Source organism: Bradyrhizobium cosmicum (assembly GCF_032290525.1).
Lineage (GTDB): Bacteria > Pseudomonadota > Alphaproteobacteria > Rhizobiales > Xanthobacteraceae > Bradyrhizobium > Bradyrhizobium cosmicum_A.
On sequence record NZ_JASXTA010000006.1, the window covers coordinates 166,959 to 280,672 of the forward strand.

101 protein-coding genes, 2 tRNA genes and 3 pseudogenes (2 of these 106 cut by a window edge) are annotated in these 113,714 nt (G+C 65.2%); 54 read left to right on the top strand and 52 right to left on the bottom strand.

Annotated features, from left to right (window positions below; genetic code table 11):
- The 3 genes from QSV46_RS13470 to trxB all read right to left on the bottom strand — a co-directional run.
- A protein-coding gene (locus tag QSV46_RS13470; protein ID WP_314951500.1) for a 4-hydroxy-tetrahydrodipicolinate synthase crosses the window boundary here: on the bottom strand, positions 1-27 show its 5' portion. Its footprint begins 882 nt before the window's first position; 27 of the gene's 909 nt are visible here — the first part of the coding sequence; the start codon lies at positions 25-27; its stop codon lies off the left edge, out of view.
- A gap of 462 nt (positions 28-489) precedes the next feature.
- Positions 490-1,413: a LysR family transcriptional regulator gene (locus tag QSV46_RS13475; RefSeq protein ID WP_007614700.1), complete on the bottom strand. Its 924-nt coding sequence runs from the start codon at positions 1,411-1,413 to the stop codon at positions 490-492.
- Positions 1,414-1,418: 5 nt separating this feature from the next.
- Positions 1,419-2,384, bottom strand: a complete 966-nt coding sequence (trxB, locus tag QSV46_RS13480; RefSeq protein WP_314951510.1) for a thioredoxin-disulfide reductase — start codon at positions 2,382-2,384, stop codon at positions 1,419-1,421.
- 266 nt (positions 2,385-2,650) lie between these two features.
- Here trxB and QSV46_RS13485 point away from each other — a divergent pair, with 266 nt between their 5' ends.
- The gene (locus tag QSV46_RS13485; RefSeq protein ID WP_007596676.1) at positions 2,651-3,130 is read left to right on the top strand and encodes an Lrp/AsnC family transcriptional regulator; all 480 of its coding nucleotides are present in this window, start codon (positions 2,651-2,653) and stop codon (positions 3,128-3,130) included.
- 254 nt (positions 3,131-3,384) lie between these two features.
- On the opposite strand, the gene greA is transcribed toward QSV46_RS13485, so the two are convergent.
- The 3 genes from greA to QSV46_RS13500 form a co-directional block, all read right to left on the bottom strand.
- The gene (gene greA / locus QSV46_RS13490) at positions 3,385-3,858 is read right to left on the bottom strand and encodes a transcription elongation factor GreA (protein WP_018318257.1); all 474 of its coding nucleotides are present in this window, start codon (positions 3,856-3,858) and stop codon (positions 3,385-3,387) included.
- Positions 3,859-4,080: 222 nt separating this feature from the next.
- Positions 4,081-7,545, bottom strand: coding sequence for a carbamoyl-phosphate synthase large subunit (gene carB, locus QSV46_RS13495; protein WP_314951535.1), 3,465 nt, complete (start codon positions 7,543-7,545; stop codon positions 4,081-4,083).
- Between the two features lie 142 nt (positions 7,546-7,687).
- Positions 7,688-8,857 carry an MFS transporter gene (locus QSV46_RS13500; protein WP_314951538.1) on the bottom strand — a complete coding sequence of 390 codons (1,170 nt, stop codon included), beginning with the start codon at positions 8,855-8,857 and terminating at the stop codon, positions 7,688-7,690.
- A 112-nt stretch (positions 8,858-8,969) separates the two neighbouring features.
- On the opposite strand from QSV46_RS13500, the gene QSV46_RS13505 reads away from it, so the two are divergent.
- Positions 8,970-9,347, top strand: a complete 378-nt coding sequence (locus QSV46_RS13505) for an ArsR/SmtB family transcription factor (protein ID WP_314951540.1) — start codon at positions 8,970-8,972, stop codon at positions 9,345-9,347.
- A 103-nt stretch (positions 9,348-9,450) separates the two neighbouring features.
- Here QSV46_RS13505 and QSV46_RS13510 read toward each other — a convergent pair.
- Positions 9,451-9,526 (bottom strand) — tRNA-His (locus tag QSV46_RS13510).
- Positions 9,527-9,580: 54 nt separating this feature from the next.
- Positions 9,581-10,282, bottom strand: coding sequence for a class I SAM-dependent methyltransferase (locus QSV46_RS13515; protein WP_314951542.1), 702 nt, complete (start codon positions 10,280-10,282; stop codon positions 9,581-9,583).
- Positions 10,283-10,387: 105 nt separating this feature from the next.
- On the opposite strand from QSV46_RS13515, the gene QSV46_RS13520 reads away from it, so the two are divergent.
- Positions 10,388-10,912, top strand: a complete 525-nt coding sequence (locus QSV46_RS13520) for a DNA starvation/stationary phase protection protein (protein WP_314951544.1) — start codon at positions 10,388-10,390, stop codon at positions 10,910-10,912.
- A 159-nt stretch (positions 10,913-11,071) separates the two neighbouring features.
- Here the strand turns inward: QSV46_RS13520 and QSV46_RS13525 are convergent, their stop codons facing one another.
- Together QSV46_RS13525 and carA are read right to left on the bottom strand one after the other, a co-directional pair.
- Positions 11,072-11,593 carry a hypothetical protein gene (locus tag QSV46_RS13525; RefSeq protein WP_314951545.1) on the bottom strand — a complete coding sequence of 174 codons (522 nt, stop codon included), beginning with the start codon at positions 11,591-11,593 and terminating at the stop codon, positions 11,072-11,074.
- A 216-nt stretch (positions 11,594-11,809) separates the two neighbouring features.
- Positions 11,810-13,000: a glutamine-hydrolyzing carbamoyl-phosphate synthase small subunit gene (gene carA / locus QSV46_RS13530; protein ID WP_314951547.1), complete on the bottom strand. Its 1,191-nt coding sequence runs from the start codon at positions 12,998-13,000 to the stop codon at positions 11,810-11,812.
- 237 nt (positions 13,001-13,237) lie between these two features.
- Between carA and QSV46_RS13535 the strand changes: the two genes are divergently transcribed.
- The 6 genes from QSV46_RS13535 (at position 13,238) to QSV46_RS13560 (ending at position 18,077) form a co-directional block, all read left to right on the top strand.
- Positions 13,238-13,693 carry a GatB/YqeY domain-containing protein gene (locus tag QSV46_RS13535; protein ID WP_314951550.1) on the top strand — a complete coding sequence of 152 codons (456 nt, stop codon included), beginning with the start codon at positions 13,238-13,240 and terminating at the stop codon, positions 13,691-13,693.
- A gap of 149 nt (positions 13,694-13,842) precedes the next feature.
- The gene (locus QSV46_RS13540) at positions 13,843-14,979 is read left to right on the top strand and encodes an epoxide hydrolase (protein WP_314951553.1); all 1,137 of its coding nucleotides are present in this window, start codon (positions 13,843-13,845) and stop codon (positions 14,977-14,979) included.
- Positions 14,980-15,095: 116 nt separating this feature from the next.
- The gene (locus QSV46_RS13545) at positions 15,096-16,706 is read left to right on the top strand and encodes an acyl-CoA synthetase (RefSeq protein WP_314951555.1); all 1,611 of its coding nucleotides are present in this window, start codon (positions 15,096-15,098) and stop codon (positions 16,704-16,706) included.
- A gap of 9 nt (positions 16,707-16,715) precedes the next feature.
- Positions 16,716-17,183 carry a MarR family winged helix-turn-helix transcriptional regulator gene (locus QSV46_RS13550; protein WP_314951558.1) on the top strand — a complete coding sequence of 156 codons (468 nt, stop codon included), beginning with the start codon at positions 16,716-16,718 and terminating at the stop codon, positions 17,181-17,183.
- Positions 17,184-17,262: 79 nt separating this feature from the next.
- Positions 17,263-17,631, top strand: coding sequence for a nuclear transport factor 2 family protein (locus tag QSV46_RS13555; RefSeq protein WP_314951561.1), 369 nt, complete (start codon positions 17,263-17,265; stop codon positions 17,629-17,631).
- Between the two features lie 2 nt (positions 17,632-17,633).
- Complete coding sequence (locus QSV46_RS13560) at positions 17,634-18,077, top strand: hypothetical protein (RefSeq protein ID WP_314951563.1); 444 nt, start codon at positions 17,634-17,636, stop codon at positions 18,075-18,077.
- Between the two features lie 2 nt (positions 18,078-18,079).
- On the opposite strand, the pseudogene QSV46_RS13565 reads toward QSV46_RS13560, so the two are convergent.
- The 3 genes and pseudogenes from QSV46_RS13565 to QSV46_RS13575 form a co-directional block, all read right to left on the bottom strand.
- Positions 18,080-20,307 (bottom strand): annotated as a pseudogene (locus tag QSV46_RS13565) (ATP-binding protein).
- Positions 20,308-20,678: 371 nt separating this feature from the next.
- Complete coding sequence (locus tag QSV46_RS13570; RefSeq protein ID WP_314951565.1) at positions 20,679-20,870, bottom strand: hypothetical protein; 192 nt, start codon at positions 20,868-20,870, stop codon at positions 20,679-20,681.
- The gene (locus QSV46_RS13575; RefSeq protein WP_314951568.1) at positions 20,870-21,676 is read right to left on the bottom strand and encodes a transglutaminase family protein; all 807 of its coding nucleotides are present in this window, start codon (positions 21,674-21,676) and stop codon (positions 20,870-20,872) included. Before QSV46_RS13575 ends, QSV46_RS13570 begins: the two co-directional genes overlap by 1 nt.
- Positions 21,677-22,042: 366 nt before the next feature.
- Between QSV46_RS13575 and QSV46_RS13580 the strand changes: the two genes are divergently transcribed.
- Complete coding sequence (locus QSV46_RS13580; protein WP_314952001.1) at positions 22,043-22,252, top strand: hypothetical protein; 210 nt, start codon at positions 22,043-22,045, stop codon at positions 22,250-22,252.
- 18 nt (positions 22,253-22,270) lie between these two features.
- Here QSV46_RS13580 and QSV46_RS13585 read toward each other — a convergent pair whose 3' ends face one another.
- Genes QSV46_RS13585 through QSV46_RS13595 form a run of 3 tightly spaced genes read right to left on the bottom strand, consistent with a single transcriptional unit; the run spans position 22,271 to position 23,557 of the window.
- On the bottom strand, positions 22,271-22,783 hold the full coding sequence (locus tag QSV46_RS13585) for an SRPBCC family protein (RefSeq protein WP_314951571.1): 513 nt from the start codon (positions 22,781-22,783) through the stop codon (positions 22,271-22,273).
- On the bottom strand, positions 22,783-23,250 hold the full coding sequence (locus QSV46_RS13590) for an SRPBCC family protein (protein WP_314951573.1): 468 nt from the start codon (positions 23,248-23,250) through the stop codon (positions 22,783-22,785). Before QSV46_RS13590 ends, QSV46_RS13585 begins: the two co-directional genes overlap by 1 nt.
- Positions 23,243-23,557 (bottom strand): helix-turn-helix domain-containing protein, encoded by a 315-nt coding sequence (locus QSV46_RS13595; RefSeq protein WP_314952003.1) that lies wholly within the window; start codon positions 23,555-23,557, stop codon positions 23,243-23,245. Before QSV46_RS13595 ends, QSV46_RS13590 begins: the two co-directional genes overlap by 8 nt.
- A gap of 112 nt (positions 23,558-23,669) precedes the next feature.
- On the opposite strand from QSV46_RS13595, the gene QSV46_RS13600 reads away from it, so the two are divergent.
- The gene (locus tag QSV46_RS13600) at positions 23,670-24,290 is read left to right on the top strand and encodes a LysE family translocator (protein ID WP_314951577.1); all 621 of its coding nucleotides are present in this window, start codon (positions 23,670-23,672) and stop codon (positions 24,288-24,290) included.
- 82 nt (positions 24,291-24,372) lie between these two features.
- Positions 24,373-25,356 carry a DUF3592 domain-containing protein gene (locus QSV46_RS13605; protein WP_314951580.1) on the top strand — a complete coding sequence of 328 codons (984 nt, stop codon included), beginning with the start codon at positions 24,373-24,375 and terminating at the stop codon, positions 25,354-25,356.
- Here the strand turns inward: QSV46_RS13605 and QSV46_RS13610 are convergent.
- Positions 25,353-26,156 (bottom strand): N-formylglutamate amidohydrolase, encoded by an 804-nt coding sequence (locus QSV46_RS13610; protein ID WP_314951582.1) that lies wholly within the window; start codon positions 26,154-26,156, stop codon positions 25,353-25,355. The two genes, QSV46_RS13605 and QSV46_RS13610, sit on opposite strands and share 4 nt — an antisense overlap.
- A gap of 90 nt (positions 26,157-26,246) precedes the next feature.
- Here QSV46_RS13610 and QSV46_RS13615 point away from each other — a divergent pair, with 90 nt between their 5' ends.
- On the top strand, positions 26,247-27,158 hold the full coding sequence (locus QSV46_RS13615; RefSeq protein WP_314951585.1) for a transglutaminase family protein: 912 nt from the start codon (positions 26,247-26,249) through the stop codon (positions 27,156-27,158).
- Between the two features lie 47 nt (positions 27,159-27,205).
- Positions 27,206-27,604: a gamma-glutamylcyclotransferase family protein gene (locus QSV46_RS13620; RefSeq protein WP_314951588.1), complete on the top strand. Its 399-nt coding sequence runs from the start codon at positions 27,206-27,208 to the stop codon at positions 27,602-27,604.
- On the opposite strand, the gene QSV46_RS13625 is transcribed toward QSV46_RS13620, so the two are convergent.
- Positions 27,601-28,164, bottom strand: coding sequence for a chlorite dismutase family protein (locus QSV46_RS13625; RefSeq protein ID WP_314951590.1), 564 nt, complete (start codon positions 28,162-28,164; stop codon positions 27,601-27,603). The two genes, QSV46_RS13620 and QSV46_RS13625, sit on opposite strands and share 4 nt — an antisense overlap.
- A 161-nt stretch (positions 28,165-28,325) precedes the next feature.
- On the opposite strand from QSV46_RS13625, the gene dnaG reads away from it, so the two are divergent.
- The 3 genes from dnaG to QSV46_RS13640 all read left to right on the top strand — a co-directional run bounded on the left by dnaG (position 28,326) and on the right by QSV46_RS13640 (position 33,640).
- Positions 28,326-30,350: a DNA primase gene (dnaG, locus tag QSV46_RS13630; protein ID WP_314951592.1), complete on the top strand. Its 2,025-nt coding sequence runs from the start codon at positions 28,326-28,328 to the stop codon at positions 30,348-30,350.
- Between the two features lie 375 nt (positions 30,351-30,725).
- Positions 30,726-32,879, top strand: a complete 2,154-nt coding sequence (gene rpoD / locus QSV46_RS13635) for an RNA polymerase sigma factor RpoD (RefSeq protein WP_314951593.1) — start codon at positions 30,726-30,728, stop codon at positions 32,877-32,879.
- Between the two features lie 137 nt (positions 32,880-33,016).
- Positions 33,017-33,640 (top strand): DUF262 domain-containing protein, encoded by a 624-nt coding sequence (locus QSV46_RS13640; RefSeq protein ID WP_314951598.1) that lies wholly within the window; start codon positions 33,017-33,019, stop codon positions 33,638-33,640.
- 330 nt (positions 33,641-33,970) lie between these two features.
- Here the strand turns inward: QSV46_RS13640 and QSV46_RS13645 are convergent, their stop codons facing one another.
- Both QSV46_RS13645 and QSV46_RS13650 read right to left on the bottom strand, forming a co-directional pair.
- Complete coding sequence (locus QSV46_RS13645; RefSeq protein ID WP_314951601.1) at positions 33,971-34,207, bottom strand: hypothetical protein; 237 nt, start codon at positions 34,205-34,207, stop codon at positions 33,971-33,973.
- Positions 34,208-34,820: 613 nt separating this feature from the next.
- The gene (locus tag QSV46_RS13650; RefSeq protein WP_314951604.1) at positions 34,821-38,057 is read right to left on the bottom strand and encodes a P-loop NTPase fold protein; all 3,237 of its coding nucleotides are present in this window, start codon (positions 38,055-38,057) and stop codon (positions 34,821-34,823) included.
- A 236-nt stretch (positions 38,058-38,293) separates the two neighbouring features.
- Between QSV46_RS13650 and QSV46_RS13655 the strand changes: the two genes are divergently transcribed.
- A complete protein-coding gene (locus QSV46_RS13655) occupies positions 38,294-39,100 on the top strand; it encodes a lytic murein transglycosylase (RefSeq protein ID WP_314951607.1) in 807 nt (268 codons plus the stop codon).
- Positions 39,101-39,243: 143 nt separating this feature from the next.
- Here the strand turns inward: QSV46_RS13655 and QSV46_RS13660 are convergent, their stop codons facing one another.
- On the bottom strand, positions 39,244-40,086 hold the full coding sequence (locus QSV46_RS13660) for an SDR family oxidoreductase (protein WP_314951609.1): 843 nt from the start codon (positions 40,084-40,086) through the stop codon (positions 39,244-39,246).
- A gap of 127 nt (positions 40,087-40,213) precedes the next feature.
- Between QSV46_RS13660 and QSV46_RS13665 the strand changes: the two genes are divergently transcribed.
- From QSV46_RS13665 to QSV46_RS13680, 4 genes are all read left to right on the top strand, one after another.
- Positions 40,214-40,588: a response regulator gene (locus QSV46_RS13665; RefSeq protein WP_314951612.1), complete on the top strand. Its 375-nt coding sequence runs from the start codon at positions 40,214-40,216 to the stop codon at positions 40,586-40,588.
- Between the two features lie 56 nt (positions 40,589-40,644).
- Complete coding sequence (locus tag QSV46_RS13670; protein WP_314951614.1) at positions 40,645-41,256, top strand: LysE family translocator; 612 nt, start codon at positions 40,645-40,647, stop codon at positions 41,254-41,256.
- Between the two features lie 605 nt (positions 41,257-41,861).
- Positions 41,862-43,073, top strand: coding sequence for a GGDEF domain-containing protein (locus QSV46_RS13675; RefSeq protein ID WP_314951617.1), 1,212 nt, complete (start codon positions 41,862-41,864; stop codon positions 43,071-43,073).
- 34 nt (positions 43,074-43,107) lie between these two features.
- Entirely contained in the window at positions 43,108-43,734 is a 627-nt protein-coding gene (locus tag QSV46_RS13680) for a peptidoglycan recognition family protein (RefSeq protein WP_314951620.1), read from the top strand.
- A gap of 171 nt (positions 43,735-43,905) precedes the next feature.
- Here the strand turns inward: QSV46_RS13680 and rpoH are convergent, their stop codons facing one another.
- A complete protein-coding gene (rpoH, locus tag QSV46_RS13685) occupies positions 43,906-44,805 on the bottom strand; it encodes an RNA polymerase sigma factor RpoH (RefSeq protein ID WP_314951622.1) in 900 nt (299 codons plus the stop codon).
- A 218-nt stretch (positions 44,806-45,023) separates the two neighbouring features.
- Positions 45,024-46,031, bottom strand: coding sequence for an RluA family pseudouridine synthase (locus tag QSV46_RS13690; protein WP_314951625.1), 1,008 nt, complete (start codon positions 46,029-46,031; stop codon positions 45,024-45,026).
- On the opposite strand from QSV46_RS13690, the gene QSV46_RS13695 reads away from it, so the two are divergent.
- Positions 46,030-46,374, top strand: a complete 345-nt coding sequence (locus tag QSV46_RS13695) for a hypothetical protein (protein WP_314951627.1) — start codon at positions 46,030-46,032, stop codon at positions 46,372-46,374. The two genes, QSV46_RS13690 and QSV46_RS13695, sit on opposite strands and share 2 nt — an antisense overlap.
- A gap of 57 nt (positions 46,375-46,431) precedes the next feature.
- Positions 46,432-46,506 (top strand) — tRNA-Glu (locus QSV46_RS13700).
- An 82-nt stretch (positions 46,507-46,588) separates the two neighbouring features.
- Here QSV46_RS13700 and QSV46_RS13705 read toward each other — a convergent pair.
- On the bottom strand, positions 46,589-47,614 hold the full coding sequence (locus QSV46_RS13705) for an alpha/beta hydrolase (protein WP_314951629.1): 1,026 nt from the start codon (positions 47,612-47,614) through the stop codon (positions 46,589-46,591).
- Positions 47,615-48,079: 465 nt separating this feature from the next.
- On the opposite strand from QSV46_RS13705, the gene QSV46_RS13710 reads away from it, so the two are divergent.
- Both QSV46_RS13710 and QSV46_RS13715 read left to right on the top strand, forming a co-directional pair.
- Positions 48,080-49,594 (top strand): amidohydrolase family protein, encoded by a 1,515-nt coding sequence (locus QSV46_RS13710; RefSeq protein ID WP_314952005.1) that lies wholly within the window; start codon positions 48,080-48,082, stop codon positions 49,592-49,594.
- A 3-nt stretch (positions 49,595-49,597) separates the two neighbouring features.
- The gene (locus tag QSV46_RS13715; RefSeq protein WP_314951632.1) at positions 49,598-50,557 is read left to right on the top strand and encodes a GTP-binding protein; all 960 of its coding nucleotides are present in this window, start codon (positions 49,598-49,600) and stop codon (positions 50,555-50,557) included.
- Between the two features lie 22 nt (positions 50,558-50,579).
- Here QSV46_RS13715 and QSV46_RS13720 read toward each other — a convergent pair whose 3' ends face one another.
- The gene (locus tag QSV46_RS13720) at positions 50,580-50,897 is read right to left on the bottom strand and encodes a hypothetical protein (RefSeq protein ID WP_314951635.1); all 318 of its coding nucleotides are present in this window, start codon (positions 50,895-50,897) and stop codon (positions 50,580-50,582) included.
- Positions 50,898-50,999: 102 nt separating this feature from the next.
- Positions 51,000-51,377, bottom strand: coding sequence for a tautomerase family protein (locus tag QSV46_RS13725; RefSeq protein ID WP_314951637.1), 378 nt, complete (start codon positions 51,375-51,377; stop codon positions 51,000-51,002).
- Between the two features lie 168 nt (positions 51,378-51,545).
- Between QSV46_RS13725 and QSV46_RS13730 the strand changes: the two genes are divergently transcribed.
- Positions 51,546-52,145: a TetR/AcrR family transcriptional regulator gene (locus QSV46_RS13730; protein ID WP_314951640.1), complete on the top strand. Its 600-nt coding sequence runs from the start codon at positions 51,546-51,548 to the stop codon at positions 52,143-52,145.
- Between the two features lie 215 nt (positions 52,146-52,360).
- Here QSV46_RS13730 and QSV46_RS13735 read toward each other — a convergent pair whose 3' ends face one another.
- Entirely contained in the window at positions 52,361-52,861 is a 501-nt protein-coding gene (locus QSV46_RS13735; RefSeq protein ID WP_314951643.1) for a hypothetical protein, read from the bottom strand.
- 296 nt (positions 52,862-53,157) lie between these two features.
- Between QSV46_RS13735 and QSV46_RS13740 the strand changes: the two genes are divergently transcribed.
- From QSV46_RS13740 to QSV46_RS13755, 4 genes and pseudogenes are all read left to right on the top strand, one after another.
- Positions 53,158-54,840: a methyl-accepting chemotaxis protein gene (locus QSV46_RS13740; protein WP_314951645.1), complete on the top strand. Its 1,683-nt coding sequence runs from the start codon at positions 53,158-53,160 to the stop codon at positions 54,838-54,840.
- 12 nt (positions 54,841-54,852) lie between these two features.
- Positions 54,853-55,537, top strand: a pseudogene (locus QSV46_RS13745) (aspartate/glutamate racemase family protein).
- 127 nt (positions 55,538-55,664) lie between these two features.
- A pseudogene (locus QSV46_RS13750) lies at positions 55,665-58,968 on the top strand (carboxyl transferase domain-containing protein).
- Between the two features lie 228 nt (positions 58,969-59,196).
- Positions 59,197-61,050 (top strand): sigma-54-dependent Fis family transcriptional regulator, encoded by a 1,854-nt coding sequence (locus QSV46_RS13755; protein ID WP_314951647.1) that lies wholly within the window; start codon positions 59,197-59,199, stop codon positions 61,048-61,050.
- 10 nt (positions 61,051-61,060) lie between these two features.
- On the opposite strand, the gene QSV46_RS13760 is transcribed toward QSV46_RS13755, so the two are convergent.
- Together QSV46_RS13760 and QSV46_RS13765 are read right to left on the bottom strand one after the other, a co-directional pair.
- Entirely contained in the window at positions 61,061-61,615 is a 555-nt protein-coding gene (locus QSV46_RS13760; RefSeq protein ID WP_314951649.1) for a flavin reductase family protein, read from the bottom strand.
- A 57-nt stretch (positions 61,616-61,672) separates the two neighbouring features.
- Positions 61,673-62,770: an LLM class flavin-dependent oxidoreductase gene (locus QSV46_RS13765; protein ID WP_314951652.1), complete on the bottom strand. Its 1,098-nt coding sequence runs from the start codon at positions 62,768-62,770 to the stop codon at positions 61,673-61,675.
- Positions 62,771-62,988: 218 nt separating this feature from the next.
- Here QSV46_RS13765 and QSV46_RS13770 point away from each other — a divergent pair, with 218 nt between their 5' ends.
- From QSV46_RS13770 to poxB, 3 genes are all read left to right on the top strand, one after another.
- A complete protein-coding gene (locus QSV46_RS13770; RefSeq protein ID WP_314951655.1) occupies positions 62,989-63,903 on the top strand; it encodes a 2-dehydro-3-deoxygalactonokinase in 915 nt (304 codons plus the stop codon).
- Between the two features lie 13 nt (positions 63,904-63,916).
- Complete coding sequence (locus tag QSV46_RS13775) at positions 63,917-64,549, top strand: 2-dehydro-3-deoxy-6-phosphogalactonate aldolase (protein ID WP_314951658.1); 633 nt, start codon at positions 63,917-63,919, stop codon at positions 64,547-64,549.
- Between the two features lie 80 nt (positions 64,550-64,629).
- Positions 64,630-66,366, top strand: coding sequence for a ubiquinone-dependent pyruvate dehydrogenase (gene poxB, locus QSV46_RS13780; RefSeq protein WP_314951660.1), 1,737 nt, complete (start codon positions 64,630-64,632; stop codon positions 66,364-66,366).
- A gap of 51 nt (positions 66,367-66,417) precedes the next feature.
- On the opposite strand, the gene QSV46_RS13785 is transcribed toward poxB, so the two are convergent.
- Complete coding sequence (locus tag QSV46_RS13785) at positions 66,418-66,783, bottom strand: hypothetical protein (RefSeq protein WP_314951663.1); 366 nt, start codon at positions 66,781-66,783, stop codon at positions 66,418-66,420.
- 68 nt (positions 66,784-66,851) lie between these two features.
- The gene (locus QSV46_RS13790; RefSeq protein ID WP_314951666.1) at positions 66,852-67,760 is read right to left on the bottom strand and encodes a PaaI family thioesterase; all 909 of its coding nucleotides are present in this window, start codon (positions 67,758-67,760) and stop codon (positions 66,852-66,854) included.
- 148 nt (positions 67,761-67,908) lie between these two features.
- Here QSV46_RS13790 and QSV46_RS13795 point away from each other — a divergent pair, with 148 nt between their 5' ends.
- A complete protein-coding gene (locus tag QSV46_RS13795) occupies positions 67,909-68,229 on the top strand; it encodes a hypothetical protein (protein ID WP_314951669.1) in 321 nt (106 codons plus the stop codon).
- Positions 68,230-68,269: 40 nt separating this feature from the next.
- On the opposite strand, the gene QSV46_RS13800 is transcribed toward QSV46_RS13795, so the two are convergent.
- Both QSV46_RS13800 and QSV46_RS13805 read right to left on the bottom strand, forming a co-directional pair.
- Positions 68,270-69,739, bottom strand: coding sequence for an amidase (locus tag QSV46_RS13800; RefSeq protein ID WP_314951672.1), 1,470 nt, complete (start codon positions 69,737-69,739; stop codon positions 68,270-68,272).
- A 131-nt stretch (positions 69,740-69,870) separates the two neighbouring features.
- Positions 69,871-70,974: a ring-opening amidohydrolase gene (locus QSV46_RS13805; RefSeq protein WP_314951674.1), complete on the bottom strand. Its 1,104-nt coding sequence runs from the start codon at positions 70,972-70,974 to the stop codon at positions 69,871-69,873.
- Positions 70,975-71,653: 679 nt separating this feature from the next.
- Between QSV46_RS13805 and QSV46_RS13810 the strand changes: the two genes are divergently transcribed.
- From QSV46_RS13810 to QSV46_RS13825, 4 genes are all read left to right on the top strand, one after another.
- Positions 71,654-73,993, top strand: coding sequence for a Tex family protein (locus QSV46_RS13810; protein ID WP_314951677.1), 2,340 nt, complete (start codon positions 71,654-71,656; stop codon positions 73,991-73,993).
- 373 nt (positions 73,994-74,366) lie between these two features.
- Positions 74,367-74,810, top strand: coding sequence for a hypothetical protein (locus tag QSV46_RS13815; protein WP_314951679.1), 444 nt, complete (start codon positions 74,367-74,369; stop codon positions 74,808-74,810).
- A 100-nt stretch (positions 74,811-74,910) separates the two neighbouring features.
- Entirely contained in the window at positions 74,911-75,603 is a 693-nt protein-coding gene (locus QSV46_RS13820; protein ID WP_314951681.1) for a response regulator transcription factor, read from the top strand.
- A complete protein-coding gene (locus tag QSV46_RS13825; protein ID WP_314951683.1) occupies positions 75,590-76,660 on the top strand; it encodes a HAMP domain-containing sensor histidine kinase in 1,071 nt (356 codons plus the stop codon). Before QSV46_RS13820 ends, QSV46_RS13825 begins: the two co-directional genes overlap by 14 nt.
- Here the strand turns inward: QSV46_RS13825 and QSV46_RS13830 are convergent.
- On the bottom strand, positions 76,655-77,023 hold the full coding sequence (locus tag QSV46_RS13830; protein ID WP_314951684.1) for a helix-turn-helix transcriptional regulator: 369 nt from the start codon (positions 77,021-77,023) through the stop codon (positions 76,655-76,657). The genes QSV46_RS13825 and QSV46_RS13830 overlap by 6 nt on opposite strands.
- The gene (locus QSV46_RS13835; RefSeq protein WP_314951688.1) at positions 77,020-77,886 is read right to left on the bottom strand and encodes a S1C family serine protease; all 867 of its coding nucleotides are present in this window, start codon (positions 77,884-77,886) and stop codon (positions 77,020-77,022) included. Before QSV46_RS13835 ends, QSV46_RS13830 begins: the two co-directional genes overlap by 4 nt.
- Before the next feature lie 196 nt (positions 77,887-78,082).
- Here QSV46_RS13835 and QSV46_RS13840 point away from each other — a divergent pair, with 196 nt between their 5' ends.
- The 4 genes from QSV46_RS13840 (at position 78,083) to QSV46_RS13855 (ending at position 83,686) form a co-directional block, all read left to right on the top strand.
- Positions 78,083-79,048 carry a VOC family protein gene (locus QSV46_RS13840; protein ID WP_314951691.1) on the top strand — a complete coding sequence of 322 codons (966 nt, stop codon included), beginning with the start codon at positions 78,083-78,085 and terminating at the stop codon, positions 79,046-79,048.
- Positions 79,049-79,111: 63 nt separating this feature from the next.
- Positions 79,112-79,987 carry a dihydrodipicolinate synthase family protein gene (locus tag QSV46_RS13845; protein WP_314951694.1) on the top strand — a complete coding sequence of 292 codons (876 nt, stop codon included), beginning with the start codon at positions 79,112-79,114 and terminating at the stop codon, positions 79,985-79,987.
- A gap of 169 nt (positions 79,988-80,156) precedes the next feature.
- On the top strand, positions 80,157-81,242 hold the full coding sequence (locus QSV46_RS13850) for a S1C family serine protease (protein ID WP_314951696.1): 1,086 nt from the start codon (positions 80,157-80,159) through the stop codon (positions 81,240-81,242).
- 122 nt (positions 81,243-81,364) lie between these two features.
- Positions 81,365-83,686, top strand: coding sequence for a xanthine dehydrogenase family protein molybdopterin-binding subunit (locus QSV46_RS13855; protein ID WP_314951699.1), 2,322 nt, complete (start codon positions 81,365-81,367; stop codon positions 83,684-83,686).
- Positions 83,687-83,760: 74 nt separating this feature from the next.
- On the opposite strand, the gene QSV46_RS13860 is transcribed toward QSV46_RS13855, so the two are convergent.
- From QSV46_RS13860 to QSV46_RS13870, 3 genes are read right to left on the bottom strand one after another with little or no spacing between them, the layout of a single operon-like run.
- Positions 83,761-84,957 (bottom strand): acyl-CoA dehydrogenase family protein, encoded by a 1,197-nt coding sequence (locus tag QSV46_RS13860; RefSeq protein ID WP_314951701.1) that lies wholly within the window; start codon positions 84,955-84,957, stop codon positions 83,761-83,763.
- Between the two features lie 15 nt (positions 84,958-84,972).
- On the bottom strand, positions 84,973-86,121 hold the full coding sequence (locus QSV46_RS13865; protein ID WP_314951705.1) for an acyl-CoA dehydrogenase: 1,149 nt from the start codon (positions 86,119-86,121) through the stop codon (positions 84,973-84,975).
- Positions 86,122-86,125: 4 nt separating this feature from the next.
- Positions 86,126-86,980: an enoyl-CoA hydratase gene (locus QSV46_RS13870; RefSeq protein WP_314951707.1), complete on the bottom strand. Its 855-nt coding sequence runs from the start codon at positions 86,978-86,980 to the stop codon at positions 86,126-86,128.
- Positions 86,981-87,144: 164 nt separating this feature from the next.
- Between QSV46_RS13870 and QSV46_RS13875 the strand changes: the two genes are divergently transcribed.
- The 6 genes from QSV46_RS13875 (at position 87,145) to QSV46_RS13900 (ending at position 92,341) form a co-directional block, all read left to right on the top strand.
- A complete protein-coding gene (locus QSV46_RS13875; RefSeq protein ID WP_314951710.1) occupies positions 87,145-87,753 on the top strand; it encodes a LemA family protein in 609 nt (202 codons plus the stop codon).
- Positions 87,754-87,891: 138 nt separating this feature from the next.
- Positions 87,892-88,815, top strand: coding sequence for a YgcG family protein (locus QSV46_RS13880; RefSeq protein ID WP_314951711.1), 924 nt, complete (start codon positions 87,892-87,894; stop codon positions 88,813-88,815).
- 5 nt (positions 88,816-88,820) lie between these two features.
- The gene (locus QSV46_RS13885) at positions 88,821-89,318 is read left to right on the top strand and encodes a TPM domain-containing protein (RefSeq protein ID WP_314951714.1); all 498 of its coding nucleotides are present in this window, start codon (positions 88,821-88,823) and stop codon (positions 89,316-89,318) included.
- Between the two features lie 210 nt (positions 89,319-89,528).
- Positions 89,529-90,509, top strand: coding sequence for a hypothetical protein (locus QSV46_RS13890; protein WP_314951717.1), 981 nt, complete (start codon positions 89,529-89,531; stop codon positions 90,507-90,509).
- 94 nt (positions 90,510-90,603) lie between these two features.
- Positions 90,604-92,148: a hypothetical protein gene (locus QSV46_RS13895; protein WP_314951719.1), complete on the top strand. Its 1,545-nt coding sequence runs from the start codon at positions 90,604-90,606 to the stop codon at positions 92,146-92,148.
- A 28-nt stretch (positions 92,149-92,176) separates the two neighbouring features.
- Positions 92,177-92,341: a hypothetical protein gene (locus QSV46_RS13900; RefSeq protein ID WP_314951720.1), complete on the top strand. Its 165-nt coding sequence runs from the start codon at positions 92,177-92,179 to the stop codon at positions 92,339-92,341.
- Positions 92,342-92,344: 3 nt separating this feature from the next.
- Here QSV46_RS13900 and QSV46_RS13905 read toward each other — a convergent pair whose 3' ends face one another.
- From QSV46_RS13905 to putA, 3 genes are all read right to left on the bottom strand, one after another.
- Positions 92,345-92,992: a glutathione S-transferase family protein gene (locus QSV46_RS13905; protein WP_314951721.1), complete on the bottom strand. Its 648-nt coding sequence runs from the start codon at positions 92,990-92,992 to the stop codon at positions 92,345-92,347.
- Positions 92,993-93,055: 63 nt separating this feature from the next.
- On the bottom strand, positions 93,056-94,261 hold the full coding sequence (locus QSV46_RS13910; RefSeq protein WP_314951723.1) for a CoA transferase: 1,206 nt from the start codon (positions 94,259-94,261) through the stop codon (positions 93,056-93,058).
- 115 nt (positions 94,262-94,376) lie between these two features.
- Complete coding sequence (gene putA, locus QSV46_RS13915) at positions 94,377-97,376, bottom strand: bifunctional proline dehydrogenase/L-glutamate gamma-semialdehyde dehydrogenase PutA (protein ID WP_314951725.1); 3,000 nt, start codon at positions 97,374-97,376, stop codon at positions 94,377-94,379.
- Positions 97,377-97,490: 114 nt separating this feature from the next.
- Here putA and QSV46_RS13920 point away from each other — a divergent pair, with 114 nt between their 5' ends.
- A complete protein-coding gene (locus QSV46_RS13920) occupies positions 97,491-97,952 on the top strand; it encodes an Lrp/AsnC ligand binding domain-containing protein (RefSeq protein WP_314951728.1) in 462 nt (153 codons plus the stop codon).
- A gap of 172 nt (positions 97,953-98,124) precedes the next feature.
- On the opposite strand, the gene QSV46_RS13925 is transcribed toward QSV46_RS13920, so the two are convergent.
- From QSV46_RS13925 to QSV46_RS13940, 4 genes are all read right to left on the bottom strand, one after another.
- Positions 98,125-98,325, bottom strand: a complete 201-nt coding sequence (locus tag QSV46_RS13925) for a cold-shock protein (protein ID WP_008134691.1) — start codon at positions 98,323-98,325, stop codon at positions 98,125-98,127.
- A 197-nt stretch (positions 98,326-98,522) separates the two neighbouring features.
- Positions 98,523-98,831 (bottom strand): cytochrome c, encoded by a 309-nt coding sequence (locus tag QSV46_RS13930; protein WP_314951781.1) that lies wholly within the window; start codon positions 98,829-98,831, stop codon positions 98,523-98,525.
- Between the two features lie 12 nt (positions 98,832-98,843).
- Positions 98,844-100,043: a molybdopterin-dependent oxidoreductase gene (locus QSV46_RS13935; protein ID WP_314951784.1), complete on the bottom strand. Its 1,200-nt coding sequence runs from the start codon at positions 100,041-100,043 to the stop codon at positions 98,844-98,846.
- 135 nt (positions 100,044-100,178) lie between these two features.
- Positions 100,179-101,912 (bottom strand): adenylate/guanylate cyclase domain-containing protein, encoded by a 1,734-nt coding sequence (locus tag QSV46_RS13940; protein WP_314951787.1) that lies wholly within the window; start codon positions 101,910-101,912, stop codon positions 100,179-100,181.
- A gap of 342 nt (positions 101,913-102,254) precedes the next feature.
- Here QSV46_RS13940 and QSV46_RS13945 point away from each other — a divergent pair, with 342 nt between their 5' ends.
- A complete protein-coding gene (locus QSV46_RS13945) occupies positions 102,255-103,832 on the top strand; it encodes a glycosyltransferase family 39 protein (protein ID WP_314952007.1) in 1,578 nt (525 codons plus the stop codon).
- 113 nt (positions 103,833-103,945) lie between these two features.
- On the opposite strand, the gene QSV46_RS13950 is transcribed toward QSV46_RS13945, so the two are convergent.
- Both QSV46_RS13950 and QSV46_RS13955 read right to left on the bottom strand, forming a co-directional pair.
- Complete coding sequence (locus QSV46_RS13950; RefSeq protein ID WP_314951790.1) at positions 103,946-104,971, bottom strand: TIGR01620 family protein; 1,026 nt, start codon at positions 104,969-104,971, stop codon at positions 103,946-103,948.
- Positions 104,968-106,437, bottom strand: a complete 1,470-nt coding sequence (locus QSV46_RS13955) for a YcjX family protein (RefSeq protein WP_314951792.1) — start codon at positions 106,435-106,437, stop codon at positions 104,968-104,970. Before QSV46_RS13955 ends, QSV46_RS13950 begins: the two co-directional genes overlap by 4 nt.
- A gap of 182 nt (positions 106,438-106,619) precedes the next feature.
- On the opposite strand from QSV46_RS13955, the gene trhA reads away from it, so the two are divergent.
- Entirely contained in the window at positions 106,620-107,315 is a 696-nt protein-coding gene (trhA, locus tag QSV46_RS13960; protein WP_314951795.1) for a PAQR family membrane homeostasis protein TrhA, read from the top strand.
- 41 nt (positions 107,316-107,356) lie between these two features.
- On the top strand, positions 107,357-108,151 hold the full coding sequence (locus tag QSV46_RS13965) for an SDR family oxidoreductase (protein ID WP_314951799.1): 795 nt from the start codon (positions 107,357-107,359) through the stop codon (positions 108,149-108,151).
- A gap of 141 nt (positions 108,152-108,292) precedes the next feature.
- Here the strand turns inward: QSV46_RS13965 and QSV46_RS13970 are convergent, their stop codons facing one another.
- Positions 108,293-108,754 (bottom strand): MarR family winged helix-turn-helix transcriptional regulator, encoded by a 462-nt coding sequence (locus QSV46_RS13970; protein WP_314951801.1) that lies wholly within the window; start codon positions 108,752-108,754, stop codon positions 108,293-108,295.
- A gap of 77 nt (positions 108,755-108,831) precedes the next feature.
- Between QSV46_RS13970 and QSV46_RS13975 the strand changes: the two genes are divergently transcribed.
- Positions 108,832-109,608 (top strand): glucose 1-dehydrogenase, encoded by a 777-nt coding sequence (locus QSV46_RS13975; RefSeq protein ID WP_314951803.1) that lies wholly within the window; start codon positions 108,832-108,834, stop codon positions 109,606-109,608.
- A 4-nt stretch (positions 109,609-109,612) separates the two neighbouring features.
- Here QSV46_RS13975 and mdlC read toward each other — a convergent pair whose 3' ends face one another.
- From mdlC to QSV46_RS13995, 4 genes are all read right to left on the bottom strand, one after another.
- Positions 109,613-111,235 carry a benzoylformate decarboxylase gene (mdlC, locus tag QSV46_RS13980; RefSeq protein ID WP_314951806.1) on the bottom strand — a complete coding sequence of 541 codons (1,623 nt, stop codon included), beginning with the start codon at positions 111,233-111,235 and terminating at the stop codon, positions 109,613-109,615.
- Between the two features lie 117 nt (positions 111,236-111,352).
- Positions 111,353-112,204 (bottom strand): MaoC family dehydratase N-terminal domain-containing protein, encoded by an 852-nt coding sequence (locus QSV46_RS13985; protein ID WP_314951808.1) that lies wholly within the window; start codon positions 112,202-112,204, stop codon positions 111,353-111,355.
- 15 nt (positions 112,205-112,219) lie between these two features.
- On the bottom strand, positions 112,220-113,320 hold the full coding sequence (locus QSV46_RS13990) for a CaiB/BaiF CoA-transferase family protein (protein ID WP_314951810.1): 1,101 nt from the start codon (positions 113,318-113,320) through the stop codon (positions 112,220-112,222).
- A gap of 10 nt (positions 113,321-113,330) precedes the next feature.
- On the bottom strand, positions 113,331-113,714 hold the 3' portion of the coding sequence (locus tag QSV46_RS13995) for an acyl-CoA dehydrogenase family protein (protein WP_314951813.1). It continues 786 nt past the right edge of the window; 384 of the gene's 1,170 nt are visible here — the last part of the coding sequence; the start codon falls outside the window, past its right edge; it ends in the stop codon at positions 113,331-113,333.

Genomic DNA, 113,714 nt, shown 5'->3' on the forward strand with positions numbered 1-113,714 from the left:
GTGCAAATGATCCTGCAGTCCGGTCATGTTCGTGTCTCCTTCTCGGGAAAAAACCTGAGACGGAGGCACATGAAAAAACCCCGTCCAGGCGGCGGGGTTTTCGGGATTGCTGCGATGACGAAGGCTGTCCTAGCGCGCGCAAAAATCCGAGGCCCCGGGATGGGGGGCTTTTTTCGAGACGACTGCCTCGAAGGAAATTGCGCACAACTTCGTGATCATCCGCAAATGATGCGGGGTATGCGTGGAACTGTCAATACACGCGGAAGGCGAAAGCCTGATCGGACAGAAAAAAAGCCGGACCCAGAGGGTCCGGCTTGAGGCATTGGCCACGTGAGGCCGACACAATCACCTTCCAAGAGGGATTACTGAACTCCCGCGCCACTGGAGGAGGGGGACAAATGCGCAACGCGAAGGCTCAGCGTGCAAGTAGTATGAGCTTGACGAGCGCCATGCAGCAAGCGTCCAAGCCGCATGTCAGACATGCGGAAATCAGGACGGCCAGCGCTGCGCCTTGCTCACCACGAAGTCACGGAACACCTGCACGCGCGCGACCGTCTTCAGTTCTTCAGGATAGACGAAGTAGGTGTCGAGCTGGATCGAATCCGATTCGCCGAACAGCTGCACCAGGCGGCTCTGTTCCTCGATCAGGTAATCCGGCAGCGCCGCGATGCCGAGGCCTTGCTGGCAGGCGCGCACGAGGCCGAGGATGTTGTTGACCCTGAAATAGGCTTCGCGCGGACCCGAGCCGTTGCGGCCAGCTTCGACCAGCCAGTTGCGGTTCTGGAGATGCGGCGCGAAGTTGCCGTCGGAGAGCGTGATGATGCGGTGGGAGTCGAGCTCCTCCAGCGTGCGCGGCGTGCCGAAGCGCTTGATGTAATCAGGCGAGCAATAGGCGTGAAAGCCCATCGCGAACAGCTTGCGCTGGATGAGATCCGGCTGGGTCGGCTTGCGGGTGCGGATCGCGACGTCGGCCTCGCGCATCGACAGGTCGAGCTCCTCGTCGGTGACGATCAGCGAAATCCGGATCTCCGGATAGAGCGCGGTGAACTCGCCGAGGCGGGGGATCAGCCAGTTGATGCCGACGCCGGGCGTGGTGGTGATCTTGAGATCGCCGCTCGGCCGCTCGCGGCTGTCGGTCAGCTTGGCGCGCGCCGCCTGCAGCTGCATGAACACGTCATGCGCCGTGCGGAACAGGAGGTCGCCCTGCTCGGTGAGGATCAGGCCGCGGGCATGGCGGTGGAACAGTGAGACCGAGAGCTCCTGCTCCAGCGCCGAGACCTGGCGTGACACCGCCGATTGCGACAGGCCGAGCTGCTCGCCCGCATGCGTGAAGCTGCCCGCTTCCGCCGCCGCGTGAAACACCTTCAGCTTGTCCCAGTCCATATCCGTAAATCCGTCGCGTGTTCGAGCCATGATCTTTATTCCGCTGCAGCGCGCTCGCTGGCGCGCAGGGCCAGGAAACGTTCGGCTTCGAGAGCGGCCATGCAGCCGAGGCCGGCGGCCGTCACGGCCTGGCGATAGGTCTCATCGGCGACGTCGCCGGCGGCGAACAGGCCGGGCACCGAAGTGGCGGTCGAGTTCGGGGCGACCTCGACATAGCCCGACGGTTTCAGCTTGACCTGATCCTTCACGAGCTCGGTCGCCGGCGCATGGCCGATGGCGATGAAGACGCCGTCGGTCTTCACGTCCGTGAGCGCGCCCGTCCTGACGTTCTTGAGGCGAACATGGGTGACCTTGTTGGGATTCTCGGTACCGCAGATCTCGTCGACGGCGCAGTCCCAGATCACCTTGATCTTCGGATGCTTGAACAGGCGCTCCTGCAGGATGCGTTCGGCGCGGAAGTGATCGCGGCGATGCACGATGGTAACCTGCGAGACATGGTTGGTGAGGTAAAGCGCCTCCTCGACCGCGGTATTGCCGCCGCCGACCACCACGACCTCCTTGCCGCGGTAGAAGAAGCCGTCGCAGGTGGCGCAGGCTGACACGCCGCCGCCCTGGAATTTCGCTTCGGACGGCAGCCCGAGCCAGCGCGCCTGCGCGCCGGTGGCGAGGATAACGGTGTCGGCGAGATAGACATCACCGCTGTCGCAGGTGAGGCGGAACGGCCGCTGCGCGCTCTCCAGCTTGGTCACCAGGTCAGTGACGATCTTGGTGCCGACATGGACCGCCTGCTTCTCCATCTGCTCCATCAGCCAGGGGCCTTGGATCACGTCGGCGAAGCCCGGATAGTTCTCGACGTCGGTGGTGATGGTGAGCTGGCCGCCCGGCTGGATCCCCTGGATCAGAATCGGCTCGAGCATTGCGCGCGCGGCGTAGATCGCCGCGGTGTAACCGGCAGGGCCGGAGCCAATAATCACGACCTTTGCATGAACAGGAGCGGACATTTCGATGGACGCCTTTCACGGGGGATTTGCAGCGCGGGCGCAGAACGTGCCGGGAGGCCTCGCGGAGGCGCTGAAATATCAGAGCTAATCTAAGCCTTCTGGTGAGCTATGCAAGAATTGCATTCCCTGTCGGCGGATTTTTCCAACAAGGAACAAAAGTCGATTGCGCTGCACGCGCAATAAAATTGCGCTACGCCACGCGTCTGCGCTATGAGGATTGCGACAAACCCACCAATACCGCCGCAAAGGCCAGGAGTTCCAATCACGTGTCGCGGAACCTAGACGAGATCGACCTGAAAATTCTCACCGAGATCCAGGCCGACGGTCGAATCACCAATGTCGAGCTGGCCAAGCGCGTCGGCATCTCGCCGCCGCCCTGCCTGCGCCGCGTCCGGGCGCTGGAGGAGGAGGGGTATATCCACGGCTATCGCGGGCTTCTGGACGCCCGCAAGCTCGGCTTTGACGTCACCGTGTTTGCCGCCGTGCACCTGTCCAGCCAGGCCGAGGCGGATTTGCGTGCCTTCGAGGAATTCGTTCGTGCCGAGCCGCTGGTGCGGGAATGCTGGATGTTGTCGGGCGAAGTCGATTTCATCCTGAAATGCGTCGCCCCCGACATGGCGACCTTCCAGGATTTCGTCACCCACCTCACCGCCGCGCCCCATGTCCGCAACGTGCGAACGTCCTTGGTGCTGCATAATTCGAAATATGAGGCGGCCGTGCCGCTGGACGTGAGGGGAAGAAGGTAGCTGGCGCCGCTCTCGTGCCCCGGACGCAGCGCAGCGCTCCTTCAGCGGTGCGCTGCAGAGCCGGGGCCTATCTTACGCAACGTACCGAGTTGTTTTCTGGGTCCCGGCTCTGCGCAGCAGCGTAAGAACGCTGCAGCGCGTCCGGGACACGAGAGAGGCGGATGCTGTTGCGCCCACTTCGGCAACCTGCCGAAACAAAAAGGCCGCGCTCGGCGCGGCCTTTTTCAATCATCATCGCACGCAGCGGCGAATCCTTACCGCCACTCCACCTTGGTGATCTCATAGGCCTTGGCGCCGCCGGGTGCATTGACCTCGACGGTCGAGCCTTTCTTCTTGCCGATCAGCGCACGCGCGAGCGGCGAGGTGATGGAGATGCGGCCCTTCTTGGCGTCGGCCTCGACCTCGCCGACGATCTGCCACACCGTCTTCTTCTCGGTGTCCTCGTCGACCAGCGTCACGGTGGCGCCGAACTTGATGGTGTCGCCGGAGAGCTTCGAGATGTCGATGATGTCGGCGCGCGCGAGCTTGTCCTCGAGCTCGGCGATGCGGCCTTCATTGTGGGACTGCTCTTCCTTCGCGGCGTGATACTCCGCGTTCTCCGACAGGTCTCCATGCGAGCGCGCTTCCGCGATATGCTCGATGATGCGCGGACGGTCCTCCGATTGGCGCTTCTTCAATTCTTCCCCGAGCGCGGCAAAGCCGCTCGCTGTCATCGGAACCTTTTCCATCTCTTCTCTCGTCCTTCGGTCGCGCGCCCCCGGAACAGGGGGCGCGGCAACCTTGATTCGTCGGTGTTTCCGGGGGCTGAACACGCCGCCACCGGAACGTGATGTGGGTCTGGTGCCGGAACAGAACAACCACATGCCCGGACAGTTCCTCCGGCCATTGTGGCTTGATCGCCAATCACTTAGCGAAGGCTAACCCCTTCAGGCCTGGCCTTCCACCCGCGATCAGGTTTCCGAAAAGTAGCTCTGCAGGGTACGAACCTCAAGGTCCCCGCCCAGATAGGCGCGGATGCCCTGCGCGGCCGCCACGGCCCCGGAAAGAGTGGTGTAATACGGCACTTTATGCAAGAGGGCCGCGCGCCGCAGCGAACGGCTGTCGGCGAGCGCCTGCGGGCCTTCGGTGGTGTTGAAGACGAGCTGGACATCGCCATTAGTGATGGCATCGACGATGTGCGGCCGTCCCTCCAGCACCTTGTTCACCTTCTCGGTGGGGATGCCCTGGTCGGTCAGGAAGCGTGCCGTGCCCGACGTTGCCAGCACCTTGAAGCCGAGCGAATGCAATTCGCGCACGGCGTCGGCGATCCGCGTCTTGTCGCTCTCGCGGACCGAGACGAATACCGTACCCTTGCGCGGCACTCGCGTGCCGCCGCCGAGCTGGCTCTTGGCGAACGCCACCGCAAACGAGCGGTCGATGCCCATGACCTCGCCGGTCGAGCGCATCTCGGGGCCGAGCACGGTGTCGACGCCGGGGAAGCGTGCGAACGGAAACACCGATTCCTTCACGCCGACATGCTTGAAGTCCGCCTTCTTCAGCTTGAAGTCGGCGAGCTTCTCGCCGGCCATGATGCGCGCGGCAATTTTTGCGACTGGCGTGCCGACCACCTTGGCGACGAAGGGCACCGTGCGCGAGGCGCGCGGGTTGACCTCGAGCACGTAGATCTCGCCGTCCTTGATGGCGTATTGCACGTTCATCAGGCCGACGACGTCGAGGCCGAGCGCCAGCTCGCGCGTCTGCCGCTCCAGCTCGCCGACCATCTTCGCGTCGAGCGAGTGCGGCGGCAGCGAGCAGGCGCTGTCGCCGGAATGGATGCCCGCTTCCTCGATGTGCTCCATGATGCCGACGATGAAGGTGTCCTTGCCGTCGCAGAGGCAGTCGACGTCGATCTCGGTCGCATCCGACAGGTAGCGATCGAACAGCAGCGGGTTCTTGCCGAGCACGGTGTTGATCTGCCCGGTCTTGTCGTTCGGGTAGCGCGCCTTGACGTCGGCCGGCACCAGCTCGGGCAACGTGCCGAGCAGATAGTCGCTGAGCTGGTTCTCCTCGCGGATGATCTGCATCGCGCGGCCGCCGAGCACGTAGGACGGGCGCACCACCAGCGGCAGGCCGAGATCGGTCGCGACCAGGCGCGCCTGCTCGACCGAATAGGCGATGCCGTTCTTCGGCTGCTTCAGCCTGAGCTTGTCGAGCACGCGCTTGAAACGGTCGCGGTCTTCGGCGAGATCGATGGCGTCGGGCGAGGTACCGAGGATCGGCACTTCGGCAGCTTCGAGCGCGTGCGCGAGCTTGAGCGGGGTCTGGCCGCCGAACTGCACGATGACGCCGTGCAGCGTGCCGTTCGAGCGTTCCTTCGCGATGATCTCCAGCACGTCCTCAGCGGTGAGCGGCTCGAAATAGAGCCGGTCGGCGGTGTCGTAATCGGTCGACACCGTCTCCGGGTTGCAGTTGACCATGATGGATTCATAGCCGGCGTCATGCAGCGCGAAGCAGGCGTGACAGCAGCAATAGTCGAACTCGATGCCCTGGCCGATGCGGTTCGGCCCGCCGCCGAGGATGATGACCTTCTTCTTGTCCGACGGCGCGCTCTCGTCCGCCGGTGTGCCCGCGAACGGCGCCTCATAAGTCGAATACATGTAGGCGGTCGGCGAGGCGAATTCGGCCGCGCAGGTGTCGATGCGCTTGTAGACCGGGCGAACGTCGAGCGCGTGGCGCCTTGCCGTCACCTCGGCTTCCGCCGTCTCGGCGAGCACCGCGAGCCGCGCATCGGAGAAGCCCATGGCCTTGAGCGTGCGCATGCCGAAGGCGTTGCCCGGCAGGCCGTTCTTCCTGACCTTCTCCTCCATGTCGACGATGCCGCGCATCTCGCTGAGGAACCACGGATCGATCTTGCAGGAGTTGAAAATGTCCTCGTTCGACCAGCCGAGCCGCATGGCCTGTGCGACCTGCAGCAGCCGGTTCGGCGTCGGCGTGCCGAGCGCGGCGCGGACCGCGTTCTTGTCGTCGTCGCGGCCGAGACCTTCGATCTCGATCTCGTCGAGGCCGGTGAGGCCGGTCTCGAGCCCGCGCAAGGCCTTCTGAAGGCTTTCCTGGAAGGTGCGGCCGATCGCCATGACTTCGCCGACCGACTTCATCGACGTGGTCAGCGTGGTGGAGGCGCCGGGGAATTTCTCGAAAGCGAAGCGCGGCACCTTGGTCACCACGTAATCGATGGTCGGCTCGAACGAGGCCGGCGTCGCGCCGCCGGTGATGTCGTTGGCGATCTCATCGAGCGTATAGCCGACCGCGAGCTTGGCCGCGACCTTCGCGATCGGAAAGCCGGTGGCCTTCGAGGCCAGCGCGGAGGAGCGTGACACGCGCGGGTTCATCTCGATCACGACCATGCGGCCGTCGTCGGGATTGACGCCGAACTGCACGTTGGAGCCGCCGGTCTCGACCCCGATCTCGCGCAGCACCGCCAGCGAGGCGTCGCGCATGATCTGGTATTCCTTGTCGGTCAGCGTCAGCGCCGGCGCCACCGTGATGGAATCGCCGGTGTGCACGCCCATCGGATCGAGGTTCTCGATCGAGCAGACGATGATGCAATTGTCCTTCTTGTCGCGCACCACCTCCATCTCGTACTCTTTCCAGCCGAGCACGGATTCCTCGATCAGCACTTCGTTGGTGGGAGACGCGTCGAGACCCCGCTCGATGATGTCGAGGAACTCTTCCTTGTTGTAGGCGATGCCGCCGCCGGTGCCGCCCATGGTGAAGGAGGGACGGATGATTGCGGGCAGGCCGATCTCGGACAGCGCCATCAGCGCCTGTCCCAGCGCATATTCCTGGTAGCGCTTGCGGCGGTCGCTTTCGCCGAGCGTCCACTGCCGCTCCAGCTCTTCGAGCGCGGCGCCCGACGCCTTTTCGCGTTCGGCCTGGTATTTGTCGCGGAAGGACTTCTTCAGCTCGGAGGCGTTGGCGAGCCGCGACTTCGGCGTCTCGAGCCCGATCTTGGTCATGGCCTCGCGGAACAGCTGGCGGTCCTCGGCCTTGTCGATGGCGTCGGCGGTGGCGCCGATCATCTCGACGTCGAACTTTTCCAGCGTGCCCTGCCGGCGCAGCGACAGCGCGCAGTTCAGCGCGGTCTGGCCGCCCATGGTCGGCAACAGCGCGAAGCCGCCGGGAATGACGCGACGTTCCTTCTCGATGATTTTTGCGACGATCTCGGGCGTGATCGGCTCGATATAGGTTGCGTCGGCCAATTCCGGGTCGGTCATGATGGTGGCCGGATTGGAATTGACGAGGACGATGCGATAGCCCTCTTCCTTCAGCGTCTTCACCGCTTGGGTGCCCGAATAGTCGAACTCGCAGGCCTGGCCGATCACGATGGGACCGGCGCCGATGATCAGGATGGTGGTGATGTCTGTACGTTTGGGCATCAACTCTCGCCGGACTGGGATTTGGGCACAAAAAAAGGGCGCGCTACTGCGCGTCCCTTTGGCCGAGAGCGCGGTGGTCTCCCTCGCGCGCGGGTGGGTCTTAGACCAGATTTCGGGGCGGCGAAACCCCGAAAAATGCCCATCAACCGGCAATTTTGACCGGTTTCGGCCGCGCTTGCCAGCCGCGGGCGAGGTGCACCAGAAGCGAGGCCGCAACGCTCGTTCCGCCGATCCAGCCGAGGTCGTTTGGCGACATGGTGGCCAGCACCGCGCCCCCCAGGGCGCCGCCGATGGCGAAGCCGAGATACATCGCGGAGGCGTTGAGCGAGAGCGCGATCATCGCGGCCTGCGGCTCGATCCGGATGATGCTGGCGATCTGGGCCGGATAGAACGCCCAGCCCGAGATGCCCCAGAGGAAGATCGTGCCCAGCACGGCGTAATGGGCCTGCCCCGGCATCAGCTTCAGGACCAGCGAATGCAGGATCAGGGCGCTCGCCATGCCGGCGAGCCCAAGGGCTGCGGTCATGAGCGTTCCGAGCCGGTCGGCCAGAATGCCGCCGAGCATGTTCCCGATCGCCGCCGCGCCGCCGAACACCAGCAGCGCCAAGCTGATTTGCGAAGCATCGAAGCCGAGGCCACGCAGCGGGACCGCGAAATAGGTGAATACGGTGAAGCCGCCGAGCGCCCATAAGATCGTGATCAGAAGCGCGGTCAGGACGTTGCTGTGACGCGCCACCGCCAGCCGCTCGCTCAGCGAGGCGGTGTTGCGCGGCAGGCCGCGGGGCAGGCCGAGCAGAAGGCCGGCGAGCGCGACAGCGCCGATCAGGGCGACCATGGCAAAGGTCGCGCGCCAGCCGAGCAGGCTGCCGATGAGATTGCCGAGCGGGACGCCAATCACGGTCGCAACCGTCAGGCCCGAGGTGACGAGCGCCACCGCGCGGCCGCGTCGCTCAGGCGAGGCGACGGCGACTGACACGGCGAGTGCCGTCGGCATGCACAGCCCGGAGCCCAGCGCCATCAACATGCGCGAAGCCAGCAGCAGGGGGTAGCTGGTGGCCACCATCGCGGCGAGATTGCCCGCGATGAAGGTGGTCAGCGCCAGCGCCAACACGGTGCGGCGGTCGATGTTGTTGAACGTCACCGCCAGGATTGGCGAGCCCACGGCATAGGTGAGGGCATAGGCGGTGACGAGTTGGCCTGCGGCCGAGACCGAAATCGTGAGGTCAGTGGCGATCGCCGGCAAAAGCCCTGCAATCACAAAGCCTTCGGTGCCGATCACGAAGGCCGCCAAGGCCAGCCAGAACACGCTCATTGGATCACATCCCTTGTTCAACGATTATTGAACTATTGAACGCAAGGCCTTCAGAGTCAATTGGTTCAAGAACTATTGAACATTGCGGCAGCTGCGCTATGGTTCTCGGGTCATGAGCCGCACACCTCACCACCCCACCCGTGAGCAGATCGAGCTGCCGATGGTTCTGGATTGCCTCAGCGATCCGATCCGATTGGCGATCGTGTACCAGCTCGCCCAGCAGGAACGTGTCAGCAGCGAGCTCTGCTGCGGCGACTTCACCGGCCTCGCCGGCAAATCGAACCTCGCCTACCACTTCGCCAAGCTGCGCGAATGCGGCCTGATGCTGACGCGTGTCGCGGGAACCAACCGCTTCGTGCGGCTGCGCCGGGAAGATCTAGACGCGCGCTTTCCCGGTCTGCTCGATGCCGTCATCAGCTCCGCGGCGAAGGATGCCGATCGGCTTCAGCTGCTCGGAGAGTTCGAAGAGACTGCTGCGGGTGGAAGCTGAGACAATTGCGCGCCAACGCCCGACTTCGCCCTTCGGGCTTCGTCGAGGCAGCCTTCGCTACCATAGGGCTTGCCTAGCCGAAGCTGGCGAAGCCAGCGAAGGCTGGAGGCCCGGCCTGGATTTGAACCAGGATAAAGAGCGATGCACCGCCCCCGCGTAGACACTTCCGCCACCGGGCCGCGGCGATCATGGCCGATCGGATGGTGTCAGGCCACCTCTGCTAATGATTATGCTTAACGCACCAGAGGCGGCCGCGCGATGAAGGTCATGCGCCAGCGATTATGGCCGATATTGGTGTGGGCGCGCTGGACCGCGAACCCGGCTGCGGTCAGCTTGGCGGTGATCTCATCCTCGCTGTAGCGCTGGAGCCCGATGCGCGTGCGCAGATGACGGTAGTCTGACAGCGCGGTGCTGATCAGCCCGACCAGGGCGTCTTTCAGGAAGCCGTGACGCAAGCCGAAGCCGAGCAGCGCCAGGACGTCGCGCCCCATCCCGACATTGGGCTGCAAGATATCTCCGAGCACCAGCTTGCCGGACGGCGTCAACAATCGCCGGATGTTGACAAGCGCGGAATCGAGCTCGTCCGGCGTCATATATTGCGCGACCGAGTTCATCACGACGAGGTCGATGGACTGGTCCTGCATCTTGCGGACGTCGTCGAGCGAGCGGACGCGGATTTTCGTGTTTGGGGCAAAGCGGGCGATCAGCCGGCCGCGCACGCCGGGGGCGGGCTCGGCGAGGATCAGCTTGCCGCAAGCCGCTGCCACCTGGCTCGCCGACAGCGCCTCGCCGCAGGCATAGTCGAGCACCACCGCCTCGGGCGAGGAGATGTAGCCGATGATGTCCCGCGCAATGATCTGGAAGTGCAAATCGCGATGCAGCTTGCTGACATAGATCGTATGCGTGGAGTCGTAATAGTCGATCCAATCTTCCATGGTATCCCGCCCAGCGGTTCCTGCTCTGGGAACCGCGCTGCCCACCTTGCGTTAGGGGTGCGACGGCGCGCCGTCAATGTCCGCGTCCTAACAGGAAGGTTTCCAGTGAGCAAAGCCCCCACCAAGGTCTCGCCCGACCTCGATACTCCCACCGATCTGTCGCCCGACGGGGTCAAGAAAGTTTCCGAGGCGCTCAACGTGCTTCTGGCCGACGCCTTCGCGCTATACCTCAAGACCAAGAATTTCCACTGGCACATCAGCGGCCGGCACTTTCGCGATTACCATTTGCTGCTGGACGAGCAGTCCGACCAGATTTTCGCGACCACCGACCAGCTCGCCGAGCGCGTTCGCAAGATCGGCGGCGTTACGCTGAAGTCGGTCGGCCAGGTCGCAAAGCTCCAGACCATCAAGGACAACAACGACGACTACGTCCCGCCGCGCGAGATGCTGCGCGAGCTGATGCAGGACAACAAGCATGTCGCCGGCGCGATGCGCAAAGCGCACGAGGTCTGCGACGAGGCCGGCGATGTCGCCAGCGCCAGCATCCTCGAAAATTTCATCGACGAGACCGAGCGCCGCACCTGGTTCCTTTTCGAGGCCACTCGCGAGGAAGGCGGCAACGCGGCGTAGGGGCGCAACTGCCGTAGGGTGGGCAAAGGCGCGCTCTTCGCGCGCCGTGCCCACCATCTATCCTTAGGGCTCCATCAAGTGGTGGGCACGCTTCCGCCTTCGCTCTTCGAGCTACGGCGGACAAGTCGCTTTGCCCACCCTACGGCGCCGTTCTTTCGGCTATCGCCACAATCTCATCAACGCCCCGTCTTTCCCCGTCACGGGATCGGACGGCGGCAGCGGCACCTTCGGAATCGTCTTCAACGCCTTGGCGTGGTTCTCCGGCGTGGCGCGCGTGACCTCCATCTTCGCGCCCGGCGGGTAGGCGCCGATCACGCAGAAATCACCGCTTGCCTTGATGCATTGGTGCCCGGTGCCAGCGGGCAGGATCGCGACATCGCCTGCCTTGATCTCCAGCTCCTGGCCGTGGTCGCCGCCGAAGCGGACCCGCGCGCTTCCACGCGCGACGCCAAGCACCTCATGCACCGTCGCGTGATAGTGCAGATAGTCGTAGACGCCGTTGCGCCAGGTCCCGCCCCACCCGTTTGCCTCGAACAGGCTTTCGATCGTCTCTTCCGGCTGCTTCGGATCGAGCTTCACCGAACTCTGGTAGACCAGGAAAGGAAGGATGTTGTTGGGCACGAGCCCGTCGTCTTCGAATACGATGGCGAGCGGCTCGGCATTGTCACGGACGGCGGACATGGCTGGGCTCCTGCTACACGAAGGTATCGAGAGAACATTAAAGCAGGAGGAGGCGTTCCTCTGGAGGTCTCGTGTCCCGGACGCGCTGCAGCGCTCTTGCGCTGCTGCGCAGAGCCGGGACCCAGAGTGCCGCGGGCATAGGCCCCGGTTTAGCAACGCATCACGCCGCAAGGAGCGGCGCGCTGCACTGCGCCCGGGGCACGAGAGCGGTAGCGCTTATGCGCTCTTCTTCTGCCGCATCAGATCCGCAAAGCGCTGGAACAGATAGTGCGAGTCGCGCGGGCCCGGCGAGGCCTCGGGGTGGTACTGCACCGAGAACACCGGCTTGCCGTCGAGCTGGATGCCGCAATTGGAGCCGTCGAACAGCGAGATGTGGGTCTGCGTCGCGCCCTTGGGCAGCGTCGTCTCGTCCACGGCAAAGCCGTGGTTCATCGAGGTGATCTCGACCTTCCCTGTGGTCTCGTCCTTCACGGGGTGATTGGCGCCGTGATGGCCCTGATGCATTTTCCTGGTCTTGGCGCCGACGGCGAGGCCCAGCATCTGGTGACCGAGGCAAATGCCGAAGGTCGGCGTGCCCGACTTGATGACGTCCCGAATGACCGGCACGGCATATTTGCCGGTCGCGGCCGGATCGCCCGGACCGTTCGACAGGAACACGCCGTCCGGCTTCATCGCCAGAATGTCCTCGGACGAGGTCGTCGCCGGCACCACCGTCACCTTGCAGCCGACGCCGGCGAGCAGGCGCAGGATGTTGCGCTTGATGCCGTAGTCGATGGCGACGACGTTGAACTCGGGCTTGTCCTGACGGCCAAAGCCCTTGTCCCACAGCCAGGGCGTCTCGTCCCAGGTGAAGCGCTGGCCGGAGGTGACCATCGGCACGAGGTCCATGCCCTCGAGGCCCGGCCATTCGCGCGCTTCTTCCTTGAGGCCATGCAGATCGAACTCGCCGTTCCTGGCGTGTGCGATCACCGCGTTGGGCATGCCCTTGCTGCGGATCAGCGCGGTCAGCGCGCGAGTGTCGATGCCGGAGAGGCCGATGATGCCGCGCGCTTTCAGCCACTGGTCGAGATGCTTGGTGGCGCGGTAGTTCGAGGGATCGGTGATCGCGGTGCGCAGGATCACGCCGCGCGCGCCGGGTGTGGCGGCCATGTTCACCGTCTCGATGTCTTCCTCGTTGGTACCGACATTGCCGATATGCGGGAAGGTGAAGGTGATGAGCTGGCCCGCATAGGAGGGATCGGTGAGGATCTCCTCATAGCCGGTCATCGCGGTGTTGAAGCAGACTTCACCGACGGCGTGGCCTTCCGCGCCGAGACCAAAACCTTCGAGCACCGTGCCATCGGCGAGCACGAGGAGCGCGGTCGGTTTATGGTCCGGCCAAGCGGTATCGTTGTCATGTTGTGTCATGAGCGCGTTTCATAGTCCTCGCGGACGCCGGCGTCAAAGCGGGAGAGGCCCGATTCACATGCGTTTTTGCATATTTGGCTGGCTGTCTCGGCCATTGTCGGCCTCCCGGACCGGAACAGGCAATTTTTAGCCATTTTGGCCCCCGAGGGGGAAACAATGCACCGCCTGCCGGTCCGGTATGGCCTCTTGCCCGCGAACGGCTTAGATCAGGCCCGACAGATCGAGAGGATCCCGGCCATGCTGCGCGACGACATCAACAATGCGGTCAAGGAGGCCATGAAGGCCAAGGACGAGCGCAAGCTGTCCACGCTGCGCATGGTCAACTCGACCATCAAAAACGCCGACATCGAGGCGCGTGGCAACGGCAAGCCGCCGCTGTCGGATGCCGACCTGCTCGGCGTCTTTCAGAAGATGATCAAGCAGCGCCAGGAGTCGGTCGAACTCTACGACAAGGGCGGCCGTGCTGAGCTTGCCGCGCAGGAGCGCGAGGAGATCGCGGTGATCTCCGCTTACCTGCCGAAGCAGATGTCGGACGACGAGATCAAGAAGGCGATCGCGGATGCGATCGGCGAAACCGGCGCCGCCGGCATGAAGGACATGGGCAAGGTGATCGCGGTGTTGCGCGCGAAATACGCCGGCCAGATGGATTTCGGCAAGGCTTCTGGTTTTGTGAAGGCTGCTCTGACGGGCTAGGCCGTCATTCCGCGGCGACGCGTACCGTCGAGCTATGATGCGCAATTGCGCATCTGAGAATCCATCGCGCCGCCGACTCTGTTGATCAATGGATTCCGGGCTCGTGCTCCGCACGCCCCGGAATGACAACAAAAATGGGAAGGCCGCAGATGACCGCCATCAAGCCGTTTCGCATCGCCATCAGCGACGACGTCCTCTCCGACCTCAAATCACGCCTCGCCCGCACGCGCTGGCCCGAGGCGGAGCTTGTCGACGATTGGAGCCAGGGCGCGCCGCTGACATGGATCCGGGAGATCTGCGCGTACTGGGCCGATGGTTATGACTGGCGCGCCCGCGAGGCAAAGCTCAATCGCTTCGATCAGTTCACCACCGAGATCGACGGGCTCGACGTCCACTTCATCCATGTGCGGTCGAAGGAGCCGTCGGCGCTACCGCTGATCATCACCCATGGCTGGCCGGGGTCGATCGTGGAATTCCAGAAGGTGATCGCGCCGCTGGTCGATCCTGCCGCGCATGGCGGCAATCCCGCGGACGCGTTTCACGTGATCTGCCCGTCGCTGCCCGGCTTCGGCTTCTCAGGCAAGCCGACCACCACCGGCTGGGGCGTCGATCGCATCGCCGCGACCTGGGCGAAGCTGATGGACCGGCTCGGCTATGCGCGCTACGGCGCGCAAGGCGGCGACTGGGGTTCGGCGGTGACGACCTCGCTCGGCGCGCAGGACGCCGAGCATTGCGCCGGCATTCACATCACGCTCGCCTTCAACGCGGCGCCGAGGGTCGAGGGCGAGCCGACGCCGGAAGAGAAGCGCGCGCTTGCCGGCCTCAAGCATTATGTCGATCTCGACTCCGGCTATTCCAAGCAGCAATCAACCCGGCCGCAGACGCTCGGTTACGGCCTGACGGATTCGCCGAGCGGTCAGGCAGCCTGGATCCTGGAAAAGTTCTGGGCCTGGACCGATTGCGATGGCCATCCCGAGAACATTTTTAGCAAGGACGAACTGCTCGACAACGTCATGCTCTATTGGGCGACGGAGACCGCGACATCGTCCGCGCGGCTCTATTGGGAAAGCTTCGGCAAGCGCCGGACGACCCCCAAAGTCAGTGTGCCGACCGGGGTCGCCGTGTTCCCTAAGGAGATCATCACACCGGTGCGGCGCTGGATGGAGCCGAACTTTTCCAACATCACGCATTGGAGCGAGATGGAGAAGGGCGGCCATTTCGCCGCATTCGAGCAGCCGGAGCTGTATGTGGACGAGGTCAGGACGTTTTTCCGCACTGTGCGCTGAGACGTATTCTCCGTCATGCCCGGGCTTGTCCCGGGCATCCACGCCCTTAAACTCAGGCCAAACAAGAACGTGGATGGCTGGGACGATCCCGGCCATCACGATGCCGGGAAACGACCATGCTCACCGAAGCCTCAACCTACGACGAGCTCTATCGCAACTTCCGCTGGGACGTTCCGGCCCGCTTCAACATGGCGGAGGCCTGCTGCGATCGCCACGCCGACGGCACCGGCCGGCTCGCGCTGGTCTATGTCGACGAGAACGGCGCCACCACGCGCACCTCCTTCGACGAGGTCGCCGAGATGTCGCGCCGCCTCGCCAACGTGCTGAAGGCGGATGGGCTCAGCCGCGGCAACCGCGTCGCGGTGTTCCTGTCGCAGTCGCTGGAGCTGCCGATCGTGCATATGGCGGCGTTCCGCTCGGCGATGATCTCGATCCCGCTGTTCGCACTGTTCGGCGAGGACGCGCTGGAATTCCGTCTGTCAAATTCGCAGGCCAAGGCCATCGTCACCGACGAAGGCGGCTGGGAGAAGCTCGCCAAGATCCGCGATCGTCTGCCGGATTTGAAGAAAGTCTACGTCGTCGGCGAGCGGGCGCCAGCGGGCACGACATCGTTCTGGGTTGCGGTCAAGGCCGCTTCGCCCGACTTCGCGAGCGTTGACACCTCGGCCGATGATCCCGCGCTGATCATCTACACCTCAGGCACCACGGGCAATCCGAAGGGCGCGCTGCATGCGCATCGCGTCGTGCTCGGTCACCTGCCCAATGTCGAGATGTGCCACAACTTCCTGCCGCGGCCCGGCGATCTGATGTGGACGCCGGCGGACTGGGCCTGGATCGGCGGTCTCGTCAATGGCCTGTTCGCGTTCTGGTATCATGGCATTCCGCTGGTCGGCCACCGCGCGCGAAAATTCGAGCCGCAGGCGGCGATGCAGATGATGGCCGATCTCGGCGTCCGCAACGTCTTCCTGCCGCCGACCGCCCTGAAGCTGATGCGGCAGGCCGGTGTGAAGCATACGGGCGTCAAGCTGCGTAGCATCTTTACCGGCGGCGAATCCCTCGGTGGCGAACTGCTGGGCTGGGTGCGCGAGACCTTCGGCATCGACGCGCACGAAGTGTTCGGCCAGACCGAGTGCAATCTCGTGATCGGCAGTAATTCAAACCTGTTTCCGATCCGTCCCGGCTCGATGGGCAAGGCGACGCCGGGCTTTGACGTCCGCATCGTCAACGACAAGGGCGAGAAGCTGCCGAGGGGACAGCGTGGCATCATCGGCGTGCGCCAGCCGTGTCCTTGCACGATGCTCGAATACTGGCGCAATCCCGAGGCGACGGCGAAGAAATATGCCGGCGAGTTTTTGCTCACCGGCGATCTCGGCGTTCAGGACGAGGACGGCTATTTCTGGTACGTCAGCCGCGAGGACGACGTCATCACCACCGCCGGCTACCGCGTCGGCCCCTCCGAGATCGAGCACACGCTGATGAAGCATCCCTCGGTGGCGATGGCGGCAGTGGTCGGCATTCCCGATCCGATCCGCACCGAGTCGATCAAGGCGTGGATCGTGCTCCGTCCGGGCTTTGCCGCTAGCGACGCGCTCGCGCGCGAGATCCAGGAGTTCGTCAAGGTGCAGCTCGCTGCCCACGAATATCCGCGCTTCGTGGAGTTCGCCGAGACCTTGCCGATGACCGCGACCGGCAAGGTGTTGCGGCGCGAGCTGCGGGCGAGGGGTTAGCTTCTTACGATGCCAAAGACGTCCCAAGCCGCGGGGCTTCACCGCGCTTCACTTGCGAAGCTGCACGATCTGGATGCGGCGCTGGAGCTCATGTATTACGGCTGGCGCGGGATGACGCTCGAGGCCGATGAATATCTTGCGAAGCAAGGCCTGTCGCGTCCGCACCATCGTATCCTTTACGTCGTGGCGCGCCGGCCCGACATCGCGATCGGCGCGCTGATCGATGTTCTCGGCATCTCCAAGCAGGCTCTGAACCGGCCGCTCCATCTGCTGCTGGAACGCAAGCTCCTGACCTCGAAGCGCTCGCCCGAGCAGCATCGCTCAAAATTGTTGCGCCTGACTGAAGCTGGGCGACGTGTCGAGCAGAAGGCATCGGATCACGAGCGCAAGGTCATGCGCGAGGCGTTCGATCGCGTCGGGGCGCCGGGTGCTGAAGCATGGACGACCGTCATGAAAGCGATCGCCGACAACAATTGACGTCACGTCAAGTCAACATGGTTGACATTAGTGGCGAGCTTTGCCACTTTCCCGCCAACGAGCCAGGGAGGGCTTCGCCATGAGCGGACAGAGGATGGATCGCGCCGTCGCCGAACGCTTTGTCGCGGCCTGGCGCGCGAACTGGTGCAGGGTCGACATCGACGCGGTGGTCGCGCATTTTGCCGACGACGCGCAGATGCGCAGTCCTCTGGCGCTGACGCTGACCGGTTCTCCCGTCGTCGCCGGGGCCGAGAACATCCGGGCCTACTGGCGGAAGGCCTACGGCCACATCGAAAGCGCCGACCTCAGGATCCTGAGCTGGAGCTGGGACGAGGTGATCGCGCGGCTGACGGTGTGGCGGCAACTCGGCGACACGCGCGCCAGCGAGTTCATGGATTTCAACGCTGCCGGCCGCGTGGTCCGCAGCGAGGCCTTTTACGGGAAATAGCGATGCGCCTTTCGGATGTCGTTCTGCTCCTCAATGCGCTCTGGTTCGGCGGCGCGTTCATCCAGTTCAGCATCGCGCAAGCCAACACGCTGAAGATATTGCTGCCGCGGGAAGAGCGCGGCAATCCGATCGCGCCGACCCTGGCGGCCAGCGTGGCGTTTCTGGGCGGGATCAACCTGCCGATCGGGCTGTTGTCGTTCTACCTTCTGGCCGCGCGTCCGGCTTTCTTCCAGCCCGTCGAAGCGCAGCTTGCGCTGTTCCTGTTCTTCGCCGCCTGCCATTTCAGCCAGTTCGTCTACAACGTTCCGGTGCTGATGCGCGGCGGACGCGTCGGCGTGGCCTACTGGCCGGTGTTGAAAGGCCCGATGCTCCGGATCTTCGTCATCGACGCAGTCCTGTTCGCGGCCAATCTCGGCGTCGCGTTTCTGCTCGCGTCGTCGTCCTGACGTCATCGCGGCGGCGCCGACAGGACTGACCGCAGCATCGCGGCAAGATCCTTCCGCCGGAACGGCTTTGTCAGAATCCGCGCGTCGCCGACCCCGTCGGGCGTCTTGACGGTATTTTGGGTGTAGCCCGAGGTGAAGAGCACCCGGAGCTCCGGCCGCAAGCGAAGAGCTTGTCTTGCAAGCTCAGGCCCGAACATGCCGCCGGGCATCACGACGTCGGTGAACAGCAGGTGGATATCTCCCGGTTGGCGCAGCAATTCCAGCGCTGCGGGACCGTTCGATCGCGTGATGACGTTGTAGCCGAGCGCCTTCAGCTCGTTCTCGACATAGGCGCGCACCATGTCGTCGTCCTCCACGACCAGAATGGTCTCGCTGCCGTCGGGTGCGGTGATCTGCTCCGCGGACGACGACTGCTCGGACGGCGGCGTTGCAAGGCGGGGAAAGAATAGCCTGACCACGCTACCGTGCCCCGGCTCGGAGTGCATCTGCACCAGGCCGCCTGATTGTCGCACGAAGCCGTAGACCATGCTGAGGCCGAGCCCGGTCCCCTTGCCGACCTCCTTGGTTGTGAAGAACGGCTCGAAGGCGCGGCTCGCGACTTCGGCGGTCATGCCGGTGCCGGTGTCGGTCACGGCCACCATGACGTAGTCGCCGGGCCGCGGCTCGCCGTTGACGTCCAGGTCGGAGTCGCCGAGCGAGGTGTTGCGCGCCTCAACCGTCAGCTTGCCGCCATCAGGCAGAGCGTCGCGCGCGTTGAGCACGAGGTTGAGCAGGGCAGTTGTCAGCTGGCCGGGATCGACGCTGGCCATCCACAGATCCGGCTCGAGCGCGAAGGTGCACTCGATGTGCCCGCCCAGGGTCCTGCGCAGCAACGCCTCCATGTCGCGAACCTTCCCGGCGATGTCGAGGTCTCGCGGCCGGAGCGGCTGCTTGCGCGCGAAGGCGAGCGGGCTCTGCGTCAGATCGGAGCCGCGCTCGGCGGCGGTCGCGATGTCGCCACGATCCGATGCAGTTCCTTGTTGCCCGCCAGACAGTCGGCGAGATGCTCGGCATTGCCGAGAATGACGGTCAGGAGATTGTTGAAATCATGCGCCACGCCGCCGGTGAGCTGGCCCATCGCCTCCATCTTCTGGGATTGGCTGAGCTTCTGGCTGAGGTCCGCGATCGCAGCGCGTTGCTGCTGGAGCGACTCGGCGGTGTCGTTGAGCAGCGTCATCAGCCCGCCGAGCTCGCCGCGCGGATGGGGAGGTGGAATTCGTGCGTTGAGGTCGCCGAGCCCGAGCGTCTTCGCCATCGCGGCGAGCCGGCCAACCTGGCGCCCGACGCTCACGGTCGCGAGAGCCCAGACACCCGCGAGCAGCAGCAGCGAGGCCACCGCGAGGATCGCCATGTCCTCGTAAAGCCGGCGGTTCGCCGCCGCGACCAAACCGTCCTTGGATCGTCCGACCAGGATATAGAGGCCGGCATCGCGGGTCGATGGCGAGCGGGCCGCGGCCCAGACCTGGGTGCGGCCCTCGCGATCGATCACTTCCTGGAACGGCTTCCGATCGGGAGCTGCAGCAAAGCGCAGCAGTTCCGATCCCGCGATCGACGCGCCCACGGGCTCGGTCCAGCTTCCGCCTGAGGGCGCGACGAGAACCGTGCCCTTGCCGTCGATGAGCAGGATCTCCTTCTCGGCGAGCAGCCGCTTGTGGTGATGCTCCGCGAATTTGCGCAGGTTGAACGACGCGAGCAGGATCAATTTCAGCGCGCCCGCGTCCGATCGCACCGGATATGCGATCTGGAGCACCGAGATTCCGGTGAGCCGGCCGAACACCGGCTCGAGCACGACGTTGCGCGAGACCAGGGCCTGCTTGAAATAGGCGCGGTCCCTGAGATCGAGGGTGCGATTGGTCCGCAGCGAATCGCAGAACAGGCTTCCGTCCGGGTCGATGGTCAGGATTCCCGTGAACTGCGGGTATTCCTCGCGCACATCAGACAGAAACGCCGAGCACGCCGCCTTGTCGCGCGTGTCGAGGTCGCGGGCGCGGGCGAGACCATAGTGAAGCTGGGCGGTGCCTTGGATCTTTTCGTCCAGATCGCTTGCGATGTTGTCCGCCGACGCCGCCAGATTGGCCAGGGCTGCGTCGATTTCGCTGCTCCGGTTCTGCACGAAACGTAGGCCGACGAGGATCGCCGGCACCAGCATGGCGGCGATGACGAGTATCAGTAGCCGGGTACGCAGGCTCATCGGTCGGATGGTCCAGTCTGGTCGTTGCGTGTGCTGGTTCGAAGCCACAATCTGCGGCACCACCCTCGACTCAGTCCATAGCCATCGCGCCGAAAAAGCCTCCGTGGGGAAAGATTTCGAGGCGCCCGCACCGCGAATCAGTTCTGGAAAGGTTTGCCCACGAGGTCCTGCTGGCCTGTGTCGAGGCTCCCCGGACACCGTCGCCCTGCAATCAACTCGCGCCTGCGCCGCCGTGACCGTGATGCTGCTGATCGTGTCGGCGCGGCCGTATTTTCTGGGAACTGATCGTGACGTTGCCGGGGCATGCGACATGGCGTCTCTACCGGCGGCTGGGTGGTGGCGGTCCGTAAGCGGGAGCCGGACGCAACGGCCTATTCGCCCGTTGCCAGACGGCGAGCGCCGGATGAGGTGAGTTCGAGTTCGCCGAGGCGCCTGATCGCATAGCCGAGGTCCGTCAGGCGCTCGCCGTGCGCCTGCGGAATCTCGCCTTGCGCCTTGCCCTTGCCGACCTCGGTTAACGACGCAAATTCATCCGCGCCGAGGATCGTGGTGCTGTCCGTCATCAGGCGACCTCGTCGGTCCATACCTTGAAATTGAGCAGCTTATTCGGGCCGAAGGTCTGGGTGATGGGGACGTCTGCGGCATCGCGCCCCTGCGCGATCAGCACGCGGCCGATCCGCGGCGTGTTGTTGCGCGGATCGAACATGTGCCAGCCTCCACCGAGATAAGCCTCGAACCATCCGGCGAAGTCTCCCGCGGCCCAGGGCTTCGGCGTGCCGATGTCGCTGAGATAGCCGGTGCAGTAGCGCGCCGGGATGTTCATGCAGCGGCAGAACGTGATGGCAAGATGAGCATAGTCGCGGCACACACCCTTGCCTTCGTCGTAGGCTTCCCGGGCCGTCTTGGTCGCACGCGCGTGCTCATAGCCGAACGTGATGTGGCGATGAACGAAATCGCAGATCGCCTGGACGCGCGCCCAGCCCGGCGGCGTCTGCTCGAACAGCTTCCATGCGATATCGGTCAGGCGATCGGTCTCGCAGTAGCGACTGCCGAGCAGATACACGAGCGTATCAGCCGGCAGTGCTTCGACAGCGTGCTGAAACGCGCTCGGAAACGCAGCGTCGGGCAGGCCGCTATCGCGAACGACGCCATCGCCGGCAAGGCGGAAGTTGCCGGCCGGCGCCACGATGCGGCTGCACCAATTGCCAAAGAGGTCGCGATAGGGACTGATGGCCACCGAGGGACTGGTGGTAAGCAGGTCCGGCACGACGACGTCTGAGGCGCGCGTGAAATGCGTGCCCAACACCATGATCATGGGCGTCGGCTGCGGGAATTCGTACAGCATCTCGAACCCGACGCGGAGCTTCATACGAATAACTTTCCCTTGGCTGAGCTCCTCACATGGCTACGAAGCGCTCGAACACAAGGCTCAATCGGCTTATTCGACCGAGACGGGCATTTGACGCTTCAAAAGCGCGGCGCGGGTGAGAAAACGATAGCTTATTGCAATGATTGCGCGCACGGTGCGGCAATGTCGGAAAGACCGGTCGACTCTGCGCGCACGCAGCGCCACTACACGCGTGTGACGTGAAACGGTTCATTTCTCGCGCCGGCGGAGCCGACTCATCGCGACGTCACAGCGGCGATCGTTGTGCATATTGTTCGCGCCAGCGGGTGAGTCGGACGCGGCACGCTCGTGCAGCAGATGTCCGAAAAAATTCCAGCGCGGGTCGATATGAAATCGAACGCCAACCGAAAGCGCCTGATGCAAATTCTCTCCCCACGGCACGTCAAGACAGATGAAGCGGTTCGGCTCGGCGTCGAGTCGGGCTGGTACGCGATCAAGGTCAGTGGGACCTTTGTCTCGGGGCCGCATGACTCGGAAGCGGATTGCAATCGCAAGATCAACGAGATCAATCCGCCGCCGGTCAAGAAAAAGCGATAGGGGCGCAGATTTCGCCCGCTATGGCGTTTTGATTCCCATCGCCTTCAGCGCCGCCAGCATCTGCGCTGGCGGTGACATTTTGATCTGAGGCGCCTTGCCCGTTTCGAGCAGGCTCTTCAGCCCCGACAGGATTGCGGGCCAGCCGCTGCGTCCGCCGGAGAGGATATCGTCGCTGAGCTCGCGGTCGTGACGCTCGCTCATGGTGAGGCGGACGGCTTCGCCGGCTTGCTCGATCTCGTAGGTGACGAGCGTGGCGCCGAGCTTGGCCACGAGATCTGGCCAGTTGACGTTCCAGGTCACCGTCAGCCTTCGCGGCGGATCGTATTCGAACACTTCGCCGGAGATGTGCTCCGAACCGTCAGGCGCGCGCACGATGAAGCTGCCGCCGAGCCTCTGTTCCATCTCTACCGCAAAACCGGAGAAGTACTTCCGGCTGAACTCGGCCGAGGTCAGCGCTTCCCACACCTTCTCCGGCGTCGAGGCGATGTAGATCGTGTAGACCGTGAGCGGCTTGAACTGGTCGAGGTTCATCACTCAAATCCCTTGATGCCCAGCGCGGCCGGCGGGATCGCCGGCGCCTTGCCGGTTTCGAGCAGGCTCTTGAGCCCCGAAAGGATCGCAGGCCAGCCCCTAGAGATGCCGTCGAGCAGTTCGCTGCCTGCCGCGAAGCCTTCATGCGTGACCGTCAGCTTCACGAGATCGCCGTACGCCTCGATGGTAAAGACGACCTTGGTCGGCGGTTCGTTCCGCATGTTCTCCATCAATTCGTGCTTGAAAGTATAGGCGAGCCGCCGCGGCGGGTCGGCCTCCAAAATCTCGCCGGTATCGGTGGTCGTGCCGCTCATCACCAATGCGAAGGGCGAGCCGACCTTCCAGTCGGAGCGGACCTCGGTATCGAACCAGTATTGCCGAGTGAACGCGCTGTCGGTCAGCGCCTGCCACAATTTTTCCGGTGTGGTCTCGATATAGGTGACATAGACGAATTCCGGCTTACTCATCGCGCTTCTCCAGCTGGCGTTTCAACTCGCTGAGCGCGGCGAGCTTGCCGCGCTCGAATTTCCTGATCCAGCGTTCGCCGATCTGATGGATCGGCACTGGATTGAGGTAGTGCAGCTTCTCGCGGCCCTGCCTGACGATGGTGACCAGATCGGCTTCTTCGAGAATGACAAGATGCTTGGTCACCGCCTGGCGGGTCATCGACAGGCCCTCGCAGAGTTCGTTCAGCGTCTGGCCGTTTTTGGCGTGAAGCCTGTCCAGCAGCGATCGTCGCGATGCGTCGGCGAGCGCTTTGAAGACCTCATCCATGGCGGTGATAATAGGCAACCAAATAGTTGCATGTCAAGTGTAAGGTCGTGACTTCCGTTCCCGCCTTTGCCATGCATTAATGTCGCCAAACCGTCTTCAGCGAGTCCTCGCCATGATGTCCATGCAAGCCTATCTCGCCTTCGTCGCCGCCTGTATCGCGCTGGCGCTGCTGCCGGGGCCGATCGTCACGCTCGTCATTGCCAACGGATTGCGCCACGGCACGCGCGCCGCGCTCACCAATGTCGCGGGCGCCCAAGTGGGCCTCGCCATCGTCATCGGCATCGTCGCAGTTGGCCTGACCTCGCTGATGGCGACCATGGGCTACTGGTTCGACTGGGTGCGCTTTGCCGGCGCCGCCTATCTGGTCTGGCTCGGCATCAGGCTGATCTGGGCGCCGGTCGAGGGCGTCAATGTCGACGAGCCGCCGGCGCCGCCGCGCGGCGGTTTCTTCCTGCAAGGCTTTCTGGTGTTGCTGTCGAACCCGAAGGTGCTGGTGTTCTTCGGCGCTTTCATTCCGCAATTCATGGACATGGACCAACCGCACTTTCCGCAAGTCGCGCTGCTCGGCGCCACTTTCATGGTCACTGCTGTGATGACCGATGCGCTCTATGCCATCGCGGCCGGTCGTGCCCGAAAATTCTTCTCGGCCCGCCGGACGCGGCTGATGTCGCGCATCTCCGGCGGTTTCATGATCGGCGGCGGCATCTGGCTGGCGCTGACAAGGGCGAAATAACCGCTCGTACCGGTTCGCGCTTGAACCCTTCGCGGCGGCGATGCGTCCAATTGGGCATTGCCGCTGACGAAGGAATTTGGCCGTGCCCGATCTGCCCTGGTTCGTCTATGCGATGCTGCTGGCGCCGCTCGGGCTCGTCCTGGTTGCCGCAATCGTCAAAACCTGGCAGGTGCGCGAGGCCCGCAGCTGGCCGCAAGTGCCGGGCAAGGTCGTCACCTCGGTCGCTGAGTTGCGCGACGTCAAGGTTTTCGACGACGATCGCGAGGGCGGCTCTCGCCTCGAGAGCCGCAATTTCGCGAAAGTGACTTACGAATATTCGGTCGGCGGCCGCAAGATGCGCAACAGCCGCATCTCGATCGGCGAGGACCTCGGCAATTTCGAGGTCGCCGAGAAGCTGGCAAAGTATCCGGCCGGCAGCATCGTCACCGTCTACTACAATCCGCGGCATCCCGATCAGGCGGTGCTGGAACGCGATCTGCCCAGGGGCCTGTGGGGCTGCCTCGGCATCGGTACGGCAATCGTGCTTGGCATCGTGCTCGGCTCGGCGTTCGGCCTCAATCAGAGCTATGCTTATCTCGCCCACCACGTCGGCCGGCCTGATCTCGCCGGTCTCGTCGTCGGCTTCGGCGCGTTCGGACTCGTCATCGCGCTGATGGCGTATGCGATGCGGCGGCAGGCGTCGATGGCGATGCGCTGGCCAATCGTGCCGGGCACGATCAAGCTGTCGGAAATCGAGCAATATCATGAGGCCAGCGAGCCGGGCGAGGCGCGCGGCAGCGAGATGTTCGGCAAGCGCGTGACCTATACCTACCTCTATCAGAACGTCAGCTACACCAATGAATGCGCGCGCGTCGCGGCGGGAACGCCGTCGGCGTCTGACCAGATGTTGAAGAAGCTGATGTCGCGCTACCCGGACGGCGCGACCGTCAAGGTGCGCGTCAATCCCGACAACCCGGCCGAGGCAACGCTCGATGCAAGCCGCGGCGGCCGCGTCGCCTTTGTGCTGTGGGGCATCGCCGCGATTTTTGCCGCGCTCGCACTGTTCGTCGCAACGCGCGGCAGCTAAACCGGCCTCGCCGCCATCAGCTCCACCTCGATCTCCGCAAAGATCCTCGCCAGCCGCTCGGCCCATTGCTGCTCGCCGGACTGGTCGGCGATCAGGTCCTGCCGGATTTCGATGCCGGTGTTGACGAGGTCGCGCGCTTCGCCGTGGACGGGGATGGTGTAGTCGCTGAGGTCGCTCACCGCATAAGGCTCGTTGTCGCCGACGACGAGATCGCCCTCGGCGCGGAGGTGTTTCAAAAGGAGCTGCGGCAGCACGGTGTCGCGATTGTAGAGCGCGCCGATGTGCCAGGGCCGCGCGACCCCGGCATAGACCGGCGTGAAGCTGTGCAACGAGACCAGCACCGTTGGCCGCCTGTCGCGCAGGCGGCGGTCGATCGCCGCGTCGATGCGGCGATGATAGGGCTCGAAAATCTCGCGTCGCCGTGCCGCACGCTCGCCCTCGGAGATTCCCTCGTTGCGCGGAATCGCCGTCGCCTCCGAGATCACCGGGATCGAGCTCGCGACGCCGGGCGAGCGGTTGCAATCGATCACGAGCCGCGAATAACGCTGCGCGATCAGATGCGCATCGAGCATCTCGGCGAGGCGATCAGCGACGCCTGCAATGCCGATATCCCAGGCGATATGCCTGGCGAGCTCGTCCTTCGCGACGCCGAGCTCGCCGAGCGCGCGTGGCAGGATGCGCCCGTAATGATCCGAGGTGAGCAGGAACGGCGATGCTCCTGCCGCATTCACCTCATGCACTGGCGGAAGGTCGCCCTCGCCGAGGAGTTGATCGGCCGCCTCGGCTGTGTCTAAAGCCATCCTGATTGCCTATGGAAAGAGCAGTTACCCCCAGAATTGGGCAGAATCGCTATAGATTGATCCGCCCAATGTCACCATGATTGTCTCACGATGCCGCTGCTCACGATTCACCACAAGACCGAATATCGCTACAACCGTCCCGTGGCGTTCGGCGAACACAAGATCATGCTGCGTCCGCGCGACGGGCACGATCTGCGCGTGCTCGACTCCCAGCTCGATATCTCGCCCAAGCCGATGTCGCTGCACTGGATTCACGACGTGTTCGGCAATTCGGTCGCGATCGCCAATTTCGACGAGCGTGCGGAGACGCTGAGCTTCGAGTGGCGCGTCACCGTCGACCACAATCCGGTGGAGGAATTCGCGCTCACGCCGGATGATCCCGCCTACTTCTATCCCTTCGTCTATGACGACGAGGAATTTCCCGATCTCGTCCAGTACATCACGCCGCAATACACCGATCCCGGTGGCGAGATCGCGGAGTGGGCGCGGGGCTTCCTCGACGAGGATGCGCCGACGCCGACTTTCAAGATCCTGAGCGCCATGACGCACGGTATCCGCAAGCAGTTCAAGTACCGCAAGCGCCACGAGCTGGGCACCCAGCATCCACTCGACACCCTGCAGTCGGGCACGGGCACCTGCCGGGACTATGCGCTGTTCATGATCGAGGCACTGCGCCATCTCGGAATCGCCGCGCGGTTCGTCTCCGGCTACATCTTCGTCCCCGAGGACATCGCGCAGCGCCATGCCGGCGGCGGCTCGACCCATGCCTGGGTGCAGGTCTATCTGCCGAGCGCGGGCTGGATCGAGTTCGATCCGACCAACGGCATCGTCGGCACGCGCGATCTCATCCGCGTCGCGGTCGCCCGCGACCCGCGCCAGGCGATCCCGCTGCACGGCGTCTATATCGGCCCCCAGGGCGCCTTCGATGTCATGGAGGTGAGCATCAGGGTGGTCTCGGACGAGCAACCCAGCGGCGAGGAGCTGGAAGCGGAGGTTCTGTGAATCCGCGCTGCGATTTGCACGCTGCCGATTGGCGGTTATAGAGGGCCATGAGCCCCGATCGTCTTTTCGTCTATGGCACCCTGATGCGCGGCTTCGACCATCCGATGGCGCGGCTGCTGGCGAGCCATGCGGATTTTCTCGGTGAGGCCACCTGCCGCGGCCGGCTCGTCCTAGTGAAGCACTATCCGGGATTGCTGCTCTCCGAGGCGCCCTCCGACCTCGTGCATGGCGAGCTCTTTCGCATGCACGTGCCCGACGAGCTCTTGCGCGAGCTCGACATGTACGAGGCCTGCGGCGAGGGCTTTCCGGAGCCGACCGAATATCTGCGCGAGCTGGTCGACGTGACCTTGCCGGATGGCACATCGGACAAGGCCTGGACCTACCTCTACAACTGGCCCGTCACCGAGCTGCCGCGCATCGCGTCGGGCCGCTTCCTCGATCACTAGGCCGACAGCACTTCCTTCACGAGGCGCACATCGACCTCGCGCTCCACATAGGTCCACTCCTCGGTCCGCCTGAGCATCGCCACCAGTTCCTCGAACAGCGAGGCGTGCGCGGGCGCGTATTCGAACCAGGTCAGGAAGTCGAACGGACCGCCGAGGTCGCGGCAATGATAGAGCTGCCGGGCGATGGCGGGCAGGAAGCGCAGGCTGCTCGCGATGTGATGCGATTTGTCCTCGAAGATTTTTCGGCGCTCTTCCTGCGTCAGCTCCCACCAGGCCTGCGACTTGCGGATCGGGATCAGCGCCGCGCACGTCGCCTCCAGCCGGCCGAGGCCGGCCTGAACGGCCACCAGCTGCTGCTTCTCGGCGCGCTCGGTGTAGCGCAAGCTGCTCGCGACGCCGACCAGCCGCCAGGCGTTGCGCGAGGGCACCAGCGGCAATGAGACCGCCTCGCTGTCGGTGACCGACAGCGCCGGCATGAAGGGCAGGGGCTCGCCCGTCACGGGCGAGATCGAGGTGACGCGCCAGCCCCCGCTCTGACCGCCTCGAAAGATCCTGAACATGCCCTATCGAAGCGTGGAACCGGGCGCGGTTCAAGCTTTCCGTCGAATCTTTCGACCTGTGAATAGCCGGGAGAAGCCACACATGCTTCGTATTTTCCGGGGCCGTGCCTATATGCCTATCCGGTTGGCCATAACGCCCGACTCAGCCCAGAATCAGCATAATGCGCTTCACGCCCCAATTCCTCGACGAGTTGCGTGCCCGGCTTTCGGTCTCCGAAGTCGTGGGCAAGCGCGTCAAGCTGAAGAAGGCCGGACGGGAATGGAAGGGGCTGTCGCCGTTCCAGCAGGAGAAGACGCCGTCCTTCTACGTCAACGACCAGAAGGGTTTTTACCACGACTTCTCCTCCGGCAAGCACGGCGACATCATCAACTTCGTGATGGAGACCGACGGCCTGCCGTTCGCCGAGGCGGTGGAGCGGCTCGCCAGCATGGCGGGACTGGCGCTGCCGGCGGTGACGCCCGATGCGGCGCGGCAGGAGCAGCGCCGCCGCACGCTGCATGACGTCATGGATCTTGCCGCCACATATTTCGCGGAGACGCTGGCCTCGCGCCTGGGTGCGAAAGCGCGCGGCTATCTCGCCGACCGCGCGATCTCGCCGGCGACGCAGTTGCAGTTCCGCCTCGGCTATGCCCCGCCCGATCGCTTCGCGCTGAAGGAGCATCTCGGCAAGCTCGGAATCTCCGTCGAGGACATGGTCGAGACCGGGCTTTTGGTTGCCGGCAACGACATTCCCGTGCCTTACGACCGCTTCCGCGATCGCGTGATGTTTCCGATCACGGACTTGCGCGGCCGCGTCATCGCCTTCGGTGGACGCGCGCTGGAGAAGGACGTTCCGGCAAAGTACCTGAACTCGCCGGAAACGCCGCTCTTCCACAAGGGCGACAATCTCTACAATCACCAGACCGCGCGCAAGGCGACCCATGACGGCGCTTCGCTGATCGTGGTCGAAGGCTATGTCGACGTCATCGCCATGGTGACCGCGGGCTTCGCCGGCAGCGTGGCGCCGCTCGGCACCGCGCTCACCGAAAGCCAACTCGCGCTGCTCTGGAAGATGGCGGACGAGCCGATCCTGTGCTTTGACGGCGACCGCGCCGGACAGAAGGCGGCTTATCGCGCCGCGGACCTTGCCTTGCCGTTTCTCGCGCCCGGCAAGAGCCTGCGCTTTGCGCTGCTGCCGGAAGGCCAGGACCCGGACGATCTCGTTCGCTCCGGCGGCCGCGGTGCGATCGAGGAGGTGATCGCCGCGGCGCGTCCGCTCGCCGACATGATCTGGTCGCGCGAGCTTGAGGGCGGCAACTTTGCCACTCCCGAGCGCCGCGCCGCGCTGGAGGCGCGGATCAAGGAATTGTCGAACGGCATTCGGGACGAGGTGGTGCGGCGCTACTATCGCCAGGATCTCGCCGAGCGGCTTCAGCGTACCTTTGCCCCCGAGAGCGGACGCGGCGGCTTTGCCGGCCGGGGCAATTTCCGCCAGGGGGCCGGCGGCCGCCCGTTTCAGCCCCGCGGCGGGCAGCCGAATCGATTCGGCGGCCAGGGATATGGTGGGCAAGGATTTGGTGGCGGCCGCCGTGGCCCGCCCGGTCCGATCCCGTTGCCCTCCGGCCCCTACCAGGCGGCGAGCCCGCAGCTCGCAACAAGCCCGATCATGAAAGGCCAGCGCAGCGCCATCTCCCGCCGGGAGGCCCTGATCCTGCAATGCCTGATCAACCATCCCTGGCTGCTGCATGAGCACTTGGAGGAGGTCGCCGCCCTGGAGCTGGCCCATCCCGAGGCTCACAAGCTCCGGGCCGGCATCATCGCCGCCTTCGCCAACGACCATCACCACTCGCCGGACCCCGGAGAGCTGGCTGAGAAGATGCGGGCCGATATCGAGAAGGGCGGATTTCTACAGCTTCTTCAAAGGGTTGAGAGCGGCATCACGACCGCGGCCGTGTGGGGCGCCCGGGAGGGGGCGGCCAGGGACGACGTTCTCGCCACCTGGCATCAGCTGGTTGCCTTGCATCGGCAATGGCATTCACTACTTAGAGAACTGAAAGACGCCGAGCTGGCCTTGGGGGAGGACCCCAGCGAGGCCAATTTGGCGTGGCTGCGCGACGTCAAGGCTCGGATAGGCGAAGTCGACGGTACCGAGGCCCTGATCGAGGGTTTTGGCGAGCTGTCGGGCCGGTTCCAGAAGAGCGTGTGATGAAAGAATCATGCGGACGGCCGGGGCCGGAACCGCTAAAAGACTCGCCAAATCCGAGGTTTGGCGGCAAAAACAGGGTTAATCGAGGCTTAACGGTCTTGTAGCACTTTGGCCATCAGGCGGCCGCAGGCAGAACAGACGCGTCAGGAATGAATCCGCGCAATCGCTGTTGGCACTACACCTGCATCCGCTGCGACAAAGAGGCTCACGAAGCGTTAGGCAAATCCGGCGAGAGAAGGGTCGGGGTGGCGAGAGATAGGCGCGCCGCCCTTTCCGTGTCGAGATCTGACGAAGCGAGAGCGTCGAACAACAGGTTCAAGTGATTTCAGGCCGGCGGGGCGAGCCGTCGGCATGAAGCGCGTTTAGGAGCAATGGATGGCCACCAAGGCAAAGACGCTGCAGGCGAAGGACAAGGAAAAAGACGACAAGGCAGCGGACGCGCCGGAGAAGGACTCCCAGGACGCGCCCTCGCCGTTGCTCGATCTGTCCGATGCGGCAGTGAAGAAGATGATCAAGCAGGCCAAGAAGCGCGGCTTCGTGACCTTCGATCAGCTCAACGAAGTTTTGCCGTCCGACCAGACCTCGCCCGAGCAGATCGAGGACATCATGTCCATGCTCTCGGACATGGGCATCAACGTCACCGAAGCCGACGATAGCGAAGGCGAGGAAGACAAGGACGAGGGCGGCGAGGACGAGACCGACAACGAGCTCGTCGAGGTCACCCAGAAGGCCGTCACCGAGGTCAAGAAGAGCGAGCCGGGCGAGCGCACCGACGACCCCGTGCGGATGTATCTGCGCGAGATGGGCACGGTCGAGCTGCTCTCCCGCGAAGGCGAAATCGCGATCGCCAAGCGCATCGAGGCCGGCCGCGAGGCGATGATCGCAGGGCTGTGCGAAAGCCCGCTAACCTTCCAGGCCATCATCATCTGGCGCGACGAGCTCAACGAAGGCAAGATCTTCCTCCGCGACATCATCGATCTCGAAGCGACCTATGCCGGCCCGGAAGCCAAGGGCGGCATGAACACGGCGTTGATCGGCGGTCCGGCCGGGGAGAACGGCGAAGCCCAGGCGGAAGCTGGCGCTCCGGCAACGGGCGCTGCGCCCGCGCATGTCGCGCCGCCGGCAGCTCCGCCGTCGCCGACCCCGTTCCGCGCCGCGCCTGCGCCCGGCAATGCCGGCGAAGCCGAGAAGGATCCGGGCGAAGCCGCGGCCGAAGCCGACATGGACGAGGACGACGAGTTCGAGAACCAGATGTCGCTCGCGGCCATCGAGGCCGAGCTCAAGCCGAAGGTCGTCGAGATCTTCGACAAGATCGCCGACAGCTACAAGAAGCTGCGCAAGCTCCAGGAGCAGGACATCCAGAACCAGCTCGAGAGCACCTCGCACGGGCCCTCGCTGTCGCCGCACCAGGAACGCAAGTACCGCAAGCTCAAGGACGAGATCATCGTCGAGGTGAAGTCGCTCCGCCTCAACCAGGCGCGTATCGATTCACTGGTCGAGCAGCTCTACGACATCAACAAGCGGCTGGTGTCGTACGAGGGCCGCCTGATGCGCCTTGCCGACAGCCACGGCGTCGCGCGTGAGGATTTCCTGCGCAACTACACCGGCTCGGAGCTCGATCCGCGCTGGCTCAACCGCGTCTCGAAGCTCTCGGCCAAGGGCTGGAAGAATTTCGTCCATATCGAGAAGGACCGCATCAAGGACCTCCGCCACGAGGTGCATCAGTTAGCTGCCCTCACCGGCCTCGAGATCGTCGAGTTCCGCAAGATCGTGCACTCCGTGCAGAAGGGCGAGCGCGAGGCACGCCAGGCCAAGAAGGAGATGGTGGAAGCCAACCTCCGTCTCGTGATCTCAATCGCCAAGAAGTACACCAACCGCGGCCTTCAGTTCCTCGACCTGATTCAGGAAGGCAACATCGGCCTGATGAAGGCGGTCGACAAGTTTGAGTACCGCCGCGGCTACAAGTTCTCGACCTACGCGACGTGGTGGATCCGGCAGGCGATCACCCGCAGCATTGCGGACCAGGCCCGCACCATCCGCATCCCCGTGCACATGATCGAGACGATCAACAAGATCGTGCGCACCTCGCGCCAGATGCTCAACGAGATCGGCCGCGAGCCGACCCCGGAAGAGCTCGCCGAGAAGCTCGGCATGCCCTTGGAGAAGGTCCGCAAGGTCCTCAAGATCGCCAAGGAGCCGCTCTCGCTCGAAACCCCCGTCGGTGACGAAGAGGATTCGCATCTCGGCGATTTCATCGAGGACAAGAACGCGATCCTCCCCATCGACGCCGCGATCCAGTCGAACCTGCGCGAGACCACCACGCGCGTGCTCGCCTCGCTCACCCCGCGCGAAGAGCGCGTCCTGCGCATGCGCTTCGGCATCGGCATGAACACCGACCACACGCTGGAAGAAGTCGGCCAGCAGTTCTCGGTGACGAGAGAGCGTATTCGTCAGATCGAAGCGAAGGCGCTGCGGAAGCTGAAGCATCCGTCGCGGAGCAGAAAGCTGCGGAGCTTTTTGGATAATTGATCGGTATCGTCAGGCCCGGGCCGACCCAGGCATCATCCAAATGAAAAGGCGGGCCGAAAGCCCGCCGTTTTCATATTGTGTGAGTGATTGTTCTCGTTATAGTTGCGTAAAATCACAGCGCGCGACTAAGGGGGGGCATGGCTGAGTGGTTTGATGATTATGCCGATGAAGAAGACGAGTTGCAGATTGACGAATACGACATTACGGCGACCCCCAACGACTTTAACGTTTCAACTCTCTTTAATTTCATAGAATCCGGCGCCGTCCGCATTCCTGGGTTCCAACGCAATTTTGTCTGGGACCAAGTCCGCGCGTCCAAGCTAATCGAATCTCTCATTCTGGGAATACCAGTCCCGCAGTTGTTCCTGTACGAGCAGGCGCGCAACCGCTTCCTCGTGATTGATGGCCAACAGCGCCTTATGTCCATCTACTACTTTATCAAGCGAAGATTTCCGAGGAAGGAAAAGAGAGTTGAGATTCGCGCGATCTTTGACAGAGAAGGGAAAATTCCAGACGAGGTTCTTCACGATGACGAATACTTTGACGACTTCAAACTTAAGCTCTCAGAAAAGCTCCCAAACCAAACCAATAAATTTCATGGACTGAACTATTCTACTTTGGGCGATTACAAGACCCAATTCGATCTGCGCCCGATCCGCAATATCATCGTGAAGCAAAACAGCCCGGCGGGTGATGATTCCTCGATGTACGAAGTGTTTAATCGCCTAAATACGGGCGGTATCGAGTTCGGATTTCCTTGAAATTGGTCGCGAACGGAATAGGCTCGTCCATCAAGATTACGGCAGTTTCTTTCTCGAAAAATCTGCCGAGGAAATATTTGGCTCGTATGTTTCCGGGATGGTGTTCGTAGATTTTGTGCCGATGGCCCTTCGAGATTTCTCCGCGAAGCTGAAGGCTATGCCCGCCTAAGATCGCTCTATTCAAATTGGTCCGGCGGGGGACGCCCCGGTAGTTTCTGGATACCCAATCAAGCGCGCCCGGACCCGATCCGGGCCGCGATCCAAGCGAAAGCGGCGGGCCTGAGCCCGCCGTTTTTCTTTGTGCTGTCGCTGCGTGTCTCGCGAGCGGGCCTACTTCTTCTTCGCCCCGACCCGTTCGAGTTCCTTGATCGCCAGCGGCGGGCGGCCCGATTTTTCGGCGATCTCGCGGTCCTGCTCCATGATGAAGCCGCGCGCGGGCTCGTCGCCGTCGAGGCCGCCAAGGAGATCGGCGGGCACGCGCCGGTTCGAGCGCTGGGAGCCGTCTTCATAGAAGACGTTGAAAAAGGCGAATTCGCCCTTGGGATTGGTTCCGGGTTTTTTGGCCATGGCGGGCTTGTCGTCGATCAGGGCGCCATAGTCAAATGACTTTGGCGGGTTTTCCGGTGGTAGTGCGGCCCCTGTGGCGGCGGAATCGGCCGCGCGATCGATCGAGGACGTCCGTTTGCGAGATGCTCGGGGGCGGGAATGGAAGCGTCCAGCGCTTCCTAAAATCCGATGCCGCCGTTCGATCGGACCTCGTCGATCGAACCCTCGCCTCAATAAACGGCGGGCCGAGAAAGCCCGCCGTTTATTTCTGGTCTTCAGCGTCGCCCGGGGCTGGTGGGGCGACAACCTAGGATAGAAGGTTATAACCCGCGTCATGAGATGGCAAGGCAAATCACGGGAGCGCCGATGTCGCAGCGTGCGGATGAGATATGTGTTGCTTGTGAGCGTCGCTTCGGCGCGCTTTCAAGCCGGATGATTGGGCTTTGTTCATCTTGTCTGCTCTCGCAACGCAGCGAGAGTTCGCCCGTTTGCGTCGATGAGCGCAGACAGCTGCATTTTTTCCGAGAGTGCGCAGCAGCTGTCATTCGCTGCACGCCAATGAGTTCCAGTTTGCGCCGCGCGGCTCGATGCGTGCGCGCGGCGCGACCGCCGCCGCCGGTTCTGAATGCCGCGCCTAAAGCGAGCGCCTAAGTGCCCTGAAGGCCGCGATCGCCTCCGGCGTCGGCGGCCAATCCGACGGGAACTTCGCCTTGAAGGCACTGACACATTCCGCGATCGTGGCTTGCTTAAGCGAGGGCAGGCCGCTTGTGGCCGCCGAGGGCGGCTGCACGGACCAGTCCGGAATGTCATCACACAGCGCGACGATGCCGCCGAGCGCAACCAGCGTCGGCTCGCTGATGTCGGCGCCGCTGGATCTTGCAGGTTTGACGTCGAACCATCGATCCAAGACATCCGATGTCTCGTGCGCCGGCCGCAGCCGCATGGCCTGGAGACGCAGCCGGTTCTGATGACGCTTGACGCCTCGCGGCGTCGGATCGGCCTCGAACACGGCGGGATGCCAGATCGCCAGCGCCGTGCGGAAATGCTTGGAATCCTCCACCTTGTCCTCGCGTACCATGGTGACGCGCCGGGCTGCCAGCAATGCGATGAGCAGCAGCGCAACGGCAAGGCCAAGATAGGGCGGCACGCGTCGGGATAGGACGAGCTGATCGGCGGAGGCTACCGGCACGGCCGTGTTGGCGTCATCGCGGCGCTCGGGCGCGAGGTTCGGCGCGGCCGATGCGGCGTCTTCGGTGGCGGCAGACGCGGGCGCTGCCGTGGCTTGCGGCGGCTTCGCCGGGGGCGGCGACACCACGCTCTGCAAATTATTGGCCCATGACGCCAGCAGCCAGATCATCAGCAGCAGCGCCATCGCCGGGATCCCGACATCGGGCACGTAGCGAAGCGTCCTTCGAATGCGGTCCGGCCATGGCGACATGGCCTCTCGCCGCTCGTCGTGGCCGAACGACAGCCCGACGCTGTTGCGGACGTCCACGTCGGGAACGGGAATGGTGAGGTTGAGCAGCTTCTTCAGATATTGCCGGGCGCGCTGCTGGTCGTCGCCATATTGCTTGGCGATGATCTCCACGACCTTGGGCTCGTCCATGCCGAGGAAGATGAAGCACGGGCCCGCCGTGGTCAGGAAGTTGATGGATTCCAGCACCTCCATCAGGTTTGCCGGCGTGCAGCGGTCGAGATCGTCGATGAAGATGACGAGGCCAGGGCTGGTGGAGGTTCGCAAAGCCCGGCCGGCGGCGTCGAACTCCTTGGCGAACTTGTAGCGGAAGCCGAGCTGGGCGCTGAAATCGGCGAGCTTGGAGTTGCCGCGCAACGTCGCCATCAGCTCGGACGGCTTCAGGTTCATGGTGGCGTAGATCTTGACGATCACGAGCAGCAACGTGCCGGCGCCGACGAAGAGGGCGTGGTCGAGCCAGCTGCTCGCGGTGTCAGCCAGTTGCGCGAGCTTCGGCCACTCGGCGTCGGGTTTGAGCCAGGCGGCCAGCGAGTTGCCGATGGCGGCCCATTTGAACGCCCAGGCCACGCTGAAGATCACGGCAATGGTCAGCAGCAGCGGAACGATGTCCCGTCCCGCGCGCACGTACAGCAGCCGCGCCCTGAACCAGAGGCCCGAGAGGCGCCAGACCGACGGGATCGCCTGGCCGCGGATGTTCTCGAGCAGGGCCGCGAGAATGTTCTCTTCTTTCTGGTGATGCCAGGCATTGAACCAGACTGGGCTCGATCCTCGCTGGCGCAGATCTTCCGCCACGAGGTTCATCAGCGAGCTCTTGCCCGTGCCCCATGGACCGGTGATGGCGATCGTCAGGGGCGGCGAGGTGCTGGTGTTGCGCACGAACCGCGACAGCGCGAGCGCCAGCGGCTTCATCCCGAGCACGTCGAAATCGTTCCACCCGATCGGCGTATCGGACGTGCCGGTCGCGGAAATGCCCTCGTCGACCTTGCTGCGGGGCAGGTCGTGCCACGCCAATCCGGTGAAGAAGAAGGCGAGCGCCAATCCCGGCAGCGCGCCGAACAGCACCCAGGGCGCGAATTGCCATCGATACGACAGTCGCTCCCAACTCTTGCCACCGTCCGAGGTCTGGAACACCGCCGGAAGCGGGCCTTCCTCGTTGCCGTCCTCCCAGCCCGACGAGATCCAGCCGAAGCGCTGGTCGGGCTGGAAGTGAAGCGAGCGCAAATTCGCTTTGGTCGGATTTGCATTGGTCGGAAGGGTGACGAATTGAGTCTCGTGCTGCACCTGGCCGGCCGGGGTGAACAGCTTGAACGTGGTGGCGGCGAGATGACCTTGCGCGAACAGCGTGAACATCCTGGCGGTGCGACGAGGCAGCTCCACCTCTTGGTCGGGAGGCAGCAGAGCGAAGAAGTTCATCCGCGATGATGTCGTCCGCAGAAATTCTCTCACGCCTCCCTGCAGCTTGGCATTCAGGCCCGCCGCGGCGCGATATCCGCGAATTTCGTCGTCGACCGCGTACCCCGACAATGCGAACGGCACCCGCGCGTCGACCGCCGTCAACAGCATTGGATCGATCGACCCCGAGCCATCCGCCGCATTACGGGCCGGGACCAGCAACGGCTGCTCTCCATCGACCGCGATGAAGGGCGCGGGATTGAGGTCGGTTGGAAATCCTTTCCAGCTTTGTCCGCCATCCCGGCTGGCCGAACCGTCGATTCCCGCCAGCCGGAGGCACCATGTGCGGCCCTTGTCGCAGCCGGCCCAGTAGGCCCCCTCCGACAGCGGCTGGCGCGCAGGCAGTCTTGCGAAATTGGGATCGGCACTGGGGTCCGGCACCAGCCTGACCGCCGCCGGTTGCGGCGCGCGCGGGGCGGTCACCTTCGAATCCTTGGATTCGATCGACGGCTGTTGCTGGATCGGCGATTGCTGAACCGGGTTGTTGGGGATCTTCGACGGTTCGGCCTGATTGGGCGCTATCGGTCCCGTCTTTGGCGCAACCTTCCGATCAGGCTCGCCGGCACGGGCGGCCTCGAATCCCAGCCAGTGAAACGCGGCGCGCTGCGGGGCGGGGTCCGTCAGCCCGACCGGCCGCTCGGTGAGCCAGGCCGTCGATTTCGGCCGCCATGACAGCACGCCGGCGGCGCCCATCGGGACCACGGGCATCAAGGCCAGACGCGGATCGGGTTGCAGCTTGAACAGCCATTCCAGAAAGCCCGGATCCGGCGTGAACGGATCGGTGCGTATCGAGCGATCGGTCAGGCCGACGATGCAAAGGATGAGCAGGGCGAAAGTGATGGTCGCCTTCAGGTAGAGCCGGCGCAGCATCACCCGCCGGTCGGTCCGGGACGCCCCCTCGGACAGGCCGCCGGTGGAAACTGGCGTCGGCGCTTTGGCATCCATGACGCGCCCTTCGGAACGAAAACCGCAGGCTCAACCCCGGCGCGCATCCCGGTCGTGCACGTCCTGGGCCTGATGATATGTCTGGATGAGGCGCTTCAGGTTCACATGTATCGCGGGCTCCGGCGTCAGCATGGCGAGCCGTGAGGCGCCGTGACCAGTGCGCTTTGACCGGTCCGCTGTTCCCGGGCATGATCGTGCGCTGCCGTCCGCGCAGATTCTCCAGAGGATTTCCCCGCATGCTGAGATACGTCCTGGCCATCGCCGTCATCGTCTGTCTGGCCGGTGGCTCGGCGCAGGCCGCGCGCTGCGGCGGCGACTTCAACAGCTTCGTCGCCACCATGGCTTCGGAAGCGCAAGGAGCCGGCGTCTCGGCGAGCGTGACCAACGCGGCGCTCAGCGGCGTGACCCCTGATGGCGCGGTGCTGGCCTTCGATCGGCGCCAGCGTTACACCTTCAACAAGAGTTTCGAGCAGTATGTCTCGACCCGCGTCGGCCCCGGCCGCATCAATGGCGGCAAGGCGCTGCTGCAGCGCCATGCCGCACTGCTCTCGCGCATCGAACAGAAGTTCGGCGTGCCACGCCATATCCTGGTCGCGATCTGGGGCCTCGAAAGCGATTTCGGCAAGGGCGACATCGGTAAGATGCCAGTGGTCCGCACGCTGGCGACGCTCGCGCATGATTGCCGCCGCACCGAGCTGTTCCAGGGCGAACTGCTCGCCGCCCTCAAGATCGTGCAGCGCGGCGACCTGCCGCTGCGCGACCTGATTGGCGCCTTTGCCGGCGAGATCGGCCAGACCCAGTTCCTGCCGTCGTCCTACATCAAATACGGCGTTGATTTCGACGGCGACGGTCACGTCGACCTTCGTCACAGTGTCCCCGACGTGCTCGCCTCGACCGCGAACCTGCTGCACACCAGCGGCTTCAAGATGGGTCAGCCCTATGGCGAGGGCACCGCCAATTTCGAGGCGATGCGCGAATGGAACAGAGCGGTGATCTATCGCAAGACGATCGGGTATTTTGCGGATCGGCTGGCGGGGCAGTGACTACATACTCGGTGTCATCACCCGCGAAAGCGGGTGATCCAGCATTCGAGCGACAGTGGTGGCTGAACCGAGAAGCTGCGGCGTACTGGATTCCCCGCTTTCGCGGGCAATGACAGCGCCGAGTGGCGCAAGCCCATCACCTCTCACGTCCCCTTCGCCATTTTCTCCAGCTTCCGCTGCAACGGCGCCCAGTACGTCGCCGGGCGGAAGCGCTGCAGCAGGTCCATGAAGCGGGCGTCCTTGCCGATCAGGATGCGCGGCTCGTTCTTCTCGATGCCCCTGATGATGCGCAGGGCGGCGTCCTTCGGGGTGGTCCTGGCCGCATTCTCGAACCGCTCGATCGATTGCGCGCGTCGGGCATTGTCGGTGACGCCGAGCCCGGTGCGCGAGTTGCGCGCGATGGCGGTGGCGACGCCGCCGGGATGCACGACCGACAGTCTCACCGAGCTGCCTGCAACTGCAAGCTCATGCCGCACGCTCTCCGAAAAACCGCGCACCGCGAACTTCGCCGCGGCATAGGCCGACTGCCCGGGCGGCGCGATGATGCCGAAGATCGAGGAGAGGTTGACGATATGCGCCTCGCCCCTCGTCTTCAGATGCGGCAGGAACGCGCGTGTGCCGTGCACCACACCCCAGAAATTGATGTCGAACAGCCAGTCCATCTGGGCCTGGTCAATCTCCTCGAACGACCCCATCACAGCCACGCCGGCGTTGTTGATGACGATGCCGAGCGCCGGATGTGCGGCGACCGCATCGCTCGCGAACTGCGCGATGTCGCCGGGCTCGCCGACGTCGAGGCGGTGAACGGTCACCTTGCGCGCCTTCTCCGGTCCCTCGCCGATCTCGGCGGCGAGCGTCTTCAGCCCGGCCTCGTCGCGATCGGCGAGCGCGAGGTCGCAGCCGCGCCGGGCAAACTCGATGGCCAGCGCGCGGCCGATACCGCCCGCCGCTCCCGTGATGGCGGCGGCGCCGCGAATCATGGTCATGGATTCCCCCATCAAGCTCCGACCGTGGAACTATGATTTACATTTTTTCAGAATGGAACCGAACCGTATTCGAGTTGGCTCCTTAACGTAAGTTACTTGGACGGAGGCGGCAGCATTGGAGCAACCGATGGGACAAACCAGACCATTTCCTGCAACAGCCCTCATCGTAGAAGACGACCTCATGCAGCGGGAGATGCTCTGCCTCCTTCTGGAGGAGAGCGGCTATCAGGTCATTCAGTGCGAGAGCGCGGAAGCGGCCGAACGCGTGCTGGATAAGAACGCCGGGGCCCTCTGCCTGATGATGACCGACGTGCAGCTCGCCGGCCGCATGAATGGCGTCGAGCTCGCGCATGTCGCCAAGGACCGCAATCCAAAGCTCGACGTCGTCGTCACGTCCGGCCGTCCCTTGATGCAACCCCTGCCGATGGGCGCGAAATTCTGGGCCAAACCCTGGGCACCGCTCGACGTGTTGCGCGAGGCCGAGATCGCGCAACTGTCCTGACGGCACGCTCTTGGCGTCCGCTTCCTTGCCCTGGAGCGCAGTGATAAGGTCAGCCAATGACCTTGTCCTTTCTGATCACCTCGCTCATCGTCGTCGCCTCGCCCGGCACCGGCGTGCTCTACACGCTGGCCGCGGCGCTGACGCGAGGCTCGCGGGCCAGCGTCGCGGCGGCGTTCGGCTGCACGCTCGGGATCGTGCCGCACATGATGGCGGCGATGCTGGGCCTCGCCGCGGTGCTGCACACCAGCGCGCTCGCCTTCGCCGCGTTGAAATGGGGCGGCGTGCTCTATCTGCTCTACATGTCCTGGCAGGCCTTGCGTGAGACCGGCGCGCTCGCGGTCGAGGGAGAGATCAGGGAACGGTCGAGCGGCCGGGTCATCGCCACCGGTTTCCTGATCAACATCCTCAATCCGAAACTGTCGATCTTCTTCCTCGCCTTCCTGCCGCAGTTCATCGCCGCGGACGAGGCCCATGTGCTGGCGCGGATGCTGGAATTGAGCGGCGCCTTCATGGCGATGACGTTTGCGGTGTTCGTCCTTTACGGTCTCTGCGCAGCGTCGGTGCGCGAGCGCGTGATCTCCCGGCCGCACGTCATGGCCTGGCTGCGGAGAAGTTTTGCCACCGGCTTTGCCGCGCTTGGTGCCAAGCTGGCGTTCGCGGAGCGGTAGCCGACAAAATAGCGCATGCCGGTAAAAAAGCGGGCCTCGCGCCCGCTGCCTTCAAATTCAAATCCTACCCGAAGCCCGGGCGGAGCGAGGCTCCACCCGGGCAAAGAAAAAGAAGTCTCGTTACTTCTTCTTCGCCTTCTTGGCCTTCTTCGCCTTCTTCTTCACCGCCTTCTTCGCTTTCTTAGCCATAGTATCCTCTTAAGGGTTCATGGTTAAACGCGACACGAGGGATGCTCGGCGGAGGGCCAGCCTCGCAACATCCTCGACCACAAGCTCACCAGATTCGCAGGTCTCTGCCCCGCGCCGTCACATCCGTGTCATCACGTTATCCACAGCTCAGATGCGTTTTCGGGTGATTTCTGCCCGCGAATCCGCATCGCGATGCGCCTCGGCGTGACCGCGCAGGGGCGCGGCGACATGCCTAACGATCCAACAATCGCCGCGCGGCGTTCATGAATCCAAAACCAAAGGCGCGTTTTCGCGGATCGCAGTGAGGGTCCGTTAAGCGCAATCCGTGCATTGTCTTCCGCAAGAACACGGGGACGGGTCATGGACGAACGGCTGCCAGAGACGGGGAGCACGGCGCTGCGCGTGCCGCACGCGCCATGCTGAACGTACCGACACTCTGGACCGTCTTCGTCGTCAACTTCCTCGCGCTCGGCCTGATCTGGGCCTACGTGGCGCGCTCCTATCCGAAATTTGCGGCCGCGCGCTTCTGGATGGCGTCGTCCTTCGTCGGCGCCGCCGGCGCGACGGCGGCGCTGGCGCGGCTGTTCGTCTCTTCTCCCGTGCCGCTGCTGTTCGGGGCCGCCGGCGTGATTGCGGCGAGCTGCCTCGCGGCCATGGGCATTCAGCGCTTCTATGATCGTCCGGTGTCGTGGCGCGTCATGGGCGGGACGGGCGTCTTCAGCCTCGCTGGTGTCGTGTTCTTCATGGTCGGCTTCGAGCACATGCAGCTGCGCATGCTCAGCTACACGCTCGGTCAGGCCTTGCCGCTGGTGCTGGCGCTACGCCTCTTGCTGTCGCCGCCCGAAGGCCGCGTCAGTCCCGGTGCCCGGTTGTCCGGCATCGTCATCCTCACCATCATCGCCATCTTCCTGGCCCGCGCAACGGGCAATCTGCTCGGCTACGATTTCTCGGCGAAGGCCGGTGGTCAGGGCCATGCCGTCATGGTGCTGGGGCTGGTGTTCCTGTCGATGACGCTCAATTTCGGCTTCCTGCTGATGGCGATCGACCGGCTGCGGGGCGAGGTTGCCGACCTCGCGCTGCTCGACGATCTCACCGGTGTCGCCAACCGGCGGCATCTGTTGCAGCGCCTCTCCGAGGAATGCGCCCGTTCGGAGCGCAGCGGCGAGCCGTTCTCGCTGCTGGTGATCGACCTCGACGGCTTCAAGGCCATCAACGACACCCATGGCCATGCCGCGGGCGATGCCTGCCTGCGGCACTTCACCCTGATGGCGCAGACGCGCTTGAGGCCCGGCGACATGCTGGCCCGCACCGGCGGCGACGAGTTCTGCGTCGTGCTGCCGGCTTCCACCTTGCGCGAGGGTGCCGCGATCGCCCGCCGCGTGCTCGAGGTCTGCCGCCAGGATGCCGCCGGCTGCACACCTGGGGACATTCCGATTGCGATCTCGATCGGGGTCGCCGAATGGGACCGCGGCATCGGCCAATTCCCGGACCGCCTGATCGCGCATGCCGACCACGCCCTCTATGCCGCCAAGAAGAACGGCAAGAACGATTTTGCGGTCTATGATCCGGTCCCGCCGCTCTCGCCCGAGCCGCCCGGGCTCGGCGAGGCCGCGCGCAAATTCGCCTGAAGGCTGCTACGCTGGGGTCCGTTGTTGGACCCTCATGATGATTTCCCGCCTGTTCGCGGCCGCAGTCGCCGCTCTCCTCCTGATCACACCTGCTGCCGCAACGGACGCCGAGTTCGCAAAACTCGCGCGCAGCTCGGGCACGCCTGACATTGCGGGCCTGAAGATCGTCTGGCTGGCGCCGTGGGGCGATGTTGCCAGGGCCCATGCCTGGCGCAACATCATCGTGCACCAGACCGAGGGGCCGGCAGGCTCGGCGCGCGGCGGCGCGACGGAGCAGGCGAAGAATCCGACGCGGCGCGGCGTCACGGTGTGGGTCGAGACCGACGGCACGGTCTATTGGGCGGTCGCGGAGAATCTTGTGCCAACCCATGGCGACGGCGCCAACCGCAACGACAACAAGTACATCGACAACAGCTCGACCTATCGCCGGGTGGTGCGCGACAATTCGATCGGCGTCGAGTTCGCCGGCAATTATCCCGATGTTGCGGCCGGCCCGACCGAGGCGCAAGTCGCGGCATGGAAGATCCTCGTGAAGGTCCTGCGCGCGCGCTACGACATCCCGCGCGACCACGTCTATGCGCACAACTGGATCGACTACAAGGATTCGCGTTATTGCGAAGGCTGCTGGCTCGCGACGCTGGCGAGGATTTGGGGGGAATGACGAAGGGGGCTCACACCTCCTTTCGGGCCGGCTGACCGGCAGCGGTTCAAGGCGAGTCCGGCCGGCGTTTCCGCCAAGTGCTGTGCATCTCACATCAACAAAAAAGCCGGCGTTGCCGCCGGCTTTTAAGTCTCTTTCGATCCGCCAATCTCTTGCCGTCAAAAGCTCCGCTTAGAGCGCGGCTTCCAGCGCGGCCTGTTCGGCCTTTGCGATGGTGCCCTTGACCGCGGCCTGCACCTTTTCGAAGGCGCGGACCTCGATCTGGCGGACGCGCTCGCGCGACACGCCGAACTCGGCAGCAAGGTCTTCCAGTGTCATCGGCTCATCGGCGAGGCGGCGGGCCTCGAAGATGCGGCGTTCGCGCGGGTTGAGCACGCCCATGGCGCCGTTCAGCGCCTCACGGCGGTGATCATACTCCTCGTGCTCCGCCATCATGGCTTCCTGGTTGGGCGTATTGTCGACCAGCCAGTCCTGCCATTCGCCGGCTTCGCCGTCGTCGCGGATCGGTGCGTTGAGCGACGCGTCGCCGCCAAGGCGGCGGTTCATGTCGATCACGTCCTGAGCGGTGACGCCGAGACGCTTGGCAATGGTCTTCACCTGGTCGGGGCGGAGATCGCCTTCGTCCAGCGCATTGATCTTGCTCTTCGCCTTGCGCAGGTTGAAGAACAGCTTCTTCTGGTTCGCGGTGGTGCCCATCTTCACGAGCGACCAGGAACGCAGGATGTACTCTTGAATCGACGCCTTGATCCACCACATCGCGTAGGTGGCGAGACGGAACCCCTTTTCGGGTTCGAAACGCTTCACCGCCTGCATCAGGCCGACATTGCCTTCCGAGACGACCTCGGAGATCGGCAGGCCGTAGCCGCGATAGCCCATGGCGATCTTGGCCACGAGGCGGAGATGGCTGGTGACGAGTTGGTGCGCCGCGTCGCGATCGTCATGCTCGCGCCAACGCTTGGCGAGCATGTATTCCTGCTGGGGCTCCAGCATCGGGAACTTGCGGATCTCGGCGAGGTAACGAGAAAGGCCGGATTCTCCATTGAGGACCGGCAGGGTAGCGGTACGGGCCATGATGAAGCCCTCCAAGGTTCAGGCCCCCGATAGCGGCGGGCCAGGCAGACGACCGCTGTGTTAAAGCCGGCCGTAGCTGCGATGTTCCGCGTTGGTCCTTTCCAACGCACGCGCAATATACCCCATCGGGGGTCAAAAAGGGAAGGATTGCTGACGTCACGTCCCCGTGTGGCAGCTATAACTTTTTGTAATGTAACGCTTTTCTTAACGGCCCTGCGTCATACCGCCGCTTTCAGCGCGCTTTGAAGGAGAAGCAAATCCTCCGGCAGCGGCGCCTCCCAGTGGAGTAATTCTCCGGTCCTCGGGTGCTCCAATACCAGCAGATAGGCATGCAAGGCCTGCCGCCCAAGTGCCGCCAGAGCGCCTTGCGATTCAGGCGCAAGCTGGTTGGCCTTGGTCTTGAAATGCGGGCCATAGACGGCATCGCCCATCAGCGGATGGCCGATATGGGCGAGGTGAACGCGGATCTGGTGGGTGCGCCCGGTCTCGAGCTCGCAGGCGAGCAGGGTCGCGATCGGCTTGCCGTCGCGGCCGACAAAACTCTCGATGACTTCCCAATGGGTCACCGCCTCGCGGCCGCCCTCGCGCACCGCCATCTTCTCGCGCGCATGGGGGTGACGGTCAATCGGCGCATCGACGGTGCCGCGATGCCGGCCGGGCAGCCCCCAGGCGAACGCCATGTAGCCGCGCCGCATCGCGCCGGTGCGGCCGTGGTCGGCGAACTGCGCCGACAGCGAGGCGTGGGCGAGGTCGTTCTTGGCCACCACCATCAGCCCGGTCGTGTCCTTGTCGAGCCGGTGCACGATGCCCGGCCGGCGCACCCCGCCGATGCCCGACAGCGTCGCGCCGCAATGGGCAATCAGAGCGTTCACCAACGTGCCGGTCTCGTGCCCGGCCGCGGGGTGCACGACCAGGCCCTTGGGCTTGTTGATGACGATGATGTCGTCGTCCTCGAACACGATGTCGAGGGCGATGTCCTCGCCCTTGGGCTCCGGCGGGACCGCTTCCGGCACGTCGATTGTGATCGTATCGCCCGAACTGACGTGATAAGCGGGGTCGCGGACCGCGGTGGCCTTCAGGCTCACCGCGCCCGCCAGAATCAGGGCTTTCAGCCTCGATCGCGACAGCTCGGTGAGGTGCGCCGCCAGCACGCGGTCGAGCCGGGCCGAGCCCTCCTCGCCGCCGACCACGACCTCCAACCTTTGCGCTGAACCTGAGCTTTCCATGACGACGTCTGATACCGCTGTTCCCGAACCGACCCCCGAGCAGGCCGCGCTGTTCGCGCGGGTGCGGCGGATGATGCTGATCGCGGGGTTGACCACGGCGCTGGCAATCTGCGCCGTCCTGATCGCGGTGGGCTACCGCCTTTTCAAGTCGGAGGGAAGGGCGCCGGAGGCCGTCTTCGACGCCATCGCGATCCTGCCGAAGGGCGCCAAAATCGTCTCGAGCGGCGTGGCCGGCGACCGGCTGGTGATCACGATCGAGGTTGGCGGGATCACCGAGATCCGCACCTTCGATGCCCATACCCTGAAGCCGACCGGAAAGCTGAAATTTGCCAATGAGCCGTAAAAGGCCCACTCGGGTCCTTGCGGCGGACAAATTTCGAGGTTATTGGCTAGCCCTCACGCTCCCTTCGTCTAGCGGTTAGGACGCGGCCCTCTCAAGGCTGAAACAGGGGTTCGATTCCCCTAGGGAGCGCCATTTTGCCTGCGAGACTGGGCACTTCCGAAACCGGCCATTTCCGCTTGTAGCCCCAACTAGCGTGCCCACGAGCCTTCGCGACCTATGCGATCGTTCCGTCGATCGAGCGGCGGATCACCCGCTGCACTTCCGCATTCGACAGGAACAGGTCGTGGTTGATGATGCCCCAGCCTTCCGCTGACGCATCGACCACGCGCACACCGAGCCGTGCGATGGCGGCCTTCTCGGCGGCGCCGACCCGGGTCATGCCACCTGCGATCTGTCCCGACAGCGCCAGGGCGCGATCGTTGGTCGCGGCGATCACGGTGATCTTGCCGGCAAGCGGACCGATGCGCTGGATCGCCGACGAGAACACGTCCATGTCGATATCAGGCGCGGCAAACACGACCGCGCCGATCTTGCCCGCGATTGTGTCGCCGTATCGCGCATAGAGCTGACGCAGGCTTTCGAGCGACAGCATGGTTCCCATGCTGTGCGCAACGATGTGCACGCGGCCGCCGGCTGGCGCCGACACGAGCGCAGAGAGCACGCGTTCGAACTCGTCGCGGGACCACATTGCGCTGTCGCGGTCATAGGCATAGTCGAACAGTCCTGCCTTGGAGGGCCAAGAGAACACCATGGTCCGGCCGCGGAACTTGACTCCGTCGGAGAGATGGGCGCCATCCAGCACCGCCGTCTCGAATGTCTGCTTGAAGCCGTGCACGTAGATCAGCACGTCTCCTCCGCCCGCCTGCGCAACGAGATCGCCAGCATCGGCCGAGACCGGCTCGACCCGGTCAAGGCGCCAATCGCCAATTCCAACCGAGGCGAGCGAAAGACGGCTCTCGTCGGGCGCCCCCAGCTTCGCCCGCGCGACGGTCATGGTGGTCGCGCGCTCCGGCCCGAACCAGGGTTTGGTGCGAGCGCCGTTCACGGGCTTGCGCGTGGTGGTGACGAGCAATGTGGGGTCAAGCGAGAGCGACGACGCATCGAAGCGCGCGCCGGTCGCACCGAGGCCAGCGCATCCGCCGAGCGCGAGGGCACTCCCCGCCGACAAAATTCCGCCGAGGAGCGCGCGGCGTGAAACGGAATGACGGGAGTTGCCTTGCAGGAGACGTCGGTTGATCACATGGAACCTTCGGGAACTTTGCCCACCGTAACGCGCCCCGCCAACTCCCTGGATGACAATGGGGGCGAGAAGACGGCGGAGCAGGTTCGCCGTCGATTGCATGGGCTCGAGACCGATCCGTCGTTCAGGGTCCACGCATCTTGATGAGATCGTTTATCGATACGCGGCGCCGGCGAGCCACGGGCGGGTCTCAGAAATCATGTGACAGTGGACGGCATCCTTATGCCGCCTTCTAGGTAGGGATCTTCCTGATCTGTGGTGCGAGCACGTCTTCGGCCGTTTCGAGGTCGTTGTGCATCTGTCTTGAAGTATTTTCCGAGCCGCAGCGCAGTGCCTGCCGTGATCGGCTTTTCTTCCCGGTGCGATACGCGCGATCCGGGTCTGCCGCCAAGTGACATCCCATGCGAGCATGATGCATCGGCGTCGGCGAGGGTAGTCGTTGTTCCCGGAATCTGCCTTGATGCGATTTCAGCTTTTTGGAGTGACGATATGAGCGGGTTGGTGATCTCTGGCGGCCGGGTGGTGGATCCCGCGAGCGGGATGGACGCCGTCGGTGATGTGGCGGTCGTGGACGGCAAGATCGCCGCCGTCGGCACCGGCCTCGGCGGCGCCGAGCGGGTGATCGATGCGACTGGGCTCGTGGTCGCGCCCGGCTTCATCGACCTGCACGCGCACGGCCAGTCGCTCCCCGCGGATCGCATGCAGGCTTTCGACGGCGTCACGACGACGCTCGATCTCGAGGCCGGCGTGCTGCCGGTCGGGTCCTGGTACGAGCGCCAGGCGAGGAAGGGCCGCGTGCTGAATTACGGCGCCGCCACCAACTGGGCCTTCGCGCGCATCGGTGCGATGACGGGCTCGAATGCCGAGAGTTCGCTGGAGGCGTTCGGCAACGCCATGCGCGACCGGCGCTGGATAGACAACGTCGCGACCGACGCGGAGGTGGCCGGCATTCTCGAGCGTCTTGCGCGCGGCCTGAATGAAGGCGGCATCGGCATCGGCATCCTGAACGCCTATGCGCCGGGTGCCGGCGTGCAGGAATTGACGGCGGTGTGCCAGTTAGCTGCCAAGCAGGACGTGCCGACCTTCACCCACGTCGCCTACATGTCGCGGGTCGATCCCGAGAGCGCGGCGGAGGCCTATATCCGCCTGATCGGCTATGCCGGCGCCACCGGCGCGCACATGCACATCTGTCACTTCAACTCGTCGAGCAAGACCGACGTCGAGCGTTGCCGCGTGCTGATCGAGAAGGCGCAGGCGCAGGGCCTCCCCATCACGGTCGAGGCTTATCCCTACGGCACCGGCTCGACCGTGCTGGCCGCCGCCTTCTTCAGCGATCCGGAGTTCGTCGAACGCAACGGCACCGGCTATGATTCCGTGCAGCGCGTCACCGACGGCCATCGCTTCCGCGACCGCGAGGAGCTCTTGAAGGCGCAGGCCGATGAACCGTCCTCGTTGGTGCTCTGGCACATCCTCGACACCGAGAACAATGCGCATCACCGTGACCTGCTCGACATGTCGGTGCTCTATCCCGGTGGCGCGATCGCGTCGGACGCGATGCCGTGGACGACGTCGGACGGCAAGACCTACACCGGCGATGCTTGGCCGCTGCCGGATGATGCCACCTCGCATCCGCGCTCGGCGGGCTGCTTCACGAAATTCATCCGCGAATGGGTGCGCGAGCGCAAGACGGTGTCGCTGCTCGAAGGCGTGCGCAAATGCGCGCTGATCCCTGCGGAAATTTTGTCGCAAAGCACGCCGGCGATGCGCGCCAAGGGCCGGCTCGCGAAGGACGCCGATGCCGACATCGTCGTGTTCGACTACGAGAAGTTGAGCGACCGCGCCACCTTCACGGCGATGAACCGTCCGTCGGAAGGCGTGCGGCATCTGGTCGTTAGTGGCCAGCCACTGATCAGCGACGGCATTCTGGATGTGGCGGTGCGGCCGGGAAAACCCGTCCGCCGTCCCGTCGTCGAGCGCTGACCCATGCCGGTCCCCATTCTCCTGGTGACGGGCTTTCTGGGGGCGGGCAAGACCACGGTCGTGAACCATCTGCTGGCGCATTCGGAGGGGCGGCGGATCGCCGCGATCATCAACGATTTCGGCGCCATCAACATCGATGCGGAGCTGATCGCGGGCGCGAGCGACGGCGTGGTCAGTCTCGCCAATGGCTGCATCTGTTGCTCGCTCGAAGGCGATCTGTTGCGCACGCTCTCGACGTTGCTGCGGCGCGATCCGAAGCCGGAGTACATCGTCATCGAGACCAGCGGTGTCGCCGATCCCGCCGACATCGTCCGTAACCTCATGGACCCCGTGATCCTGCGCGAGGCGCCGCTGGAGACGGTGCTCTGCGTGATGGATGCAACGGCGCCGCTCACCGCCCTGGATGAGGCGCTGCACCGTTCGCAGTTGCGGGTCGCCGATATCGTGGCGCTGACCAAGCTGGATCTGGCGGACGCGGGCGCAGGCACCCGGATGCGCGAGGCCATCCGCGCGCAACGCGTCCCTGCCGTGGTGGTGGATGCCAAGCACGGCGAGCTTCCGTCCGCGCTGCTGTTCCCCGCGACCGTCGATCGCGCGCCGGTGTCACGCGAGCCGGGACCGAAGCGGCCCGCAGAGGAGCGCTTCGAGACGCTGAGCTGGACCTCGGACCGGCCGCTCTCACTGCCGCGCTTGCAACAGGCCATTGGCCGTCTCGCGCCAAAGCTCGCGCGTGCCAAAGGTCTGTTCGAGACGGTCGAACAGCCCGGGCGCCAGATGGTGTTTCAGTTCGCCGCTGGCCGCGCGACGCTCGCGCCGGGCGATGCCGCGCTCGCCTCTGGCGATGCTCCAGCGGCAGGCGTGCCGCGCGCGCGGATCGTCTTCGTCGCCGAGCTCGGCGTGCTCTCCAAGGCGGAGCTCGACGAAATCATGGAGGCATGCGTTGCGGGTGAGGGGGGCTCATAGCCCGATCTGGGATGTGGGGATTTCACTCCCCCTCCGGCTCGGTCGGCTTCTCCGCCGCCTCTTCCGCGTTGACCGGCGCAGCGCCGTGCGTCCCGCGCAGCCGGATCATGGTGTCGATCACGTCGACCTCGATTTTCAGCATGTCCAGATCGCGCGTCATCTCGCGCACCTCCTGGCCCTTCCGCGTGTTGACGATCAGCTTTGCGCGCATCCATTCCAGCCGCGCCCGCTGGGTGTCGCGCTCGAATTTCTTTTCGGCATAGCGGCGCCGCGCCTCGGCATAGGCGCCGACCAGCGCGGTTTCCGGCAGGCTCCACAATTGCTCGACCGACATGGTCATGCCGTTCAGATCCCGGGGGTGCTGCGGCGGAGGGGTGCTCCGCAGTCTATCAGACCCTTCCGGCGGGCAATTCTCAAGAGGGTGTCAGCAGTTCCTGCAAGCTCACGCGAATTGCGCGAGGCCGTGGCCGACGGACCAGTTCTCCGCCGGGGCATCGAGCACGTTCACGAACACGTCCTCGGGCCGGATGCCCGGGTTCTCGCCGAGCAGCTCCGCGATCCGCCGGTACAGCGCCATCTTCTGCTCGGGAGTGCGCGAGGCGAACACGGTGATCTGGATCAGCACGGCATCGTCGCTGCGGTTGACGCCGTAGGCCTTGCCGCAACGGAAGTTCGCGGGCGAAAGCTCGCTGATGGTCATGAACTCGTCGCCCTCGGGCACATTCAGCGCCTCACGCATGGCGCGATAGAGACCGTCGAGGATCGCCTGCCGGTAGGCGTCAGGCTTGCCGGCGCGCATCGAGATGTGAAGGAGAGGCATGAGCTGATTCCCTTGGCGAGCGTTTCCGGCCGGCCAGGGCGCTCCCGCACGCCGGCCGTTCGACCCATTGACGAAAACGGGCTATCAATCCCAATCAGTTTTTGACACGATGTCGAAAAAGCATGTTCTAGACATTGTGTCAAATACTTTGGGTTCAAGGAGCAGGATTTGAGGCCGCGCGAGTTCGACCACGACGACGTCCTGCGCATCGCGTTCGACCAGTTCTGGCGCAACGGCGTGCGCGGCACCTCGCTGTCGGACATCGCGCGCGACGCCGGTGTCCAGCGCGGCAGCCTCTACAATGCCTTCGGCAGCAAGGAAGCGCTGTTCCTCCAGGCTTACGAGCGCTATGCAGACGAATATCTCGCCGCCCTGCAAAAGACGCTCGGCACAGGCTCATTGCGAAAGCGCCTCACCGCCTTCTTCGACCTGACCATCAGCAACTTCCGCGCGGGCTCGCCGCCGCGGGGATGTCCGACCACGCGCGGCTTGATGGAGCTCGGCCCCGCCGAAGGAGAAGGTTTGGATGAGGAGGCGCGCGAGGCCTTTGCGAGCCTGATCTCGCGCATCGCCGCTCTGGTTCAGGACACGCTGGCGGCCGGCGCCGCGCGCGGCGAATTCAACGGCAACGCCGCGGCTGCGGCGCTGCACATCATCACGGTGACGCGGGGTCTCGCGGTGCTCGAACGTGCCTATGGTGACGAGCCGCAACTGCGCAAGATCGCTGCTCACACCATCGATCTCGTGATCGGCAAGAAGGGCGGTTAGGTCGGGATTCAAGACGACGGCCCCGGCGGTGGCGATCGCTGGGGCCGTCTGGAGGTTTATGGAGGGCGTCGGGCACTGCCCGCCATGACGATGTCGATACCGCAAGACGGCTCTCTATGCGAGTAGAACCCATCAAGCATCAGCAGCATGCAAGCGCGTTGACCGCCCGCGTCGTCGCGTTATCGTTCTCATTGCCGTGCACCACAACGATCCCGTCAGTGCAACGTGGGACTTCCGACCAACCAGCTCTTCATCGTCATGGTCCGCTCGAGGTCCAAGGTCTGAACGTGTCGATCCGGCAGCAGGAGACCGGCTATGCGGAAGATCGTCGCAAGCCCCTGGACGGGCGCCAGCGCCCAGTCCGCGCCGATCGGCGGTAGCCAGCTCTCGAAACGCTCGCGCGCGATATCGATGCGCTCGTGCTGTGCCGCGGCGACCGCGTGCAGGATCCCGTGCTCGCTCTCAGACATCTTCGGACAGGTGGGGCAATGAACCTCGATGGCCGTATGCGCCGTGCAGGCAAAGATCTCGATGATGGCTTCCAGCGACAGCACGGCATCGCCGACACGAAAATGGTCGTACACCTGCTGGATGTCGGCTGCGGTCGGAACGGCGGTTCCGCTGCGCGCCTTGGCGCGAAATCCCCAGATGAAGAGACGCTCCGCGGCACACAGCGCGGGAAGATCGAGGGGTTTTGCGGATGTGGATTGATGCATGGAGCCTGTGGCCTTTGGCTGCGATCACGCCGCTCGGGCGTTGACGATCTGCGTTGATCGTTCTGCCAGAGCCTTCCGCAAGTCAACGTGCGGAGAGGCGATATCGAGGTCTTCTAGATTTGGCGCCTGCGTGAATGTCGACGAATTCTAAAGTGCAGCGACGAAGCCACGCGAAATCGAACCATCGACCGGCCCGCTTATTTTCGCGGGGCTTTGGGCAACCCGAATGCTTAAGTCTTTGCTAAGGGTGGCGGGATAAACTGGCATATCAGCCCTTCCAATTCTTGCGAGCACCGATGTTTTTTTCCCGCATCAGTTTCAAGCTGGTCCTGATCGTTGGCATTAGCCTGCTCGGCATGATCGCTCTGGCACCGATCGCGCTTTCGACCCTGCGCGCCCAGATGATCGCCGACCGTCAGGCCAAGACGCAGCACATGGTCGACGTCGGCTACGGCATCCTGGCGCACTACCAGAAGCTCGAGAGCGATGGAAAGCTGCGGCGCGAGCAGGCGCAGGCCGCCGCGATGGCGGAGATCAAGAGCCTTCGCTACGACAAGGTCGAGTATTTCTGGCTCAACGACATGGCCGCGAAGATGATCATGCATCCGATCAAGCCCGAGCTTGACGGCAAGGATCTCTCGGACATGAAGGACCCGACCGGCAACCGGCTGTTCTCGGGTTTCGTCGACGTCGTCAACAAGCAGGGCGCGGGCTTTTATGGTTATCTCTGGCCGAAGCCCGGCTTCGACCAACCGGTCGGGAAAATCTCCTATGTGAAGGGCTTTGCGCCCTGGGGCTGGATCATCGGCACCGGCATCTACCTCGACGACGTCGATGCGGTCTTCCGCCAGAACGCGATGACGTTCGGCTCCATCTGCCTGGCCGTGCTGGTCCTGGTCCTCGGCGCCTCGTTCCTGATCGGCCGCAGCGTCACCCGGCCGCTGGCAACCATCACCGCGCTGACCGAGCGCCTCGCCGCCGGCGACAGTGCGTTCGAGGTGCCCTATACCAGCCGCGGCGATGAGGTCGGCGGGCTCGCCAAGGCGCTTGCCGTGTTCAAGGAGAATGCGTCGGCCGTCAGCCGCATGCATGCCGAGCAGCAGGAGACCAAGCAGCGGGTCGACGACGAGAAGCGCAAGACGATGGCCGATCTCGCCGGCAAGTTCGAGGCGAGCGTTCAAGCCGTCGTCCGCGAGGTCTTCAACGAGGCGCGGGCGATGCAGCGGGCAGCTCAAGGCATGTCGGAGACCGCGAACAAGGCGACCGACCGCGCCAGCTTCGTCGCGACCGCCTGCCAGCAGGCCTCATCCAATGTGCAGACGGTGGCCTCCGCTGCCGGGCAGCTATCGTCCTCCATCACCGAGATCAGCCAGCGCGTGGCGCAGGCTGCAAGCGTGGCCGACAAGGCCGCGGCCGACGGCCAGCGCACCAACGACACCGTGCAGGGACTGGCTGCGGCGGCCCACAAGATCGGCGAGGTGATCGACCTCATCAACCAGATCGCCTCGCAGACCAACCTGCTCGCGCTCAACGCCACGATCGAGGCGGCGCGCGCCGGCGAATCCGGCAGGGGCTTCGCCGTGGTCGCGAGCGAAGTCAAATCGCTGGCGAGCCAGACCGCGAAGGCGACCGACGAGATCGGCGCGCAGATCACCGCGATCCAGGCCGAGACCAATCAGGTCGTGGGCAACATCGAAAGCATCCGCAAGACCATCATGGAGGTCAACGAGATCTCCTCATCGATCGCAGCCGCGGTCGAGGAGCAGGGCGCCGCGACGCAGGCGATCGCGCATAGCGTGCAGGAGGCGGCCTCTGGCACCGATCAGGTCTCGCAAAACATCTCCGGCGTCACCGATGCGACCGCCGAGACCGGTCAGGCCGCGGGCCTCGTACTGCAATCGAGCGGCCGGCTGACGCAGAAGCTGCAGTCCCTTGAAGACGAGGTCAGCACCTTCGTTGCGGGCGTGCGGGCGGCCTAGTATAGCGAGGGGATGGGTCAAACCTCCGATCGGCGCCGCCGCATCCTCCTGATCAATCCGAACAGTACTCGATGCGACCACTGCAATGATGGTCGCTATCGCGAAGTCCGTCGTTGCTGATGGTTTTGATGTCGTCGGCGCCACTGCAGCGCGGGCGCCGTCGATGATCGTGACGCCGGAGGCGCTGGACGCCGCAGCGCCAGAGGTCGAGGAGCTCGCGCGAGCGCATCAGCATTCCTGCGACGGCATCATCGTGGCGGCGTTCGGCGATCCCGGCCTCGCCGGAATCAAGGCGGCGATGGACTTGCCCGCGGTGGGTATCGGCGAGTCATCGATGCGCGAGGCCGCCGGGGGCGGCCGCAGTTTCGGCGTAGCGACGACCACGCCGCTCCTCAAGTCGAAGATCGATGCGCTGCCGCAATCCCTGGGCCTGCAATCCCGCTACACCGGCACGCGCTTTGCCGAGGGCGATCCGCAGGAGCTGATGCGCGATCCGGCGCGGCTGCATGCGGCTGTCGACGGTGCGGTCGAAGCCTGCATCGCACGGGACGGGGCGGAGGCTGTCGTCATCGGCGGCGGCCCGCTCGGCGAAGCCGCGCGCAAGCTTCAGCCGATGTTCACCGTCCCCGTCATTGCGCCGATCCCGTCTGCCGTGGTGCGGATTATTCGTCTCATCACGGCACGCGTTGGTCATTGATATTCCGGCCCGCGGGACCGGCCTTCGCGACAGGCTTTCCCATCCTTGACGGTGGCGGCTAAAGTGAAGAAGCAGGACCATCGAACCTGCCGACCCGCGCCTTCGCTCGCGGGCATGGAGACGCCGCATGTCGTTCAAGAAGCTCCTGATTGCCAACCGCGGTGAAATTGCCATCCGCATCGCGCGTGCCGCGGCCGATGCGGGCATCGCGACGGTCGCGATCCATCCCGCCGACGACGCGCTATCGCTGCATGTGCGCGTCGCCGATGAGGCCGTCGAGATTCCGGGCCGTGGCGCGCGGGCCTATCTCGATATCGAGGCTGTGATGAAAGCGGCCAAGAGTGCCGGCTGCGATGCCGTGCATCCCGGCTACGGCTTTCTCAGCGAGAATGCAGGGTTCGCGAAGGCATGCGCTGACGCAGGCATTACCTTCGTCGGACCAAAAGTGACGGCGCTCGAACTGTTCGGCGACAAGGTTGCGGCACGGCAACTGGCAAAACGCTGCGGCGTGCCGATCATTGCCGGCACCAGCGGGCCCTCCTCGCTGGAGGAGATCATGGCGTTCTTCACCTCGCTCGGCAGCAGCGCGGCGATTGTGATCAAGGCGATGGCTGGCGGCGGCGGCCGCGGCATGCGCGTTGTGGAGAGCGCTTCCGATCTCGCGGAGGCCTATGCGCGCTGCCAGTCCGAGGCAAGGGCGGCGTTCGGCTTCGACGGCGTCTACGCCGAGCGGCTGATCCGGCAGGCCCGCCATATCGAGGTGCAGATCATCGGCGACCGCCATGGTGCGATCAGCCATCTCTGGGAGCGCGAATGCACCATCCAGCGCCGGCACCAGAAGCTGATCGAGGTGGCGCCGAGCCCGTCACTGAGCGAGCTCCTGCGCGGCCGCATCATCGAGGCGGCAAAGCAGCTCGCGACTGCCGCATCCTACGACAATCTCGGCACGTTCGAATTCCTGGTCGACGGCACTGCCGAGGACAGTTTTGCCTTCATCGAGGCCAATCCGCGGCTCCAGGTCGAGCACACCGTCACCGAAGAGGTGCTCGGCATCGACCTGGTCCGCGCCCAGCTAGCGGTCGCCGCAGGCAGCTCGCTGGCTTCGCTCGGCCTGGCGCAGGGGGCGATCCCGAAGCCGCGCGGCTATGCCATGCAGCTCCGCGTCAACATGGAGACGCTGGACGAAACGGGCACGACCCATCCGACCGGCGGTATGCTCGCGGTGTTCGAACCCCCGTCCGGACCCGGCGTGCGCGTCGATAGTTTTGGCTACGCCGGCTACAAAACCAGCGCCGCCTTCGACTCGCTGCTCGCCAAGGTCATCGTGCATACGCCAGACGAGGCCTGGCATGACGTGGTGGCAAAATCATCGCGCGCCTTGCGCGAGTTTCGGATCGACGGCGTCGTCACCAACATTGCTTTCCTCCAGGCGGTGCTGGCGCATCCCGATTTCAGGGCCAACCGCATCGCGACCGACTTCATCGACCGCAACATCGGCAAGCTGGTCGAGGCGGCCGATGGTGCCGCCAAGCCGCTCTACTTTGCTGCGACGGAGCGTAGCCGCGGCTACGGCGCGGAGGCGCATGTCGCGCAAGCCGTGCCCGAAGGCGCGGTGATGGTCGCGGCGCCCCTGCAGGGGACCATCGTCACCATCCAGGTCAAGGAAGGCGAGATCGTGCGGCCCGGCCAGCAGCTCGCCGTGATCGAGTCCATGAAGATGGAGCATCTGGTCATGGCCGAGCAGGGCGGCCGTCATGACGCTCGTCGCCGGCGACGGCGTCACGCTGATGCATGGCGAGCCGATCCTGTATCTGGAGCCGCTCGACGTCGCGGCCGATGCCTCGGCGGCGGAAGCCGATATCGATCTCGATCACATCCGTCCCGATCTTGCCGAGCTGATCGCGCGGCAGGCCAACACGCTCGATGCGAACCGCACCGCCTCGGTCGAGCGCCGCCGCAACACCAACCAGCGCACCGCGCGGGAGAACGTCGCCCAGCTCGTCGACGACGGCTCGTTCATGGAGTACGGCAGCCTCGCGATTGCAGCGCAGCGCCGCCGCCGCAAGCTCGACGATCTCATCAAGAACACGCCCGCCGACGGCTTGGTCATGGGCGTCGCCACGGTGAATGCCGAGAAGTTCGGACCGGAGGGCGCGCGCTGCATCGTGGTGGCCTATGACTACACCGTGCTCGCGGGCACGCAGGGCCACATGAACCACAAGAAGATCGACCGGATGCTGACGCTCGCCGAAGACTGGCGCGTGCCCCTGGTGTTTTATGCCGAAGGCGGCGGCGGTCGCCCCGGCGATACCGACCGGCTCGGCATGACCGGTCTCGACGGACCGTCTTTCGTGCAATTCGCAAAACTCTCCGGCCTCGTGCCTGTGGTTGGCGTCGTCTCCGGCTATTGCTTCGCCGGCAACGCCGCGATGCTCGGCTGCTGCGACGTGATCATCGCCACGAAAAATGCCTCGATCGGCATGGGCGGCCCCGCCATGATCGAAGGCGGCGGCCTCGGCGTCTATCATCCGGCCGAGGTCGGTCCTGTTACGTTCCAGTCGCCGAAGGGCGTTATCGACATCCTCGTCGAGGACGAGGAGGAGGCGACGCGGGCTGCGCAAAAATACCTGTCCTATTTCCAGGGCGCGGTGACGGAGTGGCAGGCCGCCGACCAGCGCCTGCTTCGCCGCGCCATCCCGGAGAACCGCCTGCGCGTCTACGACATCCGCGGCGTGATCGATCTCGTCGCCGACAAGGACTCCGTGCTGGAGCTGCGTCGCGACTACGGCGTCGGCATGATCACCGCGCTGATCCGCATCGAAGGAAAACCGTTCGGTCTGATCGCCAACAATCCGCGCCATCTCGGCGGTGCCATCGATGCCGACGCCGGCGACAAGGCCGCGCGCTTCCTCCAGCTCTGCGACGCCTTCGATCTGCCCATCGTCTCGCTCTGCGACACGCCCGGCTTCATGGTCGGCCCCGAGGCCGAGAAGACCGCGATCGTCCGCCACGTCTCGCGCATGTTCGTGACAGGCGCGAGCCTCACCGTGCCGCTGTTCGGCATCGTGCTGCGCAAGGGCTATGGGCTCGGGGCACAGTCGATGATCGGCGGCGGCTTCCATGCCTCGTTCTTCACGGCGGCCTGGCCGACCGGTGAATTCGGTGGCATGGGCCTCGAAGGGTACGTTCGCCTCGGCTTCCGCAAGGAGATGGAAGCGATCGCCGACCCCGAGGAGCGCGAGACCTATTATCGCAACAAGGTCGCCGAGCTCTACGCCAACGGCAAGGCGGTCTCGATCGCCTCGGTGTTCGAGATCGACAACGTCATCGATCCCGCCGAGACGCGGCGCTGGATCATGGCGGGCTTGCGCTCGGTGCCGAAGCCGCCGATGCGGACGGCAAAGAAGCGGCCCTGCATCGATACGTGGTGAGGGCGTTGCAGCAAATCTAAGTCCCTGCGTCGTTCCGGGGCGCGCGTGAGCGCGAACCCGGAATCTGGAGATTCTCAGGTGCGCTTCTGCGCACCACAGTTCGATGCTGCGCATCGCCCCGGAATGACGGGAGGGAGCAGCGCTCCATCCCCGTTTCCCGGTTCCCGATTGACATCCCGGCCCGTGGTGCCAGACTTTGCACAATAATACAGGGTGGAGACGTCCGCGATGGCCAGCCTTTCGGCCTCGAACCATGTCGCCCGTGTCATGTCCGTCGCCAACCATGTGGCCGACGTCGACGCGTCTTCGCGCATCGCCAATTCCTGGCGGCGCTGCCTGATCAGCCACAAGCTCGATCCCGCCCGCCAGGGGCCGCCGCAAACGCTCACCGAGTCCGAGATCCGGCATGTCGCCGAGCCCATGGAGGAGACGATCCGGCTCGCGATGCCCGAGCTCGACGATCTCGCCCGCGTGCTGCGCGACGCTGGCTATTGCGTCAACCTCGCGGACGCCAACGCCACCATGCTGTTCAGCCGTCTGCCGGGCGAGGGCGACGCAAAAATGTTCCTGGACTGGAAGATTTATACCGGCTCGAACTTCGCCGAGACGTTTGAAGGCACCAACGGACTCGGTACCGCGCTGGCTGAACAAAAGCCGATCCTGGTGCATCGCGACGAGCATTTTCGCGCGCAGTGGCACATGTTCTCCTGCGCCGTGGCGCCCCTGTTTGATCAGGCCGGACGCCTCGCCGGCGCCATCAACATCACCTCCTGCCGCGAGGATCTCGAGCGCGCGGCGCACCAGCTCGCGCTTGCGGTGACGATGGAGGCGACGCGGCGCATGGAGGGCGCGATCTTCCGCGGCCATTTCCGCAATGCCTGGATCGCGACCGTGCCGGGTGATAGCGGCAGTGGCCTGCTCGCCTATGACGACGACCGCCGCATCGTCGGTGCCTGCCGGTCGGCACGGGCGCTGCTGGGCCTCACCGACGGCCTGATCGCATCCGGCATCGATCTATCGCGCTACATCAAGTTCGATCATCCCGCGCGCCATGCGGACGACGTCGTCGAGCTGCGCCGGGCCGATGGCAGTCCGCTGGGGCGCGGTCATGTCGCGCCACCGCCGAGGGCAAGGCCGTCCGCGCAGCGTCGTGACGTCCCCCTGGACCGGTTCGACGCGCTGCATCGGCTTGCCGGCCGCGATCCCGGCCTGATCAAAAGCGTAAAACGGCTCAGGAGCATCGGCGATCACAATCTGCCGGTGCTGCTCCATGGCGAGACCGGTGTCGGCAAGGACGTGTTCGCGCGCGCTATCCATGCCGCAAGCAACCGGGCGCGCAACAATTACGTCGCACTGAATTGCGCGGCGATGCCGGAGAGCCTGATCGACGCCGAGCTGTTCGGCTACGAGGCCGGCGCCTTCACCGGCGCGCGGCGCGACGGCTCGAAGGGCCTGATCGCGCAGGCCGACGGCGGCACGCTGTTTCTCGACGAGATCGGCGACATGCCGATCGCGCTGCAGACACGCCTGTTGCGCGTGCTCGAGAATCGCGAAGTCTGGCCGCTCGGTGCGCTCAAGCCGGTGCCGGTCGACATCCGCCTGATCAGCGCCACCCATCGCGATCTCGGCCGCATGGCCGAGCAGAGCGCCTTTCGCGCCGATCTCTATTTCCGCCTGCGTGGCATGGAGGTGCATTTGCCCGCCTTGCGCGAGCGCGGCGACCGCGACGACATCATCCGCCAGATCGCGCGCGAGGAGGCGCCGAATTGCCGTCTGTCGGATGAGGCCTGGATGATGCTGTCGGCCTACCCATATCCCGGCAACATGCGCCAGCTCCGTCACGTGCTGCGGCTCGCCGGCTGCACGGCGGAGGATGGCGTCATCACCGATGCCGATCTCGACCTGCCGCCGTTCGGCGGACGCGCAGCAGAGCCCGATCTCGCGGCGGCCGAACGTGCCACGATCGTCGAGGCCTTGCGCAAGCATGGCGGCCGTGTCACCGAGGCGGCCCGTGCGCTAAAGGTCAGCCGCGCCACGCTGTATCGGAAGATCAAGCTGCTGAAGATCGAGACCGCGCAGTAGGCGCCGTTCCTTACGAAAAATCGCTCCAGCTGAGATGCCGCGAGTCCAGATCGCCGACCGTCACGGTGCCGCGGATTTCGTGAGGCACGTGGAAGCTGCTGCGCAAATACACCAGCGGCGCGGCCCCGTCGGAATGCGATGCCCCGCGCACCTCGCCGACGAAGATCGAATGCGTCTTCGCCTCGAATTCCTGCGCCAGCACGCAGTCGAAGGCGGCGACCGCATCGGTCAGCACCGGTGCTCCGGTTGCGCCGCGTGTCCATTGCCCGAACGCAAAGCGATCGTCGCCGTTGACGCTCTTCTGGCCGCTGAAGGTGAGCGCGAGCAGCGCGTGGTCCTCATGCAAGAAATTGATCGCGAAGGCGCCTTCCTCGCGGATGCGCCCATGCGCGCTGGCGTTGCGGTTTACGCAGACGATCAGCGACGGCGGATTGTCGGACAGCGAGCAGGCTGAGGTCACCGTGAGTCCGGTGCGCTTGCCGTGCTCGCTGCCGACCGTCACCAGCGCCACGGCGCCGGCGCACTGGCGCATCGCCTGCTTGAAATCCTTCGCGTCCACGCTCACGCCGACATCTCCGAAAGGACTGCGGGTGCGGCAGGTTCGCGCCGCACCCGCTTCCGGTCAAGCCGCCTTCTGCGCGGAGCCGAGATGCTTCAGGCGCGGCATCACCTCGTTCTGCAGCAGCGAGAGCGAATGATGCCAGGCTTCCGGCTTGTGCTTGTAGTCGAAGCCGAACACGCAGAGCACGCCGAAGCCGCCGACCTCGTCGTAGATCTTTTCGATCTTCTCGGCGACGGTCGCGGGCGAGCCGACGATCCAGTTCCGCTTGGCGCAATATTCGACGGTGACGTCGCTGTCGGGCACGTCGGGCGCGTGCTTCAGATAATCCTTGAAGCCGAAATGGCCGAGCAGCGGCAGGAAGTACTCGCTCATCATCCGGCCCATCATGTCGCCGGTCGAGAGCTTCCAGGCCTCTTCATCGGTGTCGGCGACGAAGACTTCGCGCACCAGACGCCAATCCTGGCGGTTCGGCTTGCGTCCGGTCTTGGCGGCGCCGATCTCGACCGAATCCCAATGGCTGCCGACATAGGCCGGGTTGAGGTTGAGGCTCATCGGAATGAAGCCGCGCTCGCCGGCGAGCTTCAGGGTGTCCGAGTTCTTCGACAGACCAGCGACGCCGATCGGCGGATGCGGAGCCTGCAGCGGCTTGATGTGGGGCTTGAGGAAGTCGAACATCGTGTCCGGCTTGGTGACCGTCCAGAACTTGCCCTTGTAGGTGAAGGGCGCGGGATCGGACCACAGCTTCAGGATGATCTCCAGCGCCTCGCGGGTCATGTCGCGGTTCTGTCCGCTCATGCCGTCGACGTTGAACATCGCCCAGTCGCTCGGCAGGCCGCTGGCCGCGACGCCGAAATTGAGCCGGCCCTCCGAGAGGTGATCCAGCATCGCGACGCGGTTGGCGAGCTCGGCCGGATGATGATAGGGCAGCAGGAAGCCGCCCGGCCCGATGCGCAAGCGCTTGGTCTGCATCAAGGCCTGCGCGATCAGCAGGTCCGGCGTGGGATTGGGTTCCCAGGGCGCGGTGTGGTGCTCGCCGATCCAGGCTTCCTGATAGCCGAGCTCGTCGAGCCAGCGAAGCACTTGCAGGTCCCAGTCGTGTCCTTCCTTCAGGCCGCACTCCGGCGGATGCGAAGGCATCGTGAAATAGCCGATCTCCATGGGTTTCCTCTCCATAATTGACGCGTCTTGTCGCGCGGTTCACGGATGTGAGCAGCGGGGCTTTAGCAAGCGGTGTGCCAGCGCGCCTCGCGCCCCAGACCTGCGAGAAAAGGCTGGTTTGCGGCCGCGATAGCCGATATCCCGGGGCAGATTTGCGCATCGTCGTCTCATTGTCGCGAGACGGCGTCTTGCCCGTGAGACCAAGGATACGCGCCACGATGACCGAACCCGCTTTTGTCGCGGTGGACTGGGGCACCAGCAGTTTTCGGCTGTGGCTGGTCGATCACGCCGGCCAGGTGCTGGCCGAACGCCGCAGCGGCGAAGGCATGCTCGCCGCCGCCAAGACCGGCTTTTCCGGCGTGCTGCAATCGCATCTTGCCGCGGTCGAGGCGCCCGCTCATCTGCCGGTGCTTGTCTGCGGCATGGCCGGCGCCAAGACCGGCTGGATCGAGGCCGGCTATGTCGACACACCCGCGCCGCTGGCCGCCGTCCTGAAGCAGGCCGCGCGCGTCGCGGGCGAGGCGCGCGACATCCGCATCCTGCCCGGCATCGCGCAGCGCGATGCGAGGGCGCCGGACGTGATGCGCGGCGAGGAGACGCAATTGCTCGGCGCGCTTGGCTTGGATGCCGCAGGCGAGACGCTGGTGTGCATGCCCGGAACGCATTCGAAATGGGTGCGTGTGAAGGGCGCGGGGGTCGAACATTTTTCCACCTTCATGACCGGTGAGCTGTTCAGCGTGGTCTCGCGCGAGACGATCTTGTCGCTCGCCGTCGCCGGCGCCGATGACGCTGAGGACGTCGCGAGCTTCAAGGCTGCCGTCATCGCTGCATACGAGGCACCTGCGTTCGCCGCCAATCTCCTGTTTGGCGCGCGGTCGCGACAGCTCCTGTTCGGCGGCACGCCGTCCGCTGCGCGCGAAAGACTGTCGGGTACGTTGATCGGCGTCGAACTCGCGGCGGGACTGTCCGGGACGTTACCGAAAGCGGGCGTCACGCTGATTGCGTCGGGACGGCTCGCGATGTTGTACCAGCTTGCCTTTGACGTGCTGTCGGTCGCCGTGACCCCGATCGATGCTGACGAGGCCGTTCGTCGCGGCCTGTCGATGGCGGCTGCGGTGATCTGGGCGAAATAGAAGGACTCCTGAGATGAGCATTCCCTTTCCGCCCATGAGGCGGCCGCTGGTCGCGATCCTGCGCGGTATCAAGCCGGACGAGACGGAGGCCATCGTCGGCGTGCTGATCGAGGCCGGCATGACCGCGATCGAGATTCCCTTGAATTCGCCCGACCCGTTCCGTTCGATCGCCACCGCGGCAAAGCTCGCGCCGGCCGATGTGCTGATCGGCGCCGGCACGATGCTGACCGCCGCAGATGTCGATCGTCTCAATGACGTCGGCGGCAAGCTGATGGTCTCGCCGAATGTGGATACGCAGGTGCTCGCGCGGGCGCATCAGTACGCCATGGTGACGTTGCCGGGCGTGTTCTCGCCGAGCGAGGCGCTGCTCGCATCGCGCTCCGGTGCATCGGGCCTGAAATTCTTTCCGGCGAGCGTGCTCGGCGCGTCCGGCGTCGCCGCGATCCGCGCCGTGCTGCCGGCGGGCGTCATGATCGCCGCGGTCGGCGGCGTCTCCGACCAGAATTTTGCCGAGTACATCAAGGGCGGCGTGACCGCGTTCGGGCTCGGCTCCAGCCTCTACAAGCCCGGCATGACGGCCGTCGAGGTCGCCGCCCGCGCCAAGGCGACGATCGCGGCCTATGATCGGGCGATTGCGGAAGACTGAGATCGCAATAAACAAGCCGTGATCCCGTCACGGTCGCGCGTTATCCTATCTTGCTGCACCAGCGGGATCAGGAGACCGACATGGCGATCAACAACGTAGCCGATCTGTTCGTGGCAACGCTCGAACAGGCCGGCGTCAAGCGCATCTACGGCATCGTCGGCGACAGCCTGAACGCGATCACCGAGGCGCTGCGCCGTCGCGGCACCATCGAATGGATCCATGTCCGGCACGAGGAGGTCGCCGCGTTCGCCGCCGCCGGCGAGGCCGAGATGACGGGGAGCCTCGCCGTCTGCGCGGGCTCGTGCGGACCGGGCAATCTGCATCTGATCAACGGCCTGTTCGACGCGCATCGCAGCCGCGTTCCCGTGCTGGCGATCGCCGCGCAGATTCCCTCGGCCGAGATCGGCGGCGGCTATTTCCAGGAAACCCATCCGCAAAACCTCTTCCGCGAGTGCAGCCATTATTGCGAGCTGGTGTCGGATCCCAGCCAGCTGCCTTTCGTGCTGGAGAACGCGATCCGCGCGGCCGTGGGCCTGCGCGGCGTCGCCGTCGTCGCCATGCCCGGCGACGTCGCGTTCCGCAGCCCACCCAAGCGCGAATTGTCGACCACGCGCGGGCTCGCGCTGTCGGCGCCGAAGGTGGTGCCGCAGGCCGATGAGCTGAAGTCGCTCGCGGACCTCCTCAACGGCGCCGAGCGCATCACGCTGTTCTGTGGCCGCGGCTGCGCCGGTGCGCATGCGCCGCTGATGCAGCTTGCGGAGGCGCTGAAGAGCCCGATCGTGCATGCGCTCGGCGGCAAGGAGCATGTCGAATACAACAACCCCTACGACGTCGGCATGACCGGCTTCATCGGCTTCTCCTCGGGCTACGCCGCCATGCACGCCTGCGACGCGCTGGTGATGCTCGGGACCGATTTTCCCTACAAGCAGTTCTTCCCGACCGACTGCCAGATCGCGCAGATCGACATCCGCCCGGAAAATCTGGGACGACGCTGCAGGATCGACCTCGGCCTCGTCGGCGACGTCAAGCTCACCATCGAGGCGCTGCTGCCGCTGCTCAAGAGCAAGACGCAGCGCAAGCACCTCGATGACGCCATCGCGCATTACAAGAAGGCGCGCGAAGGGCTGGACGCGCTTGCGAAGGGCACGCCGGGCAGCAAACCGATTCATCCGCAATATCTCGCCAAGGTCATCAGCGAGCATGCCTCCGACGATGCCGTGTTCACCGCCGATGTCGGCACGCCGACGGTGTGGGCGGCGCGCTATCTCGACATGAACGGCCGCCGCCGGCTGATCGGATCCTTCGTGCACGGCTCGATGGCCAACGCCATGCCGCAGGCGATCGGCGCGCAGGCCGCTCAGCCCGGGCGTCAGGTGATCTCGCTGTCGGGCGACGGCGGCTTCACCATGCTGATGGGCGATCTGATCACGCTGACGCAGATGAAGCTGCCGGTGAAGGTGGTCATCTTCAACAACGGCGTGCTCGGCTTCGTCGCGCTGGAGATGAAGGCCGCAGGCTTCGTCGATACCAATGTCGATCTGGAGAACCCTGATTTCGCGGCGATGGCGCGCGCGATGGGCATCTTCGCCAAGCGCGTCGAGGATCCCGGCGAGCTTCCGGGCGCCATGAAGGAGATGCTGGCCCACAACGGCCCGGCGCTGCTCGATGTCGTCACCGCCAAGCAGGAGCTGTCGATGCCGCCGACCATCACGGCGGAGCAGGTCAAGGGTTTTAGCCTCTGGGTGTTGCGCGCCGTGATGAGCGGTCGTGGCGACGAGGTCATCGATCTCGCCAAGACCAACCTGCTATCGCGCTGAGGCGCGGTGCCGGGCGCGGTCCACCTCTCCCCGTCGGGAGAGGTGGGAACGCTATCCCCGCTTCACCGACGGCGCGGGCAGCCGCTCATGGCGGTTCTGGAAGCGTTGCCAATGCAGCACGACACCGATCAGCAGGGCCGGGACGAAGCCGAGCACGATCAGGAAATGCGGAAGCTGCTTTGGCGAGATGAAGGCGATGGCGATGTCGGAGATCAGCCAGAGCGCCGCGAACATCACGGCGAAATCCAGGCGCGCGCAGCGCAGATAATAGAACACGGCGGTGATGACGATGGCGGGCCCGATCGCGATGCCGATCATCACCGCCGTCAGCTCCTTCGGCGTCAGCGCGTCGAGCATCATCGATGCCAGCAGCCAGAGCGCGGCGAACATGGCGACGATGTCGAGCGGATGCCGCAACAGACTACCTTTCGCAGGGAATGCGCTATCGTTGTGGCCCGGACCCCGGCCGTCAAGGGAAAATACGCCTATTCCTCGTCACTTCCAGGCGTCGGCCGCAGCATGAAATGGCCGAACGCGGTGGCGATCGGCCTGGTCGGATCGCCCTGCCAGGCCCGCGCCTCGAAGGCGACGATGCGCCGGCCCTGCTTCACGATCGAGACGTTGGCAAAGCTATCGAGCGCGCGGCCGGAGCGCAGATAGTTGACGGTGAGCCCGATCGGCTTGGGCAGCGCGGCGATGCCGAGCTCGCGCCTCACGCCGAGGATCGCGGTGGTCTCGAGGAAGGCGCCAGTCATGCCGCCATGGATCGCGGGCAGGATCGGATTGCCGACGATCTGCGGCGAGAACGGCATCGTCAGTGTGCCGTCGTCGTTGACGCGGATGCCGAGAGCGCGCGCGAACGGGCTGGTGGCGAACGGACCGTCCGGATCGTCGGGCGCCTCCAGCGTCGGGATGCTGCGCGAATCCATCCTGCGGTCCGCGAGCATGTTGGTGCGGTTGGCGCCGATCATGAAGCAGGCGGTCGCGGTCGCGACCGGATCGTCCTCGGACTCCTGATAGGCGGTGGAGCGCACGAAGGCGATCGAGCGGGTGGTGCGGTAGCAGACCGAATGCGCCTTGATGTCGAGGCCCGGCGTTGCCGGCTTCTGATAGTCGATACGCAGATCGAGCGTTGCGATCGCGCGCGTGCCGTCGAGCGCAAGTTGCACCGCCATGCCGCAGCTCTCGTCCAGCATCGCGGTGACGACGCCGCCATGGAGAACGCCGGTCTCGGTGTTGCCGACGAAGACGGGCCGGTAGGGCAGGCTGGACCACGCCTCGGCTGGCGCGAAGCGGTCGAGCTGGAGCCCGCTGATATGGCCGTAATCGGAACGCCGGCCCTGGATGGCCTCGGCGAGTTCCTCGAACGGAAGGGCGGTCGGAGAGTTGGACATGGTCACGTTCTAGACCAGTGTCGGGCGTCGCGCAAAATGCGGAAACGGGTCGCGCGGCAGGTCTGCCGGGCCGGTTTGGCCTCGACAGGGCGAGCCGAAGCGCCGATGGTGGGCGCTTCGTTCGTTCGACTAGCCGCAAGGAGCGCTTATGGCCGACCCCGAAACACCCGGCACCAATCAGGGGCCCGTCACCATTTCGAGCTCAAGCTCTGAGCGGGCGCCGATCATCTATTTCGACGGTGCATCCTGCTTCGGCCATCACAACGGTGCGATCCAGATCGAGCTCGCTGCGAATCTGCTGATGCCGGTCGGCGCCGCCGTCAGGGTCGACGTGGTGCAGACCGCGCATCTGCGCTGCAGCGTGGCTGCCGCGCTGGCGCTGCGCGAAGCGCTCGACAAGGCGCTGGCGATGTACCAACAGGGCCAGCAGCAGCCGCGGCCGGAGGAAATTCCCGCGGTGAAGAACTGAGGCTGGCGCGGCGATCGCATCTCAATGCGATCGCAGGTCCTCAGCTCACATGCACCGTCGGCTTCCGACCGCCGTTCCACTTACCGTCGAGCGCGCGCTCGATCTGGGCGGCGAGTTGCAGCAGCAGGCCGTCATTGGCCTGCTTGGCGATGGCCTGGATGCCGAGCGGCAGGTCGTGTTCCTGCGTCGCCATCGGCATCGAGATCGCCGGCATGCCGCAGAGATTGGCGAGCGGGGTGAAGGCGAAGAAGCGCCAGAGATTGCCGAACCAGTCGAGCACGTCAGGATTGTCGGAGATGGTGAGATATTCCCTGGTGCCGACCTTCGGCGTCGGCAGCGCGGTGATCGGCGTCAGGATCACGTCCCACTGCTCGAAGAACGCGCCGAAGCCGCGCGAGGTCGTGTTGAAGACGCCTTGCATCTTCGCCCGCTCGGCGAAGGTGGTGTGGCGGCCGGCTTCCCAGATCCGGATGTTCATGGGCTCGATCAGATCTTCCGGCGGCCTGTCCAGTCCCCGCGCGGCGAGCATGTTCGAGATCACCACGGCGAAATTCGAGATGTAGCAGGTGGTCTGCGCGGCGAACGCGGCACGGAAATCGAGCTCGGGCAGCGCGTAGTCGACATGATGGCCGAGGCCTTCGAGGAAGCGGCCAGTCTTCTCCAGCTCGGCTGCGATTTCGGGCGTCGCGGTGTAGTCGCCCCAGCTGTGGGACAGCGCGATGCGCAGCTTGGACGGATCGCGCTTGATCATCTCGGAATAGGGCTGCGCCGTGGTCCAGAACGGCATGAACTCGCCGGGCGCGGGTCCGCGCGCGTGATCGACGAAGGCGGCGGTGTCGCGCACCGAGCGCGACTGGCAACCCTGGATCGAGACGAGGCCGGTGAGATCGGACATGTGCGGTGCGAGCGAGAACACGCCGCGCGAGACTTTCAGGCCGATGTTGCCGTTGACGCCGGCGGGAATCCGGATCGAGCCACCGCCGTCGGTCGCATGCGCGATCGGCACAACGCCGGCGGCCACCATCGCCGCGCTGCCCGCGGACGAGCCGCAGGTGGTGTAGTCGGGATTCCAGGGATTGCGGGTGACGTAGACGGCGGGATTGTCGGCCGAGCTGCACACGCCGAACTCCGGCGTGGTTGTGCGGCCGATCAGGTTCAGTCCGGCCTGACGGAATTTACCGGTCAGGAACGTGTCGGCGCCGGCGCGATTGCCGCGCATCAGCAGCGAGCCCATCTCCTGGAGCCGGCCCTTCATGGTCGGCCCGAGGTCCTTCATCAGGAAAGGAAGACCGGCGAACGGGCCACCGAGATTGGCGCCGTCCCTGGCGGGATCGGCGATCACGTCCTCGAACAGCTCGACCACGCCCGACAGCGCCGGATTGACCTTGGCCACGGCCGCGGCCGCCTGGCGCGCCAAGTCCTTCGCCGTCAACTCGCCCTTGCGGACGCGTGCCGCGAGGCCGACGCCATCGTGCTGCGCCCATTCATTCCAGCTCATCGGCAAAGTCATGAAGTCAAATCCCCTTCGTGCGGCGCCACCTTAGTTTCGCACAGGACCATTTTAATCAACTGATCCGGGGCGAAGGGCAGGGTTGCGCCGGATGGAGAGGTCTGCGCAAGCACGCGTTGCATGCGCACGCATCAGGTTGAGAGCTTTGCGATCACCGCAACCGGCCCGCCGCCCGCCGGCCCCTGATGCTCAGCACCGCCGGAGACGTAGACCGCTCCGGTGCCGGCAAGGCCCGCGATCAGACCGCCGACCGCCGCGCGGGCATGGCGCGTCGAGCTGATGTCGGTATCTTCCAGCATGGTGTGGCGGAAGCCGCGCACGCTGCCGTCAGGCGATGCCTCTGCCTTGGCGAAGATGTTGACGAGCGCGCGGTCCGGCTGCGGCATGGTGCCAAGCCCAACGCTGTTCAAGGCCGACGTCACCGCCGCGGCATCGATGGCGTCGTTCATCACGGCATGTCCGATCGCGAATGCGCTCACGGATGCTTCCGAATTGCCGAGCACGATGACCACGTTGTGCATCAGCTCGATGCCTGATGAGGTCGAGGCGACGTTCGAGAACAGGTCGTAGCGGTGCAGAACGTCGCCGTCGCTTATGTCGGAGGCGATCTCGCGCAGTGCAACGGCAACGCCGAGCGCGGAGGCGCCGCGCGAATAGGCCATCGAGCTGTAGGCGCTTGTCGTCGCCGTCTTGTTGCCGCGTGCGCTTGCCGCCTCGACGCGATCGCTGGTGAGCAGCGGGCATTTGATCTGCACGAAATGCACGTCGGCTGGATCGGTGATGCCGGCGTCGTCCATCGCGGCTTTCACCGCTTTCGCGGTCTCCGCAATCTGCGCGGAGCGGCCGAGCTCCTCGGGCAGGAAATCACGCGTCTGCGCCATGCCGATGCCGAGGCGTTTGCCGGATAGGCCTGCCGGGCGCTCGGCCTCGCGGCGCGTGAACACTGTGATATGCGGGCTGAGTACGCCTTCGGTGCCGCCGGACATCACGAAGGCGATGCGCTGCTCGACCTCCGCTGCGGACAGGCCGAGCCGCGGCGCCAGCGCCGTGCACAGCGCGGCAACGGCGTATTCGCGGGTAAAGTCGTTGACGCCGCCATTGCCCTCGGTCTTGCCAAGGATTGCCAAAATCGATGCCGGATCGATCGCGCCGGAGTCGATCATGGCCATGAGGCCGGAGACGTCGCCGGGGCCCTTGGTGGCGATCCTGATGACGCCGACCGATGTGGTACGCATGATAGTCCTCGTGTGGAGTTCAGGGCCCGGCGGACAAAACAGCCGTCGAACCGGGGCGGCTGTCAAGCCACAAGCGGAGCGCCGTAGCCCGGATGGAGTGCCGCGCAATCCGGGGCCGCTCGCTCGGCATCGGCATCTTCCCGGATTACGCTTTCGCTCCATCCGGGCTACGCGATCGCGCCTGTGTCGCCCCCTGTCAATCCACCGCCGCAAAAATATTCCACTTTACCGAAATTCGGTTTCGGCGTATGTCTCGCCCTTCGCTCGCAATGACGATTGTGGCGGCAGCGAGCTCCAAATCCATCCCCTCACCCCGAGGTGCGCGTCCAGCGGCGCAACCGCGCCGCTGGCAAGCCTCGAAGGGCGACGGCCCGCCGCATCGGCTCGGGCGTGCATCCTTCGAGGCTCCCCTTGCGATGCGATCGCATCGCAAGCCTCGCACCTCCAGCGACAACGGCTTCGTTGCGCGGGGATGACGGAGCCCATATCCTGGTCGAAGCAAGAGGAAGAACCAGCGGCATCCCACGATTGTGGCGAGATCGCATCGGTTCGACAAAAAAATCCTCTGTCGACGGTTGCGCGCCGCACCTTGATGAATCAACCTTGCTTGGTCCATAAGCGGCGTCCCGCAGCCGGTGGTTCGCCTCCGCCCTGCGTGCTTGGATAGAGGGATTCTCGCGTGGCAAATATCAACCAGAAAATTGCGCAGGAGCTTGGGGTACGCCCGGAGCAGGTCGAGGCGACGGTGACGCTGCTCGACGGCGGCGCCACGGTTCCCTTCATCGCGCGCTACCGCAAGGAAGCGACCGGTGCGCTCGATGACGCGCAATTGCGCACCCTGGAGGAGCGCCTGGGTTACCTGCGCGAGCTCGAAGACCGCCGCAAGGCCATCCTCGAATCGGTCCGCGAACAGGGCAAGCTCGATGCCGCGCTGGAGGCCTCCATTCTCGCCGCCGACAGCAAGGCGCGCCTCGAAGACATCTATCTGCCGTTCAAGCCAAAGCGCCGCACCAAGGCCGAGATCGCCAGGGAAGCCGGCCTCGAGCCGCTCGCCAACCAGCTGATGGCCGAGCCGGGCAACGACCCGAAGGTCGTGGCGGAAAGCTTCATCAACGCCGAGAAGGGCGTCGCCGATGCCGCCGCCGCGCTCGACGGTGCCCGCGCCATCCTGGTCGAGCGCTTCGACGAGGACGCCGACCTGATCGGCGCGCTTCGCGAGGAGATGTGGACCAATGCGCGCATGGCCTCCAAGGTGCGCGACGGCAAGAAGACCGAGGGCGAGAAGTTCGCCGACTATTTCGAGTTCTCGGAGCCGCTGACCAAGCTGCCATCGCACCGCATCCTCGCGATGTTCCGCGGCGAGAAGGAAGAGATCCTCGACCTGCAAATCCAGGCCGAAGCCGAAGCGCCGCCGCCGGGCGTGCCGAGCGCCTATGAACTGAAGATCATGAAGCGGTTCGGCATCGCTGACCTCAAGCGCGCCGGCGACCGCTGGCTGGTCGACACCGTGCGCTGGGCCTGGCGCACCAAGATCCAGGTGCATCTCAACATCGACCTGCGGATGCGGCTGTGGAATGCGGCAGAGACTGAAGCCGTCCGCGTGTTCGCCTCCAACCTGCGCGACCTGCTGCTGGCCGCACCCGCCGGCACCCGCGTCACCATGGGCCTCGATCCCGGCTACCGCACCGGCGTCAAGGTCGCCGTTACCGACGCGACCGGCAAGGTGGTCGATACCGCCGTGATCTATCCGCACGAGCCGCAGCGGCAATGGAACGAGGCGCTCGCGATTCTCGGCAAGCTGGCGCTGAAGCATCGTGTCGAGCTGATCGCGATCGGCAATGGCACCGCCTCGCGCGAGACCGACAAGCTCGCAGGCGATCTCGTCAAGGGCCTGCCCGACTTGAAGATGACCAAGATCGTGGTGTCCGAAGCCGGCGCGTCGGTCTATTCGGCCTCGGCCTTCGCCTCGGAGGAATTGCCCGGCCTCGACGTCACCCTGCGCGGCGCGGTCTCGATTGCGCGGCGGCTGCAGGATCCGCTCGCCGAGCTCGTCAAGATCGAGCCCAAGGCGATCGGCGTCGGCCAGTATCAGCACGATCTCGGCCAGGCCAAGCTCGCGAAATCGCTCGATGCCGTGGTCGAAGACTGCGTCAACGCGGTCGGCGTCGACGTCAACACCGCCTCCGCACCGCTGCTCGCCCGCGTGTCGGGCGTCGGCTCGGGTCTGGCGCAGAGCATCGTCGCACACCGCGACGCCAACGGCCCGTTCAAGTCGCGCAAGGCGCTCAAGGAGGTGCCGCGGCTCGGCCCGAAGGCGTTCGAGCAGTGCGCGGGCTTCCTGCGCATCCTCGGCGGCGAGGATCCGCTCGATGCCTCCGGCGTGCATCCCGAAGCCTATCCGGTGGTTCGCCGGATCCTGGCGGCGACCAAGAGCGACATCAAGGCGCTGATCGGCAGCAGCGAGATCGTTCGCACGTTGAAGCCGAAGGATTTCGTCGACGAGACCTTCGGTCTGCCGACCGTGACCGACATTCTGCGCGAGCTCGAAAAGCCCGGCCGCGACCCGCGTCCGGCGTTCAAGGCCGCCGTGTTCATGGAGGGCGTCGAGGAGATCAAGCATCTCAAGAAGGGCATGGTCCTCGAAGGCACCGTGACCAATGTTGCCGCGTTCGGCGCCTTCGTCGACATCGGCGTGCACCAGGACGGCCTCGTTCACATTTCGGCGATGTCCAAAAACTACATCAAGGACCCGCGCGAGGTGGTGAAGCCCGGCGACATCGTCAAGGTCAAGGTGCTGGACTTCGAGGTCGCCCGCAAGCGCATCTCGCTGACGCTGCGCCTCGACGACGAGGTCGGCGCCAACAAGGACGCGCCCGGCATGCAGCGCGACAACAGCTCGCGCAATCCGGCTCGCATGACGTCGTCGGCACCGCGCAAGCAGGAGTCTTCGGGCGGCGGCGGTGCGCTCGCCGAAGCCCTGCGCCGGGCGGCGGAGAAGAACAACGGCAAGCGGGCGTAACTCCTAACCTCTGCCCGCCCTTTGCGGGGAGAGGTCGGAATTCGCGCGCAGCGCGGATTCCGGGTGAGGGGAGTCTCCACGCGTTTATCTAGTTGACGTCTGGGGAGTGCTCTCCACGTCGTCATTGCGAGCGCAGCGACTTGTCCGCCGAAGCCTCGGCGAAGGCGGAAGCAATTCAGAATCTTTCCGCGGTGAGACTCTGGATTGCTCCGTTGCAAGGGCTCCTCGCAATGACGCGGAGAGAGCGCGGGCCGCCTCCTAACTTCCCCGTCAGAATCTGGCGCATTTGTAAGTTGAAGAAGGAGGCCCGTTCTCCTCATCTGACCGTCCTCGTGCGGCGCGGTGACCGCCGCACTGCAAGGAGGATGGTTCGATGAACAACAGGCTTCTCAAAGGCCTCACCGCGGCGACGCTCGCAGCGATGATGGCAATGGCTTCACCGGTGCTTGCGCGTGGCGGCGGTGGTGGCGGCCATGGCGGCGGCGGAGGTCATGCCGGCTTTGGCGGCGGTGGACATTTCGGTGGCGGCATGCGCGCGGGTGGCATCAGTGGCATGCATGTCGGCGGAATGGGCGGCGCGCGCTTTGGTGGCGGATCGGGCTTCGGCGGGCCACGCTTCGCACATGCCGCGATAGGACCGCGCTTTGCCGGCGCAAGCTGGCACGGCCGCCACGGCAGCTTCCATCACCATCACTTCCGTCGTTTCGCCGTGTTCGGCGCGCCCTATTACTACGCCGGCTACAACGACGGCTGCTGGCGCAGGAGCTTGACGCCCTATGGGTGGCAATGGGTCAATGTGTGCGGAGACTATTGGTAATCGCATCGCCGTACCGCACCATTGTCGCGATCGCCATCGGGCAGTTCCGCTCAGCCCCGGAACGGGATAGTCTGGTGGCGATCGTCGCGCGGAGTTTTGCATGACCGGAGGTCACCGCCGCATCCTGGTCGTCGAGGACGATCCGGAAACTGCAGGCCAGCTCGTCGAGGAATTGACGATTTCGGGCTACGACGTCGATCTTGCCGTCACGGGGCGCGAAGCCCTCAGCAATGGCGCCTCGCGCGATTATGCCGTGATCACCATCGACCGCATGCTGCCCGACATCGACGGCATCACCGTGATGCGGCAGCTGCGCCACGACGGCATCGCCGCGCCCTTCCTGATCATCTCCGCGCTCGGCGAGGTCGATGACCGCGTGAGGGGCCTGCGCGCCGGCGGCGACGACTATCTCGTCAAGCCGTTCTCCTTCACCGAATTGCTGGCGCGGCTGGAGGCGCTTGGCCGCCGCAGCGAGACCATCGCCAAGGAAACGCTGCTGCGGGTCGGCGACCTCGCCGTCGACCTGATCGCGCGGGCGGCCTCCCGCCGCGGCCGGAAGATTCCGCTGCTGCCGCGGGAATTTCAGCTGCTCGAATATCTCGTCCGCAATGAGGGCCGCGTCGTCTCCCGCGCGATGCTGCTCCAGCACGTCTGGGACCTGCACTTCGATCCCTCCACCAATATCATCGACGTCTATGTCGGGCGGGTCCGCCGCAAGGTCGACGATGCCCAGGCCTATCCGCTGATCCACACCATCCGCGGCATCGGATATTGCCTCCGTGCTCCTGGCTAAGACGCTCCGCTCCTCGACCTTCCGCCTGGCGCTGATCGCGATCGCGGCGTTCGGGCTGATCGTCGCGGCGATCATGGCCTATGTCTATTTCGGCACGATCGCCTACGTGCAGAGCCGGGTCGGTGACGCCGGCGATCACGACGGCTTTACCGCGATGATCGAGCTTGCGATGGTCGCGGTCGCCGTTCTGCTCCTGGTGCTCGCTGGGCTCGCGGCCGTGCTGGTGACGCGGCGCACGGTCGGCCGGATCGAGGAGATCAACGCCACCAGCCGCGCCATCATGCTGTCCGGCCTCGACCGGCGCATCCCCTTGCGCGGCAGCCACGACGAATGGGACCGCGTCGCTGAAAACCTCAACCTGATGCTCGACCGCATCGAGACCTTGATGGGCGAGGTCAAACAGGTCAGCGACAACGTCGCCCATGATTTGCGCACGCCGCTGACGCGGATGCGCGGCCGGCTGGAGAAGGCCTATCACACTCCGCGCAACGGCGAGGCTGATGCGGCACTGATCGGCGACACCATCGCCGATCTCGACGCCGTGCTCGGCATGTTCACCTCCATCACGCGGATCTCGGAGATCGAGAGCCGCGCCCGCCGGAGCGCGTTTCGTGTGCTGAACCTGACTGAAATTGCCGGCGAGGTCGTCGAGCTCTACGACGCCGCGGCCGAGCAGGTCGCGACGCGGCTCAGTCTCGACGGCGACCGCGAGGTCGCCGTGACCGGCGACCGCGACCTGCTGTTCGACGCCATCGCCAATCTCGTCGACAACGCGATCAAGCACGGCCGGCCCGGTGGAAGGGTCACCGTGACCTGCCGCAACGCCGGCAACATTGCGACGATCGCCATCGCTGATGATGGACCGGGCATTGCCGCCGAACAGCATGACCGCGTGTTCAAGCGCTTCTACCGCCTCGAACGGAGCCGCTATACGCCCGGCAACGGCCTGGGCCTGAGCCTGGTCGCAGCGGTGTCGGGGCTTCATGGCGCCGAGATCGCGCTGCGTGACAACGCGCCGGGCCTGACGGTCCAGCTCAGCTTCCCGGTGGCGTCATAGCTCGATCACGCCGCGGCGCGCCGCGTGCGCCACTGCATCGGTGCGGCCGGTGGCGTCGAGCTTGTCGAGCAGCGAGCCGACATGGAATTTCACCGTGTGGACGGAGATGCCGAGCTGGCGCGCGATCATCTTGTTGGAGGCGCCCTCGGCCATCAGCGCAAGCACGTCGAGTTCGCGCTGCGTCAGTGCGATGTCGTCGGGCATGCTCCGCGCATCGCGGGCAATGATCGTCGCAGCGGTGGTCTCGCCGGGCGCGGCGAGGCGAAGCCCGGCGATATTGCCGAGCAAGGCCGCGAGGCGATCGGCGAGGGCGGGATCGTCGATCTCCAGGGCGAGCACGATCTCGGGCGCGTCCTCGCTCACGCCTCCGGCCTCTCGCCGACGGTGACCTTGAAGCTGACCGGCTCGCCGCCGCGGTGCGCAGCGACATCGACCACCGCGCCGACGCTGGCCGGGCCCAGCGTTCGCGACAGCGCCCGCACGCCTGAAAGCTTCTGGTCGTTGACCGCCACGATCACGTCGCCCTGGCGGATGCCGGCCGCAGCCGAAGGACCGGCTTTGTCGACACTCATCACCATCGCGCCGATGCCGTCGTCGAGCCGCACCGGCTGGAGCCCGAGGCCGAGATATCCGCGGGCGATGCGGCCGCGCGCCTCCAACTGCGCCGCGACCCGCTCGATTGTCGCCGCGGGAATCACCAGCACGCGTCGCGGCCCGAGCACGGCCATGCCGAAGGCCTCGCCTGAAGCGTCGAGCGCAAGACCGCCTTGCTGGCTGCCGCGCAGGCGGACGTCGAGCTCGATCCGCGCATCGATGTCGCCGCCGCGCAAGGAGCGCCAACTCTTGCCGGACGCAGATACCATCCCGAGCGCCGCGCTCGGCGTTTCGCGACCGGTGGCGACCACGACCGACAGCGAGCCGAGGGACGGGACCGTGGTCGCCAGCTTGACCGGGGCGAGATCAGTGTCCGCGCGCAACAGCGCGATATCGGTCGTATGGTCGCGGCCGGCGATCGTGGCTGCGATTGTGCTGCCGTCGGAGAGGCCGATCTCGACCTCGCCCTCGTCGGCCAGCGCCTCGTCGGCGGTGACGATCAGGCCCGGCTTCCAGACGAAGCCGGTCGCGCGGGAGCGGTGCGAGCGCACGGAGACGACGGAGGGCGCGGCGCGCGCCACCACATCCGCGAGCGCGGACGACAGTGAGAACAGAGGCGTTGGATCGGTCATGCAAAGCTCCTAACCTGTCGAGGCTCCTGTAAGCTGTCCTCAATCTGGGACGTCGCGGGCGATTGCGAAACTGGCCGGGTGGCCAGGGCAGCGCCAGGGCGGGCCGACGAACATGTGATTGGGAGCCGCTCACGGGAACGTGTAGCAATTCCCAATTAGCGCAAGTGGCCTCACGGACTTCAGCGAGCCTCGACCGATGACCATCAACCTCACCCGCCGCACTTTGCTTCAACTCGCCGGCGCCACGTCGCTCGCGATGGCGGCTGCGGCCGCGGCGCGCGCCGAAGGCAATCCGCAAGGCAGCGGGCCGACCTACGCCAGCCGCACGCCGATGCGGGTCGGCATGGTGACGCTGCGGGTGAAGAATCTCGACAAGGTCGCCGACTACTACCGCGACGTGATCGGCCTCACCGTGATGGAGCGCTCGGCGACTGCCGCGAGGCTCGGCACGGCCGGCATCACCCTGCTGGTGCTGGAAGCCCGTCCCGAGGCCGCGATCGAGCCGCGCACCGCCGCCGGCCTCTACCACACAGCCTTCCTGATGCCGACCCGCAAGGACCTCGCACGCTGGCTGGTCGCCGCAGCCTCGCATCGCGTGCCGCTGTCGGGCTTTGCCGATCATCTCGTCAGCGAATCCGTCTATCTCGACGATCCCGAGGGTAACGGCATCGAGGTCTATGCCGACCGCGATCCCTCGCAATGGCAGTGGAGCGAGGGCAGCGTGAAGATGGCCTCCGACGAGCTCAACATTCCCGACCTGCTGTCGCTGACGAACACCCGCGTTGCCGACTATGCCAAGGCGCCGGAGGGCCTGCGCATCGGCCACATGCATCTGCGCGTCGGCGACCTCGCGCAAGCCGAGAGCTTTTATCGCGGCACGATCGGCCTCGACCCGAGCCGAAGCCGCAACGGTGCCGCGTTTCTGTCATCGGGCCGCTATCACCATCACCTCGGGATGAACGTCTGGCAGAGCCAGGGCGCCGGCCAGCGCGACGATCAGACGACCGGCCTTGTCTGGTTCTCGCTGGTGATGGCGAAGCCGGAACTGCTTGCCGCACAGGAAGAACGCCTGCGCAAGGGCGGCGTCAAGGTCACGGCGCTGGCGGATGGCGTGGAGGCGATCGATCCCTGGGGCACGCGGGTGCGGCTGCTCAAGGTTTGATCGCCGGTGCCGGTATTGGTAAGACCCGTCAGGTGTTAGCCAGCTTTCCGGGGGCACCCTGACATGACCGACTTCCACGGCGTCTTCCCCTATCTCGTCTCGCCCGTCGATGCCGATGGCACGGTGCGCACCAACGTGCTTGCAAAGCTCTGCGACGACCTGATCGGCGCCGGTGTGCACGGACTGACGCCGCTCGGGTCGACCGGCGAGTTCGCCTATCTCAACGCCGCGCAGCGCACGGCAATCGTGCAAACCACGATCGAGGCCGCGAAGGGCCGCGTGCCGGTGGTGGCCGGCGTTGCCTCCACCTCGACGGCGGACGCGGTGGCGCAGGCGAAGGCCTATCAGAAGCTCGGGGCCGGCGGGATTCTGGCGATCCTGGAGGCGTATTTCCCGCTCGCCGATGCCCAGGTCGAATCTTACTTTCGCAGCATCGCGGACGCTGTCGATATTCCCATCGTCATCTACACCAATCCGCAATTCCAGCGCTCCGACCTCTCGCTCGACGTTATCGCGCGCCTCACCGAGCATCCGCGCATCGGCTACATCAAGGATGCCTCGACCAACACCGGCCGGCTGCTCTCCATCATGAACCGCTGCGGCAATGCCTTGCGCGTGTTCTCGGCCTCGGCCCACATCCCGGCCGCGGTGATGCTGATCGGCGGATTCGGCTGGATGGCGGGACCGGCCTGCATCATTCCGCGTCAGAGCGTCGCGCTCTACGATCTCTGCAAGGCCGGCCGCTGGGATGAGGCCATGGCGCTCCAGCGCAAACTGTGGCGCATCAACGAAGCCTTCGCCCGCTTCAACCTCGCCGCCTGCATCAAGGCGGGGCTCGAGATCCAGGGCTACGACGTCGGCGACCCCGTCCCGCCGCAGGCGGCGCTGACGGCCGAGCAGCGCAAGGTCGTGGAAGCCGCGTTGAAGCAAGTGGCATAGCGATTGTTACGCGCAAGAGTTCCCGGCACCTCGTGCCCCGGAGCAAACCGTCGTTAGCTGCCCGATTCGAAACTTCCACGCATTTGCGACGTTGCTGCGTGAGCCGGGTCTTCACCCCGGCATGTGCATTCCAACGTTCGTTTTTCAGCACACGAGACGGTGATCTCCGATGAATCGTCGCTACGCGATTGCTGCAGCGGTCTTTGCCGCCCTGCTGCTCGTTGTTACTGCCGTGAAGGTCCAGTATGTGCCATGGGCAACTCCCTCCGCGCGCGCCGTCGAGCAGCGCGGCCCATTGTCCGAGGCCGAAAGGGGGACCATCGACATTTTCGAGCGCGTGTCGCCCTCGGTCGTTCAGGTCGCGGCAAAATCGGCAGCCACTCCACTGATGGGCGAGGAAAGCCAGGGGGGCGCTTCGGGCACCGGATTCGTTTGGGACCGCGACGGCCACCTCGTGACGAATAATCATGTGGTGGCCAATGGCGGCCAGATCGCGGTGCGCTTTGCGTCGGGAGAGGTGGCCCAGGTCGACCTTGTCGGCACCGCTCCCAATTATGACCTTGCGGTGCTTCGGATCCGCAGCGTGCGCGAGCTTGCCCCGCCGGTGGCTCTCGGCAGTTCGAACGACCTGAAGGTCGGCCAATCCGCCTTTGCGATCGGCAATCCCTTCGGGCTGGATCAATCGATGACGAGCGGCATCATCAGCGCCCTCAAGCGGAGGCTCCCGACCCATGGTGGCAGGGAGATTGCCAACGTCATCCAGACGGATGCGGCGATCAATCCGGGCAATTCAGGCGGGCCGTTGCTGGACTCCGCCGGCCGGCTGATCGGCGTCACGACGGCGATCATATCGCCGTCCGGCTCGAACGCCGGCATCGGTTTCGCGGTCCCCGTCGACGTGGTGAACCGGATTGTCCCCGAGCTCATTCGCAACGGCCGGGTGCCGACGCCCGGCATCGGCATCGTCGCCGCCGGCGAGGATGTCTCGACGCGGCTTGGCGTCGACGGGGTGATCGTGGTCCGGACGGCACCCGGCAGCCCGGCCGAGCGGGCGGGGATTCGCGGTGTCAATATGTCGACCGGAGCGGTCGGAGACATCATCACCGCGGCCGAAGGCAAGCCGGTGCGACGCCTCGCCGACTTGACCGATGCGCTCGAGCAGGCCGGTGCCGGGAAGACCGTTCGCCTCACCGTGAAGCGGGGCTCGGAGTCCCGTGATGTCAATGTGGGCATCATCGACATCGAGCGGACCTGAGCCCGGCAATCTGCGCGGCCGATCGGGCGCAGCAATGCAGATGTGCCGCGGCTCGGTTGTCTCGACTGTAAAATCGGCTAAAACCCTCGCGGTCGTTTTCCGGATTTCGAGGACACAGCGGAATGAACATTCTTCCCGGCAATTTGCGTTTCGGAGCGGGCCAGCCCGTCAAGCGTTTGGAAGACCAGAGGCTGCTCACCGGGAAGGGGCAATTCATCGACGACAAGCCGGACGATGGCGCGCTGTGGTTGCACGTGCTGCGTTCGCCGCACGCCCACGCGAAGATCGTCTCGATCGATACCAGCGCAGCGGCTGAGATGCCGGGCGTCACCGCGATCTACACCGGCGCGGATCTCGTCAAGGACGACATCGGCACCATTCCGACGCTGAGCATCTTCAAGCGCCCCGACGGAAAGCCGATGACGGTGCCGCCCCGCCGCCTGCTCGCGCATGAGGTGGTGCGCTACGCCGGCGAGGCGGTGGCCGCGGTGGTGGCCGCCTCGCGTGCCGATGCGCAGAACGCGGCCGAAGCCATCCTCGTCGAATACGACGTGCAGCCCGCGGTGGTCGATCCTGTCGAAGCCGTCAAGCCCGGCGCGCCCGTGGTGTGGCCGGAGGCGCCCGACAACATCGTCGGCGCGATGGCTTACGGCGACGCCGCCAAGGTGGACGAGGCCTTCGCCAAGGCCGCGCATACGGTCGAGCTCGATATCGTCAGCCAGCGTCTCGTGCCCTCCGCGATGGAGCCGCGCTCGACCATTGCCGAGATCGACAAGACCGGCCGTCTCTTGCTGCATGTGCAGTCGCAGACGCCGGCCTCGACCCGCGACGTGCTGGCGGAAGCCGTGCTGAAGCGTCCGAAGGACAGCGTCCGCGTGCTGGTCGGCGACATCGGCGGCGGCTTTGGCCAGAAGACCAACCTCTATCCCGAGGACGGCATCGTCGCCTATGCCGCGACCAAGCTGAACAGGAAGATCCGCTGGCGCGGCGACCGGACCGACGAATTCGTCGGCGGCACCCATGGCCGCGATCTCAGCTCGACCGCATCCTTCGCGCTCGACGAGAAGGGCAAGGTGCTGGCCTATCGCGTCAAGTCGATCGGCTGCACCGGCGCGTATTCTTCGGGTGCGGCGAACATCATCCCGCTGGTGCTGGGGCCGTTCGTGCAGACCGGCGTCTACGACCTGCCGCTGGTGCATTTCGAGGTGAAGTCGGTGATGACCCACACCGCACCCGTCGGTGCCTATCGCGGCGCGGGCCGCCCCGAAGCGGTGTTCATCGTCGAGCGTCTGTTCGACGCGGCGGCGCGAAAGATCGGCATCGACCCGCGCGCCATCCGCAAGGCCAACTACATCAAGCCGGCGCAGCTGCCCTACACCAACGCCGCGGGCCAGGTCTATGACTCCGGTGCCTTCGCGCACATGCTCGATCGCGCCGTGAAGCTTGCCGACTGGGACGGCTTTGCCGCGCGCAAGAAGGCGGCCAAGAAGAAAGGCCTGCTCTACGGCCGCGGTCTCACCTCCTATATCGAATGGACCGGCGGCCGCGCCCACACCGAGAAGGTCAGCCTGCACGCGACCTCGCAGGGCCGCGTCATCCTGCATTCCGGCACCATGGCGATGGGGCAGGGACTTCAGACCACCTACACCCAGATGATCGCCGACACGCTCGGCATCGCCATGGACAAGATCGACGTGGTCCAGGGCGACACCGATCTCGCCATGGGCTTCGGCAGCGTCGGCTCGCGCTCGCTGTTCGTCGGCGGCACGGCGGTCGCGGTCTCGTCCAACGACTTGATCCAGAAGGCGCGGGAGAAGGCGGCGAACGTGCTCGAGACCTCGGTCGAGGATATCGAGTATCAGGGCGGCATGCTCACCGTGGTCGGCACCGACCGCCGCATCAGCCTGTTCGAGCTCGCGGAGAAGGAAGGCGGCGCAAAGCTCAGCGTCGATTCCGAAGGCGAGGTCGATGGTCCGAGCTGGCCGAACGGCACGCATATCTGCGAGGTCGAGATCGACCCCGAAACCGGCGTCTCCCGCGTCGTGCGCTACACCACCGTGGACGACGTCGGCGTCGCCGTGAACCCGATGCTGGTCACGGGCCAGATCCATGGCGGTGTCGCGCAGGGCATCGGCCAGGCGCTGTACGAGGGTGTGTCGTACGATTCCGACGGCCAGCTCCTCACCGCCAGCTATCAGGACTACTGCATCCCGCGCGCCGACGACGTGCCGCCGATCGTGGTGACGCTGGATGATTCCGCGCCCTGCCGCACCAATCCGCTCGGCGCCAAGGGCTGCGGCGAATCCGGCGCCATCGGCGGCCCGCCCTGCGTCACCAACGGCGTGATGGACGCGCTCGCCGAGCTCGGCATTACCCAGCTGAATACGCCGCTGACGCCGCAGAAGATCTGGAGGGCGATCAGGGACGCGAGGGTGAGCGCCTAACATTCCGCTGTCGTCCCGGATCTGCGCTTGCGCTTGGCCGGGACGACGGCGGAATATGAGGCGCCAATTCGCTCTCAAATCCCCAGCATCATCTTCGCAATGATGTCGCGCTGGATCTCGGAGGTGCCGCCGAAGATCGTGTACGCTCGCCCGTTGAGATATTCCGGCACCACCGTCAGCATCTCCTCCGGCAATGGCGGCTCGTGGTTGAGCCTGTAGAGCGGGCGCATCGGCTCGACGGCGAGGGCATCGTGGCCGATCACGTCGACACCGAGCCGTGTCACGGCCTGGCGGATCTCGCTGTTGCGCAGCTTCAGGATCGACGACACCGCGCCGGGATTCTGCCCGGTCTGCAGCGCCGAGAGCACGCGCAGCTCGGTCATCTCCAGCGCGTCGATGTCGATCTCGACCTCCGAGATGCGCGTCGCGATGTCGGGGCTGTCGATCGCGCGTCCCGTCAGGTCCGACTCCGCCAGCTCCGCGATCGCCTTCAGCCCTTCACGCAGCTTCGCCGACGCAATCCCGGAGCCGCGCTCGAACTCGAGCAGATATTTGCCGTAGGTCCAGCCCTTGCCTTCGTCGCCGACGCGGTTGGCGACGGGCACGCGGACGTCGTCAAAAAACACCTGGTTGACCTCGTGGTCGCCGCCGATCGTCAAGATCGGCCGCGTCGTGATGCCCGGCGTCTTCATGTCGATCAGAATAAAACTGATGCCGTCCTGCTGCCGCGGCCCGTCGCTGGTGCGCACCAGCGCGAACATGCGGTTGGCGTGGTGGGCGTGCGTGGTCCAGATTTTTGTGCCGTTGATGATGTAGTCGTCGCCGTCGCGCACCGCGCGGGTCTTCAGCGAGGACAGGTCCGAGCCCGAGCCCGGCTCGGAATAGCCCTGGCACCAATAATCCTCGCCGGACAGAATCCGCGGCAGATAGAAATTCTTCTGCGCCTCGCTGCCGAAGCCGATGATGACCGGTCCGACCATCTTCACGCCCATCACGTTGACGTTGGGCACGCCGGCGCGTGCGGACTCGGTCTCGAAGATCCAGCGCTGTGCCGGCGTCCAGTCCGGCCCGCCATATTCGACCGGCCAGCCCGGAGCGCCCCAGCCCTGCTTGTGCAGCGCGCGCTGCCAGGCCATGCCGACGTCGGGGTCGGAGAACACCGATGGCGTCAGCGCGGTCGCGTGTTTCATCTCCTTAGTGAGATTCTTGGCGATGAAGCCGCGTACCTCGTCCTGGAAGGCGCGCTCCTCGGCGCTGAACGACAGATCCATGATGCGCTCCTCTTGTCAGGCTGAGACGGTGGTGCGGCCAAGCCGGGCGTGACGGCCATAATGATGTGCGCTGCCACCGAACAGCGTCTCGAAGGCGAGGAGGCGTTTGAAATAGGCGCCGACCTCGAGCTCCTCGGTAACGCCCATGCCGCCGTGAAGCTGGATCGACTGCTCGCCGACGAAGCGCGCGCATTTTCCGATCTTGGCCTTCGCGCCGGAAGCGGCCCGCGCCCGTTCGACCGGCGCGGCGTCGACCTTCAGCGCCGCGCGCAGCGCCATCGAGCGTGACTCGTCGACCTGCATCGCCATGTCGGCGAGGCGATGGCGGATGACCTGGTTGGCGGACAGCGGCCGGCCGAACTGCTTTCGGATCTTGGTGTACTCCAAGGTGGTGTCGAGCAGCGTCTGCATGATGCCGCCGGCTTCGGCACCTAACGCGGCCATCGCGCGATCGACGGCCCATTCGATCGCCGGCAGCGCGTCGCTGCCGTCACCAAGCAGGGCGTCCTCTGGCAGCTCGACGCCGGAAAGCTCGATTTTGCAGGCCCGTCCGCCGCCGAGCCGCTCGTAGTCGCTGACGGCAAGGCTCGGCGTCTTCGCCGGCACCAGGAACAGGCCGATGCGGCCCGAAGGTCCCCGGTGATCGTGGATATGCGCGGAGACGATGATCTCGTCGGCGGCGTGGCCGTCGAGCACGGCGATCTTGCTGCCGGCAAGGCGCCAGCCTTGCGCCGTCTTGTGGGCAGTGGTTGCGACCTTGGCGAGATCGAATCTTGCTGCGCGTTCGGAATGCGCAAGAGCGAGCTTCAGCGATCCATCAGCGACCTTCGCCAGCCGCGCCTGCTTCTGCGCCGTGCTGCCGCACTTCTCGATCAGGGCAGCGCCGAGCACGACCGTTGCGACATACGGCTCGGACACCAGCCCGCGGCCGAACGCTTCCATCAAAATGCCGATCTCGACCGCGCCGCCGCCGAGCCCGTCAAACTCCTCCGGGATCGGCAGCGCCAGCCAGCCAAGCTCGGCGAATTGCTTCCACACCGCAGGGCTGTAGCCGAGTGGATCATTCGCCATCTTGCGGCGATGCTCGGCATCGTAGCTTTCGGCCACGAAGCGTTCCGCGCTTTCGCGCAGCAGCCGTTGCTCGTCACTGAGATTGAGGTCCATGTTGTTACTCCGCGGCCGCCGGCGGCTTGCGAACCGAGGGATGCAGTCCGGATGGATCGACCACCATGCCGAACTCCTGAAGGTTGTGGGCGTGACAGAGCTGATGCAGTGCAAAGGCCTGGTCGATCGCGGCGGGCTGGCCCATCACGTCGACGGAGCGGTTCACCGCCTCCTTGGTCAGCTTCAGCGCGAAGGACGGCTTTGATGCGATCCGGCGTGCCAGCTCCAACACTGACGCCGAGAGCTCCGCGCGCGGCACGACGCGGTTGACCATGCCGAGCTGATGCGCCTCCTGCGCACTCCAGCTGTCGGCGGTGAACAGGAACTCCTTGGCCTTGCGCGGTCCAAGCTCCCAGGGATGCACGAACCATTCGACGCCGCAAACGCCCATGGTGACGACGGGATCGCAGAACTGCGCATCGTCGCTGGCAACGATGAGGTCGCAGGCCCAGGCCAGCATCAACCCGCCGGCGATGCACCTGCCGTGCACCTCGGCAATGGTCGGCTTGGCGAGGTTGCGCCAGCGCCGCGTGATCTGGAGATAGATTTCCTGCTCGCGCGCGAAGCGGCCGTGCGCGTTCGGTTCGGCAAAGCCGCCCCAATTTCCTACCGGCGGAAAATCGACGCCTGCGGCGTTCTTGCCGCCCGGCCGCAGATCGTGGCCGGAAGAGAAGTGCGGGCCGTTGCCGGCGAGGATGATCACCTTGACCGCATCGTCCTGCACCGCTGCGTCGAAGGCGGCGTTGAGGTCGTAGGTCATTTGCAGGTTCTGCGCGTTGCGCGCCTCGGGCCGGTTCATCACGATCCGGGTGATCGCCGGCTCCGGCCTCTCCACGAGGATGGTCTCGAACGACGACATCGCGTTCCCCTCAGCGTTTCCGGTTTGATCTTGTTGTTCCGCAGAGTTGACTATGTCGGCCGGGGATAGGCAAGAGGCTTGCGTCAGCCGGCTGCTTTTCGCGCCTCTGGCGCCGTGCACGCGCCATCTGGTAGTTTGCACCGGATTCCACCGGGAGAAATTCGATGCGCAAGATCCTCACCGTGCTGGCGGCGCTGGCCTCGCTCAGCCTGACCAATTGCGGCTACAACGCGATCCAGAGCGAGGACGAGCAGATCAAGGCCAACTGGTCCGAGGTCGTGAACCAGTACCAGCGCCGGGCCGATCTCGTGCCCAATCTCGTCAACTCGGTGAAGGGTTTTGCGCAACAGGAGAAGGACGTGCTGCTCGGCGTCACCAATGCGCGCGCCAAGGTCGGCAGCATCCAGGCAACGCCGGAGGTGCTGAACGATCCGGCTGCGTTCCAGAAATTCCAGGCCGCCCAGGGCGAGCTCTCCAGCGCGCTCTCGCGGCTTCTTGTGGTCACGGAAAACTATCCGCAGCTCAAGTCTGACGCGCTGTTCAAGGATTTGATGTCCCAGCTCGAAGGCACCGAGAACCGCATCACGGTGGCGCGCAACCGCTACATCAAGGCGGTGCAGGAGTACAACGTCACCATTCGCTCGTTTCCAAGCAATCTCACCGCGATGATGTTCGGCTACAAGGAGAAGCCGAATTTCACGGTCGAGAACGAAAAGGAGATATCGACCGCGCCGAAGGTCGATTTCAATCCCGCGCCAGCGCCGTCGAAGTAAGCGCGCCTCGTCTTGCGAATGCGCCCAGCTCCACACACGACTGTCATTCCCCGCGAAGGCGGGGAATCCAGTACGCGGCGGCTTCTCGATAGAACCACTGCTGTCTCTGGAATACTGGATCGTCCGCCTTCGCGGACGATGACGGTGAGGTTGTTGCGGGCTTGTTCGCCCTTCTCCTCGCGTGTTGCTCTTATCCTTGCACTCCTGTTTGCCTTCTCGTTCGCCGCGTCAGCCGACGTCGCCGTGCCACAGCTCAGCGGCAGCGTCGTCGATGAGACCGGCACGCTCTCCAGCAGCAACATCGCCGCGCTGTCGCAAAAGCTGCGCGATTTCGAGACGCGCAAGGGCAGCCAGATCGCCGTCCTGATCGTGCCGACCACGCAGCCGGAGACGATCGAGCAGTTCTCGATCCGCGTCGCGGAGGCCTGGAAGATCGGCCGCAGGAAGGTCGATGACGGCGCGATCCTCGTCGTCGCCAAGAACGACCGGCATTTGCGCATCGAGGTCGGCTACGGCCTCGAAGGTGCGCTCACCGACGTCACGTCGCGGCGGATCATCGACGAGATCATCACGCCAAAATTCAGAAGTGGAGATTTCGCAGGCGGCATCGCTGATGGCGTCGAGCGCATGATGCGGGTGATCGATGGCGAGCCGCTGCCGGTGCCCTCGCGCAGCGTAAACTTCGCCCATAATCTGGACGACCTCGTGCCGGTCTTTGCCGTGGCGCTGTTTACTTCGATCGGCGTCGGCGGGTTCTTCCGGGCGATCCTGGGGCGGCTCCTCGGATCATTGCTGACCGGGGGCATCATTGCGGCGGTGGCCTGGCTCATCCTCGGCTCCTTCGGACTCGCCGTCGCGCTCGGAGCACTCGGTTTTGTCATCGGCTTCATCGCCGATCTGTTTTCGGCGATGGGACCGGGCACGGGGTCGTCGCGCCGCGGCTCGTGGTCGAGCGGCTCCTCGGGAGGCGGCTGGAGCAGCGGCTCGTCGTCCAGCGACAGCGGCAGCTTCAGCGGCGGCGGCGGCAGTTTCGGCGGCGGCGGCGCCTCGGGGAGCTGGTAGCGGTCATGAGCATCAAGCGCATTGCCAGACATCTGGTACAGCATCACTGGCGGGCAAAGCAGATCTTTCCGCAAGCCGTGCTCGACCGCATCGAGCAGGCGATCAAGCGGGGTGAGACTACCCATTCCGGCCAGGTCCGCTTCGTCGTCGAAGGCGCGCTCGACGGCGGGCCGCTGTTCCGCAACCAGCCGGCCCGCGCGCGCGCGCTCGACGTGTTCTCGCATCTGCGCATCTGGGACACCGCGCACAACAATGGTGTCCTGATCTATCTCCTGCTCGCCGATCGCGACGTCGAGATCATCGCCGACCGGGGCATCCACGCGAAGGTCGGTAGCGAGGGCTGGGAGAGCATCTGCCGCGCGATGGAGGCCGAGTTCAGGCCGGGCCAGTTCGAGCGGGGTGTGATCAGTGGCATCGAGGCGGTGTCGCGCGAGCTGGCGCGCCACTTCCCGCCGCAGGGCCCACGTGCGAACGAGCTGCCGGACGCGCCGGTGGTGATGTGAATCCAGCGTTGGCCGTTGCGCGCCCGTTCATCTTCCCCCGATTACAAATTGTTTCACGCCCGCCACACCGGTTCCACTTTCCCGGCCCAATTCGGCCCCGGATGACTTCCTAAAATTTCGGTAAGCGGGTCCCGAGGTAAGGATTTCGCAAGCAATGAAAGTTACCAAATGGTCAATCCCGATTGGAGTATTTGAGCTGTGAGCGAACCAATGGCTGAGCAGGCTGCCCAGGATAACGGTGCCATCGAAGCGACCGCGCCGCAGGCCGTCGAGGCTGCCGGCATCGAGGCCCCCTCGATCGCCCCCGACCACGAGGCGCCGCCCAAGCCCGATCCGGTGAAGCCCGAACCGGTCAAGGTCGAGCCTCCAAAAATCGAGGCATCGAGGATCGAGATGCCAAAGTTCGAAGCCAAAGCCGAAACCATGGCCGAAACCAAACCTGGCAAGGTCATTGTCATGGCCCCCTCCGACCGGTCCTGGGACCGCGAAGAGTTTGCCCCGCATGCGAAGGCGGACGAGCCGCGCGAGACCGGCGGCAAGCGCCGCCTGTCGGCGATGGCCGCGGTGGTGGCGATTGCCGCCAGTGTCGGCGCGATCAGCGGCGCGCTCGCGACCGCCGGCATGATGCATTTTGCAGCCCCGGCGCCGGCACAAGTCGCCGACACCAGCGCGCTGGAATCCTCGGTGGCTCGGATCGATGCCGATGTCGTCGCGCTGAAGGCGAATGTCGAGCACACCTCCAAGACCGGCCTCGGCCAATTCAACCGGGCGAACGACCGCCTCGACAAGCTCGAGAAGGCGCAGGCCGAGCCGCTGGCCAAAATCGCAAAGCTGTCCGAGACCGTCGACAAGCTCCGCGCCACCCCGCCGGTCGCCCCCGTGCAGGCCGCCACCGCGGCGCCCGCCAGGGAGACCACCGGCTCGATCGCGCCGACCCAGGTCGCGACTGCCGCCGCGGCACCGGCTCCGGTGCCGGCCGCGCCCAAGACCGAGGTCGGCCGTTTGCCGACGATCGAGGGCTGGAGGCTGCGCAACGTCGTCAATGGTGGTGCCCTGATTGAGGGCCGCGACGGCCTCTACGAGGTCTATGCCGGCGACCCCATCCCCGGCGTCGGGCGGGTCGATGCGATCCGCCGCCAGGACGGCCGCTGGGTCGTCGTCACCAGCAAGGGCCTGATCGTCGCGCGCTGAGCGCGACATTGTTCAACTTCCAAAGAGGCGCTTCACCACCTCGTGAAGCGCCTTTTTGCTTGAATAGGCGTCCCCGCGCGGTGTTACCTGAGGCATGAGCCGCGCGGTGCGAATTCTCGTTGCTGTGGTCGTCTTATTCGGCGGCGCCGCTTCGCTTTTCGCAGCGGAGACCGCGCCGCTGACGCGCGGCACGGCGATCACCGATCCCGATCTGCTGCGCAAGCTTGACCAGAACGATACGCTGACGATCTCGCGCCTGCTGTGGCCGGAGCGGAACGCGGATGTTCCGCTGACGACCGACCTGCTGTTCTCGTCGCTGCCGCAGCTCGCGCCGATTCCGCCCGCGGTCGACGCGGAGTTCGACCGCTACGTCATGAGGCAGAAGGCGCTCTATCCGACCGAGACCATCGGCGCCGGCGAAGGCTTTGACGTGCAGCTTTTCGACCGGGCCAATCTGAAATCGCGCGACACACGTTTCGTGCTGGCCGGCATCGTCAACCGCATGGACCGCGCTTACCTGTCGGAAGAGTCCTGCGGCGAGATCAGGCTGATCTATCGGCTCGCGCGTTTCGAGACCGGGCCGGGCGGCGGCAAGACCGCAACGCGCCTGCCGATGACGTTCAATCTGGTGATGAAGGCACGCGATGCGCGGCAGATGGATGCGAGCGGCAAGCCGCTCACTTGCGCCGAGGTCGCGCGGCGCTGGCTCGACCATGGCGACTGGCAGGGGCTGATCGGCGGCAGCTTTCCCGACGACGCCATGCTCGACCGAATCGAGACCAACGTCCAGATCTCGATCGCGCCGAAATCGGCGCTGCACGATTTCCGCTCCGACTATCTGCTCAAGGTGTTCAAGTATGACGCGGTGACGAAACGGTTCGAGGAAGCGGCGTTGGAAAACCAGATCGACCGCGACAGGATCCTCGCGGATGACGCGCTCCGGCGCGACTTCAGGGACTGGCTGCTTGCGCCCGAGAATTTTCGCGAGCTCGATCGCGGCACGGTGCTGATCCCCGAGAAATTCCTGGCCAGAGCCGCATTGGTGCCGACGCCCGCCGGTCTCGATGCTTCGCCGCTGCAGCCGGAGTTCGGCATGATGCAAGGGGAGGGCACCGATAACAGCAAGATCGACCCCGTGTTCACCGAGGACGACGTGGTCGGTGCGCTGAAGCAAGCTGCCGCGCGCGGCGACATGCAGAACATTCGCTCAGTCGCAGGCTTCCAGCGCCGTCTCAACGACGTCACCTGCGCCGGCTGCCATCAGATTCGCGGCATCGGCGGCTTCCATTTCCCGGGCGTCGACTGGCTCGCGGACAAGCCGTCCAATTCCACCATCGTGCCGGCTTCGCCGCATTTCCTCGGTGACCAGCTCCGCCGCCGCGACATCCTGACCGCGTTCGCCGCAGGCAAACGTCCTGATTTCTCACGCGGATTTGCCAGCCGGCCGCAGACCCGCGGCGGCGGCGAGCTGGCCGGCACCGAATATCTGGACGGCTGGGGCGCGCATTGTTCCCTGCAAGCGGCGGGATCGGGAACGCGAGATAAGAGTTTTACGTCATGGACCTGTGCTAAAGGTTTGACCTGTCAGGCTGCTGCCGCCTCGAGCCGCATCGGCATGTGCTTCATCAAGACGCGTTAGGCCGCCTCCAACCCGGTTTGGATGACCCATGACGGATACGAGCGATGCCAACAAGGAGCGCAATCGCGAGATCGCGCGCAATGAGGAAGCCAAACAGGTCACCGGCAGCATCCGCGTCAGCACCTGGGCGGTCGCGGTGGTCGTGATCGTCGGCGGGATTCTGTTCACGCTGGGATGGCTGGCGCTGCGGTAGCCCTCACTTCGCGTAATTCGTCATCCGCTTGCCGGGCAGCAGCTCATAGGCCGATTTCCAGCCGGGCAGCGCGGCCATGCGGCCGAGCCAGGCGTGGATGGCGGGATGGCTCGCCGAGAAATCAAAACCGTGCTCGTCGCTCGGATAGTGCAGATAGGCCATCATCGAGATATCGGCGACCGTCGGCCGCGTGCCGATCGCGAAGGCGTTGTGCTGGAGATGTCCGTCGAGAATACCGAGAAAATCCTCGAGCCGCCGGCGAAAATGCTTCAGCACCTGCGGATCGTTCTTTTCGGTGAAGGCGCGCATGAACCGGTAGGTCGCCATGTAGCCGGTGAGCTTGTGGTTGTCCCAGAACAGCCAGCGCAATAGTTCGAATTTCTCCTCCTCTGTTTCGGCGCCGAAGCGCCCAAATTGTTCGGCAAGCTTGAGCAGAAGAGGCGCAGTCTGCGTCATCTTCACGCCGTCGATCTCGAGCACGGGGATCTCGCCCATCTCGTTCACGGCACGGCGCCACTCCGCCGTGCGCGTGACGCCGCCGCCAAAGTCGGTCCAGACCGGCTCGAACGTCTCGCCGCAAAGCGTCAGCATCAGCGCCAGCTTGTAGCTGTTGCCGGATTCGGGGAAGTAGTGCAGGCGATAGCTGGGCATGGGGACCTCACGATTACTTTGCCAATTGTGATTCCGCGATGACGGGGTTGCAGCGTGCCGTCCCTAACCGACAGCGCCCTTTGACCGCAGCTGCTTGATCGCCGCCTCGTCGTATCCCGCCTTGCGCAAAATCTCGTCACTGTGCTCGCCGACACCGGGCGGCTTGCGCGGCTGCACCTTCTTGGCGCCGTCGATCCAGATCGGGCTGGATATGGTGAGCATGGTATCGTTCTCAAACGGCACCAGCACCTCGTTGTCGAGCATCTGCTTGTCGTTGGGGATGTCGTCCAGAATGCCGACGATGCCGAACACGAGGCCATTGCCGTCGAGGATCTTGCGCCATTCGGCGAGGTCCTTGGTTGCAAAGGTCTCGTCGAAGATCTTGATCAGCTCGACCGAGCGGGCGTGACGGTCGGGCTTGGTGGCGAAGCGTGGATCGGTGATGAGATCTTCGCGCCCCAGGCACTTCGCCAGCGTCGGAAACTGTTTCTCCTCGCTCAGCAGCGACAGGATCAGCCAGCGGCCATCCTTGCATTGGTAGTGATTGGCGACAGCGTTGAGCGCGCGCTCGCGCGGCCGTCGCTCGGCGAACTTGGCGCCGCAGAGCTTGGCCTGCGCCAGCACGCTCGCGGCCCACACGCCGTTTGCCATCAGATTGGAGGCGACGTGCGAGCCCTTGCCGGTCTTCTCCCGCTGGTAGAGCGCGGTGACGATGGCGCCGTAGAACGCCATGGCGCAGGGATGGTCGCCCATGCCGGCCACCGAGCGAGCCGGCGTGGTGTCGGTGTCGGCGCGGACGAGGTCCATCAGGCCGGAGCGTGCCCAATAGGCGTTGCTGTCGAAGCCGGGCTTGTTGGCCTCTTCGCCTTTCTCGCCATAGCCGGTGAAGGAGGCGTAGATCAGCCGGTCGTTGAGATGGGCAAGGTGGTCATAGGTGATGCCGAGCTTGACGCGCACCGGCGGCGGCATGTTGGTGATGAAGACGTCGGCCTCCTCCACCAGTCTGTAGAGCACGGCCTGCGCCTCGGGCTTTGAAAGGTCGAGCGCGATGCTCTTCTTGTTGCGGGCCTCCAGCAGCCAAGCGAAATTGTGCTCACTGGTCGGATAGCCGGGAATGTTGGGCAGATTGCGGTAGGGATCGCCTGCGCCGGGCGGCTCGATCTTGACGACATCGGCGCCGAAATCCGACAGCACGGTCGCGGCCGCAGGCGCTGCGATGAAGCTCGCGCAGTCCAGAACCTTCAGTCCCGCAAAAATGCCCTTGTCCATACCGGCGTTGCTCCCTCGCTCTTGTCGTTTCCCGCGCGCTGGAATTGGCGCGGGCGCCTCGTGGCAGCATTAGACCGATGTTTCGGCGGGATGCAACGGCGCCGGGCGCAGGGCCTCACTCCTCCCCCGCAAGCAGCGCGGCGTTGCCGCCGGCCGCCGCCGTGTTGATCGTCACGGTCTGCTCGGTGGCAAAGCGCGCGAGGTAATGTGGGCCGCCGGCCTTGGGGCCGGTCCCGGACAGCCCGTTGCCGCCGAACGGCTGCACGCCGACCACGGCGCCGATCATGTTGCGGTTGACGTAGATATTGCCGACCTGGACGCGGTCGATGATGGCCTCGATGGTGTCGTCGATGCGGGAATGGATGCCGAGCGTGAGCCCGTAACCGCTGTGCGCGATGGCTTGCAGCACGCGTTCGAGGTTCTCGGCGCGGTAGCGCACGACGTGGAGGATCGGGCCGAACACCTCCTCGGCGAGCTGGCCGGCGTCCCTGAGCTCGAAAATGTGCGGCGCGACGAAGCAGCCCTCCGGAGCAGTGCCTGCGAAGTGCAGCCGCGCCGCGGTCTTCATGCGTGCGATGTGGGCCTCCAGCCGCTGCTTGGCCTCGGCGTCGATCACCGGGCCGACATGGGTTGCGACAGCGCCGGAATCTCCGAGCTCCAACTCGCGCGCCGCGCCCGCGATCATCTCGATCATGCGGTCGGCAACGTCCTCCTGCACGAACAACAGCCGCAGCGCCGAGCAGCGCTGGCCGGCCGAGCGGAACGCCGATGTCACGACGTCGTCGGCGACCTGCTCGGGCAGCGCGGTCGCATCCGCGATCATGGCGTTGATGCCGCCGGTCTCCGCGATCAGCGGCACGATCGGCCCGTCCTTGGCGGCGAGTGTCCGGTTGATTGCGCGCGCGACCTCGGTCGAGCCGGTGAAGACGATTCCGGCGATATCGGCATGCGCGGCCAGCACGGCGCCGATGCGGCCGTCGCCGGTGACGAGATGCAGCGCGCTTGTGGGAATGCCGGCCTCGTGCAGCAGCGCGACTGCCTCCCGCGCGATCCGCGGCGTCTGCTCGGCGGGTTTTGCCACCACGCTGTTGCCGGCCATCAGCGCCGCCGTGACCTGGCCGAGGAAGATCGCCAGCGGAAAATTCCACGGCGAGATCGCGACGAACACGCCGCGGCCGCGCATGGCGAGCGCATTGCTCTCGCCGGTCGGGCCCGGCATGGCGGCATCAACGCCGAACAGCTTGCGGCCCTGGGCGGCATAATAGCGACAGAAGTCGGCGGCCTCGCGCAGCTCCGACAGCGCGTCGTCGAGGGTCTTGCCGCCTTCGGCTTGCAGCAGCGCGATGAAACGGGCGCTGCGGCTCTCCAGCAGATGCGCGGCCTGCTCCAGCGCCGCCGCGCGCAGGACTGCCGGCGTCCGGCTCCAGGCGGCAAATCCCGCGCGTGCGGCAGTCACCGCCGCATTGGCCTGATCCGGCGTTGCGTCGGCGATCGGCTTGAGGTCGGCCGCCTCGGCCTTGACGTCCCTCAACAACTGGCCGAGCGCGGCACGCGCGCCGAATTCGACGCCGCGCGAATTGCGCCGTTCCGGCGCGAACAGATCGCCCGGCAACGGAATTTTTGAATGCGCCGCCGCTTGCGGCCGGACGATGGCATCGGCGGGACGCTGCAACAGCGCCGTGACCGGCACGCGATAATCGGCGGCCTGTGCCACGAACGACGAGTTGGCGCCGTTCTCCAGGAGCCGCCGCACCAGATAGGCGAGCAAATCGCGATGGCTGCCGACCGGGGCATAGGTGCGGTAGGCGATCTCAGGATGATCCTTGGCGAGCTGCTCGTACAGCGCTTCGCCCATGCCATGCAGGCGCTGGAATTCGAAGCCGCCGCTGCCGCCGGCCAATTCCAGCACGGTCGCGACCGTCAGCGCATTGTGGGTGGCGAATTGCGGGAAGATGTGCGGCCGCAAGCCGAGCAGTTTCGAGGCGCAGGCAACATAGTTCAGATCCGTCATCGCCTTGCGCGTGAACACCGGATAGCCGCCCAGCCCGCGCTCCTGCGCGCGCTTGATCTCGGTGTCCCAATAGGCGCCCTTGACCAGCCGCACCATCAGCTTGCGGTCATGCGCCCTCGCAAGCGCGTCGACATAGTCGATCACCGCGCTCGCGCGCTTCTGATAGGCCTGGACCGCCAGCCCAAAGCCGTCCCAGCCGGCAAGCGAGGCATCGGCGAGCGTTGCGGCGATCACGTCGAGCGACAGCTCCAGCCGGTCGGCCTCCTCGGCATCGACGGTGAAATTCAGGTCATGGGCCTTGGCGCGCTGCGCCAGATCGAGCAATTGTGGCACGAGCTCGGTCATCACCCGGTCGCGGCTGATCGCCTCGAAGCGCGGATGTAGCGCCGAAAGTTTGACGGAAATGCCGGGCCGGTCGGGCAGGGGGTGACTGCCGGCGGCCTTGCCGATGGTTTCGATCGCACTGGCATAGGCGTCGAAATAGCGCTTGGCGTCCGCAGCCGTGCGCGCGCCTTCGCCGAGCATGTCAAAGGAATAGCGCGGCTTCTGGCCAGAGCGCGGCCGGCCCCGCTCCAGCGCCTGCTCGATGGTCTCACCCAGCACGAAATGATTGCCCATCAGCCGCATTGCCTGGCGCGTGGCGGTGCGTACCGCCGGCGCACCGAGCCTCTTCACGAGACGGCCGATGGTGCCGTCGGGCGTCTCGCCGGGCTGGATCACCCGCGCCGACAGGCCGAGCGCCCAGGCCGAGGCGTTGACCAGGAAGGCGGTGGACCTGGTCTCGTGATGGATGAAGTCGCCTTCGCCGAGCTTGTCCTCGATGAACTGGTCGGCGGTGCGCGCGTCCGGCACGCGCAGCAGCGCCTCGGCCAGCACCATCAGCGCGAGCCCCTCCTTGGTCGAGAGCGCGAACTCCCGCAGCATGTCCTCGACGCCGCCGAACCGGTCGTCGCGCTTGCGGATCGCCTCGATCAACCGCGTCGCGGTGCGGTCGATCCGCGCCTCCTGCGGCGGGCTGAGATGTGACGCTGGCAACAGACGCGCCGCGATCCCGGCATCATCGGGTGCATAGGGAGCAGTGAAGGGCGGCGGGATGTTCGGCATGGCGTGTCCTGTGGCTGAGATCCAGGATAAAGCCGGTGCTACCGTAGTTCGATAGACAAATTAGCGAGTTTGCCTTAGGAAATGAAGATCATTTGCTATTTGGCCGCACAAGATATGGAACTTGATCGAACCGACCGGAGAATCCTCTCGATTCTGCAGCAGGACGGGCGCATCGCCAATGTCGAGCTCGCCGAGCGTATCGGGCTGTCGCCGACCTCGGTTGGCGAGCGGCTGAAGCGGTTGCAGCGCGAGGGCTTCGTCGAGGGCTATGGTGCGCGGCTCAATCCGCACCGGCTCGGCCTCGGCCTTCTGGTGTTCGTCGAGGTGCTGCTCGACAAGACCACGCCCGACAATTTCGAGCGCTTTGCGCGGGCGGTGAAACTCGCGCCCGAGGTGCTGGAGTGTCACATGGTTGCCGGCGGTTTCGACTATCTTGTGAAGGCGCGGCTTGCGGACATGACCGCCTATCGACGCTTCCTCGGCGAGACCCTGCTGTCGATGCCGGGCGTGCGCGAGACGCGGACCTATGCGGTGATGGAGGAGATCAAGCGCGACGCACCGTTGCCGGTGGAGTAATGAAGTGCCGTCGCGATTGTCGTTGCTGTGGCGTTGAACGGGCGGTCTTCGCGGAAAAATAACTCTCCGTGTGCAATCGCAACGCCCGTCGTCGAATGCACTGGCCGTCTTCTGAAATTTTCTTGGCCCGACTCCCGGAGAGATCCGGAAGGCAGCTAAAACGCTGGCGGGCTTATACTTTGAGGTTCTCTGCGGAGGTCTTGCCCCGGTTTGCGATCTCTTCGTATTCCACCGTCTGTCCTTCGTTGAGCGAGGACAGGCCGGCTTTCTGCACTGCCGAGATATGCACGAACACATCCTTGCCGCCCGACGCAGGCTGGATAAATCCATAACCCTTCGTCGGGTTGAACCACTTGACCGTACCTTTAGCCATCACGTCTTCTCCGCGGGTCTTCCTCCGAGATCTCGAACCGCCAGTCCCCGCCAACCGGCCGGTTCGGTCCTAACAGGATACGCGGAATGTGGCCGGCTTGGTAGATCAAACCACATCGGCATTTCGCCGAATTCCGCTCAACTTCGCGGCGTTTTTACCGGTTTTGCCCGTTTCGCGGTCAATTGGTCCGCACGCCGTCAATACGTCGCGGCGAGATAGTCGACGATCTTGCCGATGTCGGCATCGTCGATCGGCGCGCCATAGACCTTGATCATCTTGGTCACCTCGGCCTGCCAGAAACCTTTCTTGTCTTTCATCGGCGGCTGCGTAGCGATGTAGTCGGACGAATGGCAGGCGGTGCAATTGCCCTGCACCACCTCGAGATTCGGGCCGGGCTTGAACGCCGCGACCTCATCGGGGGCCTTGTAGTTGACCGGCGCGGCGAGTGCCGAACCCGCTACAGCGGCGAGGACGAGCGAGAAGGCGACGACAGCGGTGCGTTGCATGATCATTCTCCCTCAGGCCACGCTGACGCGGACGGTTTCGACGACGTTGCGCAGATAACCCGCCGGGTTCCAGCGCGGCGTATCCGGCTGCGTCTCGCCGCCATTGCCGGTGGCCCGGACCTTCAGCTCGGCCTGGCCCGCCGCGAGTTTCACCGGCAGCATCCATTCGCGGAACGAGTACTTGCCGAGATCCTTGCCGAGCTTGGCGCTAATCCAGGTCTTGCCGCCGTCGGTGGAGACCTGGACATCCTTGATGCCCTTGCCGCCGTCGAAGGCGATGCCGCGCAGCGTCGTGCGGCCCGCCTTCAGCTTCGCGCCGTCGGGGACGCTGGTGATGAAGGAGCGGATGGTGAAGCGGTTGATCGGGATCGTCGCCTTCGGCGCGGTGCCGGGCTCGATTGCATTGTTCGGCGTGTCGGGAATGCGATAGGCCGACTTCATCCAGAAGCCGTCGAACACAGTGTCGATCACGGTGATCTCGTTGAGGTGCTTGACCCAGTAGGTGCCGTAATAGCCCGGCACGACCAGGCGCAGCGGAAAGCCGTTGAGGAACGGCAAATCCTCGCCGTTCATGCCGTAGGCCAGCATCACCTCGCCGTCGGTGGCGTGGTCGATGTCGAGCGCCTTGACGAAGTCGGGCGTCTTGTCGCTGACCGGGCCATCCATGCCGTTGAAGGTGACTTGCTTCGCGCCGCTCTGCACGCCGGCCATCTCCAGCACGGCCTTCAGCGGCACGCCGCGCCAGCGCGCGTTGCCCATGGCGCCGTTGGCGAGCTGGCCGCCGGCCACGCGCGGCTCGACGAGGCCGCGGCTGTTGCCGGAGCACTGGTTGACGGCGACGAGCTCGGTCGCCTTCATCTTCTTGATGTCCTTGAGCGACAGCTTCAGCGGCTTGTCGACCTTGCCCTTGACCTCGAGCGTGAACTTGTCGGGGTCGAGATTGTAGGGCAGGTCGGAGAGGTGATAACGCACGAAGAACGCATTATTCGGCGTGATCGCGCCGTCGTTGAACACCGCGAACGGCGTCTCGAGCTGCGGCGGCCGGCTCGTGAGGCCGATCATCGGCCGCTTCTGGGGGTACTTCACCAGCGGCCGCTCGCCATTGGCGAAGGGCAGGGTGACAGTGTCGAGCGCCAGCGCCTTGGTGGAATTCAGTGCCGCCGCCATGGCGGCAAGACCCGCTCCTTTGAGCAGGTCGCGTCGATCGAACATCTGGTCTCCTCCCGGAGCTTTTCGTTGGACCGCGGCCATCACCGCGATCCCGCGCTCATGTGTCGTGACGACCCGGATGAAGTCAATTCGTGCTTTCGCAGCAGGCCCATGCCGCTGCGTTGCAGCAAGCCGGTGTTACGCCGCGACCCGTTCGCCGCTGGCGACGAGGGCCGACAGCTCCCTTGCATCAGCAACCACGCGCACGGCCATCGGCTCGTCGCGGCCACGGATCGCGACCTCCTGCTGCGGCAGCGAGTCGTCGGCAAGGCCCGCGGTGCGGCGGACTTCCTCGGAAACGACGGCTTCGCAGGCCAGCGCCTTGGTCATGTCCTGGAGCCGGGCGGCGACGTTGACGGCATCCCCGAGCGCCGTGAAGACAATGTGATCGCGATAGCCGATGTCGCCGATGATGACCTCGCCGCCGTGAATGCCGATACCGAAGCGGATCGGCTGGCGCAGATCGTGGCTCAGAAGCTCGTTGAGCTCGTCGATATGCGTCGCGATGCCGCCGGCAGCCTTCAACGCCTGCCGGCAGGCTTCCTGCGGATCGGCTGACAGCCCGAACAGCGCCAGCATGCCGTCGCCGACGAACTGGTTCGGCTGGCCGCCGTTCTCGATCACGGCTTGCGAGACCGCACCGAGGAAACGGTTGACGATGAAAACCGTATCGAACGGCAGCCGCTTCTCGGCAAGCTGTGTCGAGCCGCGCATGTCCACGAACAGGCTGACGAGATAACGCTCCTGGCCGATTCTGGCTGATGTCGAGGCCTGCCCGTCCGCCGCATGTGTCTGCGCCGTGAAGAGCTGGAAGAAGGAGAGGTCGGCGTCCGGCCGCAGCTGGCAGGCCAGCCTGATCGAGGGATCGGCGGTGCCGACGCGGGCGAGCACGAATGCCTCGCGCTGCGACGGCTCGGGCAGGGCGCCATGATCGCCGATGACGCGGATTCGGCAGGTCGAGCAGCGGGCGCGGCCGCCGCAGACGCTGGCATGCGGCACGTTGTGGCGCAGGCTCGCTTCCAGCACGGAAAGCCCTTTGGGGACCCGCACCGTCTTGCCGTTGCCGTAGGACAGCGCGATCATGCCGCCGCGCCGTTCGCGCAGGGCGCGCACGCCTCTTGCGAGCATCACCACGCCGAGCAGGCCGAAATAGCCCATGACGAGGCAGCCGCTGATGCGGTCGAGCACTTTGTTTTCCGCGACCGTGCCGACCTGTTGCCTCGTATAATTCGTCCTGCGCCAGTCCGCGTCGTCGCTGTCGACGGCAACGCTGCGCCCGCCCTGGTAGATGCCGAGCATCGCCAGCGTCGGGATCAGTACGGCGGCTGCGAGCAGATAGGGTGCGGCGCGCGTGAAGAAGGTCTTCATGCGCAGCCAAAAATAGATGCCGACGCAACCGTGCACCCAGGCGACCACGAGTAAAATCGTCATCTGCCACAGCCGCGCGGGCGCGAGCACGAAGAACAGATAGAGCTCCTGCGGGTAAAGCTTCTCGTGCCCGTAGAGCGTCAGGCCGAGCCGTATCCCGATCACATGCGCCATGACGAGCACGGGGATGCTGAGGCCCAGCACGAGCTGAAGCGGCTCGACCGTCTTCCAGCGAAACTCGCGGCGCTGGTACAGCGCGAACACACCGAGCCCGGCGTGGATCAGTGCGGCCGCGTAGAACACGATCGTCACTGGCAGGAACTGCCAGAACAGGACGTGGTAATAGATCCCGGCCTCCATCGCATCGACCGAGATGTTGCCGAGCGCATGGTTGAGGAAATGACTGACCACGTAGGCGAACAGGATGATTCCGCAGACCAGCCGCACCTGCCGTGCGCTGGTCGCGCGGACGAGTTCGGACATCTGTGCGGGAACGGTGGCCATGATTCGGTTGTATCAGTTCATGAAGGAGAACAGCCAGCCTAGCGTTTAATTCCGGGGGCGGACAGCGCACTGATCACATGCGCGGTAGGCCGCCGAATACTCCTGTCGTCCCGGACAAGCGCCGCATAGCAGCGCGCAGATCCGGGACCCATAACCACAGGAAGGAGTTGTAGCACGGGCTGGTAACCACGAGCCTTCGCCAAACCCTCCCTGTGGATATGGGTCCCGGATCGCGCTTCGCTTGTCCGGGACGACTACGGAGCGGGTCGATCCACCCCCGCATTGACTCCCCATCCCAGGTTGGCGAAAAGCGCGGCCGTGACGCCTTTTCCCGACAGCACCATGCCCCGCGGCGGCGCCGCGCGCCGGCCCCTCGTCATCGCCGCAGCGATCATTGCCGCGATGACCGTGCTGCGCCTCGTCTACGCCTCCGCGATCGAGCTGCGCACGGATGAAGCCTATTACTGGACCTGGTCGAAGGAGGGCGCGCTCAGCTTCCTCGATCATCCCCCGATGATCGCCTGGTTTATCCGCTTTGGCACCGCGGTCTTCGGCGACACCACGCTCGGCGTCCGCTTCGGTGGCATCGTCGCGATGCTGGTGACGCAACTGCTGCTCGCCGACATCGTCCGCCGTCTCACCCATGACGCGCGCGCGATCGTGTTCGCGGTGCTGATGCCGGAGGCCGCGCTCTACTATGGCCTGCTGATGGCCAAGGTCGCGCCCGACGTCGCGATGATCCCGTTTGCGGTGGCGATGATGTGGTCGCTGGTGCGGCTCGCGCAAAGCGGCGACGGCCGGTGGTGGCTCGCGGCCGGGCTGTTCGCCGGATTGTCGATGCTGTCGAAATTCACCGCGATCATGTTTGCGCCTGCGGTGGCCGCGTTTCTGCTGGTGCCGGATTGGCGCGGGCGCTGGTTGCGCAGCCCCTATCCCTATCTCGCCGTGGCGGTCGCGGTCGCCGTGTTCTCGCCTGTGCTGATCTGGAACGCACAGCACGACTGGGCCTCGTTCCGATTCCAGGGCGTGCGCGCCACCGCCAATTACGGCATCTCGCTGCGCACGATCGGCGACTACATCGGTCTGCAATTCGGCCTCGTCGGTTTCGTGATGCTGCCGGTGGTCTTGACGGGGCTGGCGATGACGGCGTGGCGCGGCTATCGGACGCGTGAGCCGGTCGCGATTTTGCTCTCGACCGCGGTGCTGGTGCCGTTCGCCTATTTCTTTGCAAAATCGCTGACCCTGCGGGTCGGCGACACCTGGCCGATGTTCATGTGGCCGGTCGGCTTTGCCGCTGCTGCGGTGAACCTGGTGATGTTGTCGCGTGAAAACCGGTCGGCGCGGCTGATCCGGTCGAGCCTGTTCTGGGGCAAGACAGCGATCGTCTCGGGCATCGCCTTCGTCGTGATCGTATTCCTCTACTACGTCGTAGCGCCCTGGAATTTTCTCGGGAAGATTGATCCGGTCGGTGCCGAGTCCAGCTACGAACAGGTCGCCGCGCGCGCGCAGGCTGTCCTCGACGAGACCGGCGCGACCTGGATCGCGACCACGGACTACCGCACCTATGCCATGATGCGCTGGCTGTTTCGGGGCCGCGTGCCGGTGATCGAGATCAACGAGCGCGGCCGCTTCCAGGATTTCCGCGATCCCGGCATCGACCGGATCAAGGAACATGCGGGCATCTATGTCGGGCGCGAGCCGGACAACCGTTCATCGCTATGGGAGAATATCCCGGCCAAACGCGAGCAGCTCGGCCGGGTCGAACGCCGCTGGCGCGGTGTTCTCACCGACACCTATGTGATTGAAAAACTCACCGGCTGGACGCCGGAGCTCTCACCGCCGAAGGATTCGCCGCTGTTTTGGTGGCGGGTGCTGGCCTTTCTCTCCCTCTCCCCGCTTGCGGGGAGAGGGTTGGGGTGAGGGGGAGTCTCCACGGGGGAGGTGACAGTTGGACTCGCGGAGAGTCCCCTCACCCGGATCGCATCTGGCGATGCGCTCCGGCCTCTCCCCGCAGGCGGGGAGAGGCGAAGAGGCTACTCCTCCTCTTTCTTCCGCAACAGATCCGTCGCGAGATCCGACAGTTTCGGCGGGGGCAGCGCTGCGAACGGCAATGGCCTTGTCACGTCGATCGCGGCCAGACCCAGCCGCGCCGTCAACAATCCGTTGAGGATGCCTTCGCCGAGCCGCTGCGACAGTTTCGCCGCGATGCCATGGCCGAGCATCTGCTGCACCAGGCTGTCGCTCGCGGCCATGCCGCCGGTGATGGCGAGATGGGCGATGACGTGACGAAGCAGGCGGATCATGCCAAGCGCGCCGGGGCGGCCGCCATAGAGAAAAGCGAGCTGGCGGATCAATCTCAGCGAGGCAATGAACACGAACATCACGTCGATCGCCGCGCGGGGCGAGACCGCCGTCACGATCGAGACTTTTTGCGCGGCCGACGACACCAGCCGCCGTGCCTCCGCATCCAGCGGCGACATCAGTTCGCGCTCGGCGAGGCGGATCATGTCGGCACCATCGATGATCTCGCCGGTGTGGCTCTCCAGGGTGGCGCGGGCGCGCGCGAGCTGCGGGTTCTGATGCGCGATCTTCAGCAGGTCCTGCACGATGACACGGCTCTCCTTGCGGTCATCGCTGGCGAGGACGGCGGCTGCGCGCAGATGCAGCTTTTCGATGGTGGCGAGCCGTGCCAGCCCAAAGGCCTCACGCCCGATCACCACCGCGAGTGCCAGCGCGGTGACGAGTGCGAAGGCGAGCCCGACAAAGCCGAGGCTCTCGCTGCGCGCGAACAGGTCTTCGACCAGATGGACGACGCCAAGCCCGGTGCCGAGCAGCGTCAGCCCGGCGAGGCCGGACCAGAACAGTGCGCCCCACGGAAAGCCGCGTCGCGCCGGCAGCGCGGTTTGAACCGGCACCGGCAATGTCGACGGATCGGGCTCCGGTGTGATCTGGATGGTGGCGCGACTGATCCGGCTTGCTTCGTCGGCTTCAGTGACGACGACGCCGGGATCGTCGAGCCGGAACGTTGCCGGCCGCCGCGGCTGGGGTCGGTCGTTCATGACAATTTGTCTCCGATCAGGAACTGCAAGGCACGGTCGAGGCGGATGTGTGGCAGCGCCGGCTCTTCATTGCCCTCGCGCTCGAGCTTTGGCGGGCGGAAGCGCAGGAAGCGGAAGTCGCTCTTCTCGGCGGCTTGCGTGGAGAGGCCGCGGAACGCATCCGTGCCATTGAACAGCGGCTCGGGATCCAGCGGCAGATCGCCCGGAAATGTCGCGACTTCCGTGTTGCCGTCGAAGAATTCGCCGGCGGCGCTTTCGCCCGCGGCGGGCGTTCCCAGGATCGACGGCAATTTGTCGCGGCCATGCGCGACCTGGGCTTCGCGCGTGGCGCGCACGGCGGCGAGCGCGACGACGTCGATTTCCGCGCCGGTATTTTCCGCGCGCGCCACCGCGCGGCTGACCGCACGGCGCAGCACGGCCTCGAGCCGGTCGTGGCTGGAATGATGCAGATGGTCCGCCTTGGTTGCCGCGAACAGGATGCGGTCGATGCGCGGGCGGAACAGGCTGGAGAGGATCGTGCTGCGGCCGATGTTGAAGCAGTCGAGAATGCCGGCGAGCGCGGCTTCGAGATCGTGCAGCGCTTCGGGGCCGGAGTTGAACGCGGTGAGCGCATCGGCCAGCACGATCTGGCGATCGAGCCGGGCGAAATGATCGCGGAAGAACGGCCGCACCACCACGTCCTTGTAGGCCTCATAGCGGCGCACCATCATCGCCCACAGCGAGCCCTCCGGCGCCTGGCCGCTAACGGGCAAGTCGAGCGGCGCAAAGGTCAGCGCCGGCGAGCCTGCGAGATTGCCGGGCATCAGGAAGCGGCCGGGCGGCAGCAGGCTCATGGCAAAGCGCTCGTCGCGGCAGGCGCGCAAGTACCCTGTGAAGAGCTTTGCGGCGGTGAGCGTCGCCTGCTCGTCCTCGCGCGCATCGGCCTTCAGCGTCGCAAGATGCGCGCGCCATTCGGCGGCAACGTGCGCGCGCGGCGCCTCGCGCGACAGCGCAAGGCCCTCCGCCGACCACTGCTCGTAGCTCTTTTGCAGCAGCGGCAGGTCGAGCAGCCACTCGCCTGGATAGTCGACGATGTCGAGCGTCAGTGTGCGGTCTGCGCCGTTCGGGCGCTGATAGTCGATGACGAGGCGTAGCTCGCTGATGTCGACGGTCGAGCTTGGCCAGTGCCGCTCCTCGATCAGAGCGCGCAGATGGTTCTCATAGGCAAAGCGCGGCACGGCATCGTCGGGCTGCGGCGCCAGATTTGCCCGCGCGATCCGGCCCGAGGCATAGGCCTCGAACACCGGAAACCGGCCGCCGCGCGTCAGTCCGTGGATCAGCGCGGTGATGAATACGGTCTTGCCGGCGCGCGACAGGCCGGTGACTCCAAGCCGGACCGTCGGGTTGAAGAAATGCTCGCCATAGTCGATCAGCGCCCGGGCCGACAGCCGCGCCTCTTCGACCATATCCTGGAAACTGAATGCCATCTGAACGAGGGGGCTCGGGCGGGGAAAATACGCAAAACGGACTAGTCACAAAAGTGGCAACTGCTTGAAGAAAATCAAGCTTCATACTTCCACCGCCTTTATCGGCAAATCAGCCGTTTGAACGACGCGCCGATCCCGAAAGACCGATAGAAAAGTGGCCCCTTCCTTGCCTCTGGATTGCCATGACCGTCTTCCAACTGAAACAGTTCGCATCCACCTCCGTCCATGCCGCAGCCGACGCGATCGGCTGGAATTACGATCGCGCCGAGCTGATCGCCGACGGCGTCGTCCATGCGATCGGGGTCCTCTTCGGCATCATCGCCGCGACGGTTCTGGTGGTGCTTGCCGTGCTCTATGCCAACGCGATCGACATCGTCGGCGTCTCGATCTATGTCGCCGGCCTGCTCTCGATGCTGGTGCTGTCGGCCATCTATAACCTCTGGCCGGTGTCGCCGGTCAAATGGCTGCTGCGGCGATTCGATCATTCGGCGATCTATCTGCTGATCGCGGCGACCTACACGCCCTTCATCCTGGAACTCAAGGACAGCGTATTCGCGCTGGCGCTGCTCGTCTGCGTCTGGTGCGTCGCTAGTCTCGGCATCGTGCTGAAGCTGCGCTATCCCGGCCGGTTCGACCGGGTCGCCGTCGGCATCTATCTGGCGATGGGCTGGAGCGGCATGATGCTCTACGACGCCGTGGTCAAGGCGCTGCCCATGGTGGTGCTGGGCTTCATCCTTGCAGGCGGCGTGCTCTACAGCCTCGGCGTGATCTTCCACGCCTGGCGGCGGCTGCGCTTCCAGAATGCGATCTGGCACGGCTTTGTCTTGGCCGGCGCGGCGTGCCATTATACGGCGGTGCTCGACCTCGTGTTGAGCTGAGCAAGCTTCAAGAAGCCGTACAATAAAGCAGGAGACGTCGCATGCAGGTGACCGGCAAGGTCGTGGTCGTCACGGGCGGCGCAAACGGCATCGGCAAGGCGCTGTGCGAGGCCTTTCACAACGCTGGTGCGGCCAAAATCGTCGTCGCCGACATGGACGCCGCCAATGCAAGGGCGGTCGCCGCGACGGTCGATGGCGCCGCCTTCAAATGCGACGTCGCGCAGGAGAAGGATATTTCGCACGTGATCGAGGAGACCGAGCGGCAGTTCGGCCCGATCGAATTGTTCTGCTCCAATGCCGGCATCGGCGGCGGCTTTGATCCGATGTCGGAAAATGCCGGCGGTGCCTCGGACGAGCCGTGGCAGCGGAGCTGGGCGATCCACGTGATGGCCCATGTCTATGCGGCGCGGCATCTGGTGCCGCGCATGAAGGCGCGCGGCGGCGGCTATTACCTCAACACGATCTCGGCCGCAGGCCTGCTGTCGCAGGTCGGCAGCCCGGCTTATTCCACCACCAAGCATGCCGCGGTCGGCTTTGCCGAAAATCTCGCGATCTCGCACAAGGCTGACAACATCAAGGTCTCGATCCTCTGCCCGCAGGGCGTCGACACCAACATGCTGCGCTCGATTCCCAAGGGCCCGCAATCCGGTGACGGCGACCTCACGCCCGAGCAGGTCGCCAAGGATGTGCTCGCCGGCCTGGAGCAGGAGACGTTCCTGATCCTGCCGCACCCCCAGGTGCTCGGCTACATGCGCAAGAAGACCGAGAACTACGACCGCTGGATCGGCGGCATGGCCAGGATCCAGGCGAGGATGCGGGAAGAGTTCGGGAAGTAGTCGACGGTGCTTCCACAGTTGACGCTGTCATGCCCTGCGAAGGCGGGGCATCCAGTACGCTGCGGCCTCTCGACTTAACCACAACCGTCTCGGAGTACTGGATCGCCCGGTCAAGCCGGGCGATGACACCGAGAGTGCGGCTCACGCCGCCGACTGCGCCTCGTCCTCCACCCGGCTCTGCCGCAGCGCCCGGGCATACAGCATCATCCCCTCGCGCACCGTGCGCTGCTCCGCCGGCGTCAATGATGCCAGCGCTCCGCTCACCTGCTGCCGGCCGAACGCATGCAGCGCCTCCAGCGTGCGGCGGCCCTTTGCGGTCAGCGACAGCCGCTTGCTGCGGGTATCGGCTTGATCCGGCGTCTCCCTGAGCTCGCCGCAATCGATCAGCTTGCGGACCAGGCGGCTGACGCTGGATTTCTCCAGCCGCAGGAAATCGCCAAGCTCGCCTGAATTCATCGGGCCGCGAATGCCGATCTCCAGGATCGTGTGCACGGCCGAGGGCGGATAGTCCGATGCCGCCACCGTCGCATCCATGAAGCCGAGCTCGCGCACCATCAGGCGCGAGGCGGCGCGGATGTCGTCGATCAGCGCAAGCTCGGTCACGGCTTGACTCTCCGCATATAGTTGTACCATACAACTATATGCGCGCAACGCCGCGCGCAAGCGTTTCGGAGTGACCTATGAGCGGAACCTTGCCGGCTGGTCAGCGGATGAGGGGCAAGGTCTGCGTCGTCACGGGCGGCGGTAGCGGCATCGGCCGCGCCACGGCGCTGCGGATGGCGTCCGAAGGCGCCGAAGCGATCATCGTTGCAGGCCGGCGCGAGGCCGAGATCGAGGCTGCCGCCGCCGCGTGCCGCGAACTCGGTGCGCAGGCCATCGCGATCAAGACGGACATCACGCGAGAGGACGACGTCGCGCGCCTCGTCGGCACGGCCGTCGAGCGTTGCGGCCGGCTCGACGTCGCCTTCAACAATGCCGGCTTTCAGGAGCGCCGCGCGCCGCTGGAAGAGCAGGGCATGGACATCTACGACAGCGTGTTCGACACCAACGTCCGCGCGCTGTTCCTGTGCCTGCGCCACCAATTGCCGGCGATGCTGGCGCAGGGGCGCGGCAGCATCGTGGTCAACGCTTCCGTCAGCGGCGTGCGCAATCCCAATCCGGGCTTCTCGCTCTATTCGGCCTCGAAGGCCGCAGCGATCTCGCTGACCCGCTCGGCGGCGATGGAGAACGCTCCGCGCGGCATCCGCATCAACGCCATCGCGCCGGGCCGCGTCGTCACCGACATGATGCTGCGCGCCGGCGTCGGCGATATCGCAACGGTGAGCGCGGGCCTGCCGCTGCGGCGGATGGGGAGCCCGGAGGAGGTGGCGGAGGCGGTGGTGTGGCTGTCGTCCGACGCGTCGTCGTACGTCGTCGGGCATGTGCTCGCGGCCGATGGGGGATTTTTGGCGTCGTAACGCCCTAATGCTTCTGCCCGTAAAGCACCGGCACCGCCGAATCCACAACGACCTCGACGAGGCTCGTCCCCTCGAACGCCATCCCGCGCTTCAGCGCCCCGCCGAGCTCCGCGGCCTTGCTCACCCGCATCGCATCGCAACCCATGCCTTCGGCCAGCCGGACGAAATCGATGCCCGGCAATTCCAGCCCCGGCACGTTGCGCACCTGCATCACCTGGCTGAACGAGCGCATCGCGCCGTAGCCGGAATTGTTGATGACGACGATGGTCAGCGGCAGTTTTCGCTGGGCTGCGGTCCACAGCGCCTGGATCGAATACATCGCCGAGCCGTCGCCGATCAGGCAGACCGTGCGGCTGTCCGGCTTGCCCAGTGCCATGCCGACCGCGGCGGGCAGAGAGTAGCCGAGTCCGCCGCTCGCCATGGTGTAAAAACTGTCCTGCCCGCGCATCGGCATGAACTTTTGCATCGCCGGCCGATGCGAGGGCACTTCCTCGACCAGCGAGGCGCCATCCGGCATTGCCTGCGCGAGGGAGTGCAGCAGGAATTCGACGGGAAGCGGATCGGCGGCTGGCGGTGCCGGCGGCAACGTGCGCCCCCTTGGCGTGGCGCGTTTGCTTTCGGGGAGCAGGTCGAGCAGCATGCCCAGCGCAGGCTTCATGGTCGCGATAATGCTGGTGCCGACCGGCGTCACCGCAGCGGCATCCGGATCATCGGTGATCTGAAAAATCGTCGCGCCGCCGTCGAAGATCGCGGCATGGCCTTCGACGTGGAAGGTGAATACCGGCGCACCGATGACAACGACCACATCGTGCTCGCGCAGCGCATCGGACAGTTGCGCGGGCGAAGCGTGCAGGAAGCCCGCAAACTGCGGATGCCGCTCCGGGAACGAGCAGCGCGCCGAGAACGGGCTGACCCACACGCTCGCTTTCGCCTTTTCAGCCACGCGCACCATCAGATCGACCGCGCCGGCGCGGTCGACGCCAGGGCCGACGACGAGGGCAGGGTGCTTTGCGGAGCCGAGCGCCGCAGCCAGCGCCTTCATCGCGTCAGGCTCGGGGCCGATCTCGCGGCTGACCTTGCGCGCCTCGACCGGGGCCGTGGCATACGCCCAGTCATCGATCGGGACCGACACGAAGGTCGGTCCGCAGGGCGGCTGCAGCGCGGTGTAATAGGCGCGCGCGATCGCAGCCGGCACGTCCTCTGGCCGCGCCGGCTCGACGCTGTACTTCACATAGGGCCGCGGGAATTCGGAGGCGCGCTCGGCATAGAGGAACGCCTGCAGCGGCAGGATCGAGCGCGCCTGCTGGCCAGCCGTGATCACGAGCGGCGTCTGGTTGCGATGCGCGGTGTAGATGTTGCCGAGCGCGTTGCCGACGCCGGCCGCCGAATGCAGATTGACGAATCCGGCATTGCGCGTCGCCTGCGCGTAACCATCGGCCATGCCGACGGCGCTCGCCTCCTGCAGCGCCAGCACGTAGTCGATGTCGTCAGGCCAGTCGCTGAGGAACGGCAGCTCGGTCGAGCCGGGATTGCCGAACACTTTTTTGATGCCGAACGAGCGAAGCAGGTCGAGGGTGGCCTGCTTGACAGTGACGGGTTTATTGCCGGTCTTGCCGTTCTTGGACATGGTTTCCGTCCCCGAATGCTTATTGTCATGGCGTCATTCCGGGGCGATGCGAAGCATCGAACCCGGAATCTCGAGATTCCGGGTTTCATCGCTGCGCGATGCCCCGGAATGACAAACCTACCACACCGCCGTGCCCTTCATCGTCGGCTGCCCTTCCGCATTCGCGGTCCACAACTCCATGCCCGCCTCGGTCTCGTTGGCGTTGATCGAGAACTCGCTGCCCTCGAACAGCGGCTGCACGCCGCGATACGAGAACTTCTTCGGCGCATTGCCCCCGTGCAGCTTGGCCGCCATCTCGATGATGAGCGCGGCCTGCAGCGGGCCGTGGAAGATCAGGCCCGGATAACCCTCGACCTTGGTGACGTAGTCGCGGTCGTAATGGATGCGGTGGCCGTTGAAGGTCAGCGCGGAATACCGAAACAGCAGCACGGGATCGGAGACATGCGTTTCGCGGTGCTGTGCTTTCGGTGGCGGAGGCGGAGCCTTGGCTGGAGCCGCCTGCGTGGTCGTCATCTCGCGATAGACGATGTCCTGCCGCTCGCGGATCGCGATGCCGCGCGGCGAGGAGATGCTGTGCTCGACCGAGACGAAGCACAGCGTGCCGGTCGATCCCGTCTTCACCGCGACGTCGGCAATGCGCGAGGTCCGCGTCGATTCATCGCCGACACGCAAGGGCTGCAGGAACTCGATCTCGCCGCCGGCCCACATCCGGCGCGGCAGCGGCACCGGCGGCAGGAAGCCGCCGCGGGTCGGATGGCCGTCGGGTCCGAGCATCGACATCGGAAATACCGGCTGCGCCAGGCACCAGTGCACCGTGAACGGCGCGGCGTCGCCCGTCCTGGGCTCGCCGACGTCCTGGAATAGCGTCGCGCGCAAGCCCATGACGAGCTGCGCGGTGACGATGTCGGTGGCCTCCGTGCTGCGGCCGATCCATTGCCGCAAATGATCGATATCGAGCTTCCCGGTCATGACGCCTCGCTCTTGCTATTTCCTGGATGGACGTTCGCCGATGGCGGGCACGGCACCGTAAGCGCGCGTCTCGCCGATGACGATCGGCGCCGGCGCGGGATAGCTGACGCGGCCGTTCGGCGTATCCACTTCAATGCGGCGCAGATGCGGATGGTTGGTGAGGTCGGCCATGGTGTTGACCTCGGCAAAGGCGATGTCGGCGTCCGACAGCCGCTTCAGCAGCTCGTCGCGCGTCATCCTGCCGAAGGCATCCGCGACCGTCGTGTCGGTGAAGTCGCGATTGCGCACGCGCTCGACCATGTTGGCAACGCGGGGATCGGTCGGCAGGTGCGGCTGGTCCAGCACCCTTGCGCACAGCGTCTTCCATTCGCGCTCGCTCTGGATCGAGATCAGGATGTCCTTGCCGTCCTTCGAGGTGAACACGCCATAGGGCGCGATCGAGGGATGGCGCAGGCCCATGCGCTTGGGCGGATTGCCGGCCTCGGAGTTGAGCAGCGGCACGGTGCACCAGTCCGCCATCACGTCGAACATGGAGATGCGGATGTCGGCGCCCTTGCCGGTGCGCCCGCGCCCGATCAGGGCTTCCAGGATCGCCGCATGCGCGGTGGCGCCGGTCGCGACGTCCACGATCGACATGCCGACCCGCGAGGCGCCGTCGGGATTGCCGGTGATCGAGGCCAGCCCGCTCTCGGCCTGGATCAGCAAATCATAGGCCTTGCGATGGGCGTAGGGGCCTTCGTCGCCATAGCCGGTGATGGTGCACGAGATCAGCCTGGGATAGTCCTTCAGCAGCCGCTCGCGCGAAAAGCCGAGCTTGTCCATCGAACCCGGCTTGAGGTTCTGGATCAGCACGTCAGCACTCGCAATCAGCTTTTCCAGCTCGGCGCAGCCTTCCTTCGTGGCGAGATCGACCACCGCCGATTGCTTGCCGCGGTTGAGCCAGACGAAATAGCTGCTCTGGCCCTTGGCCGCCGCGTCATAGCCGCGGGCGAAATCGCCTTCGGGCCGCTCGATCTTGATGACCTCCGCGCCGGCATCCGCCAGCCGCGACGAGCAGAACGGCGCTGCCACCGCCTGCTCGACCGCAATCACCCTGATCCCGTCCAATGCGCCCATGATTGCTGCCTCAGTACGAGCGCGGCATGCCGAGCACATGCTCGGCGATAAAGGACAGCACGAGGTTGGTCGAGATCGGCGCCACCTGATAGAGCCGCGTCTCGCGGAATTTGCGCTCGACGTCGTATTCCTCGGCAAATCCAAAACCGCCATGGGTCTGGACGCAGGCATTGGCCGCTTCCCAGGACGCATCGGCCGCCAGCATCTTGGCCATGTTGGCTTCGGCGCCGCAGTCGAGCCCGGCCTCGTATTTGCGCGTGGCTTCCTTCACCATCAATTCGGCCGCGCGCATCGCCGCGTACGCCTTGGCGATCGGAAACTGGATGCCCTGATTCTGGCCGATCGGCCGGCCGAAAACGCTGCGCTCCTTGGCGTAGTTGGTGGCCTTTGCGAT

Bases quoted from the DNA above. Each gene is read 5' to 3' on its own strand.
- QSV46_RS13475 (WP_007614700.1), bottom strand. From the start codon at position 1,413: ATGGCTCGAACACGCGACGGATTTACGGATATGGACTGGGACAAGCTG.
- trxB (WP_314951510.1), bottom strand. From the start codon at position 2,384: ATGTCCGCTCCTGTTCATGCAAAGGTCGTGATTATTGGCTCCGGCCCT.
- greA (WP_018318257.1), bottom strand. From the start codon at position 3,858: ATGGAAAAGGTTCCGATGACAGCGAGCGGCTTTGCCGCGCTCGGGGAA.
- carB (WP_314951535.1), bottom strand. From the start codon at position 7,545: ATGCCCAAACGTACAGACATCACCACCATCCTGATCATCGGCGCCGGT.
- QSV46_RS13500 (WP_314951538.1), bottom strand. From the start codon at position 8,857: ATGAGCGTGTTCTGGCTGGCCTTGGCGGCCTTCGTGATCGGCACCGAA.
- QSV46_RS13505 (WP_314951540.1), top strand. From the start codon at position 8,970: ATGAGCCGCACACCTCACCACCCCACCCGTGAGCAGATCGAGCTGCCG.
- QSV46_RS13515 (WP_314951542.1), bottom strand. From the start codon at position 10,282: ATGGAAGATTGGATCGACTATTACGACTCCACGCATACGATCTATGTC.
- QSV46_RS13525 (WP_314951545.1), bottom strand. From the start codon at position 11,593: ATGTCCGCCGTCCGTGACAATGCCGAGCCGCTCGCCATCGTATTCGAA.
- carA (WP_314951547.1), bottom strand. From the start codon at position 13,000: ATGACACAACATGACAACGATACCGCTTGGCCGGACCATAAACCGACC.
- QSV46_RS13535 (WP_314951550.1), top strand. From the start codon at position 13,238: ATGCTGCGCGACGACATCAACAATGCGGTCAAGGAGGCCATGAAGGCC.
- QSV46_RS13540 (WP_314951553.1), top strand. From the start codon at position 13,843: ATGACCGCCATCAAGCCGTTTCGCATCGCCATCAGCGACGACGTCCTC.
- QSV46_RS13545 (WP_314951555.1), top strand. From the start codon at position 15,096: ATGCTCACCGAAGCCTCAACCTACGACGAGCTCTATCGCAACTTCCGC.
- QSV46_RS13550 (WP_314951558.1), top strand. From the start codon at position 16,716: ATGCCAAAGACGTCCCAAGCCGCGGGGCTTCACCGCGCTTCACTTGCG.
- QSV46_RS13555 (WP_314951561.1), top strand. From the start codon at position 17,263: ATGAGCGGACAGAGGATGGATCGCGCCGTCGCCGAACGCTTTGTCGCG.
- QSV46_RS13560 (WP_314951563.1), top strand. From the start codon at position 17,634: ATGCGCCTTTCGGATGTCGTTCTGCTCCTCAATGCGCTCTGGTTCGGC.
- QSV46_RS13570 (WP_314951565.1), bottom strand. From the start codon at position 20,870: ATGACGGACAGCACCACGATCCTCGGCGCGGATGAATTTGCGTCGTTA.
- QSV46_RS13575 (WP_314951568.1), bottom strand. From the start codon at position 21,676: ATGAAGCTCCGCGTCGGGTTCGAGATGCTGTACGAATTCCCGCAGCCG.
- QSV46_RS13580 (WP_314952001.1), top strand. From the start codon at position 22,043: ATGAAATCGAACGCCAACCGAAAGCGCCTGATGCAAATTCTCTCCCCA.
- QSV46_RS13585 (WP_314951571.1), bottom strand. From the start codon at position 22,783: ATGAACCTCGACCAGTTCAAGCCGCTCACGGTCTACACGATCTACATC.
- QSV46_RS13590 (WP_314951573.1), bottom strand. From the start codon at position 23,250: ATGAGTAAGCCGGAATTCGTCTATGTCACCTATATCGAGACCACACCG.
- QSV46_RS13595 (WP_314952003.1), bottom strand. From the start codon at position 23,557: ATGGATGAGGTCTTCAAAGCGCTCGCCGACGCATCGCGACGATCGCTG.
- QSV46_RS13600 (WP_314951577.1), top strand. From the start codon at position 23,670: ATGATGTCCATGCAAGCCTATCTCGCCTTCGTCGCCGCCTGTATCGCG.
- QSV46_RS13610 (WP_314951582.1), bottom strand. From the start codon at position 26,156: ATGGCTTTAGACACAGCCGAGGCGGCCGATCAACTCCTCGGCGAGGGC.
- QSV46_RS13615 (WP_314951585.1), top strand. From the start codon at position 26,247: ATGCCGCTGCTCACGATTCACCACAAGACCGAATATCGCTACAACCGT.
- QSV46_RS13620 (WP_314951588.1), top strand. From the start codon at position 27,206: ATGAGCCCCGATCGTCTTTTCGTCTATGGCACCCTGATGCGCGGCTTC.
- QSV46_RS13625 (WP_314951590.1), bottom strand. From the start codon at position 28,164: ATGTTCAGGATCTTTCGAGGCGGTCAGAGCGGGGGCTGGCGCGTCACC.
- dnaG (WP_314951592.1), top strand. From the start codon at position 28,326: ATGCGCTTCACGCCCCAATTCCTCGACGAGTTGCGTGCCCGGCTTTCG.
- rpoD (WP_314951593.1), top strand. From the start codon at position 30,726: ATGGCCACCAAGGCAAAGACGCTGCAGGCGAAGGACAAGGAAAAAGAC.
- QSV46_RS13640 (WP_314951598.1), top strand. From the start codon at position 33,017: ATGGCTGAGTGGTTTGATGATTATGCCGATGAAGAAGACGAGTTGCAG.
- QSV46_RS13645 (WP_314951601.1), bottom strand. From the start codon at position 34,207: ATGGCCAAAAAACCCGGAACCAATCCCAAGGGCGAATTCGCCTTTTTC.
- QSV46_RS13650 (WP_314951604.1), bottom strand. From the start codon at position 38,057: ATGGATGCCAAAGCGCCGACGCCAGTTTCCACCGGCGGCCTGTCCGAG.
- QSV46_RS13655 (WP_314951607.1), top strand. From the start codon at position 38,294: ATGCTGAGATACGTCCTGGCCATCGCCGTCATCGTCTGTCTGGCCGGT.
- QSV46_RS13660 (WP_314951609.1), bottom strand. From the start codon at position 40,086: ATGACCATGATTCGCGGCGCCGCCGCCATCACGGGAGCGGCGGGCGGT.
- QSV46_RS13665 (WP_314951612.1), top strand. From the start codon at position 40,214: ATGGGACAAACCAGACCATTTCCTGCAACAGCCCTCATCGTAGAAGAC.
- QSV46_RS13670 (WP_314951614.1), top strand. From the start codon at position 40,645: ATGACCTTGTCCTTTCTGATCACCTCGCTCATCGTCGTCGCCTCGCCC.
- QSV46_RS13675 (WP_314951617.1), top strand. From the start codon at position 41,862: ATGCTGAACGTACCGACACTCTGGACCGTCTTCGTCGTCAACTTCCTC.
- QSV46_RS13680 (WP_314951620.1), top strand. From the start codon at position 43,108: ATGATGATTTCCCGCCTGTTCGCGGCCGCAGTCGCCGCTCTCCTCCTG.
- rpoH (WP_314951622.1), bottom strand. From the start codon at position 44,805: ATGGCCCGTACCGCTACCCTGCCGGTCCTCAATGGAGAATCCGGCCTT.
- QSV46_RS13695 (WP_314951627.1), top strand. From the start codon at position 46,030: ATGACGACGTCTGATACCGCTGTTCCCGAACCGACCCCCGAGCAGGCC.
- QSV46_RS13690 (WP_314951625.1), bottom strand. From the start codon at position 46,031: ATGGAAAGCTCAGGTTCAGCGCAAAGGTTGGAGGTCGTGGTCGGCGGC.
- QSV46_RS13715 (WP_314951632.1), top strand. From the start codon at position 49,598: ATGCCGGTCCCCATTCTCCTGGTGACGGGCTTTCTGGGGGCGGGCAAG.
- QSV46_RS13720 (WP_314951635.1), bottom strand. From the start codon at position 50,897: ATGACCATGTCGGTCGAGCAATTGTGGAGCCTGCCGGAAACCGCGCTG.
- QSV46_RS13725 (WP_314951637.1), bottom strand. From the start codon at position 51,377: ATGCCTCTCCTTCACATCTCGATGCGCGCCGGCAAGCCTGACGCCTAC.
- QSV46_RS13735 (WP_314951643.1), bottom strand. From the start codon at position 52,861: ATGCATCAATCCACATCCGCAAAACCCCTCGATCTTCCCGCGCTGTGT.
- QSV46_RS13740 (WP_314951645.1), top strand. From the start codon at position 53,158: ATGTTTTTTTCCCGCATCAGTTTCAAGCTGGTCCTGATCGTTGGCATT.
- QSV46_RS13755 (WP_314951647.1), top strand. From the start codon at position 59,197: ATGGCCAGCCTTTCGGCCTCGAACCATGTCGCCCGTGTCATGTCCGTC.
- QSV46_RS13765 (WP_314951652.1), bottom strand. From the start codon at position 62,770: ATGGAGATCGGCTATTTCACGATGCCTTCGCATCCGCCGGAGTGCGGC.
- QSV46_RS13770 (WP_314951655.1), top strand. From the start codon at position 62,989: ATGACCGAACCCGCTTTTGTCGCGGTGGACTGGGGCACCAGCAGTTTT.
- QSV46_RS13775 (WP_314951658.1), top strand. From the start codon at position 63,917: ATGAGCATTCCCTTTCCGCCCATGAGGCGGCCGCTGGTCGCGATCCTG.
- poxB (WP_314951660.1), top strand. From the start codon at position 64,630: ATGGCGATCAACAACGTAGCCGATCTGTTCGTGGCAACGCTCGAACAG.
- QSV46_RS13790 (WP_314951666.1), bottom strand. From the start codon at position 67,760: ATGTCCAACTCTCCGACCGCCCTTCCGTTCGAGGAACTCGCCGAGGCC.
- QSV46_RS13795 (WP_314951669.1), top strand. From the start codon at position 67,909: ATGGCCGACCCCGAAACACCCGGCACCAATCAGGGGCCCGTCACCATT.
- QSV46_RS13800 (WP_314951672.1), bottom strand. From the start codon at position 69,739: ATGACTTTGCCGATGAGCTGGAATGAATGGGCGCAGCACGATGGCGTC.
- QSV46_RS13805 (WP_314951674.1), bottom strand. From the start codon at position 70,974: ATGCGTACCACATCGGTCGGCGTCATCAGGATCGCCACCAAGGGCCCC.
- QSV46_RS13815 (WP_314951679.1), top strand. From the start codon at position 74,367: ATGAACAACAGGCTTCTCAAAGGCCTCACCGCGGCGACGCTCGCAGCG.
- QSV46_RS13820 (WP_314951681.1), top strand. From the start codon at position 74,911: ATGACCGGAGGTCACCGCCGCATCCTGGTCGTCGAGGACGATCCGGAA.
- QSV46_RS13835 (WP_314951688.1), bottom strand. From the start codon at position 77,886: ATGACCGATCCAACGCCTCTGTTCTCACTGTCGTCCGCGCTCGCGGAT.
- QSV46_RS13840 (WP_314951691.1), top strand. From the start codon at position 78,083: ATGACCATCAACCTCACCCGCCGCACTTTGCTTCAACTCGCCGGCGCC.
- QSV46_RS13845 (WP_314951694.1), top strand. From the start codon at position 79,112: ATGACCGACTTCCACGGCGTCTTCCCCTATCTCGTCTCGCCCGTCGAT.
- QSV46_RS13850 (WP_314951696.1), top strand. From the start codon at position 80,157: ATGAATCGTCGCTACGCGATTGCTGCAGCGGTCTTTGCCGCCCTGCTG.
- QSV46_RS13855 (WP_314951699.1), top strand. From the start codon at position 81,365: ATGAACATTCTTCCCGGCAATTTGCGTTTCGGAGCGGGCCAGCCCGTC.
- QSV46_RS13860 (WP_314951701.1), bottom strand. From the start codon at position 84,957: ATGGATCTGTCGTTCAGCGCCGAGGAGCGCGCCTTCCAGGACGAGGTA.
- QSV46_RS13865 (WP_314951705.1), bottom strand. From the start codon at position 86,121: ATGGACCTCAATCTCAGTGACGAGCAACGGCTGCTGCGCGAAAGCGCG.
- QSV46_RS13870 (WP_314951707.1), bottom strand. From the start codon at position 86,980: ATGTCGTCGTTCGAGACCATCCTCGTGGAGAGGCCGGAGCCGGCGATC.
- QSV46_RS13875 (WP_314951710.1), top strand. From the start codon at position 87,145: ATGCGCAAGATCCTCACCGTGCTGGCGGCGCTGGCCTCGCTCAGCCTG.
- QSV46_RS13880 (WP_314951711.1), top strand. From the start codon at position 87,892: ATGACGGTGAGGTTGTTGCGGGCTTGTTCGCCCTTCTCCTCGCGTGTT.
- QSV46_RS13885 (WP_314951714.1), top strand. From the start codon at position 88,821: ATGAGCATCAAGCGCATTGCCAGACATCTGGTACAGCATCACTGGCGG.
- QSV46_RS13890 (WP_314951717.1), top strand. From the start codon at position 89,529: ATGGCTGAGCAGGCTGCCCAGGATAACGGTGCCATCGAAGCGACCGCG.
- QSV46_RS13895 (WP_314951719.1), top strand. From the start codon at position 90,604: ATGAGCCGCGCGGTGCGAATTCTCGTTGCTGTGGTCGTCTTATTCGGC.
- QSV46_RS13900 (WP_314951720.1), top strand. From the start codon at position 92,177: ATGACGGATACGAGCGATGCCAACAAGGAGCGCAATCGCGAGATCGCG.
- QSV46_RS13905 (WP_314951721.1), bottom strand. From the start codon at position 92,992: ATGCCCAGCTATCGCCTGCACTACTTCCCCGAATCCGGCAACAGCTAC.
- QSV46_RS13910 (WP_314951723.1), bottom strand. From the start codon at position 94,261: ATGGACAAGGGCATTTTTGCGGGACTGAAGGTTCTGGACTGCGCGAGC.
- putA (WP_314951725.1), bottom strand. From the start codon at position 97,376: ATGCCGAACATCCCGCCGCCCTTCACTGCTCCCTATGCACCCGATGAT.
- QSV46_RS13920 (WP_314951728.1), top strand. From the start codon at position 97,491: ATGGAACTTGATCGAACCGACCGGAGAATCCTCTCGATTCTGCAGCAG.
- QSV46_RS13925 (WP_008134691.1), bottom strand. From the start codon at position 98,325: ATGGCTAAAGGTACGGTCAAGTGGTTCAACCCGACGAAGGGTTATGGA.
- QSV46_RS13930 (WP_314951781.1), bottom strand. From the start codon at position 98,831: ATGCAACGCACCGCTGTCGTCGCCTTCTCGCTCGTCCTCGCCGCTGTA.
- QSV46_RS13935 (WP_314951784.1), bottom strand. From the start codon at position 100,043: ATGTTCGATCGACGCGACCTGCTCAAAGGAGCGGGTCTTGCCGCCATG.
- QSV46_RS13940 (WP_314951787.1), bottom strand. From the start codon at position 101,912: ATGGCCACCGTTCCCGCACAGATGTCCGAACTCGTCCGCGCGACCAGC.
- QSV46_RS13945 (WP_314952007.1), top strand. From the start codon at position 102,255: ATGCCCCGCGGCGGCGCCGCGCGCCGGCCCCTCGTCATCGCCGCAGCG.
- QSV46_RS13950 (WP_314951790.1), bottom strand. From the start codon at position 104,971: ATGAACGACCGACCCCAGCCGCGGCGGCCGGCAACGTTCCGGCTCGAC.
- QSV46_RS13955 (WP_314951792.1), bottom strand. From the start codon at position 106,437: ATGGCATTCAGTTTCCAGGATATGGTCGAAGAGGCGCGGCTGTCGGCC.
- trhA (WP_314951795.1), top strand. From the start codon at position 106,620: ATGACCGTCTTCCAACTGAAACAGTTCGCATCCACCTCCGTCCATGCC.
- QSV46_RS13965 (WP_314951799.1), top strand. From the start codon at position 107,357: ATGCAGGTGACCGGCAAGGTCGTGGTCGTCACGGGCGGCGCAAACGGC.
- QSV46_RS13975 (WP_314951803.1), top strand. From the start codon at position 108,832: ATGAGCGGAACCTTGCCGGCTGGTCAGCGGATGAGGGGCAAGGTCTGC.
- mdlC (WP_314951806.1), bottom strand. From the start codon at position 111,235: ATGTCCAAGAACGGCAAGACCGGCAATAAACCCGTCACTGTCAAGCAG.
- QSV46_RS13985 (WP_314951808.1), bottom strand. From the start codon at position 112,204: ATGACCGGGAAGCTCGATATCGATCATTTGCGGCAATGGATCGGCCGC.
- QSV46_RS13990 (WP_314951810.1), bottom strand. From the start codon at position 113,320: ATGGGCGCATTGGACGGGATCAGGGTGATTGCGGTCGAGCAGGCGGTG.